Origin of the sequence: Roseixanthobacter glucoisosaccharinicivorans (assembly GCF_043195095.2) — a bacterium.
Classification (GTDB): domain Bacteria; phylum Pseudomonadota; class Alphaproteobacteria; order Rhizobiales; family Xanthobacteraceae; genus NCEH01.
The window spans coordinates 4,929,782-5,040,665 of record NZ_CM195538.1; the positions used below are offsets into that span (position 1 = coordinate 4,929,782).

General features: G+C 65.3%; 118 protein-coding genes and 1 riboswitch (2 of these 119 cut by a window edge). Of the genes, 39 read left to right on the top strand and 79 right to left on the bottom strand.

The window, feature by feature from the left end; translation table 11 throughout:
• Positions 1-853, top strand: partial view of a LysR family transcriptional regulator gene (locus tag V5F78_RS22695; RefSeq protein ID WP_206362187.1) — the 3' portion only. Its footprint begins 98 nt before the window's first position; 853 of the gene's 951 nt are visible here — the last part of the coding sequence; its start codon lies beyond the left edge, outside the window; its stop codon occupies positions 851-853.
• Positions 854-906: 53 nt separating this feature from the next.
• On the opposite strand, the gene V5F78_RS22700 is transcribed toward V5F78_RS22695, so the two are convergent.
• The 35 genes from V5F78_RS22700 to V5F78_RS22870 all read right to left on the bottom strand — a co-directional run bounded on the left by V5F78_RS22700 (position 907) and on the right by V5F78_RS22870 (position 32,454).
• Entirely contained in the window at positions 907-1,125 is a 219-nt protein-coding gene (locus V5F78_RS22700; RefSeq protein WP_064331640.1) for a DUF2274 domain-containing protein, read from the bottom strand.
• A 2-nt stretch (positions 1,126-1,127) separates the two neighbouring features.
• The gene (locus V5F78_RS22705; RefSeq protein ID WP_064331641.1) at positions 1,128-2,285 is read right to left on the bottom strand and encodes a TraB/TrbI/VirB10 family type IV secretion system protein; all 1,158 of its coding nucleotides are present in this window, start codon (positions 2,283-2,285) and stop codon (positions 1,128-1,130) included.
• Complete coding sequence (gene trbG / locus V5F78_RS22710; protein WP_064331642.1) at positions 2,282-3,265, bottom strand: P-type conjugative transfer protein TrbG; 984 nt, start codon at positions 3,263-3,265, stop codon at positions 2,282-2,284. Before trbG ends, V5F78_RS22705 begins: the two co-directional genes overlap by 4 nt.
• Positions 3,262-3,951, bottom strand: coding sequence for a conjugal transfer protein TrbF (gene trbF / locus V5F78_RS22715; RefSeq protein WP_064331643.1), 690 nt, complete (start codon positions 3,949-3,951; stop codon positions 3,262-3,264). The genes trbG and trbF overlap by 4 nt, the downstream gene beginning before the upstream one ends.
• Positions 3,948-5,309 carry a P-type conjugative transfer protein TrbL gene (gene trbL / locus V5F78_RS22720; RefSeq protein ID WP_064331644.1) on the bottom strand — a complete coding sequence of 454 codons (1,362 nt, stop codon included), beginning with the start codon at positions 5,307-5,309 and terminating at the stop codon, positions 3,948-3,950. The genes trbF and trbL overlap by 4 nt, the downstream gene beginning before the upstream one ends.
• 3 nt (positions 5,310-5,312) lie before the next feature.
• On the bottom strand, positions 5,313-5,600 hold the full coding sequence (gene trbK-alt, locus V5F78_RS22725) for a putative entry exclusion protein TrbK-alt (protein ID WP_064331645.1): 288 nt from the start codon (positions 5,598-5,600) through the stop codon (positions 5,313-5,315).
• 20 nt (positions 5,601-5,620) lie between these two features.
• Positions 5,621-6,385: a P-type conjugative transfer protein TrbJ gene (trbJ, locus tag V5F78_RS22730; RefSeq protein WP_064331646.1), complete on the bottom strand. Its 765-nt coding sequence runs from the start codon at positions 6,383-6,385 to the stop codon at positions 5,621-5,623.
• Positions 6,382-8,838 (bottom strand): conjugal transfer protein TrbE, encoded by a 2,457-nt coding sequence (gene trbE / locus V5F78_RS22735; RefSeq protein WP_064331647.1) that lies wholly within the window; start codon positions 8,836-8,838, stop codon positions 6,382-6,384. The genes trbJ and trbE overlap by 4 nt, the downstream gene beginning before the upstream one ends.
• 14 nt (positions 8,839-8,852) lie before the next feature.
• Positions 8,853-9,134, bottom strand: a complete 282-nt coding sequence (locus tag V5F78_RS22740; RefSeq protein ID WP_064331648.1) for a VirB3 family type IV secretion system protein — start codon at positions 9,132-9,134, stop codon at positions 8,853-8,855.
• Positions 9,134-9,544: a TrbC/VirB2 family type IV secretion system protein gene (locus tag V5F78_RS22745; RefSeq protein WP_371328570.1), complete on the bottom strand. Its 411-nt coding sequence runs from the start codon at positions 9,542-9,544 to the stop codon at positions 9,134-9,136. Before V5F78_RS22745 ends, V5F78_RS22740 begins: the two co-directional genes overlap by 1 nt.
• On the bottom strand, positions 9,541-10,521 hold the full coding sequence (trbB, locus tag V5F78_RS22750) for a P-type conjugative transfer ATPase TrbB (protein WP_064331649.1): 981 nt from the start codon (positions 10,519-10,521) through the stop codon (positions 9,541-9,543). The genes V5F78_RS22745 and trbB overlap by 4 nt, the downstream gene beginning before the upstream one ends.
• A gap of 189 nt (positions 10,522-10,710) precedes the next feature.
• The gene (locus tag V5F78_RS22755) at positions 10,711-11,139 is read right to left on the bottom strand and encodes a hypothetical protein (RefSeq protein WP_064331650.1); all 429 of its coding nucleotides are present in this window, start codon (positions 11,137-11,139) and stop codon (positions 10,711-10,713) included.
• A gap of 5 nt (positions 11,140-11,144) precedes the next feature.
• Positions 11,145-13,130: a conjugal transfer protein TraG gene (locus V5F78_RS22760; RefSeq protein ID WP_064331651.1), complete on the bottom strand. Its 1,986-nt coding sequence runs from the start codon at positions 13,128-13,130 to the stop codon at positions 11,145-11,147.
• A gap of 24 nt (positions 13,131-13,154) precedes the next feature.
• Positions 13,155-14,894, bottom strand: coding sequence for a relaxase/mobilization nuclease domain-containing protein (locus V5F78_RS22765; protein WP_064331652.1), 1,740 nt, complete (start codon positions 14,892-14,894; stop codon positions 13,155-13,157).
• A 243-nt stretch (positions 14,895-15,137) separates the two neighbouring features.
• A complete protein-coding gene (locus tag V5F78_RS22770) occupies positions 15,138-15,902 on the bottom strand; it encodes a lytic transglycosylase domain-containing protein (protein ID WP_064331653.1) in 765 nt (254 codons plus the stop codon).
• Positions 15,903-16,238: a DUF736 domain-containing protein gene (locus tag V5F78_RS22775; protein WP_064331654.1), complete on the bottom strand. Its 336-nt coding sequence runs from the start codon at positions 16,236-16,238 to the stop codon at positions 15,903-15,905. It abuts the gene before it with no gap.
• Positions 16,239-16,283: 45 nt separating this feature from the next.
• Entirely contained in the window at positions 16,284-16,829 is a 546-nt protein-coding gene (locus V5F78_RS22780; protein WP_064331655.1) for a S26 family signal peptidase, read from the bottom strand.
• Complete coding sequence (locus V5F78_RS22785; protein WP_064331656.1) at positions 16,826-17,344, bottom strand: DUF2840 domain-containing protein; 519 nt, start codon at positions 17,342-17,344, stop codon at positions 16,826-16,828. Before V5F78_RS22785 ends, V5F78_RS22780 begins: the two co-directional genes overlap by 4 nt.
• The gene (locus V5F78_RS22790) at positions 17,341-17,595 is read right to left on the bottom strand and encodes a hypothetical protein (protein ID WP_064331657.1); all 255 of its coding nucleotides are present in this window, start codon (positions 17,593-17,595) and stop codon (positions 17,341-17,343) included. The genes V5F78_RS22785 and V5F78_RS22790 overlap by 4 nt, the downstream gene beginning before the upstream one ends.
• On the bottom strand, positions 17,592-18,350 hold the full coding sequence (locus V5F78_RS22795; protein WP_064331658.1) for a DNA-methyltransferase: 759 nt from the start codon (positions 18,348-18,350) through the stop codon (positions 17,592-17,594). The genes V5F78_RS22790 and V5F78_RS22795 overlap by 4 nt, the downstream gene beginning before the upstream one ends.
• Positions 18,347-19,000 (bottom strand): ParA family partition ATPase, encoded by a 654-nt coding sequence (gene parA / locus V5F78_RS22800; RefSeq protein WP_064331659.1) that lies wholly within the window; start codon positions 18,998-19,000, stop codon positions 18,347-18,349. The genes V5F78_RS22795 and parA overlap by 4 nt, the downstream gene beginning before the upstream one ends.
• Positions 18,997-20,178 (bottom strand): replication initiator protein A, encoded by a 1,182-nt coding sequence (locus tag V5F78_RS22805; protein ID WP_064331660.1) that lies wholly within the window; start codon positions 20,176-20,178, stop codon positions 18,997-18,999. The genes parA and V5F78_RS22805 overlap by 4 nt, the downstream gene beginning before the upstream one ends.
• 18 nt (positions 20,179-20,196) lie before the next feature.
• Positions 20,197-20,478: a helix-turn-helix transcriptional regulator gene (locus V5F78_RS22810; RefSeq protein WP_064331661.1), complete on the bottom strand. Its 282-nt coding sequence runs from the start codon at positions 20,476-20,478 to the stop codon at positions 20,197-20,199.
• 141 nt (positions 20,479-20,619) lie between these two features.
• Positions 20,620-21,123 (bottom strand): DUF2285 domain-containing protein, encoded by a 504-nt coding sequence (locus tag V5F78_RS22815; protein WP_394069826.1) that lies wholly within the window; start codon positions 21,121-21,123, stop codon positions 20,620-20,622.
• A 46-nt stretch (positions 21,124-21,169) separates the two neighbouring features.
• A complete protein-coding gene (locus tag V5F78_RS22820; protein WP_371328571.1) occupies positions 21,170-21,499 on the bottom strand; it encodes a transcriptional regulator domain-containing protein in 330 nt (109 codons plus the stop codon).
• On the bottom strand, positions 21,499-21,786 hold the full coding sequence (locus tag V5F78_RS22825) for a DNA -binding domain-containing protein (RefSeq protein WP_064331663.1): 288 nt from the start codon (positions 21,784-21,786) through the stop codon (positions 21,499-21,501). Before V5F78_RS22825 ends, V5F78_RS22820 begins: the two co-directional genes overlap by 1 nt.
• Positions 21,787-21,875: 89 nt before the next feature.
• Complete coding sequence (locus V5F78_RS22830) at positions 21,876-22,133, bottom strand: helix-turn-helix domain-containing protein (protein WP_064331664.1); 258 nt, start codon at positions 22,131-22,133, stop codon at positions 21,876-21,878.
• 377 nt (positions 22,134-22,510) lie between these two features.
• Positions 22,511-22,885: a hypothetical protein gene (locus tag V5F78_RS22835; protein ID WP_064331665.1), complete on the bottom strand. Its 375-nt coding sequence runs from the start codon at positions 22,883-22,885 to the stop codon at positions 22,511-22,513.
• Positions 22,886-23,285: 400 nt separating this feature from the next.
• Positions 23,286-23,576, bottom strand: coding sequence for a hypothetical protein (locus tag V5F78_RS22840; RefSeq protein ID WP_394069822.1), 291 nt, complete (start codon positions 23,574-23,576; stop codon positions 23,286-23,288).
• Between the two features lie 39 nt (positions 23,577-23,615).
• Entirely contained in the window at positions 23,616-23,762 is a 147-nt protein-coding gene (locus V5F78_RS22845; protein WP_168168928.1) for a hypothetical protein, read from the bottom strand.
• Positions 23,763-24,091: 329 nt separating this feature from the next.
• Entirely contained in the window at positions 24,092-24,496 is a 405-nt protein-coding gene (locus tag V5F78_RS22850) for a single-stranded DNA-binding protein (protein ID WP_064331666.1), read from the bottom strand.
• Positions 24,497-25,208: 712 nt separating this feature from the next.
• Positions 25,209-25,598, bottom strand: coding sequence for a hypothetical protein (locus V5F78_RS22855; protein WP_445322283.1), 390 nt, complete (start codon positions 25,596-25,598; stop codon positions 25,209-25,211).
• Between the two features lie 190 nt (positions 25,599-25,788).
• Positions 25,789-26,727: a DUF2493 domain-containing protein gene (locus tag V5F78_RS22860; protein ID WP_394069819.1), complete on the bottom strand. Its 939-nt coding sequence runs from the start codon at positions 26,725-26,727 to the stop codon at positions 25,789-25,791.
• A 328-nt stretch (positions 26,728-27,055) separates the two neighbouring features.
• Positions 27,056-28,102, bottom strand: coding sequence for a DUF7146 domain-containing protein (locus V5F78_RS22865; RefSeq protein WP_064331668.1), 1,047 nt, complete (start codon positions 28,100-28,102; stop codon positions 27,056-27,058).
• Positions 28,102-32,454 carry a strawberry notch-like NTP hydrolase domain-containing protein gene (locus V5F78_RS22870; protein WP_445322284.1) on the bottom strand — a complete coding sequence of 1,451 codons (4,353 nt, stop codon included), beginning with the start codon at positions 32,452-32,454 and terminating at the stop codon, positions 28,102-28,104. The genes V5F78_RS22865 and V5F78_RS22870 overlap by 1 nt, the downstream gene beginning before the upstream one ends.
• Positions 32,455-32,723: 269 nt before the next feature.
• Between V5F78_RS22870 and V5F78_RS22875 the strand changes: the two genes are divergently transcribed.
• The gene (locus V5F78_RS22875; protein WP_064331670.1) at positions 32,724-33,119 is read left to right on the top strand and encodes a hypothetical protein; all 396 of its coding nucleotides are present in this window, start codon (positions 32,724-32,726) and stop codon (positions 33,117-33,119) included.
• Between the two features lie 54 nt (positions 33,120-33,173).
• Here V5F78_RS22875 and V5F78_RS22880 read toward each other — a convergent pair whose 3' ends face one another.
• From V5F78_RS22880 to V5F78_RS22955, 16 genes are all read right to left on the bottom strand, one after another.
• On the bottom strand, positions 33,174-33,590 hold the full coding sequence (locus tag V5F78_RS22880; RefSeq protein WP_064331671.1) for a hypothetical protein: 417 nt from the start codon (positions 33,588-33,590) through the stop codon (positions 33,174-33,176).
• A 168-nt stretch (positions 33,591-33,758) separates the two neighbouring features.
• On the bottom strand, positions 33,759-34,181 hold the full coding sequence (locus V5F78_RS22885) for a hypothetical protein (RefSeq protein WP_064331672.1): 423 nt from the start codon (positions 34,179-34,181) through the stop codon (positions 33,759-33,761).
• Between the two features lie 69 nt (positions 34,182-34,250).
• Positions 34,251-34,445: a hypothetical protein gene (locus V5F78_RS22890; protein WP_064331673.1), complete on the bottom strand. Its 195-nt coding sequence runs from the start codon at positions 34,443-34,445 to the stop codon at positions 34,251-34,253.
• 9 nt (positions 34,446-34,454) lie between these two features.
• A complete protein-coding gene (locus tag V5F78_RS22895; RefSeq protein WP_064331674.1) occupies positions 34,455-34,856 on the bottom strand; it encodes a hypothetical protein in 402 nt (133 codons plus the stop codon).
• 289 nt (positions 34,857-35,145) lie between these two features.
• Positions 35,146-35,310, bottom strand: coding sequence for a hypothetical protein (locus tag V5F78_RS22900; protein WP_168168929.1), 165 nt, complete (start codon positions 35,308-35,310; stop codon positions 35,146-35,148).
• Positions 35,311-35,587: 277 nt separating this feature from the next.
• Positions 35,588-35,716, bottom strand: a complete 129-nt coding sequence (locus V5F78_RS22905) for a hypothetical protein (RefSeq protein WP_256388478.1) — start codon at positions 35,714-35,716, stop codon at positions 35,588-35,590.
• 153 nt (positions 35,717-35,869) lie between these two features.
• A complete protein-coding gene (locus V5F78_RS22910; RefSeq protein ID WP_064331675.1) occupies positions 35,870-36,292 on the bottom strand; it encodes an antirestriction protein in 423 nt (140 codons plus the stop codon).
• A gap of 91 nt (positions 36,293-36,383) precedes the next feature.
• Complete coding sequence (locus tag V5F78_RS22915; RefSeq protein ID WP_064331676.1) at positions 36,384-36,683, bottom strand: hypothetical protein; 300 nt, start codon at positions 36,681-36,683, stop codon at positions 36,384-36,386.
• On the bottom strand, positions 36,680-36,949 hold the full coding sequence (locus V5F78_RS22920; RefSeq protein ID WP_064331677.1) for a DUF6117 family protein: 270 nt from the start codon (positions 36,947-36,949) through the stop codon (positions 36,680-36,682). The genes V5F78_RS22915 and V5F78_RS22920 overlap by 4 nt, the downstream gene beginning before the upstream one ends.
• Before the next feature lie 69 nt (positions 36,950-37,018).
• Positions 37,019-37,495, bottom strand: a complete 477-nt coding sequence (locus V5F78_RS22925) for a UCP036055 family protein (protein ID WP_064331678.1) — start codon at positions 37,493-37,495, stop codon at positions 37,019-37,021.
• A 101-nt stretch (positions 37,496-37,596) separates the two neighbouring features.
• On the bottom strand, positions 37,597-38,964 hold the full coding sequence (locus tag V5F78_RS22930; RefSeq protein ID WP_394069813.1) for a chromosome partitioning protein ParB: 1,368 nt from the start codon (positions 38,962-38,964) through the stop codon (positions 37,597-37,599).
• 54 nt (positions 38,965-39,018) lie between these two features.
• Positions 39,019-40,178, bottom strand: a protein-coding gene (locus tag V5F78_RS22935) for an IS3 family transposase (RefSeq protein ID WP_394069811.1) whose coding sequence is annotated in 2 segments (ribosomal slippage) — positions 39,019-39,917 and positions 39,917-40,178 — 1,161 coding nt in all. Because the reading frame shifts where the segments join, the coding sequence is not laid out codon by codon here.
• Positions 40,179-40,202: 24 nt separating this feature from the next.
• Positions 40,203-41,003, bottom strand: a complete 801-nt coding sequence (locus V5F78_RS22940; RefSeq protein WP_394069809.1) for a ParB/RepB/Spo0J family partition protein — start codon at positions 41,001-41,003, stop codon at positions 40,203-40,205.
• A 107-nt stretch (positions 41,004-41,110) separates the two neighbouring features.
• Positions 41,111-41,275 carry a hypothetical protein gene (locus V5F78_RS22945; protein WP_245337324.1) on the bottom strand — a complete coding sequence of 55 codons (165 nt, stop codon included), beginning with the start codon at positions 41,273-41,275 and terminating at the stop codon, positions 41,111-41,113.
• Between the two features lie 172 nt (positions 41,276-41,447).
• A complete protein-coding gene (locus V5F78_RS22950) occupies positions 41,448-42,401 on the bottom strand; it encodes an ArdC family protein (protein ID WP_064331680.1) in 954 nt (317 codons plus the stop codon).
• A 167-nt stretch (positions 42,402-42,568) separates the two neighbouring features.
• Positions 42,569-43,990, bottom strand: coding sequence for an IS1182 family transposase (locus tag V5F78_RS22955; protein ID WP_064331681.1), 1,422 nt, complete (start codon positions 43,988-43,990; stop codon positions 42,569-42,571).
• A 205-nt stretch (positions 43,991-44,195) separates the two neighbouring features.
• On the opposite strand from V5F78_RS22955, the gene V5F78_RS22960 reads away from it, so the two are divergent.
• The 9 genes from V5F78_RS22960 to V5F78_RS23000 all read left to right on the top strand — a co-directional run bounded on the left by V5F78_RS22960 (position 44,196) and on the right by V5F78_RS23000 (position 51,124).
• Positions 44,196-44,567, top strand: coding sequence for an ArsR/SmtB family transcription factor (locus V5F78_RS22960; RefSeq protein ID WP_046845536.1), 372 nt, complete (start codon positions 44,196-44,198; stop codon positions 44,565-44,567).
• Entirely contained in the window at positions 44,560-45,087 is a 528-nt protein-coding gene (locus tag V5F78_RS22965; RefSeq protein WP_064331682.1) for an arsenate reductase ArsC, read from the top strand. Before V5F78_RS22960 ends, V5F78_RS22965 begins: the two co-directional genes overlap by 8 nt.
• Positions 45,088-45,095: 8 nt before the next feature.
• Complete coding sequence (arsC, locus tag V5F78_RS22970) at positions 45,096-45,521, top strand: arsenate reductase (glutaredoxin) (RefSeq protein ID WP_064331683.1); 426 nt, start codon at positions 45,096-45,098, stop codon at positions 45,519-45,521.
• A 9-nt stretch (positions 45,522-45,530) separates the two neighbouring features.
• The gene (gene arsB / locus V5F78_RS22975; protein ID WP_064331684.1) at positions 45,531-46,586 is read left to right on the top strand and encodes an ACR3 family arsenite efflux transporter; all 1,056 of its coding nucleotides are present in this window, start codon (positions 45,531-45,533) and stop codon (positions 46,584-46,586) included.
• Entirely contained in the window at positions 46,586-47,302 is a 717-nt protein-coding gene (arsH, locus tag V5F78_RS22980) for an arsenical resistance protein ArsH (RefSeq protein ID WP_064331685.1), read from the top strand. The genes arsB and arsH (V5F78_RS22980) overlap by 1 nt, the downstream gene beginning before the upstream one ends.
• 66 nt (positions 47,303-47,368) lie before the next feature.
• A complete protein-coding gene (chrA, locus tag V5F78_RS22985; RefSeq protein ID WP_064331686.1) occupies positions 47,369-48,568 on the top strand; it encodes a chromate efflux transporter in 1,200 nt (399 codons plus the stop codon).
• A 292-nt stretch (positions 48,569-48,860) separates the two neighbouring features.
• Complete coding sequence (locus tag V5F78_RS22990) at positions 48,861-49,460, top strand: SOS response-associated peptidase (RefSeq protein WP_064331688.1); 600 nt, start codon at positions 48,861-48,863, stop codon at positions 49,458-49,460.
• Between the two features lie 177 nt (positions 49,461-49,637).
• Positions 49,638-50,600 carry a hypothetical protein gene (locus V5F78_RS22995; RefSeq protein ID WP_064331689.1) on the top strand — a complete coding sequence of 321 codons (963 nt, stop codon included), beginning with the start codon at positions 49,638-49,640 and terminating at the stop codon, positions 50,598-50,600.
• Positions 50,597-51,124: a hypothetical protein gene (locus V5F78_RS23000; RefSeq protein WP_064331690.1), complete on the top strand. Its 528-nt coding sequence runs from the start codon at positions 50,597-50,599 to the stop codon at positions 51,122-51,124. The genes V5F78_RS22995 and V5F78_RS23000 overlap by 4 nt, the downstream gene beginning before the upstream one ends.
• 134 nt (positions 51,125-51,258) lie before the next feature.
• Here the strand turns inward: V5F78_RS23000 and V5F78_RS23005 are convergent, their stop codons facing one another.
• Genes V5F78_RS23005 through V5F78_RS23040 form a run of 8 tightly spaced genes read right to left on the bottom strand, consistent with a single transcriptional unit; the run spans position 51,259 to position 57,265 of the window.
• Positions 51,259-52,080: an AbiJ-NTD4 domain-containing protein gene (locus tag V5F78_RS23005; RefSeq protein WP_064331691.1), complete on the bottom strand. Its 822-nt coding sequence runs from the start codon at positions 52,078-52,080 to the stop codon at positions 51,259-51,261.
• 12 nt (positions 52,081-52,092) lie between these two features.
• The gene (locus tag V5F78_RS23010) at positions 52,093-53,838 is read right to left on the bottom strand and encodes a DUF2326 domain-containing protein (protein ID WP_064331692.1); all 1,746 of its coding nucleotides are present in this window, start codon (positions 53,836-53,838) and stop codon (positions 52,093-52,095) included.
• Positions 53,835-54,062 carry an ABC-three component system middle component 6 gene (locus V5F78_RS23015; RefSeq protein WP_003497278.1) on the bottom strand — a complete coding sequence of 76 codons (228 nt, stop codon included), beginning with the start codon at positions 54,060-54,062 and terminating at the stop codon, positions 53,835-53,837. The genes V5F78_RS23010 and V5F78_RS23015 overlap by 4 nt, the downstream gene beginning before the upstream one ends.
• Positions 54,059-54,802: an HNH endonuclease gene (locus V5F78_RS23020; RefSeq protein WP_064331693.1), complete on the bottom strand. Its 744-nt coding sequence runs from the start codon at positions 54,800-54,802 to the stop codon at positions 54,059-54,061. The genes V5F78_RS23015 and V5F78_RS23020 overlap by 4 nt, the downstream gene beginning before the upstream one ends.
• On the bottom strand, positions 54,792-55,175 hold the full coding sequence (locus V5F78_RS23025) for an XRE family transcriptional regulator (RefSeq protein WP_145925959.1): 384 nt from the start codon (positions 55,173-55,175) through the stop codon (positions 54,792-54,794). Before V5F78_RS23025 ends, V5F78_RS23020 begins: the two co-directional genes overlap by 11 nt.
• A 1-nt stretch (position 55,176) precedes the next feature.
• On the bottom strand, positions 55,177-55,545 hold the full coding sequence (locus tag V5F78_RS23030; RefSeq protein WP_064331694.1) for a type II toxin-antitoxin system RelE/ParE family toxin: 369 nt from the start codon (positions 55,543-55,545) through the stop codon (positions 55,177-55,179).
• A gap of 12 nt (positions 55,546-55,557) precedes the next feature.
• The gene (locus V5F78_RS23035) at positions 55,558-55,860 is read right to left on the bottom strand and encodes a helix-turn-helix domain-containing protein (RefSeq protein WP_084438150.1); all 303 of its coding nucleotides are present in this window, start codon (positions 55,858-55,860) and stop codon (positions 55,558-55,560) included.
• On the bottom strand, positions 55,850-57,265 hold the full coding sequence (locus V5F78_RS23040) for a tyrosine-type recombinase/integrase (protein WP_064331695.1): 1,416 nt from the start codon (positions 57,263-57,265) through the stop codon (positions 55,850-55,852). Before V5F78_RS23040 ends, V5F78_RS23035 begins: the two co-directional genes overlap by 11 nt.
• Before the next feature lie 435 nt (positions 57,266-57,700).
• Here V5F78_RS23040 and V5F78_RS23045 point away from each other — a divergent pair, with 435 nt between their 5' ends.
• From V5F78_RS23045 to V5F78_RS23095, 11 genes are all read left to right on the top strand, one after another.
• Positions 57,701-58,969: a metallophosphoesterase family protein gene (locus V5F78_RS23045; protein WP_394069798.1), complete on the top strand. Its 1,269-nt coding sequence runs from the start codon at positions 57,701-57,703 to the stop codon at positions 58,967-58,969.
• A gap of 2 nt (positions 58,970-58,971) precedes the next feature.
• On the top strand, positions 58,972-62,517 hold the full coding sequence (locus V5F78_RS23050) for an AAA family ATPase (RefSeq protein ID WP_394069796.1): 3,546 nt from the start codon (positions 58,972-58,974) through the stop codon (positions 62,515-62,517).
• A gap of 548 nt (positions 62,518-63,065) precedes the next feature.
• On the top strand, positions 63,066-64,088 hold the full coding sequence (locus V5F78_RS23055) for a Bug family tripartite tricarboxylate transporter substrate binding protein (RefSeq protein ID WP_394069794.1): 1,023 nt from the start codon (positions 63,066-63,068) through the stop codon (positions 64,086-64,088).
• Positions 64,089-64,154: 66 nt separating this feature from the next.
• Positions 64,155-64,679 (top strand): tripartite tricarboxylate transporter TctB family protein, encoded by a 525-nt coding sequence (locus tag V5F78_RS23060; protein ID WP_394069793.1) that lies wholly within the window; start codon positions 64,155-64,157, stop codon positions 64,677-64,679.
• A 26-nt stretch (positions 64,680-64,705) separates the two neighbouring features.
• Positions 64,706-66,220 carry a tripartite tricarboxylate transporter permease gene (locus V5F78_RS23065; RefSeq protein ID WP_394069792.1) on the top strand — a complete coding sequence of 505 codons (1,515 nt, stop codon included), beginning with the start codon at positions 64,706-64,708 and terminating at the stop codon, positions 66,218-66,220.
• Between the two features lie 103 nt (positions 66,221-66,323).
• A complete protein-coding gene (locus V5F78_RS23070) occupies positions 66,324-67,547 on the top strand; it encodes an iron-containing alcohol dehydrogenase (RefSeq protein WP_394069790.1) in 1,224 nt (407 codons plus the stop codon).
• A 21-nt stretch (positions 67,548-67,568) separates the two neighbouring features.
• A complete protein-coding gene (locus V5F78_RS23075; RefSeq protein WP_394069788.1) occupies positions 67,569-69,083 on the top strand; it encodes an NAD-dependent succinate-semialdehyde dehydrogenase in 1,515 nt (504 codons plus the stop codon).
• An 87-nt stretch (positions 69,084-69,170) separates the two neighbouring features.
• Entirely contained in the window at positions 69,171-70,199 is a 1,029-nt protein-coding gene (locus V5F78_RS23080) for an Ldh family oxidoreductase (protein ID WP_394069786.1), read from the top strand.
• An 86-nt stretch (positions 70,200-70,285) separates the two neighbouring features.
• A complete protein-coding gene (locus tag V5F78_RS23085; protein WP_394069784.1) occupies positions 70,286-71,083 on the top strand; it encodes a GntR family transcriptional regulator in 798 nt (265 codons plus the stop codon).
• A 237-nt stretch (positions 71,084-71,320) separates the two neighbouring features.
• Complete coding sequence (locus V5F78_RS23090) at positions 71,321-72,532, top strand: CaiB/BaiF CoA transferase family protein (RefSeq protein WP_394069783.1); 1,212 nt, start codon at positions 71,321-71,323, stop codon at positions 72,530-72,532.
• On the top strand, positions 72,507-73,289 hold the full coding sequence (locus V5F78_RS23095) for an enoyl-CoA hydratase (protein WP_394069781.1): 783 nt from the start codon (positions 72,507-72,509) through the stop codon (positions 73,287-73,289). Before V5F78_RS23090 ends, V5F78_RS23095 begins: the two co-directional genes overlap by 26 nt.
• Positions 73,290-73,390: 101 nt before the next feature.
• On the opposite strand, the gene arsH (V5F78_RS23100) is transcribed toward V5F78_RS23095, so the two are convergent.
• From arsH (V5F78_RS23100) to V5F78_RS23115, 4 genes are all read right to left on the bottom strand, one after another.
• Positions 73,391-74,122 (bottom strand): arsenical resistance protein ArsH, encoded by a 732-nt coding sequence (gene arsH, locus V5F78_RS23100; protein WP_394069780.1) that lies wholly within the window; start codon positions 74,120-74,122, stop codon positions 73,391-73,393.
• 17 nt (positions 74,123-74,139) lie between these two features.
• On the bottom strand, positions 74,140-75,387 hold the full coding sequence (locus tag V5F78_RS23105; RefSeq protein ID WP_394069779.1) for an MFS transporter: 1,248 nt from the start codon (positions 75,385-75,387) through the stop codon (positions 74,140-74,142).
• The gene (locus tag V5F78_RS23110; RefSeq protein WP_394069777.1) at positions 75,384-75,791 is read right to left on the bottom strand and encodes a PadR family transcriptional regulator; all 408 of its coding nucleotides are present in this window, start codon (positions 75,789-75,791) and stop codon (positions 75,384-75,386) included. Before V5F78_RS23110 ends, V5F78_RS23105 begins: the two co-directional genes overlap by 4 nt.
• Positions 75,792-75,904: 113 nt before the next feature.
• Complete coding sequence (locus V5F78_RS23115) at positions 75,905-76,432, bottom strand: arsenate reductase ArsC (RefSeq protein WP_394069775.1); 528 nt, start codon at positions 76,430-76,432, stop codon at positions 75,905-75,907.
• Between the two features lie 290 nt (positions 76,433-76,722).
• Between V5F78_RS23115 and V5F78_RS23120 the strand changes: the two genes are divergently transcribed.
• The 7 genes from V5F78_RS23120 to V5F78_RS23150 all read left to right on the top strand — a co-directional run bounded on the left by V5F78_RS23120 (position 76,723) and on the right by V5F78_RS23150 (position 83,382).
• Positions 76,723-77,109 carry a DUF2946 family protein gene (locus V5F78_RS23120; protein ID WP_394069773.1) on the top strand — a complete coding sequence of 129 codons (387 nt, stop codon included), beginning with the start codon at positions 76,723-76,725 and terminating at the stop codon, positions 77,107-77,109.
• A 130-nt stretch (positions 77,110-77,239) separates the two neighbouring features.
• A complete protein-coding gene (locus tag V5F78_RS23125; protein ID WP_394069771.1) occupies positions 77,240-79,489 on the top strand; it encodes a TonB-dependent receptor in 2,250 nt (749 codons plus the stop codon).
• A gap of 110 nt (positions 79,490-79,599) precedes the next feature.
• Positions 79,600-80,004 carry a DUF2946 family protein gene (locus V5F78_RS23130; RefSeq protein ID WP_394069770.1) on the top strand — a complete coding sequence of 135 codons (405 nt, stop codon included), beginning with the start codon at positions 79,600-79,602 and terminating at the stop codon, positions 80,002-80,004.
• 81 nt (positions 80,005-80,085) lie between these two features.
• The gene (locus V5F78_RS23135) at positions 80,086-80,655 is read left to right on the top strand and encodes a copper chaperone PCu(A)C (RefSeq protein ID WP_394069769.1); all 570 of its coding nucleotides are present in this window, start codon (positions 80,086-80,088) and stop codon (positions 80,653-80,655) included.
• Positions 80,656-80,800: 145 nt separating this feature from the next.
• Positions 80,801-80,986: a hemin uptake protein HemP gene (locus V5F78_RS23140; protein WP_394069768.1), complete on the top strand. Its 186-nt coding sequence runs from the start codon at positions 80,801-80,803 to the stop codon at positions 80,984-80,986.
• 182 nt (positions 80,987-81,168) lie between these two features.
• Positions 81,169-81,395, top strand: a riboswitch (cobalamin riboswitch).
• 34 nt (positions 81,396-81,429) lie between these two features.
• Positions 81,430-82,107 (top strand): energy-coupling factor ABC transporter permease, encoded by a 678-nt coding sequence (locus V5F78_RS23145; protein ID WP_394069766.1) that lies wholly within the window; start codon positions 81,430-81,432, stop codon positions 82,105-82,107.
• A 390-nt stretch (positions 82,108-82,497) separates the two neighbouring features.
• Entirely contained in the window at positions 82,498-83,382 is an 885-nt protein-coding gene (locus V5F78_RS23150) for an alpha/beta fold hydrolase (protein ID WP_394069764.1), read from the top strand.
• Positions 83,383-83,428: 46 nt separating this feature from the next.
• Here the strand turns inward: V5F78_RS23150 and V5F78_RS23155 are convergent, their stop codons facing one another.
• Genes V5F78_RS23155 through hydA (V5F78_RS23165) form a run of 3 tightly spaced genes read right to left on the bottom strand, consistent with a single transcriptional unit; the run spans position 83,429 to position 86,980 of the window.
• On the bottom strand, positions 83,429-84,757 hold the full coding sequence (locus V5F78_RS23155; protein ID WP_394069762.1) for a hydantoinase/carbamoylase family amidase: 1,329 nt from the start codon (positions 84,755-84,757) through the stop codon (positions 83,429-83,431).
• 56 nt (positions 84,758-84,813) lie between these two features.
• Positions 84,814-85,482, bottom strand: a complete 669-nt coding sequence (locus V5F78_RS23160; RefSeq protein WP_394069760.1) for an aspartate/glutamate racemase family protein — start codon at positions 85,480-85,482, stop codon at positions 84,814-84,816.
• Positions 85,483-85,486: 4 nt separating this feature from the next.
• Positions 85,487-86,980, bottom strand: a complete 1,494-nt coding sequence (hydA, locus tag V5F78_RS23165) for a dihydropyrimidinase (RefSeq protein ID WP_394069758.1) — start codon at positions 86,978-86,980, stop codon at positions 85,487-85,489.
• Positions 86,981-87,188: 208 nt separating this feature from the next.
• Between hydA (V5F78_RS23165) and V5F78_RS23170 the strand changes: the two genes are divergently transcribed.
• Positions 87,189-88,619 carry an amidase gene (locus V5F78_RS23170; RefSeq protein ID WP_394069756.1) on the top strand — a complete coding sequence of 477 codons (1,431 nt, stop codon included), beginning with the start codon at positions 87,189-87,191 and terminating at the stop codon, positions 88,617-88,619.
• Between the two features lie 247 nt (positions 88,620-88,866).
• Here V5F78_RS23170 and V5F78_RS23175 read toward each other — a convergent pair whose 3' ends face one another.
• Genes V5F78_RS23175 through V5F78_RS23185 form a run of 3 tightly spaced genes read right to left on the bottom strand, consistent with a single transcriptional unit; the run spans position 88,867 to position 92,658 of the window.
• A complete protein-coding gene (locus V5F78_RS23175) occupies positions 88,867-90,201 on the bottom strand; it encodes a CobW family GTP-binding protein (RefSeq protein ID WP_394069755.1) in 1,335 nt (444 codons plus the stop codon).
• Complete coding sequence (locus tag V5F78_RS23180; protein WP_394069754.1) at positions 90,198-91,625, bottom strand: amidohydrolase family protein; 1,428 nt, start codon at positions 91,623-91,625, stop codon at positions 90,198-90,200. Before V5F78_RS23180 ends, V5F78_RS23175 begins: the two co-directional genes overlap by 4 nt.
• A 28-nt stretch (positions 91,626-91,653) precedes the next feature.
• A complete protein-coding gene (locus V5F78_RS23185) occupies positions 91,654-92,658 on the bottom strand; it encodes an asparaginase (protein WP_394069753.1) in 1,005 nt (334 codons plus the stop codon).
• A gap of 631 nt (positions 92,659-93,289) precedes the next feature.
• Here V5F78_RS23185 and V5F78_RS23190 point away from each other — a divergent pair.
• The 8 genes from V5F78_RS23190 to hpxZ all read left to right on the top strand — a co-directional run bounded on the left by V5F78_RS23190 (position 93,290) and on the right by hpxZ (position 99,884).
• On the top strand, positions 93,290-94,462 hold the full coding sequence (locus V5F78_RS23190; RefSeq protein WP_394069751.1) for an ABC transporter substrate-binding protein: 1,173 nt from the start codon (positions 93,290-93,292) through the stop codon (positions 94,460-94,462).
• 3 nt (positions 94,463-94,465) lie between these two features.
• A complete protein-coding gene (locus V5F78_RS23195; protein WP_394069750.1) occupies positions 94,466-95,221 on the top strand; it encodes an ABC transporter ATP-binding protein in 756 nt (251 codons plus the stop codon).
• Positions 95,218-95,940 carry an ABC transporter ATP-binding protein gene (locus tag V5F78_RS23200; RefSeq protein ID WP_394069748.1) on the top strand — a complete coding sequence of 241 codons (723 nt, stop codon included), beginning with the start codon at positions 95,218-95,220 and terminating at the stop codon, positions 95,938-95,940. The genes V5F78_RS23195 and V5F78_RS23200 overlap by 4 nt, the downstream gene beginning before the upstream one ends.
• 12 nt (positions 95,941-95,952) lie before the next feature.
• Positions 95,953-96,825 (top strand): branched-chain amino acid ABC transporter permease, encoded by an 873-nt coding sequence (locus tag V5F78_RS23205; RefSeq protein WP_394069746.1) that lies wholly within the window; start codon positions 95,953-95,955, stop codon positions 96,823-96,825.
• Positions 96,826-96,837: 12 nt separating this feature from the next.
• Positions 96,838-97,779, top strand: coding sequence for a branched-chain amino acid ABC transporter permease (locus tag V5F78_RS23210; RefSeq protein WP_394069744.1), 942 nt, complete (start codon positions 96,838-96,840; stop codon positions 97,777-97,779).
• A gap of 25 nt (positions 97,780-97,804) precedes the next feature.
• Positions 97,805-98,494: a cyclase family protein gene (locus V5F78_RS23215; RefSeq protein ID WP_394069742.1), complete on the top strand. Its 690-nt coding sequence runs from the start codon at positions 97,805-97,807 to the stop codon at positions 98,492-98,494.
• A gap of 68 nt (positions 98,495-98,562) precedes the next feature.
• Positions 98,563-99,468 (top strand): polysaccharide deacetylase family protein, encoded by a 906-nt coding sequence (locus V5F78_RS23220; protein WP_394069740.1) that lies wholly within the window; start codon positions 98,563-98,565, stop codon positions 99,466-99,468.
• A gap of 29 nt (positions 99,469-99,497) precedes the next feature.
• A complete protein-coding gene (gene hpxZ / locus V5F78_RS23225) occupies positions 99,498-99,884 on the top strand; it encodes an oxalurate catabolism protein HpxZ (RefSeq protein WP_394069738.1) in 387 nt (128 codons plus the stop codon).
• A gap of 10 nt (positions 99,885-99,894) precedes the next feature.
• Here hpxZ and V5F78_RS23230 read toward each other — a convergent pair whose 3' ends face one another.
• From V5F78_RS23230 to V5F78_RS23265, 8 genes are all read right to left on the bottom strand, one after another.
• Positions 99,895-100,956: an AbrB family protein gene (locus V5F78_RS23230; protein ID WP_394069736.1), complete on the bottom strand. Its 1,062-nt coding sequence runs from the start codon at positions 100,954-100,956 to the stop codon at positions 99,895-99,897.
• Between the two features lie 131 nt (positions 100,957-101,087).
• Complete coding sequence (locus V5F78_RS23235; protein ID WP_394069734.1) at positions 101,088-101,765, bottom strand: FCD domain-containing protein; 678 nt, start codon at positions 101,763-101,765, stop codon at positions 101,088-101,090.
• Between the two features lie 271 nt (positions 101,766-102,036).
• Positions 102,037-102,843: an SDR family NAD(P)-dependent oxidoreductase gene (locus tag V5F78_RS23240; protein ID WP_394069732.1), complete on the bottom strand. Its 807-nt coding sequence runs from the start codon at positions 102,841-102,843 to the stop codon at positions 102,037-102,039.
• Positions 102,840-103,844, bottom strand: coding sequence for an NAD-dependent epimerase/dehydratase family protein (locus V5F78_RS23245; protein ID WP_394069730.1), 1,005 nt, complete (start codon positions 103,842-103,844; stop codon positions 102,840-102,842). The genes V5F78_RS23240 and V5F78_RS23245 overlap by 4 nt, the downstream gene beginning before the upstream one ends.
• Before the next feature lie 5 nt (positions 103,845-103,849).
• Positions 103,850-104,578 (bottom strand): maleate cis-trans isomerase family protein, encoded by a 729-nt coding sequence (locus V5F78_RS23250; RefSeq protein WP_394069728.1) that lies wholly within the window; start codon positions 104,576-104,578, stop codon positions 103,850-103,852.
• The gene (locus V5F78_RS23255) at positions 104,575-105,366 is read right to left on the bottom strand and encodes an ABC transporter ATP-binding protein (RefSeq protein ID WP_394069726.1); all 792 of its coding nucleotides are present in this window, start codon (positions 105,364-105,366) and stop codon (positions 104,575-104,577) included. The genes V5F78_RS23250 and V5F78_RS23255 overlap by 4 nt, the downstream gene beginning before the upstream one ends.
• Before the next feature lie 2 nt (positions 105,367-105,368).
• Complete coding sequence (locus V5F78_RS23260) at positions 105,369-106,181, bottom strand: ABC transporter permease (protein ID WP_394069724.1); 813 nt, start codon at positions 106,179-106,181, stop codon at positions 105,369-105,371.
• 10 nt (positions 106,182-106,191) lie between these two features.
• Positions 106,192-107,199, bottom strand: coding sequence for an ABC transporter substrate-binding protein (locus V5F78_RS23265; RefSeq protein WP_394069722.1), 1,008 nt, complete (start codon positions 107,197-107,199; stop codon positions 106,192-106,194).
• A gap of 157 nt (positions 107,200-107,356) precedes the next feature.
• On the opposite strand from V5F78_RS23265, the gene V5F78_RS23270 reads away from it, so the two are divergent.
• Positions 107,357-108,139 (top strand): GntR family transcriptional regulator, encoded by a 783-nt coding sequence (locus V5F78_RS23270; RefSeq protein WP_394069720.1) that lies wholly within the window; start codon positions 107,357-107,359, stop codon positions 108,137-108,139.
• A gap of 67 nt (positions 108,140-108,206) precedes the next feature.
• Here the strand turns inward: V5F78_RS23270 and hydA (V5F78_RS23275) are convergent, their stop codons facing one another.
• Together hydA (V5F78_RS23275) and V5F78_RS23280 are read right to left on the bottom strand one after the other, a co-directional pair.
• Positions 108,207-109,622: a dihydropyrimidinase gene (gene hydA, locus V5F78_RS23275; RefSeq protein ID WP_394069718.1), complete on the bottom strand. Its 1,416-nt coding sequence runs from the start codon at positions 109,620-109,622 to the stop codon at positions 108,207-108,209.
• Positions 109,623-109,851: 229 nt separating this feature from the next.
• Positions 109,852-110,884, bottom strand: partial view of a bifunctional folylpolyglutamate synthase/dihydrofolate synthase gene (locus V5F78_RS23280; protein WP_394069716.1) — the 3' portion only. Its footprint extends 290 nt past the window's final position; the window shows 1,033 of its 1,323 coding nt (coding positions 291-1,323); the start codon falls outside the window, past its right edge; the stop codon is at positions 109,852-109,854.

Below are 110,884 nucleotides of genomic sequence, written 5' to 3' on the forward strand. Positions count from 1 at the left end.
TGCGGCTTCAGGGGTACAGGAATCGGCGATCAGCCGATCTATACGAGACCTCGAAGATCAGGTTGGCGCCTCACTGTTCCATCGGCGTAGCAGCGGCGTCACCCTCACTTACGCTGGGCAGCGCTTTCTTCCTCAGGCGCGTCGCATTCTTCGGGATATCGGTCACAGCGTCGAGGACGTAGCGAGGATCGGGCGTGTAGAGAACGGACTGCTTAAGATCGGAATATTCTCGTCCCTAGCGTCAGGCTTTCTGGCGGATCTGCTGCTCGCTTACGACAGCGCCCATGCGAAGGTCCATATAGAGTTCATCGAAGGAAATCCTGACGAACATATCGCAGCGGTGCGTCAAATCCAGATCGACGTCGCGTTCCTGACCGGCACACGGGTCTGGCCGGGGTGTGAAACAGACCAGCTTTGGTTCGAACGGGTGTTTGTCGTGCTTCCCGAAGGGCATGCGCTTTCTGAGAAGACGGTGGTGGGCTGGAGTGACCTCACCATGGAGCAATTTATCGTCAGTGATGTCGCACCCGGCCCTGAGATTCACGACTACCTCGTAAAGCGACTTGCTGATCTGGGTCATCATCCGTACATACAGCCTCAGTCAGTCGGGAGAGATAATCTTCTCTCGCTCGTGGCTGTTGGACGTGGACTGACGGTCGTCAGTGAAGCGATGGCGGCAGCACGGCTTCCGGGGATCACCTACCGACCCATTGTCGATGAAATTCTTCCTTTCAGCGCGATTTGGTCTGCTAGGAATGATAACCCGGCATTTCGCAGCTTGCTGAGCATGGCAAGGAAGATGTCGAAATCAGCGATAGCCTACACGATGCTGGTGCTCGCTCTGCCGATTTGAACTGTTGTTCCAAATAGCGCTCGGTCATGCTTCCATATCTCAATTATCTTCTTCTAGGGCAGACGCCGCGCTTTGGCGAACCCACGATCGGTTGCGATGAACCTATCAAGCATTGGAACGATCAAGCGTACCGGATCAGCGACAGATTGGCCCGACTCCCGCGCCAGGACTTCAGCATAAGCGACTAGATCACGGTGGAGCTGTGCGGGCAGCTCCACCGTGACTTTGACGGGCTTATCGTCGGCGATCGGTCCAAGTTTCAGCTTTGCCATAGTCAGCCTCTGTAGGGTTCGAGGACGAGATCGCGCGTGACGATAACGCGAACGGGGAAGCCCGGCCGGATGGTCAACGTCGGTGCGACCTGTAATTGACGCCGGACGATCTGCTGACCGGCGTCGTTTATGGTGTCCTGTGCGCCGTCGCGGATAGCGCGGACCAGGCGGTCCTCATCGCTGACCGCCAGTTCCGTGCCGACCGCGAGCAGTGTGGAAAGACCGGCCGCCTTGGCGAGATCCCACCAGTGATAATCGACACCATCCTCGAGACCGGCATATCCCTGCGTGTCGGCGCCCGGTTGACGTTCGAGGACGATTGACCGGCCGTTCGGGAAGATCAGTCGGTTCCAGACCAACAGAACTCGCCTTTGGCCGAACTGCACATTGTTATCGTATTGACCGATGATCCTCGTCCCCTGCGGAACAAGCAGGCTGCGACCGGTCGGACTGTCGTAGATGTTTTCCGTCACCTGGGCCGTGATTTGGCCTGGAAGATCGGAGCGTATCCCGGTGATGAGCGCTGCCGGGATAACCGCGCCGGCCTGGAGCACGAACGGGGAAGCGGGAGCCATGACGCGATCCGACGAGGTTGTACGGCGGTCGACCGGCCCATTGAGGAAGGCGTTCTGTCGATCCTGGGCGGTTTGCTGGCCTGCTTGACCCGCAAGGCCGGCGAGATCGACACCGGGAATGCCGGGTGTGGCAGAACCTCCCGGCGCCGCCGGGGTCATGCCCGGCTGGGTCTGAAAGAAGACTCGCGACGTGCGCGCGGCCTCCTCTTCCGCAATGCGGCGTTGTTCGGCTTCGTCGACGGTCGGCGTCGTGATCGTCGGAGGAACGACGGGCTGGCCGCGATTCTGCGCGTCGAGAATAGGTCGTCCGAGATCGCCTGGTAAGGGCGGGCCGAGAACAGGCCCTGTGTAGTCCCGCGGCAATCCGGCGAGACCATCTGCGGTCTGGCGGTTGGCGGTCGAATAAAGCTCCTCCCCGTCGCGGCCGGCGTTCCGGGTCTGGAGTGCGTAAATCAGCGCGCCGCCTATACCGACCAAAGCGACGGCGGTGACGCTCGCAAGCACCTTGCGCGACAGCCGAGTTACGCGCGGCGGCTCCGCCCGCAGGCGCATCGGAGCCCTCGTATTGCTGTTTTCCTCGCTCATGACGCGGGCCTCCCGTCGGTACGGACAATCCTCACCGTTTGCTGCTTGTCACCGCTGCCGAGGCGCAATTCGGCCGCGCCGAACAGACGATCGACGATCAGGATGTGTCGGTGGACGCGGGTGTTGGCGATTTGGGCCTCTCCCTCCGGCCCGATCACGAAGATCGGCGGCATCTCGCCTTGGACGATGCCTCGCGGAAACTCGATGTAGACGCGCCGGCCGTCGTCATAGACGGAGACGGGCTTCCAGGGCGGGTTGCCGCCGCTCAGGCCATAGCGGTAGTTGCGGGAGGCGACGGCTGGAATGACCGGGGTCGCGGGGATGGTCTGGCCCTGTCCGCCTCTTGGCTGCGGGTATGACCACGCCACCGAAGGCATATAGGGCTTAGCGCCTGAGCGCAGTTCGATCATGTAGACGCGGCGATCGGTCGTTACGACAAGGTTCGTCGATATGTCGGCGCGGCTCGGTTTCACGAGGATGTGGACACGTCGGGTCGTGCCGCTGCCGCTCTCGGTGTCGCCGATGATCCAGCGCGCGGTATCGCCGGCCGCGATCGGGCCGGCTCCGGTCAGGCTCTCGCCCGGCTCCAGCGCGATGTTTGTGATCTGCCCTGGCGCAGCATAGACCTGATAGAGAGCGCCTTCCGACCACGGGTAGACCTGGATGGCGTTGAAATAGCCCTCCCGGCGCGGCTGCACGCGAGCGGCGGCATTGGCGTTTTCGACGCGGGCGGTGGGCGTGCCGGCGGCCGTACCCCCTTTCGCCGGTGTCCAGCCCGGAGGGATATGGATCGGGCGCGGCCGATCGTCGGTGACAGCCACGGGCACGGCCGGCAACGCTGGCACATCGCGATCGTAGCTGATCTCCGGCGGCTTCTGTGGCGTCGCGCAGCCGGCCAACGTAGTGGCGGAAAGAAGCAGAACCGGAAGCACGGATTTACGGAAAGCCGGAATGCCGGGGTTGCGGAAAGCCGATTTCATTGGCTCATCTCCCGCGACCAGTTGATGGCGTTGACATAGATTCCCAGCGGATTGACCTTTATCCGGTCGGCATCGCGCGGAGGCTGGATCACGATGGTCAGGATCGCAGTCCATCGTTCGGTTCTGGAGAGCTGGCCATTCTCGAAATGCCGCTCCGTCCAAGCGACACGGAAGCTGTCGGGCGATGCCCGAATGACGCTGGAGACCTCGACGGCGATCTGCTGCTTGCCGACTTTGGTGAACGGGTCGTTGGCGCGGGCGTAGTCATTCAGTGCCGCGGCGCCGCGATCCGTCGTCCATTCGTAAGCTCGGAGCCAGTTCTGCCGGACGATGATCGGGTCGGCCGGAATGCTCCGCGTTTGTTCGATGAAGCGCGCGAGGTGCCAGGCGACTTGCGGATCGGTCGGGCGGAAATCAGCGGTGGCGGGCGCGACCGCCTGCGCCTGGCCGAGATTGTCCACCTGAACAACCCATGGCACGACGGTTCCACGCGCCGACTGGTAGACCAGGGCGGCGCCAAATCCGGCGGAGAGGATCAGAGAGCCGAACGCCATATAGCGCCAGTTTCGGGCCTGCACGCGAGCCGAGCCGATGCGCTCGTCCCAGACTTGCGCAGCTTTTTGATAAGGCGTCTCCGGTTGGGGTGTTTTACCGTAGTGAACGGCGGGCCTTTTGAAGAGATTCATGAGCGATCACTTTCAGAGAGATTTACGGATGCGCCGGACCCGTGGCTGTCGCCGGAACGGACGGCATGCGCGGCGGCGCTGACGCCGTGGGAGGCATGGCGACCGCGCTTCATGCGCTGAGCCCATGCGGGGGGCTGGTCAGTCGTTGTGGCGGGCGCGACGGAAGAAGGCTCCGCCTCGCCGCCTACCGACCCCATCGTGGATGTGCCGCCGGTGGCATCGAAGCCGGCGCGGGCGCCGTCGGAGAAGCTGGATTTCATGCTCTCGGACGCGCGCGAAGCCGCTCGACGTAAAGGCGACGTGGCGGCCGATCCGGCAGCGCGCGCAACACCGCCGACGCCGGACGCCACACCCGAAGCGCCGGACTGTCCCATGGAGCCGAGCGTGTAAGCCGACGATGCCGCTCCGGCCGCCGCAGCTCCACCACGGGCGACCGCGGCTCCGCCGGAGAGAAGCGCTGCGCCGCCTCTCGCGGCAAGCATAGCGCCGCCCCCGGCGGCCAGCGCCGCGCCGCCCACGGCGAGACCGGTGCCGACCGCAGCGCCAGCGCCAAGCTGCGGGCCGCCGCTGACGAGACCAGACGCGATGCCGGGTCCAAAGATTCCGAGGCCGACGAGTGAGAGCGCGGCGAGCACGACCGCCATGGCGTCGTCGATGCTCGGGGTCTGGCCACCGAAGCCTTGGGTGAACTGGCTGAACAGCGTCGAACCGATGCCGACGATGACGGCGAGAACGAGGACCTTGATGCCGCTGGAGATCACGTTGCCAAGCACGCGCTCGGCCATGAACGCGGTCTTCCCGAAGAGGCCGAACGGGATCAGCACGAAGCCCGCCAACGTGCTCAATTTAAACTCGATCAGAGTCACGAACAGTTGGACGCTGAGAATAAAGAATGCGAGGATGACGAGCGCCCAGGCAAAGAGCAGGCAGGCGATCTGGATGAAATTCTCGAAGAACGCAATCCAGCCCATCAGATCGGAGATGGATTCGAGCAGCGGCCGTGCCGCGTCGAGACCGGTCTGCGCCACCTTGCCGGGGCGGAGGAGATCCTGTGCGGTGAAGCCGGTCCCGGAGGCTTTTAGACCGAGACCCGAGAAGCTGTCGAAGACGATCTTCGCGAGATTGTTCCAATTGGATATTAAGTAGGCGAACACTCCGACAAACAAAGTCTTTTTGACCAAGCGTGCGATGATGTCGTCATCGGCGCCCCAGCTCCAGAACAGAGCCGCGAGCGTTACGTCGATGACGATCAGCGTGGTCGCAACGAATGTCACCTCGCCGCTGAGCAGACCGAAGCCGCTGTCGATGTATTGGGTGAATGTCCCAAGAAAGCTGTCGATTACCCCCGAGCCACCCATGAATCACCGCCTGTCGCTTGAGGACGGCGATACCGGAGCAATCGGACGGCCGAGGAATCGATCGCGTGTCTCGGCCCAGACGCGCAGGCATTCGGCGTCACTCGCGGCCTGCTGACCAAGCTGCTGGCACCGGCGTTGGCCCTCGCGCAGCGGGTCGCGCGCGGGCTCGATGATGCGCGCCGACGGTCCCGCCGGCGCGTCGTCCTTGCGAGTCATCTCCACGACCGCCGCCGTGATGGCGACCGCGACGAATATGACAGCGCCCAGCCGGGCCAGCATCTTGCTGTCCATGACAGTGCTCCTTTCTGGCCTCAGTTGCCGTTGAACATCCGCGCGCTGCCGGGCTGATACCCGGAGCCGGGCGTCAGAAACCGGCGGCGCTGTTCGCGCCCCTGTTCGGCGGCGGCGGTGCGCTCGGCTTCGGTCAGCGCGCCCGATCGGCCGTTGGCGGCGAGCAGCGCGACCAGATCAGAAAGCTGCTGCGACTGGAGGGCGAGGAGCTGGTTGCCGGCTTGCGTCGCCTGAAGCGCGCCGGTCGCGCCCTGGCTCTGGTTCACCAGTTCGCTCATCTGCGTGCGGTTGGTGTCGATGTTGCCGACGACGCCGGCCTGTACGCGCATCGCGTCCTGCAAGCTGCCGACGGTGTTCTGCCAGCGGGTACGCGCGGCGGTGACGAGATGCTGGTCGCTCGCCGACATCGAGACACTGCCGTATTGCTGCTGGAACACCTGATCGATGTTCTGCACGTCGAAGGCGATGTTCTGCGCCTGCTTCAGGAGCTGCTGGGTCTTCTGAACGTTCTGCTGAAGCGTCTGGAGCGAGGAGAACGGCAGGTTCGCAAGGTTCTTCGCCTGGTTGATGAGCATGGTCGCCTCGTTTTGAAGCGAGGTGATCTGGTGGTTGATCTGCTCCAGAGTGCGCGCCGCCGTCAGCACATTCTGCGCGTAGTTGGTGGGGTCGTAGACGATCCTCCAGGCATATGCAGGCGAGATTGCGAGTGGCGAGACCGCGAGTGGCATGGCCAGCATGGTCGCGGCGAGAACCACGGAGGATTTGCGAAGTAGATGGATGCTCATGGCTGAAGCTCCTTTCCGGTTTTGGGGATGAGCGTTGGGAAATTCGGGAGCAGGTCGATCGCCCAACCGACCTCGCGGGCCTCGAGCCAGGCGGCGAGGAAGCCCTCGCGGCCATGGTCGGCGACAAGGTTGGCAATCAGGGTCTGATCCGACTTCGAGGATGCGGCACAGAGCGCGAGACCGAGTTCGCTCAGGCCGAGCTCGAACAGCCGGTTCCCGCGGCGAGACTGGCAGTAATAGTCCCGCTTCGGCGTCGCCCGCGCGAGGATCTCGATCTGCCGGTCGTTGAGTCCGAACCGCCGGTAGATTGTCGTGATCTGCGGTTCGATAGCGCGTTCGTTCGGCAAGAGCAGTCGCGTAGGGCAGCTCTCGATGATCGCCGGAGCAATGTCCGAATTATCGATATCGGACAGCGATTGCGTGGCAAAGATGACCGAGGCGTTCTTCTTTCTCAGTGTCTTCAGCCATTCACGGAGCTGGCCAGCAAATCCCTCGTCATCGAGGGCAAGCCAGCCCTCGTCGATGATGAGCAGCGTCGGGCGGCCGTCGAGCCTATCGCCGATACGATGGAATAGGTAAGCGAGGACAGCGGGTGCCGCGCCAGTGCCGACAAGGCCCTCGATCTCGAACGCCTGCACGTCGGCTGAGCCGAGGTGTTCGGTCTCCGCGTCAAGCAGCCGCCCATACGGGCCGCCGACGCAATAGGGACGAAGCGCCTGCTTCAGATCGTTCGACTGGAGCAGAACGTGGAGGCCCGTGATCGTCCGCTCATCCATCGGCGCGGAGGCAAGCGAGGTGAGCGCGGTCCAGATATGCTCCTTTGCTTCGGGCGTGATCGTGATGCCCTCGCGGGAGAGGATCGCGACGATCCAGTCGGCGGCCCAGGCGCGCTCGTATGTGTCGTGAATGAGGGCGAGCGGCTGAAGCGATACGGAGACGTCCGAACCTTCGGTGAGACCGCCGCCGAGATCATGCCAATCACCGCCCATGGCGAGTGCGGCTGCCCGGATCGAGCCGCCGAAATCGAAAGCAAAGACCTGGCTGCGCGCGTAGCGACGGAACTGCAAGGCCATAAGGGCAAGCAGCACGGACTTGCCCGCACCGGTCGGGCCGACGACCAGGGTATGACCGACGTCGCCCACATGCAGAGACAACCGGAACGGGGTCGAGCCTTCGGTCTTGCCATAGAGCAAGGGGGGCGCATCGAAGTGCTCGTCCCGTTCCGGCCCCGCCCACACGGCGCTCAGGGGGATCATGTGGGCAAGATTGAGTGTCGAGATCGGCGGCTGGCGGACGTTGGCGTAGGCATGGCCGGGCAAGCTGCCGAGCCATGCGTCCACGGCGTTGACGGTCTCGATCATGGCGGTGAAGTCGCGACCCTGGATAACCTTCTCGACCAGCCGCAATTTCTCGTCGGCAAGGCGTGGGTCGGCGTCCCAGACGGTGATGGTCGCGGTGACGTAGGCCAGCCCCGCCACGTCGGCGCCGAGCTCCTGAAGGGCGAGATCGGCGTCCGCCGCCTTGTTCGCCGCGTCGGTATCAACGAGCACGGACTGCTCGTTGGTCATCACCTCCTTGAGGATTGCGGCAATCGACTTTCGCTTGGCGAACCACTGCCGACGAATCTTCGTTAGGAGTTTCGTCGCGTCGGTCTTGTCGAGCAGGATCGCCCGCGTCGACCAGCGATATGGGAAGGCCAGCCGGTTGAGGTCGTCCAGCAATCCAGGCGTTGTTGCCGTCGGGAATCCGATGATGGTCAGCACGCGCAGATTCTGCTCGCCAAGGCGCGGCTCCAGCCCGCCGGTCAGCGGCTGGTCAGCCAGAAGCGCGTCGAGGTAGACCGGCGCTTCGGGGACGCGGACGCGATGGCGCTTCGTAGAGATCGTCGAATGCAGGTAGGTCAGGGTCTCGCCGTCATCGAGCCAGCGGCAGGACGGCATGAAGCCGTCGAGAAGCGCCAGCACGCGGTCGGTGCGGTCGGAAAAGGCCCGTAGGATCTCATGCGGGTCGATGCCCGAACGTTCGCGGCCTTCGTACAGCCATGCCTCGGTGCGCGCGGCTTCCTCCGCCGGCGGAAGAAACAGGAAGGTCAGGAAGTAGCTCGACACAAAATGCGCGCCCGCTTCCTCGAAATCGGCCTTTCGTTCGGCGTCGACCAGACCAGATGCCTGATCGGGAAAGCTACTGTCCGGATAGGTGCCGGCCTCGTGGCGCTGCGCCTCGACGAAGATGCTCCAGCCCAATCCAAGTCGACGGAAGGCGTTGTTGATGCGGCTGGCGACGGCGACCAACTCGGCCGCGACAGCGGAATCGAGATCGGGACCCCGAAACCGGGCAGTGCGCTGGAACGAACCGTCCTTGTTGAGCACGACGCCGGGAGCAACGAGAGCGACCCAGGGCAGATAGTCGGCGAGACGCGACGCTGATCGGCGATATTCGGCAAGGTTCATCATCGACGGCGCCTCCCTCAAACCGCAAGATGGCCAGGGATGCGAAGGTGCCTGCGGCCGACCTCCACAAAGAGCGGATCGCGGCGGGCGGCCCACACGGCAATGAAGTGGCCGATCGCCCAGATGGCGAGCCCGACCAGCCAGAGCCGCAGGCCGAGGCCGACCGCGCCGGCGAGCGTGCCGTTCATGATGGCGATCGACCGCGGGGCGCCGCCGAGCAGAATGTGCTCGGTCAGGGCGCGGTGGACGGGAACCGTGTAACCCGGCACGGCGTCCAGTTGCTCGAACGCGGCTGGCATCAGATGAGCGCCCCGCCGCCAAACGAGAAGAACGACAGGAAGAAGCTTGACGCGGCAAACGCGATGCTCAAGCCGAAGACGATCTGGATCAACCTGCGAAATCCGCCACTCGTATCGCCGAAGGCGAGCGCGAGGCCGGTGGCGATGATGATGATCACGGAGACTATTTTTGCGACCGGCCCTTCGATCGACTGGAGGATTTGTTGAAGCGGCTGCTCCCACGGCATTGACGAGCCGGAGGCGAAAGCCGGCGGCGTAGCGGCCAGCATCATGATGGTGATGAGCGCGGTCGACGCGGCAAGGCGCTTCCGGTCGCTGCGCAGGATCGTGCCGGACGGCGCGTCTGCCGGACGCCGTAGGGTCGATAGGATCGACAGCTTCAACACATTCGGAATGACAGGCGACATCATTCTGTTTCTCCATTCGGGGTGGTTGCGGGGGTGATGCAGTAGTCGCCGTCGGGGCCGAGCCCTTCGACGCGTGCGAGTTCGGCCAGCCGGCGCGACGAGCCGCGCCCAGCGAGGACGGCAACGATGTCGATGGTCTCGGCGATCAGCGCTCGGGGAACGGTGACGACGGCTTCCTGGATGAGCTGCTCGAGACGGCGCAACGCGCCGATGCCGGAGCCGGCGTGGATCGTACCGATGCCGCCGGGATGGCCAGTGCCCCAAGCCTTCAGGAGGTCGAGGGCTTCGGAACCGCGTACTTCGCCGATCGGAATACGGTCGGGCCGCAGGCGCAGCGAGGACCGGACGAGATCGGAGAGCGTCGCCACGCCGTCCTTCGTCCGCATGGCGACGAGGTTTGGCGCGGCGCATTGCAGCTCGCGCGTGTCCTCGATGATGACGACGCGATCCGCGCCCTTGGCGACTTCGGCAAGAAGCGCGTTCGTCAATGTGGTTTTGCCGGTGCTGGTGCCGCCGGCGACGAGGATATTGGCGCGGGATGCGACAGCCGTTCGCAGCATTGCGGCGTGATCGGCCGTCATGATCTCGGCCGCCACGTAGTCATCGAGTGTGAAAACGGCGACCGCGGGCTTGCGGATGGCGAAAGCGGGCGACGCGACGACGGGAGGCAGCAAGCCTTCAAATCGCTCGCCCGTTTCGGGCAGTTCGGCAGACACGCGAGGGGAGCGCGCATGCACTTCGGCGCCGACATGGTGAGCGACGAGGCGCACGATGCGTTCACCATCGGCGGCCGTCATCGTCTCGCCCGTATCGGCCAGTCCTTCGGAAAGGCGATCCACCCAGATGCGGCCGTCGGGGTTCAGCATGACCTCGACCACGGCCGGTTCTTCCAGAAACCGGGCGACGGCGGGTCCGAGCGCGGTGCGCAGCATGCGAGCGCCGCGCTGAATCGCTTCCTGTCTCTGGTAAGTGGATGCCATATCGTCCCCATTTCTCGTGGGGACGCGACAGATGCCCCCGGATCGGGGATGATTAAAAGAGCCCGAAATCGGACCGATTCAACAAGTTTCGGTCGTAGTAGTAGCGTGGCGAGCAAATACAGGGGAACGGCGGTCCCGCCCTATCCTTGAACTTGTCGGCGTCACTCCCAGATGCCGCGCGCGAGAACGTCACGGACCCGATTCGGGGACATCCTCGGAAATCTCCTGACGCAGCTTCGGCCCCTGCGCCAAGCGCCGACCCAGGGCCGTGATGAACGCCTCATAACGCTCGCTGGATTTGGCTCGCGCCGCTTGGGCCGCCGGCTCCGGCAATGCGGGCGTCGTGGTGATCCAGAACCTGATGAACACCGCCAGCGTCTCGACAGCGATGCCGACATCGCGTTCGAGGCGGGTCATGCGACGGTCAAGCTGGTCGAGGCGTTTTGAAATGATCGCCTCTCGCCGTTCGGCATCGTCCGGCGATAGAAATGACGCGATCGCGGCTTCGGCGACTATGGATTGTGACTGATCCCGACGCGCGGCGAAATCCGCGAGGGTCTTCTCGACTTCCGGGTCCAGATAGATCGTGGTCTTTTTCTTTTTTCTGCGACTGGTCATGGCGACTACAGCTCCATGCCGTCGTTGGGATCAAGCGAGACTTGGCGGGCGATGCCCTGCATCTGCCGGATCATGCGCCGGTTGCGCACGGCCTCCTCCTCGGCGTCATCCGGAAGGTCGATCTCGAATTCGTTTTCGATGGGCGCCTTCTTCTCGACCGGCTTCGCGCGGCTGAGCTCAGGTTGCAGCCGCCGTTCGGAGTCCGTCGGGTCGTCATTGTCGGATCGATCTGTTGCTTGCCCGTTCACCACGTCCGGTCGCGGCGGGACCGGCAGGCCGCTCCAGTCATCCGGGCCGGTCCGATCGGGCCGCTTCAGGTCGGCCGGGGAAAGCAGGCGCTCGCGGAAGCGGGCATCCTCATAGTAACGCGCCTTCTTCGCCTGGATCGGCGGAATACCGGCAACCATGATGATCTCGTCGGTCGGCGGAAGCTGCATGATCTCGCCGGGCGTGAGCAACTGTCGGGCGGTTTCAGAGCGGGACACCATCAGATGGCCGAGCCAGGGCGATAGGCGGTGCCCGGCATAGTTCTTCATCGCTTTCATCTCGGTGGAGGTGCCGAGGGCATCGCTCACCCTTTTCGCGGTCCTTTCGTCGTTCGTCGCAAAGCTGACGCGGACGTGGCAGTTGTCGAGGATCGAATTGTTCGGCCCGTAGGCTTTCTCGATCTGGTTCAGCGATTGCGCGATCAGGAAGGATTTCAGCCCGTACCCCGCCATGAAGGCCAGCGCGGTCTCGAAGAAATCCAGTCGTCCGAGCGCCGGAAACTCGTCCAGCATGAGCAGGAGGCGGTGCCGGCTTCCCCCGGCCTGAAGATCCTCGGTCAGGCGGCGGCCGATCTGATTGAGCAGCAGTCGGATCAGCGGCTTGGTGCGGTTGATATCAGAGGGCGGCACGACGAGGTAGAGCGTCGTCGGTCTCTCGCCGCCCACGATGTCACGGATCCGCCAATCGCATCGGCGCGTCACCTCCGCCACCACCGGGTCGCGGTACAGGCCAAGAAACGACATGGCCGTGGAAAGCACGCCCGAGCGCTCGTTGTCGGATTTGTTGAGAAGCTCGCGCGCGGCACTGGCGACGACGGGGTGCGGGCCGACCTCGCTGAGATGCGCGGTCTTCATCATGGCGCGCAACGTCGACTCCACCGGCCGTTTCGGATCGGACAGAAAGTTCGCCACGCCGGCAAGCGTCTTTTCCGGCTCGGCATAGAGGACATGCAGGATCGCGCCGACGAGAAGCGAATGGCTGGTTTTTTCCCAGTGGTTCCGTTTGTCGAGCGAGCCTTCGGGATCGACCAGGATGTCGGCGATGTTCTGGACGTCGCGCACCTCCCATTCGCCGCGGCGGACCTCGAGCAGCGGATTGTAGGCCGAGGATTTGGGGTTCGTCGGGTCGAACAGCAGCACTCGGCCATGGCGCGAACGGAAGCCCGATGTGAGCTGCCAGTTTTCGCCCTTGATATCGTGGACGATGGCCGAGCCCGGCCAGGTCAGGAGCGAGGGTACGACTAGGCCGACGCCCTTGCCCGAGCGGGTCGGCGCAAAGCACAGCACATGCTCCGGCCCGTCATGGCGCAGATATTCGCGCTCGTAGCGGCCGAGCACGACGCCGTCGGGATTGAGCAGGCCGGCAGCCTTGACCTCGGTCTTCTCGGCCCATCGCGCGGACCCATAGGTCGCAACATTCTTCGCCTCTCGCGCTCGCCAGACCGACATGCCGATGGCGACCGCGATGGCAATGAACCCGCCCGAGGCCGCAATCATCCCGCCGGTCGCGAAGATGCTGGGCGCGTAGGCGTCGTAGAAGTACCACCACCACATGATGGCCGGCGGCGGGTAAACCGGCATGCCGAACAGGTTGAACCAGGCCGGCCCGAGCTGCGCCTGAAACCCGAGGCTCCACGCGACATACTGGGTCGCGCCCCATGTGGTCGAGATGATGATGAGGAAGACGATCGTGATCTGTCCCCAAAGGATTTTGGTCGCGGACATGGCGATGCTCCTTTCCGGTCGAGGTTAGAGGCCGAGCCCACGCTTGCGGCCGAAGTCCCAATCGACGCCGCCATCGTCGCGGGAGACGCCGGAGACGTGGCGGCCGATCTGTTTTTCGAGAGAGGGCGACCAGGGCACGAGCTGAAAGCCCAGGCCGTCGTCGATCATGGCGAAGCGACCGGAGGCGAGCGCGAGGCGCTGGCGATAGACGCCGGCGACATACTCGCCGGAGCCGGCGCGGTTGAACGCCGTGCCGGTCTCGGCCGCGAGCTTCTCGCCAAGCGCGCTGACCTCGCGGTCCCGCAATGTGTTGAGCAGCCTGCGGGCGAAGACGACGCGCCTGCCCTGCCGCTCCGCCAAGCCCTCGTCGATCAGGAGCTCGGCCCGTTGCTCCAGAGCGTGCTGCACCTCGGCGCCGAAACCGCCCTCCGACAGCGCAATCGGTTCGCGCGCGACCGATTGTCGATCGAGCCAGGTAGCGCCGGCGGCGTTCACCTGAGCGTGGATATCCAGATCGGAGCGGACGGCGAGCGCGACGCGGCGTTGTCCTTCCCCATCCTCCCAGGCACGCAGCTCGACGATCGAGCCGGTCGGGCTGTCGCCGGCAGCGTCGAGATGCGGCAGCTTGATATGGTGGGTGCGGCCGTCGACGCCATCGACCACGGCATAGGCGGTGCCCTTGAGCTCGTCATCGAGGCCGCGCTCGACCAGGCGACCGACAACGGGGACGTCGAGGCTCTCGCCGGCGAGCACATAGCTTGCGGAGCCGCGCTCGATGCCGCGCTCAGTGAGCGCGCGGTGCATGCGCTTGATGATGTCGCCACGCTCGCCGAGCTCGCGCAGGACTGTCTCGGCCTCCGGCCTGATGAACCACTGCGAATGACCGACCTGGCCGGCGACGCCAAGGACTTCGAGAGTCCGGAGCCGACCGACCTTCAGGGCGTGGAATTCGTCCGGCTGTCGATCGGCATGCGGCGCAAGATCGATGATGCCGGACTTGCCCGCATCACGGACAAGCTGCCGATCGAGCTGGGTCCAGCGTTCGGCTTCGACCTGCCGCTCGAGATTGCGGGTGATGTCGAGGTCGGTGCGCTGTCCAAGCTCCTGAGTGACGAGGTCAGCCGCGCGGGCGCGCATCCCCTCCTTGATGTAGTCACGCGAGATGACGAGGTCCTGGCCGTCGTCGGTGCGGCCGCGCAGGATAATATGGACATGGGGATTGTCGGTGTTCCAGTGGTCCACGGCCACCCAGTCGAGCCTAGTGCCGAGATCCTTTTCCATCTGGCCCATTAGTTCGCGCGTGTAGGACTTGAGGTCGGCCATGTCGGGCGCGTCCTCCGGCGAGACGATGAAGCGGAAATGATGCCGGTCCGGTTCGCATCGCTCCGCGAAGGCGCCGACCTCCATGTCGTCCTTCTCAGGGCCGAACATCCGCGCCTTCTCTCCGTCCCGGGTCACCCCGTCGCGGCGCAGATAGTTGAGGTGGGCGCCGAGCGGTGCGGACCGGGCCGAATGGCGAACCACCCTGGTCTTGATGACGACGATGCGCGAGCGCCCGGTCAGCAGGCGATTGGCCTGTATGCTGGCGCGCTGGCCGCGGCCGAAGCGGGAGCGTTTGCCCGAAGAGATCTTGCCGGAACGCGAAACGCGGCCGCCAGCCTTCTGTGCGGCAGCGAGCGCCTGCGCGACGAAGGGCCGAGCTTGCTGAGCGCGGGTAGAGCGAATGCGCCCCGGACGGATGCGGAACTCGCGGTCATCGGCCATGGCGAGACCCCGCGCCGTGCGAAACAGCTAGGAAAATCAGGAAGATGGGCGCGCAGCGCACGGTGCGCGTGAGCGCCGCACGGTGCGGAACGCGCCGAAAACATGAACAAAAGCAACCGACCGACCGAAGCGCACCGTGCGCCTTTTTATCTCGCCATCGTCCGGTTGTTGCGCCTGCCCCCACTCTCCGCGCTCTCCATGACACGCCAGAGCACGATGGGATGCGATTTGCCGCGGGGCCGCTCATGGCCGGTCCCCAGCGGCATTCCGGGCGACGAACAGGCCTTCCGGCTGTGCGGCGACAAGCATCTGCGGTGTCGCCGAGACGGGTGAAAGGGCGTCGTCCGACGACCGATCCTGAGACGTGGAATTGACAGGTGAAGCACCGAAATCACGCCCGACGAAGATCGCCGCCTCGCGCCAATCGAGCGGCCGGGCGACCGCCGAACCGCTCTTCGAAGGGCGCTCGCCGCGCAGCGCGGGCGCGAGCGAAGCGACATAAGCCCGCGTTTCGGCGGGCAGCGCTCGGCCCTTCGAACGATGCTCATCGTAGCGCGCCGGGCCGGCATTGTAGGCCGCGAGCATGGCGGCGATGTCGCCGTAGCGATCCCACATCTCGCGCAGGTACGCAGTACCCGCGAGGATGTTGTCGCGCGGATCGTAAGGATTGCGGCCGAGGCCGTGGCGGATGCGAAGCTCGGCCCAGGTGTCCGGCATGACCTGCATCAGACCCATCGCACCGGCCGAGGAGACGGCCCGCACGTCGCCCGCGCTCTCGGCGCGCATGACGGCGACGATCCATGCTGACGGAATGCCGAAGCGGCGCGATGCCTCGGCGATATGCGCCGCATGCGGATGCGCGGCGACGGTGCTCGTAGGCGACACGCTTTGCGCCAGAACCGTCGGCGTTGCGGCTGGGGTGAAGAGCAGGCCGGAAAGGAGAAGGAGCGCTGAGCGCCGGACGGTGGAAAAACGTCCGGCGCAGGCGCGGTTTCGGGGCGTCGCCATTCAGTCCTCCTGCCGCCTTTTGGAGGGCTGGACGGTGGTGAGCACCCAGGCAGAACCGTCGTCACCGGCGCGGAAGAGATTTGCGCGAAACGTGCCGCCGAGTAGCGGGCTGTAGATCGTGATCGAGACGAACTCGCCGGCCCGTTCGCCCACATGTATCCAGCCCGCGCCGATATCGAGGCCGTCTTCGTCACCGAGCAGGACGCGGTATTTCGGGGCGTTCTCGGTCTCCGAGGATTCGGCAGGAACGAGGGTCATTTCCTCTTTGATGCCGAGCGTTCGGAACTCGCCTTCGAAGCCAGCTTCCGTGCGCGTGAACTGTCCGATCTGGGCCATGGTCATCGTCTCCTGTGCTGCGGTGGGATTACGAAGGACGCGCGCTCACCGCGTCGGCGCGCGCCAGACGAAGCGACCATCGCCGTCCTCGTCGGTGAAAAGCGGGGTGGCCCGGCCGATCACCGCGGAGGCGGGAAACGGGCCGAAGTAGCGGCCGTCGAGGCTGTCGGCGGCTTCGAGGTTCATGAGGAAAAGTTCGCCGCCGCCGATCACGCCGCAGCCCCGCCAGATCGGCAGGTCGCGGCCACGGCTGTCGCGGTCGCGGGCCTCGCCGAGCGGAACGTCGTCAACCGTGATGGCGCGACCGTCGCGGCAAACGCGCTGTCCCGGTAGGCCGACGACGTGCTTGAGGATCGGCACGTCGCGGCCGACATAACCGCGTTCGACCATAAAGGAGGCGAATGGCTCGGGCGGCATGACGGCGACAAGATCCGGCACCTCGATCCGCCCGGTCGGCGAGACCGTGTAGAAGCCGACCGGCGCGCTCGCCGTCGCGTTCCAGATGAGTTTCAGCGGCATCGGCGTGGCGCTAGCCGCGGCGATGCCGAGCACGGCGACGGCCGTCGCCGCGAGGTAGCCGAGCCGCGTCATCGCCCGATCTCCCGCCGCCGAAGCCAGGCTTGATGGCGCTCGGCCGTGTACGGGCGCGGCATCTCGCCGGCATTCATCCAGTGCGCGACGTGCCGCCAGTGATCGGGATCGGCGTCCGCGGGATCAATGCCGAGTGCCTCGATGCCGTCGACATGGCGAAGCACGTCCTCGACCTTCGGCCAGCTTTCGATCTTCAGCAGGATGTCGCCGCCGGGACGCACGAAGGGCAGCGTCTGGAACGGCTCACCACGGTCGACCGCGCGCACGATGTCCAGGCGCGAGATGATCGTTCCGTACTCATTCGCCGCCCAGCGGACGAGGCAGAAGATCGTGCCGGGCGCGAAGCCGACCACCCTGTGGCGGCGGTCGAGCTTCTGCTCGTAGCTTTCGCGGCCGAACCTGATCCAGTTCTCGATGCGCTTCTCGATCCAGGTGAGTTCGACGAGCGTGGTGAACGCGGCTGGACCGTCCGGCAACGGACGGCCGCCGATGCGGAGCGCCGCATTGCCGGTCATGGTGAGTCTCCTTGGGTGTCGGGGAATTCGCGCTCGAACAGCTCGCGCAGCATGTCGGCGACGGTGACGGCGCGGCTGAAGGCGGCGATCTTGATCCTGCCGCGCAGCTCAGGCGTGATGTCGATGGTGAGCCGGGCCGTGAAGGTCGCGGCTGCGCCATTGCGTGGCGGAGGCGTGTCCCCCGCTTTGATCCAACCGTCCGCATCGGCGGGGCGCTGCGCGAAGCCGCGCTTTTCGGCGGGGGCCGTCATGACGCGCCTCCGTCATGGAACGGCAGCACGGTGGCGATGCGGTCGCGGGCGCGGTCGGCCATCGTGGGGTCGATCTCGCAGCCGATATAGCGCCTGCCGGAGAGCCGGCAGGCTTCGCCGCCGGAACCCGAGCCGGCGAACCAATCGCCGACCAGGCCGCCTTCCGGGCAGCTCGTGCGGATAAGGATTTCGAGGAGCGCCGACGGCTTTTCAGTCGGGTGGATCGCGCGGCCGTGGCAGTTGCGCAGGTAGATGACCGACCGCATGAGGCGCGGCCCGCCGTCGTGGCTGACATAGTGGCCAGCATCAATCTGGCCGGTATGGGGCGGACGCTGCTTGCGTCGCACGGTCCGGGCTGTCGCGTCGGGCGTGGTCTGGACGTCGTTGTAGATGTCGCGCCAGGGCGTCTCGGCCGGATAGAACTGGACGGCCAGTTCATGCACGCGCTTGAAGCGGTCCGCATGGAAGCCGGTGCCGTTCTGCTTCTCCCAGACAATCTCCTGGGCGAGCCGCAGGCCAGCGTCGGCGAAGCGGTCGGCGGTTGCCATGAAGCTGCGCAGCGAACCGAAGACCCACATCGAGCCGGTTGGGGCAAGCGCCCCGCGCGCGAGTGCCAGCCAGCCCTCGACGCGGCGATCCCAGGCGAGCGATGTGTCCCCGTAAGGGGGATCGGCGAGGATCATGTCGAACGGGCCGCGCGCCGGCATGCGATCGCGGCAGTCTCCGGACAATATGATTTCGGGAAGAACTGTCATGGCGCGGTCTTCCCGATGCGAAGACGCTCGACCTCGGCCGCCAGCGCCGCGATCTCGCGCGCGGCGGGCGAACGCCGATCGATGTCCGAGGCGAGCCGCCCGGTCTGCGCGGCGTCAGCGAAGACGACGCGCTGGCCGATCGTTGTGGCGAGCACCGGCGGATCGTGGTCGGCCAGGGTCTCGGCGGTCTCGCGAGCGATGACAGTGCGGGCGCCGCAGCGGTTCAGCACGAAACGGGCGCCGAGTTGGGGCCGGTAGATGCGCGCCTCCGCCAGGAGCGCCAGCATCTCGGCGGAGGCCCAGCCATCGAGCGGCGACGGCTGCACCGGGATCAGCACGACGTCGGCGGCGAGCAGCGCGGAGCGCATGAGGCCGGCGACACGCGGCGGGCCATCGATGACAACGTGGTCGACGTCACGCGCGAGTTCGGGTGCTTCGCGGTGCAGTGTATCGCGTGCGAGACCGACGACGCCGAAGGCGCGCGGCAGGCCCTCGCGCGAGCGTTGCTGCGACCAGTCGAGCGCCGAGCCCTGCGGGTCGGCGTCGATCAGGGTCACGCGCTTACCGCGCATCGCCAACTCGCCGGCGAGATGGAGGGCGAGCGTCGTCTTGCCGACGCCGCCCTTCTGGTTGAGGAGAGCGACGATCATCGGCGTCCTCCCGGCGGATCGAGAGGAAGACGGGGCGTCTCGGGATCGATGGATGGAGAGGTTTCAACGCGGCGGCTTGCAGCCGTCTGTAGTGGCTCGGCCGGCGCGATTGGCGCGCTTTTCCTGGCGGTAACGCTGAGGCTTCTGGCGGCGTCGCGGATGAGGTTTTCCACATCGCGCGCGCGCTCTTCAAGGTTAGAGTCTATGTTAGACTCTAAGTTAAGGGCGCGATTTCGTGTGGAATTTCCGTGCGTTAAACCCTGTTTGGGTTCCTGATAGCACGAGCCTCGGGTTCCCGATAGCACGATAGTCCGGGTTCCCGATAGCACGAGGCCGTCCACAGCCTGTCCACAGGCGGGCAGCGGCTCGAAAGCGAGCAGTGCGCGGCCGCCAATTTCGGTTTCGAGGAACAGGGTGTAGCCGGGCAGCGGCTGGCGCCGGATGATGTCGCGCAGCTCGAAGGCGAAGCGCTTGAATGGCGACAAGCTGCCTGATTTCTGGTGAAGGTGCTGGAAGTCGAAGCGCCAGCCGGCGCGCTGGCGGCCACCGTGCTTGCGCACCAGGCGGTAAAGCCAGCGGTCGAGACCGCCCGTCAGGTCGAAATAGGTCCGGTCGATGGTCAGCACGAGCGCATCGTCGAGGACGGCCTGATAGAACCAGTCCGGCACGATCAGCTCGATGCCTTCGGGGCGGCCGTTGCGGTCGGTGCGCTCCTGCCACTCGTTGATCCACGAGAAGCGATGACGGCGGCCTTCGGCAGGCTGGCGGATCGAGGTGGAAACCGTCGTCGACTGCAGACGGTCGAGCGCGGCTTTGAGGCGCTGATAGTCGCGTGAGCTCGTGCCCCGGCCGACATAGGTGAGGATTTCATAGGGCGTGGCGGCCATCAGCCGCGAGGTACGAAGCCCATTATCGCGGGCTTCGACGATCTGGCTCGCCGCCCAGATCAGGATGTCGGCGTCCCAGATCGTGGCCATGCCGTGATCGGGGACCGCCTCCACCCGGATCGTCACGTTGCCGGCGGCGAAATCGATCGGCGCGACGCGATGGGTCTTGGAAAGGGAGAAGAAGGGATAGGCCATGAGATCCTGCGCGTCTCGTGGCGCGAAGTCGCCGGGAAGCGCCCGGAACAGATCGAGCTGCCCGCGCTCCGAAAGGGATCGACGCCGCACCGCCATGAAAGAAGCCAGCCGCGGTCAACGGGCGTAGCGGCCGACCTGCGGCGCGGACGAAATGGCGTGGCGCTTCGCCGGCAGCACAGAGCCGCGCGGATCGGAGGTCGACGTCACCGCGCCGCGAGCCGCCCAGGTTTCGAGGTCGTCGATTGCGTAGACGACGCGGCCACCGAGCTTGCGGTAGGCGGGACCGGTCCCGTAGGTCCGGTGCTTTTCGAGGGTGCGGGCCGAGAGGCTGAGAAATTCGGCCGCTTCCTTAGTGCGCAGGAAGCGCGGCGGGAGAACGACGGGTTCGTGTGGCATGGATCGGGCCTCCGTGGTGTTGGGGACGGCCGTCGCGGATCAGCGACGGGCAACGACCACGGTGGCGGAGGAGAGCCGGCGAGTTGCAGGGCGAAGTCGGGGGGTATCGAATTCGCCCACCATGCGCGGGGCGAGACCGGGCTAGGATTGGCGACGATGACGAAGGAGCTTTCGATAGCCGCCCGCGACCATGGCGCGGGCGTCCCGCAGGAGCGCCTTGATGGCGTGGCGGGCGGACGACGCCTGCCAGTCGTCGCGGCCGAGATGGTCGATGTGAAAAATGACCTCGGCGATTTCCTGCTGCGTCGCGCCGGCGCGATAGCCGTCGAAGGCGCGCAGCATCCGGCGCTGGCGGGCGCGTTGCTGACGTGTCAGTCGCGTGTCGGGCGGAATGGCGCGGCCGTGCAAGGCCGAGAGAAGTCGATAGACCGCTTCGATCCGGTCGAAGCCGTCTATGCCGAGGGGTATGGCGGCGACAGCAACCGTCTGCCCGTCATTGGCGCAGTCGATGATCTGGAGACGCTGCCCGTTTCCGAGAGCAAAGCGAAACGCTGTGTCATCTTCGCCCATCGGCGGATAGCGGCGCCATGGCTCGGGGGGAGCACCTGCGAGACTAGCGTCGAGGTCAGGCGGGGCCTCGGTCAATACGACGACGCTCGTGTCTTCCTGCGTGAGCCAGAAAACGGGAGCGTCAGGAGGCGGTGTCAGGGGGTCGACGGGGAAATCGTAACCCCCACCGCCGCCGAATTTGCTCGGTGAGCGGCGTGTGGGTTCCGCGGCCAGAGGCCGAAGCCTCGAAGTCTGCATCATAGGCGTCGTTGCGGCGGAGCCATTCCCAGGCCAGATCGGATGCGGTCAATCTATCCAGGTGCTCATACCCCGAGGAACGCCAGGTCGATGCGTCAGGTGTCATCGCTGATCCTCCCAAGTTTCTGTCTAAATCTTTGGAGGGTTCACGATTCCCGTTTGGGTTGATCTGGGGAAGTCGGTCGCACATCAATAGGTGATGCGTTTCGCGCATCACCTATTGATGTGCGACTTCTGCTGGCTTTCACGGACCAGTTCGCGATAGCCGTGCTCGGTCATCCAACGGGCGCGAGCGAGATGCGCGTCGTGGATCAAGCGGCAGCGCTTCGGATCACGATCGGGATCGAGGCCAAACAGGATGTGCACTGCCTCACGCCAGTCAGCGCCGTCGCGCTCGGCATCAAGCAATCGCATATAGAGCTTCATGTGCTCACGATCATAAGATGTGAGTGTCTCGCTGAACGGTGGTTCTTCCAGAAACGTCTGCGTTGCCTGCCCCATCGAGCTCACCTATTCACGCGCGCCATATTCGTTCACTATTTCCCACGGGAAATAGCTGCATTTTATGACAAGGCTTGGCAACCGCGCGATCAACGCTGCTGCTTGGGAGTGTCGGCCCCGTCGTTCAGGAGAAGCACCCCTTTTCCCTTGTCGGTCGAAAGGAGAACGATCCCCGCTGCCTCGAGCGCTCGTCGAACCTGGTCGCGCGTCACCTCGTGCGTCCCCAATCCGCTGTCGGATTCGAGGCGCTTGAGCGCGGTCAATGCTACCCGGGCCTCGTCAGCGAGCGTCTCCTGTGTCCAACCCAGCAACGCGCGTGCGGCCCGTGATTGTCGGGCGGTGATCATGCATGATCACCTCCCATTCGGACCTACGCGCACGCCAGAACTACGACTATTTTAGTCGCCTGCGCTCGATATTGCGACCGAAATTTACCGATAGCACAAGCTTCAAGGGAAATCCTCGGCAACTGATTCGGTCGCCACCAAAGCCGGGGGCCTTACCGGGAGAGGGAAAGGGGTTTGGGGAAAGGGAGGAGGGAACCGTCCTCTTTCCCCAAGGGAGGATGTTTGAAGGAGGGGCTTGCCCTTCCTTCATGGGGTGAGTTTGAGAGGGGCGGCTTGCCCCCCTTTCATAAGCCAGGACAGTCGGTCGAACCGGCTGCCCTGGCTCCCGGCACAGAGATAAAGGCGAGAGGCGGCCGTGGCCGCCTCTCGCCTGGACCTTAATCGGTGTCGGGACCCCAGAGCGGGTTGCTCGCGGGGTCCTCGATGTCTCCGTCGTCGGGCGCCAACTCGCGGACCACCGCCCTGATCTCGTAGTCGCCGATCTTGGTGCGGCCCTGCGCGACGAGGATGCTAACCGCAGTCTCATTCGCCTCGATCGCCCGGATCGCATCCTCCATGTCGTCATACGGCCCGAGGTTCTCGATGGCGATGACGTCTCCGTCCTCGTCGTAGCCGCCGTGAAGGTACATCGGCGCGTCATTCAATCGTTCGAGAGCCCGCTCCGCGTCGTGGATAAGGCGAAAGCCCTCCGTTCGCTGCCTCCAATATTCCGCGCTGCCGCCATCGATGGTGATGATCTTGCGATGTGTCATGGAAAATCTCCTTTTCGTCTCTGACGAAAGGTGTCCACGCTGTAGCCCAGAGGGGTCAGGGACCGCCTTAGCGGCCGCCGTGCGGCAAGCGGAGGAACCGATTTTCTGGTTCGGCCCATCGGGTCGGAGCGGAAAATTGGAGGGGCCGCGCTGTCCTTGACGCCGGATGGGCTGGCGTACACTGGGAAGTCAGAGAGAGAGAGGAGTAGCCACGGCGTCGACCAGACGCCGTGTCCGAATAGGAATGGGGATGGTTTGGAAGGGGGTGTGACACCCCCTTCCATGGGAGGATGTTTGAAGGAGGGGCTTCGCCCTTCCTTCATGGGGAGAGATTGAGAGGGGCGGCTTGCCCCCCCTTTCATAGGGCATCCGGCCGGTCGATCCGGTCGGAGACCCTGCGCTACGTCCCCCCGGCAAACACTGCGGTCGAAAAGAATGGGAAGGTGGCCGCAACCACCTTGCCGGATACCCAAGAGATTGGCGCATCGGGATCAAACGGCGTCATCGGCCGCGCTGCAGGTCGGCCGGGATCGGGCCAGTAGTAGATGACGGCGGTCGGGATGTTCAGCCCGGTTTCCTCGGCGAGCCGGTCGAGGATCGGTCGTAGGCCGCACAGTTCGTTGTCCGTGCGCGTGGCGACTCCGTCCGAAGTTCTCGTGAAGGCCGCGAGGCGGCCCGAGATCCCGCCCATGCGATCCGCGGCCGCCGTCGCCGACAAAAAAGAGGGAGCTTAAGCTCCCTCCCTCGCCCGCTCCCGGCGCTCGGCCTCCGCGCGCGCGGCTTCGAGGCGTCGCAGCGTCTCGGCGCGCTCCTCGCGGGTGAGGATGCAGTGGTCGAGCTCGGCGATTTCGGCGTAGATGTCGAGAACCTGCGTCATGTGAACCTCCTTTGTCTCGATGACGGAGGCGATTGTCCGGGCGTTGGAGGGATGGGTCAGGGATCGCGAAGCGACCGGAGAATCCGGCGTCTGGGGGAGCCGATTTTGTCGTTGCGTAGCGGCGGCAAAATTGGGGGCACCGGGCGTCCTTGACGCGGCCCGACTGCCGGTATGATCGGCTTCTCATTGAGAGAAAGACGGTTGGGCACAGCGCTGCAACCGCGTTCAGCGACAGATGCGCGACGGTGGGGAAGCCCGGCGCGGCCGCGCTCCGCCATGAGCATGAAGGAACCCGGCGGCTCGCGCCGCCGGGTCTTTGGACCTCCCGCTCAGAACGGGATGTCGTCGTCGTAGTCGGGAAGCCCGCCGTTTTCGTTTTCGGTTTGCTTCGCCCGGCTCAGGAAATCGACCGTCTCGGCGATGATCTCGCATCCGTAGCGATCGTTGCCCTCCTGGTCCTTCCACTTCGAGTAGTGGATGCGACCGCGAACCAGAACCTTCATGCCTTTCTCGCAATAGTCCTGGATCGTCTTGCCGAGGCCGTTGAAGGCGGTGATGCGGTGCCATTCGGTGTCCTGGACCCGGTAGCCCTTCTCGTCCCGGACGACCTTGCCGTCCGAATAGCGGGGGCGCGAGGTGGCCAGCGTGAAGTGGGTGATCCGGGTGCCGCCCTGGGTGGTGCGGGTTTCGGGGGCCTGACCGATGTTGCCGGCGAGAATGACGATGTTCTGCATTGTAAGTCTCCGTTGCTTCTCGGAGAGACCATCCCTCCGACGAGACCCGGCCAAGGCCGTCGGGAGACTCCTGCACTGACGCCTTCGGCGGCAGCTTGACCCCCAAGGCCCCAGGTGGAGCGGGCAGCCGCGCCTGCGCGGCAACACGGGTGGGAGCTGCGGGGGTTGCCGGAGGAAACAGAACGGACTTAGGGGATCAGTCAGTCGGAGGGATTGGTGCCTCTGAAAGCACGAACACGGGGACACACAGCAGAACCATCGTCCTTGCCGGCAACAGCGAAGAGGCAGGCCCCATGGACCTGCGCCGCCTTCGAAAGACACCCGTTCATCTCTCCTTCCGGCCACCCGCGCCCTTCCTCGGACAGGCTGGACGGAACGAGAATAAAGAGGCTACCGGGCTCGTAGACGCGGAACAGCGCCGCGTCGCCACTGTCGATGGCAGAAGGCTCGATCCACTCGACCTGCGGAAAGGTTCGTGAAGGTCTCCGCGGCCGTATCCACTTTACGAAATGAATGAGCTGGCTGGCACGGCCTGTCTACGGCCTGCAGACCTCACGCCAACGACAGACTTCCTGAGCCGGGCGAAGCAAACCGAAAGCGAAGTATGGTGTGGGCAGCAGTGTCGTGGCAGCGCGTCAGTGCGGGAAATCCAAGCCCGGCGGCGCGAGCCGCCGGCTTTCTTCGCTGAGACCGGCGGGTCGCCGCCGGCCCATCACCGAGAAAATATCGACACGCCGAGGGCGTTCAGATTGACCATGGCCGCGATGCCGATGAACAGACCGGCGCTGGCGGAAAGTAGATTGAGCATCAAGCCGGGGTCGATCGCGTTTTTCGCTACACCATGGATGAGCGCATAGCCGGCGATGACGGCCGGTACGGCGAAGACGGCGAGAGCGATCAGCCGCAGCGCCGGATTCCTGGCAAAGCCGAGAACCGCGAGTACGAGACCGATCGACAGCAATGCCGCGCTGACGGCGGCCAGCCCCGACAAGAAGATGCCGGCTCCAGCGCCCCAGGCATATTGGGCGGCCGACAGGCCAACCATGAACGGCAAAGCGTAGATCGCGAGATTGTAGGCGAAGACGCAGAAGGCGATCGTCAAGGAGATGGCGAGAAGGATGAGCGACATGGAAACCTCCACATGATCGGTTGAGGATCACGACAGGCTGCCTGTAGATACGCTCCGCCTGCGACTATGCGACTTTTCCGGTTCTGCAAGGATGTTTCATAAGAGCCATCAACCTCTCCGATAGTCAAGTATTGGCGGCTGGAATAGCCGCCAGCGGCGGCGCTTACGCGCCGCCGTCGAACTGCATGGTGGGAATGCCGAGCTTGCGGGCCTTGTCCGCGAGGTTTCCCTGAATGCCTCCGCCGCCGAAGACGAGGACGCCGACCGGCAGCACCTCCAACATCGTGTCGTTACGCTTGTATGGAGCCTGCTTCGCCGGATACTTCTCGAAGTCGGGCGTGAAGGCGATCTGCGGCACCTTGCGGTTTTCTGCCCAGCGGGCGGCTATGCGTTCCGCGCCAGTCTTCGCGCCGCCGTGAATGAGCACCATGTCGGCGTGCTTCGCACGGACCTGATCGAGCTTCGCCCAGATCAGGGTGTGGTCGTTGAAGTCGGTTCCGCCCGAGACGGCGACTTTCGGACCGGCGGGCAGCAGCACCTCTTTCTCAGCCCGGCGCTTCGCGGCAAGGTAGTCTCTGGAGTCGATCATCGCGGCGGTCAGATTGCGATGGCTGACCTTCGAGCCGGTGCGGGGCCGCCAAGCGCTGCCGGTCTGGTGCTCGAAGGCTTCAGCGGCGACGTCGCGGAAGAGTTCCATGCTGTTGCGCCGTTCGATCATGGTCTGGCCCTCTGCCGTGAGGCGTTCGAGCTCGACCGACTTCACCTCGCTGCCGTCCTGTTCTTTCTGAAGCCGGCGCTGCGCCCGCTCGTTGTCGTCCAGCTCGCGCTCCACCCGGCCCGTGGCGCGGTGGAAGAGATTGACGGTTCCCCAAAGCAGTTCTTCGAGATCGGGTTCGAGGCGGGTGTCGCCGAGTGTCGCGACGAGGGAATCGAAGATATCTGCGACGGCTGCGGCGACGGCGTTGCCCTCCGGAAGCGGCCTCGGATCGGGTTCGTCCTGATACGGCCGCCAGCCGTAGAGCTGGAGTTCATTGAGGACATGATCGGTGGGAGAAGAGGTGTGGATCGGCTCGTAGCCTGCGATTTCGTCTTCGTTCGTCATCGTGAGCGTCCTTGCTTGGAGACCGCGCCCATCGCGGCCTTCGCAGGCGTCGACGCCCACAGGCGGCCCGGACTGGCAGCCCTCGCCTCTCGCGAGGGCCTCGATGGCCAAGCCCGGCTATTTTGCTTCGCGCTGCAAAGGCGGGGCTCGCCCCGCCGGCGGAAAATAGCCGGGCGCCGCGCCATTGCCCGACCGGGCCGTTTGTGGGCCGATCGCCCTTTCAGAAGGCCGTGGGCGTGGGCTCTCCGACAGCAAAGGTCGCTTGCGGTGATGAGAGGAGACGGCAGGTGAAGACGCCTGTACCGCGCCGCGTCCCCTGCCGATCGCCTCAGCCCTCCACGAAGCGGCGGACGTCAGCGGGATGAACCTGCTCCAACAGGGTCGCCCGGAGGGCGTCGACGCCGCGCCAGCGCAGATCCTCGTTGAAGTCCTCAAGCTTCGGCGACAGTGAAATCGCCTCGATTCCGAGGCTCGTTGCTCTGGCGACCAGGCTGTCTCGCGCACCGTCCCCTGCCGGATCGCGATCCCGGAGGACATAGAGCCTGCGAAGGCTCAGTGGGAACAGGACGGCAGCGAGATGTGCGGCCGAAAGCGCCGCCATCATCGGCATGTGGGGCAAGACCTGACGGGGCGACAGCACGGTCTCGATGCCTTCGCCGGCCGCCAGCACCTCACCGGCGACGCCGAAGCGGACACCGTGCCCGAGAAGATCGCCCATCGCCCGCCGCGGTGAATCGACGGGCGCCTTGCCCGAACCGTCCGGTGAAAGCCAGGTGCGGTGCGCGCCGGTCTGCCTGCCGTCGAGATCGGTGACGGACGCGACGATCGCCGGCCAGATCTCGGTGGGCGAATGCGCGTCCGGTTTATAGTAGCACCGCCCATGGTAGCGCAGCGCGGCGACGCCGGAGAGGGACGTGATCGCCCGCCCGTTGAGGTAGATTTCCGCAAGCGTGCCGTCGATCGGCTGCGACATCGCGAAAAGCCGGCGGGAGGCTTCCGGCGATCCCGACGGCGCGGGGCTGGAGGTGCTGCCGGTCGGCGTCCCCGTCTCCTCCGGCTCGGGATGCGGGAGCGAGAGGAACCGGCGTGCTTCCTCGGCCACGTCCTTGAAGTCGACGAGGCCGAGCGCCTCGCGGATCACGTCAAGCAGATCGCCATGCTCGCCCGTCGATGCGTCGGTCCATTTTCCCGCCGCGCCCTTGCCGGTTTCCGGCCCGGTCAGGCGCACGAACATCGAGCGTCCGGGGCTGTTGCGCGCATCGCCGACCTGCCAGTAGCGTCCGGCGCGCCGGCCAGACGAAAGGTATTCGCGGCAAACCGCTTCGGCGTGATGGCCGAGACGGACCGCCAGCTCGGAGGCGTCGTGACGGGGCATCACGCCGCCTCCCTCTCGCCGATGCGCTCGACCGGCCAGCGGTCGAGCACCCTGGCGAGCACGTCCGGGCCGTTGGCGTCGGTCGGCACGAACATGCGCAGCTTCCACGAGATGATCTCGTGGAACAGGCCGTAGGCCGTCAGGCGCTCGCGCATCGTGTCGTCGAAGCCCGACAGTTCGATGCGGTTCGCGCCCATGACGCGCGCCCGGCGAAGCTGAAGCCCCTCGGTGAGGTCGAGGATGGTGCGGCCGTCCATCAAGGCCGTGAAGGCGTCGTCGGGCGTGATCGACGCGGCGCTGGTCGTGGTCGCGGTCGCCGCCCATGCTGGGGATACCTGGCGGCCGATGATGCGCTCACCCTCGTCGGTCTGGAGCCGGTAGACGCGCGTCGAGTCGTTCGGCAGCCGCTTCCAGATCGGGAGAAGCAGGCCCGTGACCATGTGGAGCGTCGCGTCGGTGAACTCCGGCACCTCCGCGATCTCGGCGCTCCAGGCCGAGGTGAAGGTCTCCCGGTCGGCTTCGACCCAATGGGTCTCGCCCATGAAGCGCACCGGGATATTGTGCGCCTCGGTCGGGCGGATCAGGCGGACGCGCCGTTCGACCTCGCCATCATCGAGCATCACGCTGCTGGCCGGGATTTGCACGGCGGCCCGGCCTGAGCGCTCATTGACGAGGAGCTTCGCACGCGGATCGCCGAGTTCGGCGAGAGCCGTGTCGAGCGTCACCGGCCGGTTGCGCCTGCGCTCGTTGATCGTCAGCAGGCTGGTTTCCGCGCCGGTGCGCGGATGGGTGTAGATCGTCTGGCGATCGACGACGACGAAGCTTTCGGCGCGCAGCGTCTCCAGCCCGGCATCATAGATGCCCGATGCGATCGCGCCCTCGATGCGGGCAGTCAGGAGCTGCTCGAAAGCCGTGAAGAGGATGCCCTGAAGCTCGATGGTGAGCGCGAGCAGCCGGTTGAGGAACGTCGTGATCGGCGGCAGCTCGTCCTTGATGCCGGTCGAGTCCATCAGCTTCAGGCCGGTGGCGGACTCGAAGCGGTCGAGCGAGCAGCCCTCGACCTTGCCGCGCACCAGCAGCATATAGAGCTGACGTAGCGCATCGCGGGCGTAGTGGCTCTCCAGATTATCCTCGGGCCGGAACAGTCCTTGGCCGCCGGTCTGGCGCTGGCCGCGCGTGATCGCGCCCAGCGTGTCGAGGCGGCGGGCGATGGTGCTGAGGAAGCGCTTCTCCGCTTTCACGTTGGTCGAGATCGGCCGGAAGAGCGGCGGCTGCGCCTGGTTGGTGCGGTGCGTGCGGCCGAGGCCCTGAATGGCGGTGTCCGCCTTCCAGCCCGCCTCGAGCAGATAGTGGACGCGCAGTCGCGTGTTCTTCGCCGCCTTCTCCGCATGGTAGCTGCGGCCGGTGCCGCCGGCATCCGAGAAGACGAGCACGCGCTTGGCGTCGTCCATGAACGCCTGCGTCTCCGCGAGATTGGCGGCCCCGGCGCGCGTTTCGACGACCAGCCGGTCGATGGTGACGCTGCCGCCGCGCTTGCGGACGATGCGCCGCGAGCGGCCCGTTACCTCGGCGACCATGTCGGCGCCGAAATGCTGGACGAGTTGGTCGAGCGCGCCGGGAACCGGCGGCAGGCTGGCGAGCTTGGCGATCAGCGCGTCGCGGCGGGCGACGGCTTCGCGGCTTTCGACCGGCTGACCGTCGCGATAGACCGGGCGCGACGACAGGTTTCCTTCCGAGTCCGTGAACGGCTCGTAGAGCTGGACCGGGAAGGAATGGGCAAGATAGTCGAGGACGTATTCGCGCGGGGTGATATCCACGCGCACATCGTTCCACTCCTCGGTCGGCAGTTCCGCCAGCCGCCGTTCCATCAGCGCCTCGCCGGTCGAGACGATCTGGATGACGGCCGAATGGCCAGCTTCCAGATCGGCGGCGATCGAGCGAAGCAGGGTCGGCGTCTTCATCGAGGTCAACAGATGGCCGAAGAAGCGCTGCTTGGCGCTCTCGAAGGCCGAGCGGGCGGCGGATTTCGCCTGCCTATTGAGCGTGCCCGACCCGCCTTCGCCGCCGCCGGTGATGTTGGCGGCCTGCATCGCGGCATCCAGATTGTTATGGATGATGGCGAAGGCCGCGGCATAGGCGTCGTAGATGCGGACCTGCTGGGGCGTCAGCTCGTGCTCGACCAGCTCGTATTCGACGCCGGCGAAGGAGAGCGAGCGGGCGGTGTAGAGACCGAGCGCGCGAAGGTCGCGGGCGAGTACCTCCATCGCCGCCACGCCGCCGGCCTCGATCGCCTCGACGAACTCGGCGCGCGTCGCGAACGGGAAATCCTCGCCTCCCCAAAGGCCGAGCCGCTGCGCATAGGCAAGATTGTGGACGGTGGTCGCGCCGGTGGCGGAGACATAGACGATCCGGGCGTTCGGCAGCGCATGCTGGAGACGCAGGCCGGCGCGGCCCTGCTGCGAAGCGGCCACATCGCCGCGTTCTCCCTTGCCGCCAGCGGCATTCTGCATCTGGTGCGCCTCGTCGAAAATGATCACTCCATCGAAGTCGGAGCCGAACCATTCGACGATTTGCCTGACCCGCGAAACCCTTTCTCCGCGGTCGTCGGAGCGCAGCGTGGCATAGGTTAGAAATAGGATGCCCTCGTTCAGCGTGATCGGCTTGCCCTGCGGGAACCGCGACAGCGGCGTGACCAGCAGGCGCTCCATGCCGAGCGCGCCCCAGTCGCGCTGCGCGTCCTCCAGGAGCTTGTCCGACTTCGAGATCCAGACCGCCTTGCGGCGTCCCTGGAGCCAGTTGTCGAGGATGATCGCAGCCGATTCACGTCCCTTGCCGACGCCGGTCCCGTCGCCGATCATGAAGCCTTGACGGAGTCGGACGGCGCCCTTGGCGTCCTCGGCCGCGACGGTCAGCTTGTCGAAGGTGTCGTCGACCGTCCACGCGCCGACGAGGAAATCGGAATGCGCCTCGCCGGCATAGATGACCGTTTCTAGCTGCGCGTCCGAAAGCAGGCTGAGCATGTTCCCCGGCAGCGTCGGGCGATAGCTCGGCCGCGGCGGGGCGACGCTCGCCATCGACGCCGACTGCACGAGCTGGGTCGGATGCGCCTGCGCCCCTGTGATCCGGATGGTCTGGAGGCTGTATTCTTCATAGATCGCGTCCGACAGACGCCCGACCTCGGCGGGCGTCCAGTCGACAGTCTCGTAGAAGAGCGGAATGCCCTCCGGTTCGGTATGCGGCACAGCCGGCGCGGCCCTGGCCGCCCGGTTGATATAGGCGCGCACGGTGCGGGGCGCGGCTGGCGCGGCAACCGGCACTGCAATAGCGGGATCGATAGGCAGGCGGGCCGGAAGATGCTCGGTCAGCCATCCGATGAGCGTGGCGACGTCCGGCGCGACGCCGGGCGCGGCCGGGAACACGTACGGATCATCGGCCGGAAGCTTGTCGATGACGGTCAGCCGCGTCGGAATGGTCGTGCCATGCTTGGCATAGACCGAACCGTCGATCGCGGCGGAGAACACGACGCGGCCGTGTTCCTGCAACCGGGCATAGGCCGAGGACCAGGCCGGAGCGTCGGGCGCGAAATTCGCCCCGGTGATCGCCACGAGCCGGCCGCCGGGCGCAAGGCGCGACAGCGCCGAGGCGACATGGCGGAATGCGGCGTCCGCCATGCGGCCCTCGACATTCGCCATGACCGAGAATGGGGGGTTCATGAGAACGACGGTCGGGTGGAGGTCCCGTTCAAGGTGATCGTCGATCTGGGCCGCGTCGAAGCGCGTGACGGCAAGGGCCGGAAAGAGGTGGGAGAGAAGATCCGCGCGAGTTTCGGCCAGCTCGTTGAGCAGCAGCGAGCCGCCGGCGATCTCGGCCAGGATGGCGAGGAGGCCGGTGCCGGCCGAAGGCTCCAGCACGCGGTCGGCCGGCGTGATGGCCGCGGCAAACGAGGCTGCCAGGCCGAGCGGGATCGGCGTCGAGAACTGCTGGAAGGTCTGCGCCTCCTCGGAGCGGCGCGTATGCGTCGGCATCAGGCCGGCGATCTTGACGAACTGCGGCAGGATCGCAGCGGGTGATCCGGCTTTGCGGAAAAGCGGCTTTCCGTATTTGCGCAGCAAGAGGACAGTCGCCGCCTCGCAGGCGTCATAGGCCGTCTTCCAGTCCCAGGCACCGGTGGTGTCGGACGCGCCGAACGCGGATTCCATTGCAGCGCGCAGTGTGGCGGCGTCGACGCGCTGGCCGCGTTCGAGATGAGGAAGGAGGAACTGTGCCGCCGCGAAGACGGCGGCGGAGATATCGGTATCGGCGGCGAGCGCGATCGGCGCGGTGGCGGATGCCGCCGCGGACACGGAGATCATGGTCATCGGAGAAGCCTCGGGAGAGCAGGGCGGGATCGAGCCCGCGCAGCGCTCTCTCTCGACCGCACCGGCTCAAACCCGTCCCGGCCTCGCTCTCCCTCTCATGCCATCAACCAGATCGCCGAACGCCGCCGATCGCGGCCCGCGGTGCTCTACCGTGACGTCGTCGCGGCGAAGCCTTTGGTTTACTATTGGAAGAAAGGATTTGAGGCGAATTCGGCCTCGCAGATCTGGAGAATATGAGAGTATTTGAAAGGAATACGCGCGTGATGAAGTCACTGCTCCCGCGAGCGCCGAGATTCTATTGGCTGGTTATCCTTGCGTTCGCCGCGTCGGTGATCATGTCCGACCTGCCGGGTTTCGGTGACGAGCATTGGTCGACCTCGGTCGCGTTCCGTGGGAGCGTCATCGCGGTTGCGGCTATTCTGGCAGTCCTGTCCGAGGTCTGGGACATCGCGCCCGCGGTCATTGTCAACGCGGAGGCCCGTTACCAGAACCGGCAGGCTTGCGAGGTCTACACGATCCCGGTCGCTTTCGAGGCAGCACGGACTTTCATGCCGGGGATATCGCGGCTGCGCGTGACGCGGACGGATGACCATCGGGCGATCCGACCGTGGACTTTGCGCTTCGAACACGCCGCAGAGGGACGAAAGGGTGAGTGGTAGCGCGGCCGATACCCGGTAAGGTAGCCATCACGAGCATGACGAGAGGCGCTCGGGTCAGGCATCGTGATCACCATCTCCGACAGCCTGATCGAGCCAGCCATCGGTATAGGTCCAGGCGACGGTCTTCCCCGTGGCAAGATCGAGCACATGTGCGCCGCCGCCGAACGCGCCGACGCGCGGCCGGTCGCAGGTATTGGCATATTGAAAGCCCCAGCGGCCGGTCAGACCGAAGTTGGTGGCGCACAACCTGACGAACTGGATCAGGCGCTCGGGGTCGCCGGTGCCGTTGTCGCGCATCCAGAGTTTGGTGCCGCCGTGCTCGGGTTGGATCGACAGGAGGAAGCCGTCGGACGGGGGCTCTTCCGAAGCGCCCTCTAGGGAAAGCTGATTGTAGAGGTCGAGCGCGCGAGCGGCGTTGTCGGGTGTGCCGACGTCGAGCAGGCAGGAGAAATGGGTGAAATAATTGGCCATGTCAGGCTCCTGAAACAGGAAAGCCCGGCGCGAAGCCGGGCGGAACGAATGAAGGGGAACGGCGGTCAGGCCGCTGGTGGGGGATGGATGCGGTCGTCGTCGATCGCGACGACCTCGGCAATGGGCTCGCGGCAATCTGCCGTGATCAGATCTTGAAGAAGGCATGGCTCAAAGCCGATCCCCCTCGCCGGGAGCGTCAGGATCGCGAGCGCCCGCGATGATCGCCTCGCCGCGCGCGACGGCCCAAATGGCGCGGCCGATCCATTCCTCCGACGATGCTCGGCCAGCCTGTACGTCCGCGAGCATCAGCTTCAGTAGGCCAAGCAAAATCTCGAAATGTCCGGCCTTGCGTTGGACCGTCTCGGCGAATTGCGAGGGAACGGGAGCAGCCTCGCCGGCATACGCAGCATCGGCACCCTGCCAGATGCCGGTGACATAGGTCTCGCCGGACGTGTCGACGTCCTCCTTGGCATCTTCCCAGCCATCGTCATCGATGGCTTTGCGGCATGCCTCTGCGATCGTCTCGGCGCTGTAGGTTCGCGAACGGTAAACCGGCAGGTGGTAGGTGGTCTCAATGGTGTAGTCGGGCATATCAGGCTCCTGAAACGACAAAGCCCGGCGCGAGGCCGGGCCGGGATGGGGAATGGGACGCCGACGGCGTCAGAGGCGGAAGTGCGCCACGAGCCGCTGGGCAGCGGCATGGTGGCGGAGCATGTCGCGGTAGAAGCGTTTGCGGGCCTCCCGCCTCGCGGGATCGCGGCGCGCCGATCGAGCGAGCCTGCGGCGCGCAGCGCGGATCACGGTCCGGTCGCTGTCCCACACCATGATGTCGAGACGCAGATAGGTCGCGTACATTGGCGCCTCCTAGACGTTGATGCGTTCGCACAGGACGTCGATCTCGGGCAGATCGAGGCCCGCATGCGCGCCGTCATTGGTGAGGATGGTCATGAAGACCGGATCGAGAGGCCCATTCACGAGAGCGAGCTGAAGGGTACGAAGGCCAGCCAGCAAGGCATCGCGTTCATGGGCCGTCACAGTGACGGTGTGAAAGGCCTCGACCGTCTCGCCGCGTTCGAGCAGGCGCACGCCGCTGTGCTCGTCGATTTCGTAGTCGTCGAACTCCTGCACATATCCGGTGGCGAGCCATTCGCCATCGTAGTGGACGCTCTCGGCAAGCTTCTGCGCCTCTTCGGGCGTATCGGCCTCGACGACGGTTTCGTAGTAGACGAAGGCGTCGTGGCCTTTGCTGACGACAAATTTCGGCATGGGAATCTCCATAGGAAACGCGTCCGGCGCGCGGCCGGTCGAGCTGGTGGGAACAAGGGTGAGAGATCAGGCGGCTTGCGGCAGCCGAAGCAGCTCGGCGGCGGTCTCGCGCCAGACGGGCGCCGAGAGCCTCTCTCTCAGCTTCGACCCGTCACCCGGCCAAGGGCCTGCCCTCGCCCTCTCTTGTGGGGGCTGCCGGCGCGGCGATGTTGCCGGCGCCGGAGCCGCCGACAACAAGGGAGGCCCGGTCGCTCCGCGCTCCGGGCCGTTGATGTGAGGCGCCTGCGCCTCACTGGAAGGGATCGATTTCGAGTTCGATCATGTCCTCGTCGCCGTCGAATTCCCCGGCAGGCATGGCGACGTGGGTTCCGTCCCCGGCCTGGAACACGACGATCGACACCATCAGCGTGGTGGCGAGGCTGGCGGCGAAGGCGGTGGCATCTGCATAGGACATGGGTTCCGGCTCCTGTCTTGGGAGGCGGGGGACCATCCCCCGCGCGACAGGCGCCCGAAGTGTCCGAACGGATCGGCAATCACCCTTGCGGTTCGGGCATGTCCCGATCCGCGAGGGCGGCACGCTGGCGTAAGCCGACCCCTCGTGGGTTGATTGATAAGGAGACGGCTCGGACCAAGGTCGGCGAATGGAAGCGGGGGTGGTGTTCTGCCTTCGACAGCATGCCGCTAACCCGACGCAGATGACGCGCCGCGCCAGCCTTGCCGCTACTCCGATGTCAGCCTGACGGGAGTTTCGGGCCGGGGGTGGAATCCATCTCCGTTTCCAGGCCGGCGGAGCGACGAAGGGCGTCGTCCAGCGAGGCGTACGCGTCCAGTTCGATGATGCGGGTGAAGCAGTCGGCCATGTCGGCTTCTCCGCGACGGGCGGCGGAAGCCACTCTCCCGATCCCATCCCGTCACGGCTCAGCCGGCCTTTTGCTCGCTCTCCAGCCGCCGGCGACGGCGGCGATGGCCGCATAAAAAAAGCGCCCCGCCATGCGGAGGGGCGCTTGCGTCGATCAGTCGATGGCCGCGTAGATCGCCGAGGCCTCGGAATGTCCGTCGACATAGGCATGGAGGCGATCATAACCGAGCGGCAGCAAGTCGGAATCGGTCTGGAAAGCGAGATGCGAGAAGGTGAACAGCGTGGCGATGATGCCGGCAGCCTCCGCTGAGACCTCACCCCGGAACTCGGTGATGTCGCTTTCGATCCGGAAGCGCCGATCTGAGGCCGGTGCGAGGAACAAGGGGTATCCCCGGCGCTCGTAGAAATTCCAGAAGCCGCCGCCGTAGTCGCGCGGGCTGAGCCGGTCGATGAAGGTGTAGACCGTATTTTCGGCGACGATCAGAAGCCGGATGCCGAACAAGGTCGGCAGGAACATTTCGCGACGGTCGTCCGGAACAATCGTTGCGGCATCGGGTCGGTTGGTTTCGAGTGTCATGGCCTGGTTCTCCAGAGAGGATGAGGACAGGTCCGGACGGCTCTCTCTCCATCTGTCCGGACCATCCTGGCCCGGCAGCGCTCTGCCTCTCTCAGGCCCTCCAGAGGCCACGCGCGATTTCGCGTTCGAGCATGGCGCGCGCACTTGCCATCACGTCGTCGCCTCGCGTCTCGGGATGTTCGAAGAACCGCGCTTCGGGACCGTGCTCGATCCAGTCGGCGTAGTAGCAATACGCCCGATCGCCGAGCCGGAAGGCCGCCATGTCGGCGGCCCAATGCGGCTTCGGCTCGACGACGACGGTAACGCCGTCGCGGGTTTCCTGCCATGGCAGCGAGCGTCTGGAGGGAGGGCAATGGAGATCGGCGGCGAAGATCTCTTCGACGGTGATCATGACGCTGCTCCTCCCTCCGATCTCGCGACGAAGCCGTTCGGATCGTTGGGATCGGGCGGCAGGTAGGCGTCGTAGGGGTTGCCGTCGGCCAGATGGCCGAACGGCGTCATGACGTAATCGCCGTCATCGGCGCGGCCGACCGCGCAAAGGACATAGCGACGCTCGCCGGTGACGGCGTCCAGGCACTCCATAAGTGCGAGACTGCCGTCGCCAGCGGCGCGCAGCAGCGTATTGAAATTGGCGCGGGCATGATCGGGAATGGCCATGGTGGGCTCCTGAAACGAGATGGCCCGCCGTCGGGCGACGGCGGGCCGGGTGGATGGTAAGCGGGGTGATCAGGCGGCGGCCCGGCCTTCGACGACATCCGTGCCGACCTCGTCGGCCGTGACCTCCTCGAGGCGGGCACGGCTGTATCCTTTGCTGGCCACCCAGAGTTCGGCCGCCTCGCGGTTTTCGGCGAGGTGCAGCAACTCGGTATCGTCGCCAACATCCTGCATGACGCGGAACTGGCCGATCTTCGGCCGCTCGACCACCTGGAAGGTCAGGTCGCTATCGATGCCGTAGGTCCGCATGACCGTGATGAGGATAATGCCCCCTTGGCCGAAGTCGCCCTCATGCAGGGTGAAGGACGGCGGGCTCGTGTAGGTCGGACGCTCCCGGCCCGGCGCCTTGCGCACGAGGCGGCCGACGCCGTTGCGGGATTTCCACGCGGCGAGCTTCTTCGTGAAGCGTGCGGGAGGTTTCGGCTGGCCATCGCTGTAGGCCACAAGCGAGCCGAGCGGCGCGATATCGAAAATCAGGGAAGCAGACATGAACGGGGTCTCCTGAAACGCAAAAGGCCCGGCGGGATGCCGGGCCGTGAAGAGGAAGGGGAAGAAATGCGGGGCGGCCGGAGCCGCCCCGCCGGTGCGCGCTATTCCGCGGCGACGAGAGCCACGGGATCGTCATCGGTCTCGGCGACGACCTCCTCGTCGTCCCCGGCGAGGAAGTCGGGCAGCGCCACCTCGGGCTCGGCCGCTTCGGACGCAACCTCGACCGCGGACTCCTCGGTGACGAGACGCAGCGGTTCGGGCAGCCAGGCGGTATTCGCGAGCCGCTCCTCCGCTTCGGACGCCATCCACATCTTGTCCTTCTTCTGGTGGTCGAGGAGATTGGCGGTGCTCTCGCCGACGGCCTCGGCGATCGCTTCGAGGATGCGCTGCTTGGTCACGCGACCGAAGTAGTTCGCGACGGTCGGCCGGAATCCGGCTTCCGCCATGTCGAGATCGGTCACGCGGGCCAGGCGATCGGCTTCCGCCATGCGCGCCTGGAGCTGCGTTTCGGAGATGCCGCTGGCGCTGAGGGGATTGGGCCGCTCATAGAGCGCGTTGATGCCGAGCGACATGCAATGAGCCAGCAGCGCCATGCGGTTCTCGTCGTCGAGGGCAACGAGCCAATCCCAGAGCGCATCGTCGTCGGTGGGCACCTTGGCCTTCCATGCGGCGTGCCGCTCATCCACGGCCTTCGCGTAGGGCGTGGTCTTGAGATCGGTTCCCTGACCGCTGCAATAGACCTCATGAACCGAGACCTGGACGGTCGCGCCGCGCGTGGACCGCCTGAAGGCGTCACGAACGAGCTTGTGCAGCAGCGCCGTCATGGCGACATGCGGGTTGTTGCCCACGGCGTTGCGCAGCGCGATGGTACGATGCGCCGACAGCTCGATCACCAGCTTCTCGGGGAGAGGTCTGATGACGTCCACATCCTCCTCGCGCTCGACCGGCTGGCCATTGACCGTGACGACGGTGCGCGGTCCCTCGGGCGAGAGGTCCTCATCATCCTCGCCATCGATGTCGGCGTTCGGGTCCAGCGCTTCGGTGTCGACGGTCTCGACCGGCTCGTCCTCGGGACGCACCCAGCCGCGATCGACGATAAGCTCGCCGTCCTCGTCGACGGTGATGAAGACGCCGCCGATGGCGATTTCAGCCGGATGGAAGACGGTCGGCCTGCGCTCGAAGGCTTCGAGCTGCTTTTCGATCTCGCCCAGGCGCCGGTCGATGTCCTCGGGCAGCTCCTGATCGGCCGGATACTTTGCCTCAAGGCGCTCCTGCTCCTTGCGCAGCTTCTCGCGATCGCGGCGTTCCTTCTTGGACAGCTCGGCCGGCGTGCCGACGATCCCGCGCAGGTCGTGATCGTAGCCGTAGGGAAGTTCGAGGTCGGCTTCGACCCACTTCCAGCCTTCGGCGGCCACCGCGTCGGCGGTTGCCTTCAGCTTCCCGGCGACCAGCCGGTCGAGAAGCGGCACGTCCTCGAGCCAGCCCTCCTCGTCATCGTCGAAGAGGTATGGACTTGCCCTGATTTAATGGAGAGGTTCTGTCACTAGTTTACGTTTTATCATCTCGAACTGGATCGGTGATTTATACCCGAGTGCAGAATGTCTGCGCACAGGATTATAGAAGCCGTCAATGTATTCGCCAATGGCTTTGATTGCATCCTTACGTGTGTAGAACACAGTTCGCCATATCAGTTCTGACTTGAACGTTTTGAAGACGGTTTCCACCATCGAATTATCGTAACAATTTCCTTTGCCGCTCATGGATGGAAGCATGCTGTGCGCTTTGAGGATTTTACGATACTCATAACTGGCATATTGGCTTCCCCTGTCCGAATGCTGGATCAAACCCGGCTTTGGTTGCCGGATTGCAATGGCCTTCTTCAAAGCACAGATAGCAAGGTCCTTTTTCATTCGGTCACGCGCTTCCCAGCCAATGATGCGACGAGAATAAAGATCGACAACGATTGCCAGATACAGCCATCCTTCTGCGGTCCATATGTAACTGATATCGACACCCCATTTCTGATCTGGTCCGTCACAAGTGAAGTCCTGATCCAGAAGATTGGGTGCGACAGGCTCACCATGATTGCTGTCGGTCGTGCGTTTGAAGCGCGTTTTCTGCCGGGCTTTCAAACCATTTTCACGCATCAGTCGCGCCGTGCGGTGACGACCTGCTCGAATGCATTCTTCATTCAGTTCAACATGCATTCGAGGGCTACCATAGGTTCCACGTGACAGTGCAAACTGATTACGAATGTGAGCCAGAATAATCATGTCATCAAGCTGACGACGACTGGGCAAACGATGCTTCCATGCATAATAGCCGCTGATGCTGACGCCTGCGAAAGCACATAGCCGTGATAGAGACATATGGGCCTTCTCCGTGTCGATGAACGCAAATTTCATCGACTTGTCTCCCGAGCGAAGAAGGCCGTCGCTTTTTTTAATAAATCTCGTTCTTGGCGTAGAAGCTCGTTTTCTTTACGAAGCCGGGCAAGCTCCTGGCTCATGTCCTCATGCGGACCAGAAAGCAGATCTTTCTCAGCAAAATTGCGCCGCCAACGGTCAAGCGTTGACTTACCAATCCCGAGGTCATCGGCAACCGACGAAATGCTTCGACCACTCGTCGTTAAAATCCGAACGGCTTCGCGTTTGAACTCTTCTGTAAATTCTCGCTGCTTCAATTCTAAGTCTCCTGTCAGTTTTGTCTAACAGAAGCCCTCCACTTTTGAAGGGGAAGTCCAGTAACGCGGAAGGACGGGGCCGCCCGCCGCCAGATAGGCGTCGAGGCCGATGAAGCGCGCGCGCTTGTCGGATGCGGGCACCTCGGTCTGGGTGAGCATGTCCCGGATCTGCCAAGGCTCATTGTTGTGGGACTGCCGGACGGCATCCCACACCTGCTCCTGGCGTTCATGATCCGGATGGGCGGTGAACGCCTCCAGCATCCTGAGCGTCATGCCGTTCGCAGCATAGACCTCGTGCAGCTTGGGCGAGACCTTGGCGAGCACCAGGCGCTGCTCGACATAGCGCGTCGTCGTGAAGTAGGCGCTGGCGACCTCCTCATGGGTCATTCCGCCATCCACCATCCGCTTGAACGCGCGGAACTGGTCGAGCGGGTGAAGAGCGACGCGGAAGGTGTTCTCGGCCAGCGAGTCGTCGACGGCCGAGGTCTTGGCGTTAGCCTTCTTGACGAGGCAGGGGACCAAGCCGTCCTCGGGGAAGCGGCCCTTTGCCACCAAACGGGCGATGACGCGATGGCGCCGGCCGCCGGCCGGGGTCTCGAAATCACCGGTCTCGTTGCCGTCGGCGTCGAGAATGGCGCGCACATTGATGCCGAGGATCAGGTCCTCGCGTCGCTCGACATCGAACTCAAGTTCATCGAGGCCGGCATCGGCATCGACTTCGCGAACATTGTCGCTCGACAGATGGATGCGGTTGAAGGGAATGTCGCGCGACCGCGAGAACTCGATCATCGCGAGGGCGGGCTTCTTCTTGGCAGCTCGGGCCATGGTGGGGTACTCCGTGACGGGCGCCGAGAGCCTCTCTCTCCGCTATCAACCCGTCACAAAACCCCATCCCCTCTCTCACTCTCTCGACGTCGATGCGGGCGCTTCCCTCAACGGACGGGGAACGACGGCCGCGGCTCGTTCACCCGGTATTTCCGCCGCAGCGCCTCGATCGCCGCTTCCTGCCGGACGATCCTGCGGCGAAGCCGGTCGAGATCGGGACCGGCCGCCTTGAGCAGATCGTCCAGAATGCGGCGGTATTCCGCCTCGTCCACGCCGCTCCACCGGCTCATCGCGCGACGGTAGTGCCGCGCTTTCGGCCGCCCGCGGATCGTCTCCGCGTCGGCCCGGCGGGACACCGCGTGTTCGGCCAGCGCGAGATTGCGCCGGCTTTGGGCGAGGCTGCTTCCATGCGCCGGAGAGCCGCGCGCAGCCCCTCGCGCTGCATCACGCCGCCCGCCTGTGCGGCTCGGCGTCCACCGGGTGCAGTTCGTCGTCCGGGGCGAAGGACAAGATCCAGTCGGCCGCCTTGCTCGCCTGCGAGGCCGCGCGCACGATGGCGCGGGAATCCTCGCGCATGACGTCGAGCCAGCTCCCGATATAGTCGGCGTGGCGTACGGTCGGCACGATGCCGAGCGCGGCGCAGGCGAAGGCTGAAATCTGCTCGGCTATCAGCTCTTCGAAGGCATATTTCTTCGTACCGAACGAGCCGGTCAGGTCACGGTTGAGCCGGCTATGATGGCCGCTGGCGTGACCGAGTTCGTGCAGCGCCGTACGGTGCCAGTTGATCGGCTCGAAATAGGCCTGGGGCGGCGGGACCGTCACATAGTCCTGCGACGGGACGTAAAATGCCCGATTGCCGCCGATACGGAAATCGACGCCGGTCGCCTTGATGAGCGCTTCGACCCTCGGCTCGATCAGGCCGGGCGGCGGCGGAGCAACGGTGACGATGTCATCGGGCAGTCCTTCGCATTGCGCGACGTTGAAGACCGTAAAGCGCTTCAGGAAGGGAATGGCATGTGCCTCCTCGCCGGTCTCGCGCGCCCGGCGCTTCTCGTCCTCGGGGACGAAACGGTCGGCATAGACGACAGCGGTGCCGTGCTCGCCCTTGCGCACATTGCCGCCGAGCGACAGCGCCTGTCGGAATGTGAGCCAGCCCTGTCCGGGGAAGCCATGCTGAACGACGGCGCCCCAGAGGATCAGGATGTTGATGCCACTGTAGGCGCGGCCGGTGCTGGCGTTCTTCGGCAGGCCGAGCGGTGCCTTGGTGGCCGCCGTGCCCCAGGGCTGCACCCACGGCACCCGGCCGGCCTCCAGCTCGGCAATGATCTTGCTGGTGATCTCGTCGTAGAGGTTCGCCCGGCTCGAGCCGGCGCGAACGCTGCGATCGTGTCTGGACATCGCGGTTCTCCGCGACGGGCGCCGGAAGCCTCTCTCCCAGCCCTCAACCCGTCACGGTAAACCCCGTCCGCACTTTCACTCTAGGGGGCGTTGCGGGGCAGGCTGTGCAGAAACTCAGCGAGGACTCGATGCGGCCGCGATGACGCAAACCGAATAGAGCGGGGTTCTCAGCCCCGCGACATCAGCGCTCCGGTTCCGAAGGCGTTCGAAGCGCGGATAATGTTGAATGCCAGGACCGAGAGGGCAGCTTCGGCTTTCACCCGCCGCAAACCGCGGGTCAGGAAGCGACCTCCGCCAGACATTCGCTTGATGGTGCCGAAGGGATGCTCGACCGTGCAGCGCCGGATCGTCATAAGATCAGGTTTCTCCTGAACCCGACGTTCCATCCGATCGAGCGCGCCCTGATCCACGAGCCTGTGAATGGTGCGCTGATATCCCGGCGTACACTGCTGTTTGATCTGGCAAGTCTGGCAGGCGGGCGTTCTGTAACGGATCGCCCGATTTCGGGTATGCTTGCCCTTGGGATACATGGTTTCACCAGCAGGGCAGCGGATCGTGTCGGTCTGCTCGTCATGGACGAATTGCACGGGGCGGAAGTATTGCGCGCTCATGGCCCCGCGCTTGATCGGCGCTGCCACGCGGACACCGTCCTGTTCGCAACGCGCGACTTCCTGCGCGTTCGAGTAGCCTCCGTCCGCCAGCACTTCGAGCTGGTCGACGTCGAGCACTTCTTTTGCCGCTATCGCCATTGGATGCAGCAACTGGCTGTCGTTGGCTTCGTTGGCGACATCGTTGTGAATGATCAGCCCGCTTTCGATATCGACGACACTTTGGAGATTATAGGCCGGGAACTTCGGCGCCCGACCATATCCCATTGGTCGTGCATCCGGCTCTCCGAAGACCACGACGTTGGTATCATGCTCAGCAAGTTCGGCCTGCCGCTTTTCCAAGCGCTGCTTACGGCGTTCGAGTGACGCGATCGCGCTGGCAAACGCAGCGCGATTGACCGTCTGATCGCGCGCGCCCGCCGAGTGTTGATCTGCTATGTTGAGGCGGTCGAGATAGTAGGCGATTTCTGTTTCGGTATGAGCGATGTCGCGTGCCAGACGATCCGCTCCTGCAATATTCTTCGCGCTGGCAACCGCCCGCATCTTTGTTCCGTCCAGCGCCACCTTGCCAGGAGTGACCAAGCCGTTCTCGCGACAGAAGCTGATGAATGCGGCCCCCGTGCGGACGATCGCTTCGGGGTTGTCGTGCCGGAACGCCGCAATGGTCCGATAGTCCGGGGTCATGCGCCGCATCAGCCAGATGGCCTCCAGATCGCGCTGGCAGGCGCGCTCCAATTGTCGCGATGAACGCAACTGGTTCAGGTAGCCCCAGATGTAGAGCCGCAGCATGTCGCCGGGGTGATAGCCAGGTCGTCCTGTCGGGGCAGAGACGGTGCGCTCGAAGCCGAGCGCCGTGAGATCGAGGGTTTCGACGAAGGCATCAATGACGCGGACGAGAGAGTCCTGCGACACGTAATCTTCAACACAGGCGGGCAGCAGTAACGGCTGGCTCCGGTCATATCCCTCAATAAAGCGTCCCATCGTGCCCCCGTCCCGCAAATAATTAAGTGTACCATCCGCAGGTGAATAACCCCAGTAAATGCTTGGTAATACGAGCAATATCTACTGAGCGCGCTTGGGCTTCCCGTCCTCACTGTTCGGCGGCGCTGTCCAGCTACCCGACCAGGTGGAAACTTCGGATCGTCCCTGCCTAGACTCTCGCCCATATGTCGATTAGTCTCGACATATGGAATCAGATAATGCCATCCTCGCTTTCGCCGCGCTCGCGCAACCGACCCGACTCGACGTGTTCCGTCTACTGATGGAGCATGAGCCGGACGGGTTGCCCGCAGGCGAGATCGCCCGCAGGTTAGATGTCCCCCACAATACGATGTCCACACATCTGGCGACGCTGACGCGCGCCAGCCTGATAGAGGCGGAGCGGCATAGCCGGTCGATCATTTATCGGGCAAGGCTCGACGCCGTTCGCGCGCTTGCCAGCTTTCTCGTCAAGGATTGCTGCGGCGGCCGACCCGAGATCTGCGCGCCGCTGATCGCCGATTTTTCCCCTTGCTGCTCACCGCAAACCCTCACCGCAAAGGAGGCCACTCATGACTGACCGCATCTTCAACGTCCTGTTCCTCTGCACCGGCAATTCGGCGCGCTCAATCCTCGCGGAAAGCATCCTGAACAAGGATGGCGAAGGCCGATTTCGTGCCTTCTCTGCCGGGTCGCAACCCAAGGGGGCGGTCAATCCCTTCGCGCTGAAGGTGCTGAAGAGCTTCGACTACCCCTCTGAAGGCTTCCGCTCGAAGGGTTGGGAAGAGTTTGCTGGGCCTGATGCGCCTGTTATGGATTTCGTGTTCACCGTCTGCGACAACGCCGCCGGCGAAACCTGCCCTGTCTGGCCTGGCCAGCCGATGACAGCTCATTGGGGCATCGAAGACCCTGCCGCCGTCGATGGGCCGGATATCCAGAAGGAAGCCGCCTTCGTTGCGGCCTTCCGCTACATGAAGAACCGCATCTCGGCGTTCACGTCCCTGCCGGTTGCTAGTCTCGACAAGGCGTCGCTGCGCACGAAGCTGACCGAGATCGGCCAATCAGATGGCGCGTCGTCTCCCAGAAACAGCGCGGCGTGAGGCAAGCCATGGATGCCATCATCTATCACAACCCGGATTGCGGGACTTCGCGCAACACCTTGGCGATGATCCGCAATGCGGGCGTCGAGCCGCATGTCATCGAATATCTGAAGACGCCGCCATCTCGGGATATGCTGACTCGGCTTATCGCGCGCATGGGTATATCTGCGCGAGAGCTGCTCCGTGAGAAAGGCACGCCTTATGCCGAACTTGGCCTTGGCGACCCGGCTCTGAGCGAGGCGCAATTGCTCGATGCCATGATGGCGCATCCTATCCTGATCAACCGACCCATCGTCGTCAGCCCTAAGGGCGTCCGGCTCTGCCGACCGTCCGAGGACGTGCTCGACCTGCTGCCGCCGCAACGCGGCGCGTTCGTCAAGGAAGACGGCGAGCGCGTGATCGACGAACACGGCCAGCGTGTCGCAACGGCCTGAGGGAATTGCATGTCCACCTTTGAACGCTACCTGACCCTCTGGGTCGCGCTGTGCATTGTCGTCGGCATCGCGCTCGGCCATTTTCTGCCGGGCGCATTTCATGCCATCGGCGCGATGGAAATTGCCAAGGTCAACCTGCCGGTGGCGGTACTGATCTGGCTGATGGTCATCCCTATGCTTCTCAAGATCGACTTCGCTGCGCTTGGTGAGGTCGGCCGCCACTGGCGCGGCATCGGCGTAACGCTGTTCATCAACTGGGCGGTAAAACCGTTCTCGATGGCGCTACTGGGCTGGTTGTTCATCGGCTGGGTGTTCCGGCCCTATCTACCTGCTGACCAGATCGACGGTTACATTGCCGGCCTCATCATCCTTGCAGCCGCGCCATGCACGGCCATGGTGTTTGTCTGGTCGAACCTGACCAAGGGTGAACCGCATTTCACATTGAGCCAGGTCGCCCTCAACGACGCGATCATGGTCGTCGCCTTTGCGCCGATTGTCGGCCTGCTGCTGGGCCTGTCAGCCATCACCGTGCCGTGGGGCACGCTGGTCCTGTCGGTCGTCCTCTATATCGTCATGCCCGTCATCATCGCGCAGATCATCCGTCGCCGGATGCTGACAAGTGGCGGGCAGGCAGCGCTTGACCGGCTGCTTGCAAAGCTCGGCCCGGCTTCTCTCGTCGCTTTGCTGGCGACGCTTGTTTTGCTGTTCGGATTTCAGGGCGAGCAGATCATCGCGCAGCCGGCCATCATCGGCCTGCTGGCAGTGCCGATCCTGATTCAGGTCTATTTCAACTCCGGCCTTGCCTATCTGCTCAACCGGCTTGCCGGCGAACAACATTGCGTTGCCGGTCCCTCGGCGCTGATCGGCGCGTCAAATTTCTTCGAACTGGCGGTTGCCGCCGCCATCAGCCTGTTCGGTTTTCACTCGGGTGCGGCGCTCGCCACCGTTGTCGGGGTGCTGATTGAAGTGCCGGTGATGCTCTCGGTCGTCTGGATCGTGAACCGCTCCAAAGGCTGGTATGAGCGTGGCGGCAAGGTGTCCGAACTCGCGAAAGAGCAGCGTTGATGCCGGACGATCTTCCCAATCTTGATGCCGGCTGCGTTGATACTCCCAGCCTTGGTCGGCTGCGCGTAACCCACCCTTCTACCCATCCGCCGCGTATCCTGCTGCTTTATGGCTCGCTCCGCGAGCGATCCTACAGCCGTTTCCTGACATTCGAGGCCGAGCGCCTGCTGAAACACTTTGGCGCGGAAACACGCATCTTCGATCCGCATGGCCTGCCATTGCCGGACGGCGCCGAGGTCAGGCATCCGAAAGTGCAGGAACTGCGAGAGCTCTCGCTCTGGTCGGAAGGCCAGGTCTGGACCAGCCCGGAGCGGCACGGCGCAATGAGCGCGGTGATGAAGGCGCAGATCGACTGGATTCCCCTTTCGGTCGGCGCGGTAAGGCCAACGCAGGGCCGGACACTCGCGGTGATGCAGGTCTCCGGCGGCTCGCAGAGCTTCAACGCCGTCAACCAGATGCGTGTGCTCGGCCGCTGGATGCGCATGGTGACGATCCCCAACCAGTCCTCCGTCGCCAAGGCCTTTCAGGAGTTCGACGATGCGGGCCGGATGAAACCGTCTTCATATTATGATCGAGTGCTCGACGTAATGGAGGAACTGATGAAGTTTACGCTTCTGACGCGCGACGTCTCACCCTACCTGACCGACCGCTATTCCGAGCGCAAGGAGAGCGGCGAGGCCCTGATGCAGCGGGTCAATCTGACGGCTGCAACCTGAGAATCTATCCCGCGCCGATCGCACGTCATCGCTCGCAAGAATGCCCCAACCAACGAGGTCCCTTGAATGGATCATAGCCGGCAACAGTCGCAAGGAAGCGTCTCCGAGGTATTCCGCGCATTCCTGAAGCTGGGGCTCACCTCCTTCGGTGGACCGATCGCACATCTGGGCTATTTCCGGGACGAGCTGGTGACGCGGCGAAAATGGCTGAGCGAAAGCGCATATACCGATTTGGTGGCACTGTGCCAGTTCCTGCCCGGTCCGGCTTCCAGCCAGGTCGGCTTTGCTCTTGGTCTGACGCGGGCGGGATGGCTCGGCGCGTTCGCAGCTTTCCTCGCCTTCACCCTGCCATCGGCCATGATCCTTCTTGCGCTTGCCATGACGGCTACGCGGCTGGAAAGCCCGTTAGCGCTTGGCGTCCTACATGGTCTCAAGATCGTCGCCGTCGCCATCGTGGCGCAAGCCGTGTGGGGCATGGCAAAAAACCTGTGCCCCGATAAGGAGCGCGCCACGATCGCGGTCGTGGCCGTGCTTCTGCTTGCCTGGGCGCCGGGAGCGATCGGGATGATGGCGGCCATACTGCTGGGCGCACTTGCCGGGCTGGCTCTTGGCAAAGGACAGGTCACGATTGGCGAGCATCTGCCTGTGCCGGTTTCACGCAAAGCCGGACTGATGGCCTTCGCGCTGTTCGTCGCCCTACTGATTGGCCTGCCGGTCCTAGCGGGGCAAGCGCAAGGATGGGCGCTGGCGGACAGCTTCTTTCGTGCCGGCTCGCTTGTCTTTGGTGGCGGACATGTCGTGTTGCCGCTGTTACAGGCTGAAACGGTCACGCCAGGATGGGTGTCCGATGATGCCTTCCTTGCGGGTTATGGCGCAGCGCAGGCGGTCCCCGGACCGCTCTTTACCTTTGCCGCCTGGCTCGGAGCGGTCATGGGACCGGCGCCGAACGGCGTGGCCGGCGCGACGATCGCTCTTGTCGCACTTTTCCTGCCGGGCTTCCTAATCCTGATCGGGGCGTTGCCCTTCTGGGATCAACTGCGCCGTAAGACGTGGGCGCAGTCGGCCATGCAGGGCGCCAATGCCGCAGTCGTCGGAATCCTCGGCGCTGCGCTTTATTCGCCTGTCTTCACCAGCGCGATCGGAGGCATGCCGGATTTCGCACTGGCCTTGATTTGTTTCGTGGCGCTGATGGCCTGGAAAGCTCCGCCATGGGTCGTCGTGTTGCTGGCGGCCGTGGGTGGAGCTGCGCTTAGCCTGTTGATGTAAGGCGGTTTCGAAAGCTATCGGGCTCACTCTGTCAAACCCGAGGTAGCACGATGCTGAATTGTGTCGCGCCACGCCAACGCTAGCCGGCGAGATCCAAGCCCAGCGACATCAGGGAGAGTTTCTGCACAGCCTGGGGGTCTCCCCGCAGAAGGGGGTGCGTCGGCAACGAAGTGCCGACCAGGGGGAAGGCTTTCCCCCCAAAAGCGTAAAGCCGTGAAAGCGCAAATACGGATGTGGCCCTCCTGTTTCCGCATCCTCGAAATCATGAGGGTTTCGCCCTATCTTGGCTTCCATGTGCAACGCCTATGAACAGCATGTGAAATGGGTCGAATACTGCAAGATGATGCAGGCGCTGGAGCTCGGGATACCGACCAGCCAGAGCGAACTTGACCTTCCCGAACAGGATGACATCCGCATCAACCAGATGGGGCCGGTGATACGGGCGACGGCGAACGACAGGCAGGTCGAGCTGGAGCCGATGAATTTCGGCCTGCCGTCGAACCGGCCCAAGGGCGGCCCGGTGTTCAACTTCCGCTCCGAGGGGCGCGATTTCTCGAACACCCATCGCTGCCTTGTGCCCGCCTCGGCTTTCTTTGAGTTCACTGGCACGAAATATCCGAAGACCAAACACCGCTTCACGCTGAACGGGGCACCCTTCATGGCGATCGCTGGCATCTGGCGCGAGACGCAAGGCAACCATCCGGCGTCATTCGCCATGCTGACGACGGATCCCGGTTCCGACGTGAAGCCGATCCATGACCGACAGATCGTCGTGCTGCGGCCGGAGGATTGGGCGGCCTGGCTGTGGCTGAGCAAGGCGGAGGCGGAGTTACTGCGCCCATTGAAGCAAGGCTCGCTTTCGGCCGAGACGGTGCGGCGGGGCGTTGACTAGCTCTGTTGTTGGCAGGACTGGTCCCCGAGACGATAGTAAGACAGGTTTCGGGCGCCCATGTCGAAAAGCGGAGATTGGACGACCCGCATACACTCGGCGGCTTTTTGGTCGAGATGACGCCTCGTTTTATTCGGTTTAGAGTAGAATCATCAAAGCTGCGGGGCTGTAGGCGGGGGCATGGCGGACATATTTGACAATGCAGTGACGTCGATCGTGCTCGGGATTGAAGACTTCCGGGAAGGAACGGACGAAAGAATGCTAAGTGCGGCGCGCAACTACTACGCGGGCCTGTTATTACTGGGCAAAGAATGCCTCATCCGGGCCGCGCCCGAAGCCGATCCGATGGAGATCATTGGCGCGAAATTCGAGCCCGTTCCCGACGGTGACGGCGGTGTCGATCACGAAGTCGTCGGCTATGCGACCGTGGATCTCGCCCAGCTCAAGAGCCGGTTCAAGAGGTTCGGATTATCATGGCCGGACGTAAACATCGAAAAGCTGCAACGGTTTCGAAACAATCTTGAACACTATCACCTGGCCGAACCCGTTGGTGCACTGAAGGAGGCGATCGCCTCCTCATTCCCTATGATTATCGACTTCCTGGAAACGCTGAAGGAAGATCCTCAAGACGTATTGGCAGATGTCTGGGACACGATCATAGAAGAGACGAATGCCTTCAACAGGATGCAGAAAAGCTGCGTCGACAGCCTCCTCCGCCTGAACTGGCCTGGTGAGGTCCAAAATCTCGATGGCATGTCGTGCCGCAACTGTGGCTCGTCGCTTATCGGCCAAACCGATCGCGACAATACCAAGACCGAAGCGGCCGACGGCAAGTGTTTTCAGTGTGGCCAGGAATACGATCAGCAGCAGCTTGCTGAAATGGTCGTGGCGGCCAGCTACGAGATTGACGCCTACTATGCCGCCAAGAACGGTGACTCGTCACCGATCGCGACCTGCCCCGAATGCAGCGCAGAAGCTTATGTTGAGAACGGAGAGGTTAGCGTTTGCTTCTCCTGTAAGGAAACGGTCGCTGGTGAATGCAGCCGCTGCAGCGCCGATATCACGGTCCACGAGTACAATCCCGACTATCCTGGTCTGTGCAGCTACTGCGCGCATACTTGGGAAAAGGTGATGCGGGAGTGACGAAAGATATCGTCATCCGGACCACCGAAGAGGCCGATGATTTAATGGCGATCGTGCGAGCCTCCGCGGCACGGGACCAGGAGTGGATTGCAGCGCAATCGGGTGATCCTCTCGCCCTTCTCCGGCGGATGAAGTTCGACCCGATCGGATTCCACCCCCTTGAAGATCGACCGCTTAATCTGATCGAGCAGATCAACCAGACATGGAGCTTCGCCGTCGCCCTCGCGGCCGCCCGCCAGTTGCTGGAATTGCATCCGGATGTGGGCGGGCTCCGGCTCGCCCCTGGGGCACATGCATCGCTTGAGCTCGACATCATGAGTCAGAAGGTTGGCTATGTCGGCGCCGAGACCTTCGCCGCTGTCAATCCGCGCAACAACGGCAAGTTGGCAGCGGATCTGGCTAAACTCGCAGGCCGTCAGGAGCGGCATCGATACGTGTTTTTCATGTCTCCTCTGTTCCCTGGCAACGAACGCCGACCACAGTTCGAACGCCATGGGGTTCAGGTCTGGTCTGTCGACTTCTGATCCGGGACGAAACTGTGCGATGATCGGAGATGGGGTTGAAAGCGGCTCGTCGGCTTCAGACCACAGAAACTTGAAAGCGGACAATCCAAAAGGGGAGCGAACTCGGCGACGAGGGCGACCCAGGCATATTACCCTCAAACTATGATTGGCGATTGGGATCGCGCTCGGTGTCTGAGAAGATAGACGCTCACGGCCGATGCCACGGTGACAACCAGCTCGGCCTCCGCGAATAGCGGCGCTCGCCCCTCTTGGATGTGGCGACCTTGTTGAGACGCGAATCCCCAAAGCCGGTGGAGCGCGCCGTCAAGCGGCGCGGGCAGCGGAAGGCGATTGATGATGCTCCCAAGCGTATCGTTGCTGCTGTCGATCTCTCGGGCCACGCATTCCAAGGCCGCCATTGCGTGTTGGATGGCTCCGGTGACGTCTGCCTCGGGACGACGGGATATGTCGCGAAGCGCCTCATGCACTTCGTTCGCTGCTGTCGGCGTGCCCGCGACGCGCATCGTCTCAACCGCATCTCGCGTCGCTAGGGCGAATGCCTCGGAGCCTCGTACGACGATGCGGCCGTCTTCGAATTGCCAGCCGATTCCGTGCTCGCGAAAAAGCCGATCCAAGCGGCGGGCGAAATCTGTTTGGAGGGTACCCGAATAGTCTTGGCGTCCGATCTGCTCATGCAGTCGTTCCGCGAGATCGTAAATCTCGTACCACGGCGCCTCGGAAACGAGGTCATCGACTTCGCGAGCGACATTCTCCGGCGACCAGTTATTGGGATCGGGCCGTTTCAGAAGCACTGCGCAAACGATCTCTCGAAGGCCTTTTGCACTCAGGCCCGCCCCGTATGCCAACTGAGTCACGCCGACGCGCAACACCTCGGGCGCATCTTCCCGAATAGTGATCTCGGCGTCAGGTGCGCGGTAACCGAAACGTTCCGAAAATGAAGAGCCGGATTCGACCATGTGCGTCCCCAATCAGTACCGGAAGCCGAGCAGACTGCCGCTTGGGTCGGTATCCGTCAGACGCAGCCGAACGAGCGCCTCATAGTCGAAGCCCGGCGAAAAGTCGCTGACCGGGACCATGTCGGTATTGAGGGTGCAGATATACTGGAAGTCGTATTTTGCGGCCATCGCCGCCGCAAGTTCGAGTGCATGAGCCCGCTGACGGGGATCGACGCCGTCAAAGATCGTGCTGTCGTGAATCAGGAAGTCGATCCCGAGACCGCGCTGCCGCGCGAATGAGATCAGCATGAGATCATAGCAGAAGATTTTCATCTTGCTGATGCCCTCGCTCGGGCTACCGGCAATCTCGACGTCGAATTTGTAGCCGGTGTCATCGATATCAATGACCAGGCGGCCGGGCGACTTGTAGAGGCTTTCTGAGAATTCCGAGAAGAGGCTGAGCGCCTGTGACCAGAGCGCACGCCGTTCTTCATAATCGAGTGTTGTCGCGCGCTTCAGCTCCACGGTCTCGACCTTGATCGTGTCCGCTTTTGTGGTCATCTGGCGAAGCTGGGTGATCCTGTTGGTCAGTTCATCGACCTTTAGCCGGGTGGCGGCATGCAGTTCCTGTAGCTGCGTCAGTTCCTCGAGCGCGCCCTGTCCGGCAAGCGCGCTAAGGTAGCCGGCGCGGCGATCCGTGAGGGTCGCGATGTTCGCCTCGCGCTCGCTCACAGCAGCCTCCAGCGCGGCAATCTCGCTGGCGATAAACTCGCGGCGGTTGGCGATGATCTGCGCATTGAACGCCCGCGCATCCTCCAGCGTCTTCTTGACGGCGCCTGGTAGGGCGACGCCCGCCTCACCATAGAGAGCTTCCAGCCGGTCTTCGGTCGGTGCGTCTTCGCTGACCAGCGAGTCACGGTAGCGGTCGAGCCGGCGCTTATCCACGATATTGGCGTTGACCAAGCCGTGGATTTCGCCGGTCAGGAAGTTCGCTTGGCCTTCGATCTCGCGATACTGCGGGAGCACGCGGAAGCTTGAAAGAGCGTCGCGCTCGCGTTCGAGCTGTGTCGACAGGCGAAGACGTTCGGCTTCGAGTTCACCGAGGGACGCCAGTTCGCCGTCGACCGCTCCGGTCTTGATCGCCTGTTTGAGCGCGTCGAGCGCGTTCTTTTGGTCCTTGAGCTGCTGCCAGGTCGCGGCCTTCTCCCAGTTCAATCCGAGAAGGAACGCATTATGGACCTGAATGTCCCAAATCTTCTGATTATCGAAATGCTTGAAGGGGATGTTGTAGGCGGCTGTCTGGTTACGGACAAAATAGGAAAGCAGTGACCGCGCCGAGGGCTTGTAACCCAACTCGGCAGACAGCTCGCTGATGCCGAAGAGAGACCAGGCGAGAACCGCTCGCCATTTCTTCGCGTCGAGACCGGGCACGCCTTCCTTGTTTGGCGCCGGCCGAACAGGCCAGTCATCGGTGGCGCCTTCGATAGCAAAGAAACCGGGCGTGTCGGTGGCTCGCGTTACCGCGACGTCGTGGCCGGACAGGGAGAGCTCCAACGTGAATGCCCAACCCTGCAAAGCCTCGATGCGGAGGCCCTTTCCGGGTGAGGTATTGCTTGCGAGGCAGAAATCGATGATTTCGATGAGCGTCGATTTGCCAAGCGCGTTCGTCGTGTCCTTGTCACCGGCCGAGGTGGATCGGTCGGCCAAGATGAGATTGACCCCAGGCTGAAGGAGCGCGGTGTGGAAGCCTTTCTGATTGGCGCGGACAGCTCGGATCATGAGGCGGTCCTGACGATGAGGCCGTCTCGAATATCGATGGCGCCGATGAGATAGAGGAGGTTGGAGGCCAGCACGAACCGCTCGAAAGTTCCGACGTTCGGCTCCGTGCGCAGACGTTCCCAAAGACCCGAAACGGTCATGGGCATGCTGAGATGGGCAAGCAGCGTCGCGCCGACACCGATCAGCGCCTCGTTCTGCGGGATATGTTTGGTCGGAAGAATCATTTCTCAAACACGTCGCAGATTTCGAAAAGATAGATCAGCACCGCGATGCCCGCGGTCTTGTCCGCCTGCCGACGCAACCCACGTTGGGCGAAGGCGCACATCAGCTCGAACAGCTCGTCGCCCTTATGGCCCTCCTTCCGACGCGCGTAATATTCTTCAAGGAAGCCGGCTTTCAGGCGCTCGGGAAAGTCCGGATCGAGCTGTGCTTCGGCCTCGACATAGTCGCCAACGGTAGCTCGCGAGGTGAGACCGGCAGCGATGATATGCCGAGATCCGTTCGACAGCGCGTTCTTCTTGATCTTCTCGTCAGGCGCGGTGAGATCGAACGATCCATTGCCCGCAGGGGCCTGGCTGGCGACCCACGACACAGCGTTCTGCAATTCGGGAAAGGCGACGTCCGCGAAAGCCGCCTCCATCGCCTGGCGAACCTGCTTTTCGTGGCTGTCCTTCAGTTGCTGCAACGTCGCGGTAGGCCAATCAGCTTCGACCTTGTCGATGATCGTATGGTGGTCGGTGCAGAGATAGATAAGATTGCGGACGTTATCGCGCTCCGCATCGGTCATGGCGGCGTCGTAGCGGGCGGCGGTCGGTTTCTCACCCCGAATATGTGCCGCCTCGCCTATATAGGTGTCGTCTCCCACCTGGGCGTCGTAGGTGAGATGTTTGCCGCATTTCGGAAAGGCGCAGACGCCGCCGCTTCGAAACGCCAGGATAATTCTCGTCGGATAATTAGCGCCCACGCCGACCGCCCATCTTCGCGCGCGTGCCAGGACGGCGGGTCGTTATCTGTGGAGGAGCGCCGGCATCGCCGAGCTGGTGAATCCGCAATGCGGGCCGCTGAGGCAGCTTGACCGTCAATTCGAGCTCGCCCCCCACAGCTTCCACATAGCTGCGGAGAGTGGAGAGATACATATCGGTTTGCCGCTCGATCTGAGAAACCGAGGGCTGCTTGATGTTGAGCGCTGATGCGATCTCAGCCTGGGCCTTACCCGCAATCTGCCGCAACTCGCGAAGGCCCTCGACTTCGTGCTTCAAATCCTGATAGCGGGCGTCGATCGCTGCCTGCTCTTCGGCAGGGAGCGCGGCAATGATGTCATTCAGGCTCCGACCCATCTCATTTGCCCTTCTTTGCGGATTTCAGGCTTTCCAGATGCTCTGAAAACCGTAGATCCGCCTTTGCGATCAGCGTTTTGTAGAAGCGCTTCTGACTGACGCCCGATTTGTCACCCGCTACAAGAACGATGGCCTTGCGCTTGGGATCGAAAGCGAAGGCCGCACGCCATTCGCCATCGCCGCCCTCGAAGCGCAGCTCCTTCATATTGGCGTGCTTCGACCCTTTGAGCGTGTCGGCGTGAGGCCGGCCAAGCTGCGGTCCGTAATCGGACAGCAGCCTGGCGGCGGCGATCAACGCGACGCGGACATCACGCTCAAAAGTCAGAACCTCAGCCTCGAAGGCGGGGTGGAATTCGACCTCCCATTCCATATAGGTTAGAACCTATATCCGGTCAATGGGAAGGATCCGGGGCGGTTCTGGCGATGCCGTCGTGGTGCGACGGCAGCTTTTAGCCCAAGCGTCCAGATCATCGACTGCGTAGCGGACCCATTTGCCGAACTTATGATAAGCGGGGCCTCCTCCGCGCGAGCGGTAGCACTCCAACGTATGTCCTTCGAGGGCGAGGTAGCGCGCCGCCGCCTCAGTATCGACGAAACGAATTGGTCCAGCCTCGTCGACGAACCTGGCGCGCTTGAGGATGTCCGGCGTCGGCCAGCGGCGATCCGGCTTTACTCTATCGGACATGGCCGGCCTCCTTCGCTTCGGTGCGCTTCGAGCCAGGCGGAACCGAGCGGTTTTCGCCGCTGCGGTGGCGATAGGGTCGATAATTGCCGAGACGGGTGCGCGAGGTATAGGCGCCATCTTCGAAGCCGAGTGGCTTCCCATCGAGGCCAACAGCAGGTTCTGCGAGTTCGACAACCGGAGCGACAGATGGCGGCTCCGGCGTCATCACCGGCTCGCGCGCGGGAGGCTGGATACCTCCAACGATGGACATACGCCGCTGCGCAACCGTTTCGGCCGCCGCCCTTACCGGATCATCCTCGGTGTGAACGTACTTCATGAACATGGTGACGGTCTTGTGCGCCGTGAGCGCCATACCGACCTTCACCGGGATACCCGAGTTGGCGATGTCGGTGGCGGAGCGATGGCGAATGCCGTGGGTGCCGATGTGCGGCAGCCCGGCGCGCTGAAGGATGCGCCGCCAGCCCTGATAGTATGTGTGCTTCGACATTGGCAGGTTCGGGTCGAAGACCGACGGGCACACGAATGGTGACTTCTCCAGCCGCGGCGCTGTCTTGAAGAGCCGAAACGCCTCCGCGCTCATCGGCTTCGACATGCCGCCCGTCTTGCTGTCGGGCCAGACCACACGGCGGTTGTCGAAATCGATCCACGCCCATTGGAGCTGAAGGATTTCCGACATGCGCGCGGCGAACTCGAACTGAAGCCGGATGGCCAGAAGGATGAAAGGATGCTCCAATCCCTCGGCGTCGGCGCGGTCGAGATATTCGAACAGCTTGCGCAGTTCGACGTCAGTGATCAGGCGGGTCTTGCCGCGTTCAGGGTATTTCGGGACGTGTCGGCAAGGATTGGAGCCATCGGGGCGCAGCCCCCAGACCTCCGCCATGTTGAACATCTTACGGACAGCCGCCAGGACCCGATTGGCGTTCGTCGGGCTCTTGCCCATCTTCTTCATGAGATGAGCGATGTCCGCACGTGTGACGTCGGGCACCTTGAGTTGGCCCAGAATCGGGATGATGTAGCGCTTGCCATAACCTCGGTTGGACTCGACCGTCGTGGGCTTGTTGCGGCTTTCGGAGTAGTCGGTGATGAAGCGATCGAACAGCTCCTTCACTGTGAGCGCCTGTCGGGCCGCCGCACGCTCCGCGCTCGGATCAACACCTCGGCGCACCTCCGCGAGCCAGTCCTGGGCGATGTTGCGCGCCTGCTCGACAGTGATCTCGCCGTAGCGACCGATCGCGGGCTTTCGGCGCTGCCCATTGTGGGCGACGTAGGCCACCATGAAAATCTTGCGCCCGGTCGGGGTGACCTTGACAAGAAAGCCGGGTATGATCGTATCCCGGAGTTCGTAATCGCGCTCCTGCGGGGTCGCGGCATCGACAGCGGTCTTCGTGAGTTTGATTTTGGGCATTCCTAACCTCCTTTGAGGTCGGATTTCAGGTGCAATATAGGTGCACCTAGAAAGCCAACCGTGGCGTATCCCCGGCTAGGTATGTGTGCTCTGAAAACCGAAAAAAGCTAGTGCTGACAATCGGTTATCGAGAAAACGGATACTGCCGGATACACAAAGGATAGGGCATATCCGATCTCTCAAAATCCGGTTCCGAGAGGAGTGTCGGTTCGATTCCGACCGCCCGCACCATCTCTCGCTTGAGCGTGCGCGAGCGCGCCTCCTGCTTTCCCAACCTTTGCCGCGCCTGTCCGCACATGCCCCGCATTGTCTCAAACGCCTGAGGACATCGCGGGCGGTCTCGATTTAGCCCTTGTGATCGTGCGCGGTCCGCTGGAGACTCCGGGCCACGGGCCAAATCGGCGCTCTGATCTGGGCTCGGCGGGAAGAAGTGCGTTGCCGTATCGTTTCATCCATGCCGCGGACATCCATCTCGATTCGCCGCTGCGTTCGCTCGCCCTGCGCGATCCCGATCTCGCGGCGCTGATTGGCACCGCGACGCGCCGCGCCTTCACCCGCATCATCGACCTCTGCCTTGAAGAGCAGGTGGACGCCCTGGTGCTCGCCGGCGATCTCTATGACGGCGATCAGACCTCCATGAAGACCGCCCGGTTCCTCGGCGGGGAGATCCAGCGGCTGATCGCGGCGGGCATCGAGGTGTTCATCGTGCGCGGCAATCACGATGCGCTGTCCAAGATCACCAAGGAGCTGGTGTTTCCGGATACGGTGAAGACCTTCACCGGCCGCGCGGAGGCTGTGGCGCCGAGGCGCGCACCCGCCGGACTCCCGGTGGTGATCCACGGCCTCAGCTTTTCTCAGCCGCATGCGCCTGAAAGCCTGCTCTCCAAATACCGGCCGCCGGTGGAGGGGGCGGTCAATATCGGCATCCTCCATACCAGCCTTGCCGGCGCACCCGGGCACGATCCTTATGCGCCCTGCAGCCTCGCCGATCTCCAGGCCAGCGGCTTTCGCTATTGGGCGCTCGGCCATGTGCACAAGCGCGCGGTGGTCGAGGGCGCCTGCGCCATCGTGATGCCGGGCATGCCGCAGGGGCGCGACATCAATGAGGCGGGGGCAAAATCGGTCACGCTGGTGACCATCGCCGACGATATGTCGATCCGTGTCGAGGCGCGCCCCACCAGCATCGCGCAATTCGCCCGCGTCGCGGTGGACGCGACGGGGATCGAGGACTGGCGCGATCTGGTCGCTGCGGTGACGCGGGCGCTGGAGCAGGAGCGGTCGGAGGTTGACGCGGAGCATCTCGTCGCCCGCGTGCGGGTGAGCGGGGCGACGCCCCTCGCCTGGCGCATGCGGCGCGATCTCGACCTGCTGAAGACCGAGGCGGATGCCCGCGCCGCCCTCATCGGCGCCTGTTGGGTCGAAAAGCTGGAAGTCGCCTGCACGCCGCCGGCGCTGGGGGCGGCTTCCACCGCCGATCCGCTGCGCGACCTGCACCGCCTGATCGAGGACGAGATCCTTGGCTCCGACGCGTTCCAGGCCAACCTCGTCGCGATCGCGGAGGAAGTGCGCGCGCAGCTGCCCGCGGAATGCCGCGATGTGTTCGGTTCGGACGAGGCCTCCTTCAAGACCGTGCTCGCCCGCCTGGCGCACGAGGGCGCGGAGGACGTGCTCGCGCGGCTTCAGGCGGCGGGCGGGGACACCTAGCCATGCGCCTCCAGCGCCTTGACCTGACGCGCTACGGCGCTTTCACCGACCGCAGCATTGATTTCGGCGCACGTCGCGAAGGGCAGGGCGACCTGCACATCATCTATGGTCCGAACGAGGCGGGAAAATCGACCACGCTCGCGGCCTTTCTCGATCTCCTGTTCGGGATCGGCGTGCAGAGCCCGTTCAACTTCCTTCATTCCTATCCCACCATGCGGATCGGTGGGCTGCTGGAGATTGGCGGCGCGACGCGGGCATTCACGCGCATCAAGCGGCCGCAGAACAGCCTGCTCGATGCCGACGACCGGCCGATCGCCGAGAGCCTCATTCGGGGCGAACTGGGCGGCATCGACCGCGATGCCTATCGCACCATGTTCTCGCTCGATGACGAGACGCTGGAAAAGGGCGGCGAAAGCATTCTCGCCAGCAAGGGCGATCTGGGCGAGCTGCTGTTCTCGGCCAGCGCGGGCCTCGCCGATCTGAGCCGCAGGCTGCTCGACCTCAAGGGCGAGGCGCATCGCTTCTATAAATACCATGCGCGCAGCGGCGACCTCTCCGATCTGAAGGCGCGCCTCGCGCAGTTGAAGCTCGAACGCGAGCAAACCGACACCTTGGCCTCGGAGCATGCGCGGCTCACGGAGGTCCGCGACCGCGCGGCCGCGCAATATGAGGCCGCGATCGCGCAGCGCACGCGCCTTCAAGGGCGGATGGAGGAAATCCAGCGTCAGCTTGCGGCCCTGCCTCGGCTTGCCGCCTGGCGCGAGTGTCGCGCCCGCCTCGCGCCGCTCGCCGGCTTGCCCGATGCGCCAAGCGCCTGGAGCGATGAGCTGCCGGAGCTGCAAAGGGAAGAGATCGAACTTGCGGTCCAGGTCCAGGGCGCCGCCGCGGCGATCGACCGGCTTACGACTGAGGCGGACGGGATCGTGGTCGACACGGGCGCCCTGGAGCTGGCGGACCGGGTGGCACGGCTGGCGGATCTGCGCGCGCGCCATGTGACGGCGGAGAAGGATATTCCCGAACGGCGCATGCAGATGCGCGAGGCCGATACGACCATCGCCCACCTCCTCGCCCGGATGGATCGGGACGGGGAGGGGGACCCGCACCGGCTGAGTCTCAAGGCCGCGACCGTCGGCCGGCTGCGCGAACTGATCGAGGCACGCTCGGGCATAGATGCCGCGATCCGGGGGGCCGCCGACGAGCTGGCCGAGGCGCAGCGCCGCCTCGCGGACGCGGAAGCGAAAGTCCAGGCGGCCGGGGCCGATCCGGGCCGCGCCGCGCAGGCCGCGTCGTCCGCCGGGCAAGAGCGGGCGATCCACGGCCTGGCGGCCACCCTCACCGCCGTGCGCGCGGGCGATCCCCGTGCGCGGCTGCGGCCGGCCGAACGTGCGTGTGGGATGGCGCAGGCGAGCCTTGCCGAACGCATGCGGGCGCTCGCGCCCTGGCAGGGCGAGCCGGACCATCTCCTCGCCATGCGCTGCCCCTCCACCGAGACGATCCAGGCTTGGAAAGCGCAGCGGAGCGAGAGCGAGCGGGCGCTGGCGCGCCATCTTGCCGACATCGAACGCCTGACCGGGGAGATCCTTCGGCTGGAGGCCGCATGCGCCGCCGTCACCGACCTCACCGGCGTGGTGACGGACCAGGAGGCCGCTGCGATCCGCAGTGCGCGCGAGCAGGCCTGGGCGGTGCATCGGCGCGATCTCGCGCCGGCCTCGGCCGATGCCTTCGAGGCTCTGCTCCGGCGCGAGGATATCCTCGCCGCGAGCCGGCTCGGCCATATGTCCGACCTCGCGAAGCTGCATCAGAGCCGGCAGGCGCTCGCCGTGACCGAGGCCGAGCTGAAACGCGCGGTCGCGCTCAAGGACGCGGCCGCCGCGCGATTGCAGGCGCAGGACGGTGCGGTTTGCGACGTGGTCCGCGCGATGGCGCCCGATCTGGCGGAAACCCTCGCCTTGCCGGATCTGGAGCCATGGCTTGCGCGGCGCGCGGCGGCGCTCGAGGCGCATGCCGCCCTGCGCGTCGCGGCGCGGGATCTTGCGGAGGTGCGCGCCGATTTCGCCGATGCGGAACACCGCCTACGCGCCGCGCTCGAAGCGGCGGGCCAGACCCCCGCGCCCGATGCTGCATTCGACACCTTGCTGGCGCAGGCGCAGGAGGCCGTGGACCACATCGCCGGCATGCGGGCGCTGCAAGAGGCCCTTGACGATCGGCGCGGCGAAATGGCGGCGCGCGCGCGGGTCGCCGCGCAGGCGGCGGAGGCGGAACGGGCTTGGACGGCCGCCTGGCGGGCCGCCTGCGAGACATGCTGGCTGGGCGAGCGCGGGGAGATGCCGGCGCTCGGATCCGTGCGCGAGATCCTCGCCGCCGTGGCAGAGCTTGAGCCGGCGCTGGAGAAGCAGGCGGGCCTGCGCGACCGGATCGCGAAGATGGAAAAGGATCAGGCGCAGTTTCGCGCGGAGGTGCGTGCCCTCGCCGAAGCCCTCTCGCTCGATGCCGGTACGATGCCGGTGCTCGACCTCGCCCAGCGGGTCGTCGACACCGTGCAGGCCGCCGCCGCCGAACGGGATCGGCGGGGGAAGCTGCGCGCGCAGCTGGAGGAGGCGCACGCGCGCCGGCGTGCGCTCGCCGAGGCCGAGGCCATCCATGCGCAGCGCAAGGCGCAGATGACCGGTGTGTTCGGCGTCGCCGCGCTTGCGGAAGTGGCCGCCGCCCTGTCCGACATCGCGCGGCGCGCCGAGCTGCGCCAGCAGGCGCAGGAGGCTGCGCGCGATGTGCGCGACGCCCTGCGCCTCGACGACATGGAACAGGCGGAGCGGGTGCTCGATGCCGCCGACCGCCCCGCCCTGGAGGCGGAACTGCTGGAGCTGAAGGCGCGCTTCGAGGACCACGACCGGCGCTGCCATGCGCTGTTCGCGGAGCGCAGTGCCGCCGTGGATCAGGTGGAGGCGATCGGCGGTGATTCCATCGTCGCCGAGATCGAGGGCCGGCGGCGCACCCTCTTGCTGGAGATCGAGGAGGGGGCGATGCGATACCTGCACCTGCGCGCGGGCACGACCGCCACCGAACTGGCGCTGCGCGCCTATCGCGAGCGCCATCGCAGCTCGATGATGGCGCGGGCCTCGGATGCATTCCGCACCATCAGCCGCGGGGCCTATGCCGGGCTTGCCACCCAGCCGGCGAAGGACGGCGAGACGCTGATCGCGCAGGCGGCGGGCGGCGGCTCCAAAGCGGCCGACACCCTCTCGAAAGGCACACGCTTCCAGCTTTATCTCGCGCTGCGGGTTGCCGGCTATCACGAGTTCGCCCGGGCGCGCAGCCCGGTGCCGTTCGTTGCCGACGACATCATGGAGACCTTCGACGACTTCCGCGCCGAGGAAGCCTTCCGCCTGTTCTCCGAGATGGCGCAGGTGGGGCAGGTGATCTATCTCACCCATCACCGGCATCTGTGCGACCTGGCCCGCAAGGTCTGCCCCGGCGTGCGCATTCACGATCTTTCGCGCACCGACGCCGGCGATGCGCGCTTGATCGCCGAAAGTCCGGCGGCCTCCTGAAGGGGCGGCCATTCCCGCCGGGTCCGGCCAGCTTCCGCCCGCTTCTGGACGGGCCTGCCTTACTCCCTCACGCAGCCTGCTTGCGACGGCACCCGCGGGCCGGCGCGCTCCGACCCTCTCGGCCCGGCCATGGGCGGCTGCCGGCGGGATCTCCCGTCTCTTTTGGCGTGGCGCGGCGAAAGGGGCTTGATCTTTTGAGGCGCATGATCATAGATAATATAGGATCTACGAAATTCGGACGCCGCCGCGCCCGGATTTTGGCGGCAGCGAAGTTCGTGATCGTGCGGGCTCCGGCGGGTCAGGTCCGATGGTCGCTCAAGAAGGAAATTTTGAGGTCATCTGCGCTTGGATCCGCGACAATTCCGGTCGTGGCTCGGAATACCAAAGATTTACCCAAGTAAATTCTCAACAATCTTCTCTCTGAAGCCCGTCATCCGCCAGCGATGAATGCAGAGAAAAGCGAAGGGGCGTCAGCCTCTTTCAGAACGCCCTTCGAACGGAGCGCGTTTGCGAAGATTGCGCCGATAAATATAAACGGGAGGAATACCATGAAAAAGACAGCGTCTTATCTAGGTTTGGCTGCGGCGTTTGCCCTGACGGCAAGTGTTTCCGCTCCGAGTGCCGCGCGCGCCGAGTGGAAGCCCGATCGCCCGGTGGAAATCGTCGTTTCGGCTGGGCCGGGCGGCGGTACCGATATTTTCGCGCGCGTGGTTCAGGCCGCTCTCACCAAGAACTCCCTACTCACCACGCCGATCCTCGTGCTGAACAAGGGCGGCGGCAGCGGTTCGGAGGCGTTCAACTACGCCAAGGACAATCCCGACAGCCCCTATAAGATCTATTTCGGAACCCAGGACGCCTACGTTCTGCCGCTCGGCACGAAGGTGAACTATAATTTCAACGACCTCACGCCGGTCGCCTCGATGGTGTTCGACGTGTTCATCCTGTGGACCAATCCCAAGGCCTCGGGGCTGAACACCGCCCAGGAGTTCATCGCCAAGGCCAAGGCCAATCCGGGTAAGGTGCGGATGGCCGGCGCCAAGGCCAAGGACGCGGACGAAACGGTGGTGACGCTCATCGAGCGCGCCACCGGCACCGATCTCGCCTATATCCCCTACAAGAGCGGCAGCGAAGCGGCGATCCAGGTTGCCGGCGGCCATATCGAAGGCAACACCAACAATCCGAGCGAGAGCCTGGAACAGTGGAAGGCCGGCAACCAGAAGCCGCTCTGCGTGTTCACCAGCGCGCGCCTGACCGACAAGACCGTGGTCGCGGATGGGATGAGCTGGGCCGATATTCCCACCTGCGTCGAGGCCGGGATCGACGTGAAGGACTTCCTCCAGCCGCGCACCGTGTGGATGGGTGCGAAGGTGCCGCCTGAAGCGCTCGCCTATTACACCGACCTCATGAAGAAGGTGACCCAGACTCCTGAGTTCAAGTCCTACGTCGAGCGCAACGTGCAAATCGACAAGATGTTGACAGGACAGGATTTCAAAAACTACCTGGATCGGGAGATCAAGAACTACGCCGAGATCTACAAGGCCAACGGCTGGCTCGTCGGCACCGGACAATAGCGACAGCAGGGGCGCGAAGCCCTCGTCCGACCGGCTTTGCGCCCCCTCCTCGTGGAGTTGCCTGACATGAAGATCTCCTGGAAAACGATGGAAATCGCGACCTCCGCAGCGACCGCCCTCATCGGCGCGGTCGTCTGCTACGGCTCGCTCGAAAACGGAATCGCCTGGAATTCCAGCGGCCCCGAGCCCGGTTATTTTCCCTTCGGCATCGGTTGCCTGATCATGGTCGGCAGCCTGGGGACCATGGTTCAGGCCCTGCTGAAGCGCTCCGCCGCGCCCGTGGTGGCAAGCGCCTCGGGCGGCGAGATCGTCGACGACGACGAGCCGTTCATGGACACGCGCCGCTTGCGGACGGTCGCGCTCTTCTTCCTGCCGATCGTCGCCATGGCGCTTATTTCCGTCTGGCTCGGCCTGTATATCGGCATGGCGCTTTACATTTTCTATGCCATGCGCTTCGCGGCAGGGTTCCGCATCAGCACAAGCCTGCTGACCGCCGCGATTGTGGTCGTGGCCAATTTCATCGTCTTTGAGAAGCTGTTCATGGTGCCGTTGCTCAAAGGGCCGATCCTCGAATACTTCGGCATTTACTGAAGAATAAAGAAAAGAGGAAACGAGCCATGGGCAATTTCGGCCAGTTGATGGACGGGTTCGCGATCGCGCTGACGTCCCAGCATATCCTCATCATGGTGTTCGGCGTGCTGCTCGGCCTGGTGGTCGGCGTCCTGCCGGGGCTCGGCGCGCCCAATGGCGTGTCGCTGCTGATGCCGCTGACCTTCACCATGGAACCCATTTCCGCGATCATCCTGCTGACCTCCATGTATTGGGGCGCGTTGTTCGGCGGTTCCACCACCTCCATCCTGTTCAATATTCCGGGCGAACCCTCCTCGGTCGCGACCACGTTCGACGGCCATCCCATGGCCAAGCAGGGGCAGGCGGTGCGCGCGCTCACGCTCGCGTTCGCCTCGGCCGGCATCGGCGCGCTGATCGGCGTCCTCGTCATCACCCTGATGTCGGGCTGGGTCGCGAATTTCGCGCTCAGGTTCGGCTCGCCGGAATATTTCGCGGTCTATTTCCTCGCCTTCGCCAGCTTCATCGGCATGGCCGGCGGGTCGCCGTTCAAGACGCTCGTGTCGATCATGCTCGGCCTGGCCGCCGGCACCGTCGGCATGGACACCATCTCGGGCGAAGGGCGGCTGACCTTTGGCATCAATGAACTGACCGGCGGCATCTCGTTCCTGATCGTGGTGATCGGCCTGTTCGGCATCGGCGAACTGCTGGTCACCATCGACGAGGGCTACAAGTTCGATGGCGTGAAGGCGAAGCTCAGCCTGCGGGAAATCTTCCGCACGCTGGCCGAAATGCCGCGCTATTGGGTCACGATCCTGCGCAGCGCGCTGATCGGCTGCTGGATGGGCATCACGCCCGGCGGGCCCACGGCGGCCTCGTTCATGAGCTATGCGCTCGGGCGGCGGTTTTCCAAGCGCGGCTGGAATTTCGGCAAGGGCGAGCCGGAGGGCATCATCTCGCCCGAAACAGCCGATCATTCGGCCGGCTCGTGCGCACTGCTGCCCATGCTGGCGCTCGGCGTTCCCGGTTCCGCGACCGCAGCTGTGATGATGGGCGGCCTGATGATCTGGGGCCTGTCCCCCGGACCCATGCTGTTCACCACTCAGCCGGATTTCGTCTGGGGCCTGATCGCCTCCATGTATGCGGGCAATCTGATCGCGGTGGTCCTGGTGTTGGCAACCGTGCCGCTGTTCGCCTTCATCCTGCGCGCGCCGTTCTCCGTTGTCGGTCCGTTGATCGCGATCATCTGCATCATCGGCGCCTACACCGTGGCCAACCATTCATTCGACATCTGGCTGGCACTCGTGTTCGGCGTGGTTGGATATGTCTTCAAGAAATTGTCCTATCCGCTCGCGCCCTTTGTTCTGGCCACGGTGCTGGGCGACAAGGCGGAGGATGCGTTCCGGCAATCCATGCTTTCGTCCGGGGGAACGCTGCGCGTCTTCTTCGAGACTCCGCTGGTCGCGACGATGATGACGATCGGAATCTTCTTTCTGCTGCTTCCGCTCATCACCCGCGTGTTCGGCGCGGTGTTCAACACGGGGGTCAAGCGCGGCGTGGCATAGGGGCTGGGCGCGCCGCGAATACTGATGTCACCGCCTGGATACAGGCGATTTGTCACCCTTTGAGACGGCCGGGTGCTGTCAAATCTTGAGAGAGAATTGCGCCATGTTCGGAGCCTTGCGTCTCCCCCAAACCATCCTCTTCGGGCGCGGTCAGCGTCACGTCATGGGCACCGCCGCCGCGCGCAGCGGCAGCCGCGCCCTGGTGTGCACCGACGCCCGCCTGGCGCAGACGGAAGAGTTTGCCAGCCTGATTGCGGATCTTCATGCCGCCGGCGTCCAGACCCGCGTGTACGACCAGACGATCGCCGATCTGCCGCTCGAATCCATCGCCGATTGCATGGCGAAGGTCGGCGATTTCGGCCCGGACCTCGTGATCGGCATCGGCGGCGGCAGTTGCATGGATCTCGCCAAGATCGTGTCGGTGCTCATCACCCACGGCGGAGAAGTGAGCAAATATTACGGCGAGTTCGCGGTTCCCGGCCCGGTGGTGCCGCTGATCGCCCTGCCGACCACCGCCGGCACCGGCTCCGAGGTGACGCCGGTCGCGGTGGTGCTCGACAAGGCACGCGGCTCCAAGATCGGCGTCGCCAGCCCCTACATCATTCCCGCGATGGCGGTGTGCGATCCGGAATTGACGCTCACCTGCCCGCCCGGGCTCACAGCCTGTTCCGGCGCGGATGCGCTGGCCCATGCGGTGGAGGCTTTCACCAGCATGGCCCGGCCGCCGGAGCCCCAGCTGACCGAAAAGCATGTGTTCATCGGCAAGAACCTCTTGTCCGATCATTTCGCCAAGCTCGCGGTGGTGAACGTGTTCCGCTATCTGGCGCGGGCCCATGCCAACGGCGCCGACATGGAGGCCCGTGAGGGCCTCATGCTCGCGTCGCTGGCGGCGGGATGCGCGTTCGGCACGGCCGGGACGGCGGCGGCGCATGCCCTGCAATATCCGGTCGGCAATCTCACCCACACGGCCCATGGTGATGGGGTCGGCGCGCTGCTGCCGTTCGTGATGCAATACAATCGCTCGGCCTGCCCCGAAGCGTTCGCGGAACTGGCCCGCACGGTCGGCCTCGGCGAAGCGGGAATGGGCACCGAGGCGCTGTCGCAGGCCTTCATCGACGCGGTCGCGGACTTGTTCGCGCGGATCGGCATTCCCCGCTCGCTCGCCGCGCTCGGGCTCGCAAGCGGCCATGAGCACGAGGTCGCCTCGGGCTCCCTCAAGGCGGAGCGGCTGGTGAAGAACAATCCGCGCCCGCTCGATCTTGCCGCAATGCTTCACATCACCGAAGCGGCCTTCAGCGGCGAGCGCGCCGCGCTGCTCCATCTCTGACACCCAGCAGGATTTATTGCCATGTCATCCAGCACCGCGAGCCTCAGCTCGATCGCATCCGAACCGGGCTATGTCGTGCCCGGCTTTGAGGGCAAGGGCGGCTTTCCCATTCCCACCGGCCTGCTGATCGGCGACGCCTGGGTCGCCGGCGCGGAAGGCGCCCAGATCGAAGTGCTCAATCCCTCGACCGGCGGCGTGCTCGCGAGCGTCGCCGACGCCACCGTCGCCGATGGCCTCTCGGCGGTCGATGCGGCGGCCGGCGCCGCGGCGGCCTGGGCGGCGACCCCGCCGCGCGCCCGCGCGGTGATCCTGCAACGCTGCTTCACGGCCATGATCGAGCAAGCCGACTGGCTGGCTCAGATCATCTCGCTCGAAAACGGCAAGGCGCTGCCCGATGCCCGTTCGGAAGTGATGTATGCGGCGGAATTCTTCCGCTGGTACGCGGAAGAAGCGGTGCGCATCAATGGCGACATCTCCATCGCCCCGGCCGGCGGCAATCGCATCCTGGTGCAATATCAGCCGATCGGCGTGTCGCTGCTGATCACGCCGTGGAATTTTCCGGCTGCCATGGCGACGCGCAAGATCGCCCCGGCCCTGGCCGCGGGCTGCACCTGCATCCTCAAGCCGGCGGAAGAAACCCCGCTCACCGCGCTGGCCGTGGGCGAAATCCTGCGCCGCGCCGGCGTGCCCGCCGGTGTGGTCAATATCGTCAACACCTCCGAGCCCGGCCCGCTGTGCAGCGCCATCCTGCGCGATCCGCGCGTGCGCAAGCTCTCGTTCACGGGCTCGACCGAAGTCGGCCGGATCCTGCTGCGTGAGGCGTCCTACAACGTCATCAATTCGTCCATGGAGCTCGGCGGCAACGCCCCGTTCCTGGTGCTCGACGATGCGGATCTGGAAGCCGCGCTCGACGGCGCCATGATCGCCAAGATGCGCAATGCCGGCGAGGCCTGCACGGCCGCCAACCGCTTCTATGTGCAGGAAGGCATTTATCCGGCGTTCGTCGACAAGCTGGTGGAGCGCATGGCGGCCCTGAAGCTCGGCGCGGGCACCGACACCACCACCCAGTGCGGCGCGATGATCAATCCGGCGGCGATCGAGAAGATCGACACGCTGGTGGGCGACGCGCTCGGCAAGGGTGCCAGCGTGCGCCTGGGTTGCGAAGCCGGCGCTGGCCCGGGCTTCTTCTATCCGCCTTCGGTGTTGGCCGACGTGCCGCTGAACGCCGCCATCCTGCGCGAGGAAGTGTTCGGCCCGGTGGCGGCGGTGGTGCCGTTCAAGGACGTCGAGGATGCCGTGCGCATGGCCAATGACACCGAATATGGCCTCGCCGCCTATGTCTATACCGGCGACCTGAAGCGGGGCCTGCAACTGGCCGAGCGGCTCGAATACGGCATGGTGGCGCTCAATCGCGGGCTGGTTTCCGATCCTGCGGCGCCGTTCGGCGGCGTCAAGCAGAGCGGGCTTGGCCGCGAGGGCGCTCATCACGGCCTGCTGGAATTCACCGAAGCCAAATATGTCGCGGTGAACTGGTAGCACCTTCCGCGCCGGATGCCCGTGTGCAGACGCGGCATCCGGCGAAGCGGGCGCGGTGGCGATGAAGCGCATGGATCGGGAGGTCATATGCCGTCCCTAGGCGAGATCGAGCGTATCGGACGGGCGGCGCTCGGGCGCGCGGGTGTGCCGGCGGATCATGCCGAGCAGCAGCTCAGCCTGCTGGTGGAGGCGGAATTGCGCGGCTACCCCTCGCACGGCCTCCTGCGTCTGTCGCGGATCGTCGAGCGCATCGCCAATAAAGTGGTCGATCCGCACGCCACGGGGGAGGGCCGCTGGCGCGGCGCGGCGCTGCTGGAAGTGGACGGCATGCAAGGGCTCGGCCCGGTGGTCGCGCTGAATGCGCTCGATACCATCTCGGCGCGGGCCAAGGAGACCGGCGTCGCCCTGGCGGCGATTCGCAGATGCGATCATCTGGGCATGCTGGCCTGGTATGCCGAGAAGATCGCGCGCAAGGGCCAGGTGCTGCTTGCGCTGACCATCAGCGAGGCGCTGGTCCACCCCTGGGGCGGGCGCAAGGCGATGCTGGGCACCAATCCCATCGCCATCGGCGTTCCCGCCCAGCCGAACCCGTTCGTATTCGACATGGCGACCAGCATCGTCGCCATGGGCAAGATCCACGATCACGCGGCGCGCGGCGAGCCGATCCCGCTCGGCTGGGCGCTCGATGCACAAGGCGATCCCACCACCGACGCCACCGCAGCGAAGGCCGGCGCCATTGCTCCGTTCGGGGGCGCGAAAGGCTATGGGCTGGGCCTCGCCTTCGAACTGCTGGTGGCAAGCCTTGCGGCCTGCGCGCTGGGGCCGGAGGTGCGGGGCACGCTGGATTCCACGCATCCCTGCACCAAGGGCGACGTGTTCATCGTCATGGAGCCGGCGGCGCATATGGCGGGCCTCGTCTCCCGGTTTCTCGACGATCTGCGCACCAGCATGCCGTTGGATGCCGACCATCCGGTGCGCATTCCCGGCGACCGGGCGATCGAGGCACGCAATGCGCGCATGGGGCAGGATATTGCGGTCGCGCCGGCGATCTGGGCGCACATGCTGGGCCTTGCCGGGGAAGATCCCGAACGGGCGCGGACCATCGGCCATGCATGAGGGCGCAGGGCTCCCGGCGGGCGGCTTGGTTCGGGCAGTAAGATCATATATTTTATAGCATCACGCGTTTCTGGGTTTGATTCTCAATGGCCACCAACAATCAGGAATTGCCGTCCTTCGCGCGCCTCGTCGCGCTGGAGGACGCGCGCCCGGCTTATCCGCAGTCGCTGGTGGAACTGGCCTACGAGCAATTGCTGTCGATGCTGGTGACGATGAAGATCGCGCCCGGCGCCCATATCGGCATCGAGGCGCTCGCGCGGAAGTTGCAGATCTCGCAAACCCCGATCCGCGAAGCGCTGACGCTTCTGGAAGCGCAGAAGCTTGCGCACAAGATCCCGAACGTGGGGTTCCGCGCGGCGAGCCTGCTGACCCGCGAGGAAATCGCCGATCTGTTCGAATTGCGGCTTCTGATCGAACCGCAGGCGGCGGCCTTTGCGGCCGAGCGGAGCGACGCGACCGCGTTGCGCACGCTGGCGAAGCTCTCCGGCGAGATGTCGCTGGCGCAGACCGGCGATGAACTGGCCTATGCGCAGTTCGCCGAGGGCGACGCGAAGCTTCACCATCTCGTGGCCACCGCCAGCGGCAACCGGTTCATCGCGGAGACCATCGAGGGGCTCCACGTGCACCTTCACATCTTCCGCTTCCTGTTCAAGACCAATGCGCCGTCCGAGGCGGTGAAGGAGCACGAGACCATCATCGACGCGCTGCTCGCCCGCGATCCGGTGGCAGCGGAGGCGGCCATGCGGGCGCACCTGCATGCCTCGCGCCAGCGCATGGATCAGGCCTTCGCGGAGCAGGAACATGGAGCCGCGCCCACCGACGCGCCGGGCGGGGAGGGCCGCGCGCCGCGCGCGCCCCGCACCCGCCGGCGACGCACCGTGTGATCCGCCGCGCCGGCGATTTTCCAATCGGGTTTGACAGGAAAAGTACTGACCCTTAAAATCCTATATGATATAGAAAACTACCTTTACGGCGAAGACGGGGTGCAGGGGCGATCGCCGCCGGCGTCAGGCGCATCGCCCGTGCCGCTCCGGGCCTGACGCAGACCGACGGTTCCAGCCCTGGGGACATCAGCCCCCGGCCGCGCAACGAAGAACAAGACACCAATGGGAGGATTTACGATGGCACTGCCTCTTGCAGGCATACGTGTGCTCGACATTACGCAGGTCATGGCGGGTCCCTTCTGCTGCATGCTGCTGGGGGACATGGGCGCGGACGTGATCAAGATCGAACCGCCGGGCACCGGCGATTCCACGCGCCACTCCATGGGCTTTCGCCTGAAGGGCACGGACAGCCCGGGCTTTCTCGCGCTCAACCGCAACAAGCGCAGCATCACGCTGGACCTGAAGTCGCCAGCCGACCGGGAAGTGCTGTACGCCCTGGTGAAGACCGCCGACGTGCTGGTGGAGAACGGTCGCCCCGGCGTCGCGGCGCGCCTCGGCATGGATTACGCGACCCTGCGGCCGCTCAATCCGCGGCTGGTCTATGCGAGCATTTCCGGCTTCGGCCAGACCGGGCCCTGGTCGCAGCGTCCGGGCTTCGACCTGATCGCGCAGGCGGTCACCGGCGTGTTGAGCTCGAACGGCTTTCCCGGCATGGAGCCGGCGAAGAACTCGATCGCGGTGGCCGATCTCGGCGCCGGCCTGTTCTCCGCCTATGCCATTCTCAGCGCGGTGATCGGGCGGCAGACCTCGGGGGAGGGGCAATATATCGACGCCTCCCTGTTCGAGGCCGCCCTGGCGCTGTCGATCTGGGAAACCACCGAGCTTTGGGGCACCGGCAAGTCGCCCTCCCCGATCGGCTCGGCCAACCGCATGTCCGCGCCCTACCAGGCGGTGCAGGCCTCCGACGGCTGGTTCGTCATCGGCGCCGCCAACCAGGGCCTGTGGCTGACCTTCCTCAAGGTGCTCGGGCGCGAGGAATTGCAGCAGGACGAGCGCTTCTCGACCAATGCGGCGCGTGTCACGAACCGCATCGCCCTGATCGAGGCGCTGGCGCCCACTTTCCTCACCCGCACCCGCGCGCAATGGATCGACGCCATGCTGGCCGCCGGCGTGCCCGCGGCTGACATTCTCGATTATGGCGAGGCGGTGGAGAGCGAGCAGGCCGTCGCCCGCGAGATGGTGCAGATGGTGCCGCACCCGGTGGAAGGCGAATTCCGCGCGCTCGGCTTTCCGGTGAAGCTCAGCGCAACGCCCCAGGAAGTGCGCTTGCCTCCGCCGCTGCTCGGTGAGCACGGCGAGGAAATCCGGCAGGAACTCATCAGCAAGGGGCTGCTTGGCCCGAAGGACACCAGGAGTGAGCGCGATGAGCAGCCCGTGCATCAAGTTTGAGAAGGCCGGCGACGTCGCGCGCATCGAGTTTCACAACCCCCAGGCGCATAACGCCCTGACCAGCCAGATGTGGCTGGATCTGCGCGATGCGGCGCGGGCGATCGCCGACGACCCCTCGATCCGGGTGGCGGTGCTGCGTGGCGCGGGCGGCAAGGCGTTCGTGTCGGGAACGGATATTTCCGGCTTCACGAAATTCACCAGCGGCGCCGACGGGCAGACTTACGAGCACACCATCGACGAATGCATGAGCGCCGTCGATGCCATCCCGGTCACCACCATCGCGGTGGTGGATGGCTGGGCGGTGGGCGGCGGGCTCAACATCGCATCCGCCTGCGACTTCCGCATCGCGACGCCGAGCGCCCGCTTCGGCTCGCCCATCGGCCGCACGCTGGGCAATTGCCTCTCCGCCCTCAGCGTCGCGCGCATCGGCGCGGCGATCGGCGTCGCCAAGGCCAAGCGCATGGTGCTGCTGGGCGAGATCATCTCCGCCCAGGAACTGGTCGAGAGCGGGTTCCTGCTGCGGCTCGTCGAGCCGGACGCGATGGAGGGGGAAATCGAGAGCCTGTGCCGCCGCGCGGCGGAAAATGCGCCGCTGACGACGCGCGCCACCAAGGCGACCCTGCGCAAGATGATGTTCGACAATCTGCCGAACGTGGATGCCCTGGTCGAAGAGGTCTACGGCAGCAACGACTTCCGCCTCGGCGTGCGCGATTTCCTCGCCCGCACGAAGGTGGTCCCCCAATGGACCGGCTCCTGAGGCGGGGCCGCTGAACGTATCTTCCCCATGAGAGCGGGCGGCGCCGTGCAGGGCGCCGCCTGTCGCCGCGCCGCGAACGGCTTCCTGCGCCCGGGTCGGCTTTACCGGTTCTCGGGCGCGGTCGCCTCGGCGCGGCGGGCCTTCTCGGCCTGTTCCTTCCGCTCGGAATAGCGGTCCACCAGATAATCAGCGCGGTCGCGCGTCATCAGGGTGAATTTCATCAATTCCTCCATGACGTCCACCACCCGGTCGTAATAGGGCGAGGGCTTCATCCGGCCCGCCTCGTCGAACTCCAGATAGGCCTTGGCGACCGAGGACTGGTTGGGGATCGTCACCATCCGCATCCAGCGTCCGAGCACGCGCAAAGCGTTCACCGCGTTGAAGGATTGCGAGCCGCCGCTGACTTGCATCACCGCCAGGGTTTTCCCCTGGGTCGGGCGCACCGCGCCGAGTTCCAGCGGAATCCAGTCGATCTGGCTCTTGAAGATGCCGGTGATCGTTCCGTGCCGCTCCGGGCTGCACCAGACCTGGCCTTCCGACCAGGTGGAGAGCGAACGCAGCTCCTGGACCTTGGGATGATCCACCGGCACGGCGTCGGGCTGCGGCAGGCCGCGGGGATCGAAGATCCGCGTGTCAGCCCCCATGCGTGTGAGCAGGCGCGCCGCTTCTTCGATGAGGAGCCGGCTGTAGGAGCGCTCCCGCAGGGAGCCGTAAAGCAGGAGGATGCGCGGCGGGTGCCTGGAAGCGCCGGGCAGGGCCAGCCTTTCGACGTCCGGCACATCGAAATGCGTGTCGTCGAGCGCGGGAAAATCAAGGTTCAAGTCATGCGCCATGGCACGGTTCCAAGACATCATAGGCTGGCGGGAAGGGACTTCCGGGAGAGGATGGCGGCCGCCCAGAACCCGCCGACCAGCACCAGGGACCCGGCGATGGTGGCGATCAGCACCGCATCATAGTTGCCCGACCACGCCCACAGCGCGGCCGCGCCCACCGGCGCCAGCGCCCGCGCCACCATGCCGGGCGCCGCGAGGATGCCATTGACCGCGCCATAGGAATCCGGCGTCAGCATCTCCGGCACGGCGAGCCCGCGCACGATGGTCATGATGCCGTTCGCGCCGCCATAGAGCGCGGCCACGAAGGCGATCAGCGCGAAGCTCGGCGGCAGGGCCTCAAGGGCGATCAGCGCCGCCGGGAAGGCCACCACCACAAAGCAGCCGATGAGGCGGACCGAGGCGCGCGGCGCGAACACCCAGATGGCGATGCGCCCGGCGACCTGCGCGGGCCCGATGATCGCCATGGCCGCGACCACGGTCGCGGTGTCGAAGCCGCGCTCCACCAGCAGCGGGTAGAAGTGAAAGGTGAAGGCGGAGAATGTGCCGTAATAGGCCGTCAATGCCAGCGCCAGCGCCCAGAAGGCCGGCTGGCGCAGCACTGCCCGGATCGCGCTGCCGCCGGCGAAGGCGAGGCGCCGGGGGGAGATCCGCTGGGGGAAATCCGCCCGCGGATTGATGATGGTCCCATAAAGGCCGGTGCACAGGACGAGATTGATGGCGCCGAGCACCATCAGCGTGCCGCGCCAGCCGAATGTGTCCATCAGGATTTGCACCAGCGGAATGAAGACCGTGGAGGCAAAGCCGCCCCACAGCGTCAGGGCCGTGATGCCAGCCCGCGCGCCGCGCGTTCCGCTGCGCCGGGCAACCACCGCGAAGGCGGGCTCGTAGAGCGTCGCCGCTTGCAGCACGCCGACCCCGGCGGCGAAGAGGTAGAAGGCGCCGAGCGCTTCCACTTGCGACCAGCCGAGCAGGAACAATCCGGCGAGGAACGAACCCGCCCCCATGACGATGCGGCCATGGCCGCGATCAATGGCGGCGCCGATCGGATAGGCGACAAGGCCCGCGAGCACCAGGCCCAGGGTTGCCGCGCCATAGATCTGCGGCTTCGTCCAGCCGAGATCGCGCTCCATCGCCTCGGCGATCAGGGGAAAGCTGTAATAGAGCGACCCCCAGGAACAGATCTGGCCGATGCCGAGCCCGGTCATGAATAGGCTGCGCCCGCTCAGCGGCGTGAAGCCGGCCGGGCTTTCCGCAAGCTCGCTCATGGACAGCGGCCGGTGTTCGCCGGGGTGTCGGCGTTCACCATGCGCTCGGATTCGATGAGGCAGCGCGTGACGTCCATCCAGGCTTCGACCGCCACCTTGAAGGCCTCCCGGCCCTTGCCGGTGAGCGTGTAGACCTTGCGCTCGCGGCCGCCGACCACTTCGCTCGCGGAGGTGAGATAGCCGCCCTCCTCGAACTCGCGCAGCACGGGATAGATCGTGCCTTCGGTCGGCGAGCAGCAGCCGTTGGTGGTGCGCTCCACCGCGCGGGCGACGTCATAGCCGTGCATCGGCTTGTGGTGCAGCACGCTCAGGATGAAGAATTTGGACAGGCTCATCTTGATGGTGCCGTTCCAATAGGCGCGGCTCAAGAAGTCGGGGCTGGGCTTGGCTTGGGCGACAGGCATCGAGGATCCCGTCATCGGGGGTCGGATGGCACGATCGATATACATTGATCCTCGATGCGTCAATGGATGATGCATAGCCTTCGTGCACGCGCTGCCCCGCGGGGGGATGGGCCTCAGGCAGCCGATGCGGGTGTGCCCGTGCGCGCGGATTTGCCGATGGCGTCGAGCTTCCTTTGCAGGGCGAGCTTGTCGAGGGAGCGGATCGGCAAAGCGGTGAAGATCGAGATGCGATTGTTGAGCATGCGGAAGGTGTCGGCGAAGGCCAGTGCGATCTCCGCCGGTGAACCCGTGGCGGCGGCCGGATCGGGAATGCCCCAATGGGCGGTCATCGGCTGGCCCGGCCAGACCGGGCAGGCTTCCTGCGCGGCGTCGTCGCAAACGGTGAAGACGAAATCCAATTGCGGCGCGCCCGGCTCTGCGAATTCAGTCCAGATCTTGGAGCGCAGGGCGCTGACATCGAAATTCATGCCGCGCAGCAGCTTCAGGGTCTCGGGATGCACATCGCCCTTGGGCTGGCTGCCCGCCGAATAGGCCTTGAAGCGGCCCATTCCCAGCCGGTTCAAGATGCTCTCGCCCATGATCGAGCGTGCCGAATTTCCGGTGCACAGGAACAGCACGTTGAAAATCTTGTCCTCGGTCATATTGCCTCCTCAGGCCGCGGCCTGCCGGTTGAAGTGAAGTCCCTGGCGGCTTCCATCGCGGCGATCCCGGCCGGATGCACCGCCGGGCGCTCCGGCGACGGGTGCGCGCTTCTTTGATAACAATATGTCGATATATCTCGAAATGTCGAGATGATTGCCGCGGTAGCTGTTCCGGCATGCGCGGCCGAGGGGGCGGGGGCGGGACGGGGCCTGGATTGGGACATTATGGCCACCTCCGAGCCCTGTATTTCCCCAGGGACAGGCGGCATAATTCGGCTGGGGAGTCGGGAATGATCAAGCGGCTGGGGCAGCATTGGGGCGGCGCGCGCATCGTGGCGTGGACGCTCGTCTATGCGCTGGTGTTCCAGGTCGTCCTGACGAGTGCCTTCTTGGCCAGCCGCGTGGCGGGAACCGCGCCCGGCCCGTTCCAGATCTGCCAGAACGATCCCTCCGCCACCGCGCCGCACGCGCCTGCCGACGATCGCACCAAGGCGTTCGTCCATTGCCCGCTGTGCCTCTCGCGCGTGGATCTGGCGATCCTGCCCACACCGCCCGCGACCCCCGCCATCGTGCGGCTGGCGGTTCCGTTCCGATTCGTGCCCGGCGGGGGCGTCGATCCCGCCTTGTCCGGCGTGCGCGTGGCGCACTGGCCGCGTGGGCCGCCGATCGCGGTGTGACGCGGCGCCGGCCCTGCTGGCGTTAAATCCCCTCTTTCCGATTTGGCCGAGCCCCCCGGAGCAGCAGCGCCTTTGCGCGTTGCGCCGCCCCGCGCGCCGTGGCCGGCCCCACTTGAATGCTGGAAACGCCATGCAATCGCGAACGCACGTTATTTTCCGTCCGGCCCGTTCCCGTCTGCGCGCCTTGCGCCGCACGACGGCCCTGGTACGCCCCGCCCTCGCGGCGCTCTGCCTCACGCCCCTCGCGACCGGCGCGGCGATGGCGCAGGCGGTCGAGGATCTGCCAACCATCGTGGTCCGTCCCTCGACCCCGGCCGCCGTCGCCGGCGCACAAGGCTTCGGCCCTTATACGCCCGCCGACACCGCCTTCATTTCCGCCCCCGAAGCCCAGAATGCGACGCTGTGGACCAGCGATTCCGGTTCGCTCATCTCCCGCATTCCGGGGGGCGCGACATGGGGCGCGGGCGGCGTGTCGAGCCTGCCGGCCGTCAACGGCATGGGGGCCGACCGGGTGCAGGTGGCCATCAACAATATGATCTTCAGCCCGGCCTGTCCGAACGAGATGAATCCGCCGCTGTCTTATGTGAATCCGGCGATGATCTCTTCGGTGAAGGTCTACACCGGCACGGCGCCGGTAAGCGTTGGCGGCGACTATACGGGTGCGAAGGCGGACGTCACGCTCGCCCCCCCGAAATTCACCCAGGGTCCGGCGCTCACCGTGTCCGGCAGCCTGTCCGGATTCTACCGCGGCAACGGCAATTCCTACGGCACCGACTTCAACGGCACCGTTTCAAACCAGGATACCAGCGTCACCTATACCGGCGGCTGGGCGCGGGCGAGCGATTACACATCCGGCAACGGCACGGTCATCAAGTCGACCCTGTATGAAACCCAGAACCATGCCTTGACCATTGCCAAGCAGGTCAATCAAAGCCTGTTCACCTTCCAGATCGGCGGGCAGTTCATCCCGTACCAGGGCTATGTCAACCAATATATGGACATGGTCGACAACAAGAGCCTCTATGCCAACGGCAGTTATGCGGGTGATTTCGACTGGGGTAAGCTCGAAGCCTCGATCTTCGCCAACCGCGTGCGTCACACCATGGGCTTCATCCAGCCGGACAAGACCGGCGACATGCCCATGGACACCCGCAGCACGGATCTCGGCTATAAGGTGAAGGGAACCATCGGCACGTCGGCCATCGACATCGTGCGCGTCGGCAACGAGCTTTACTACAATAACCTCGACGATTGGTGGCCGCCGGTCGCGGGCTCCATGATGATGGGGCCGGATACGTTCGAGAACATCAATAACGGCCAGCGCCTGCGCTTCGGCTATTTCGGCGAATGGGAACGCCATCTTGACGCGCAATGGACCACCATCATCGGCCTGCGCAACGATATCGTCTGGATGAACACCGGCGACGTGCAGGGCTACAACGAGATGATGTACGGCGCGAACGCCGCCGCCTTCAATTCCCAGAGCCACGCGCGCACCGACTTCAACATCGACGGCTCGGCCATCCTGCGATACGAGGCCAACGCCTTCAGCCTTTACGAGCTTGGCCTGTCGCGCAAGACGCGCTCGCCGAACCTGTACGAGCGCTATGCCTGGTCCACCAACGGCATGGCCATGCAGATGATCGGCTGGTTCGGCGACGGCAACGGCTATGTGGGCAATCTCGATCTGGTGCCGGAAAAGGCCCACACCTTAAGCTTCACGGCGGATTGGCACGATCCGGCGCAGAAGGTCTGGCAGGTGCGGGTTTCGCCCTATTACAGCTATGTGCAGGATTATATCGACGTGCAGCGCTGTGCCCTGCCGGGATGCCTCGCCAATTTGCCGAACAATCTCACCGCCGACAACACGTTCGTCTATCTGCAGTTCGCCAATTACGACGCCTGGCTCTATGGCGTGAACATCGACGGCAAGCTGGCCCTTTGGGACGATCGCACCTACGGCCAAGGCGCCTTTCGCGGCGGCCTGAACTTCGTGCGCGGGCAGCGCACCGACGGGGTCAATCTCTACCACATCATGCCGGTCAACGCGACGCTGGCGCTCGACCACACGCTCGGCAACTGGAGTTCGAGCGTCGAGGTCCAGCTGGTGGGGGCGAAGACTCAGGTCAGCCAGGTGCACAATGAGCTGGAGACCTCGGCCTATGCCCTGCTGAACTTCCGCACCAGCTACACGGCCGGCCAGCTGAAGGTGGATTTCGGGATCGAAAACATCCTCGATACCCAATACGACCTGCCGCTTGGCGGGGCGAACCTGGTCAATTACCAGGTCTCCAGCATGATGGGCACCTCGGCCGCCTGGGGCTATCCGGTGGCCGGCTATGGCCGCTCGATCAATACGCGGGTCACCGTGTCCTTTTGAGCTTTGCCACCGGGTGCGGCGCGTCCCTGCGAGGACGTGCCGCACGACTTTGATCTACGGTTGTCGGCGACCCGATGTCATAGTGTCGGCCGACGAACATTCGAGACATCTTGATCTTGGCCAAGCCGCGCACATCCTGGAGAGCCTGGGCCGCCATCGCGGCGGCCTATCTGCTCGTCCTGCAGATGCTGGCCGTGGGGCTTGCCGCGGGCGCCCAGGCGGCGCAGGCAGCGGCCCAGGGTCCGGATGCGTTCGGCGTCATCTGCTCCAGTTCTCCAACCGAGAACGGGTCCCCAACCGAGGGCGGGGCCCCGGCCCATCATGATGGGCTGGACTGCTGCGTCTTGGGCTGTCCCATGTTCGGGCCGGCCGCCGCACCGCCGCCGGCGGCGGAGGGATTCGTCGCGCCGGTGCGCCACGCGGCCGCGATGCTCAGGCGCGGCGCGGATTTTTCCGCCGCGCCGGGCCAGCGCCGTTCCCCGAGCCGCGCCAGGGCTCCACCCGCGATCGCCTGACGCCTGCGTTTGCGCAGGGAAAGTCCGCCGATCGTGACATCCGGTCCTCCCCTGGAGGAGGCCGTATCGTGGAGCCAAGCCATGTTGAATTCTTTCCGTTTTCCCGGCGCGTTCGCGCGCCTCTGCCGCCGCATGTATCTTGAAGAGGCGCTCGCCGCGCTGGCCTTCGCCATGTTCCTGCTGACCCTCTCCGCGCAGGCGCTGATGGCGCACGAGTTCAAGGTCGGCTCCATCGAGATTGACCATCCCTGGACCCGCGCCACGCCCGAGGGCGCCAGCGTCGGTGCCGGCTATCTGGTCCTGAAGAACGAGGGTTCGACGCCGGACCGCCTCGTCTCCGCCACCGCCGAGGGCGCGCAGAAGGTGGAAATCCACGAGATGTCCATGAAGGACGGGGTGATGACCATGCGGCCGGTGGCGGGCGGCGTCGCCGTTCCCGCGCAGGGCTCCGTGGCGCTGAAGCCGGGCTCCTATCACCTCATGCTCATGGGGCTGAAGCAGCCCCTGAAGCAGGGCGCCATGGTCAATGGCACGCTGACGTTTGAGAAGGCGGGCACGGTGTCGGTTCAGTTCAAGGTGGAGTCCATCGCCGCCCAGGGGAGCAGCGATGGGGGCGAACACGACCATATGACGATGCCATCCGGCAAGTGAGTCGCGCGCAAGTAAGCCGCGCGCAAATGAGCCGTCCGGCCGTTCGCGCCGGCCGCCGGCGATCCGCTCGCCTGACCCGCGCCGGGGGCGGCGCGGCGCGTTTCGCCCGTCCTTCGCCCGAACTCCGGCAGAGGAGCCGCCTTCCATGGGCATCATCAAGCTGAGACCCGTGCCGTCTCCCGAAACGGCGGTGCGCACCATCGCGATGGCGGACGGATGCCTGGACAGCACCGATCTCTTTCGCGCGGCGCGCACGGTGCGGATCGTTCATGGCGACCAGGTCTATACCCTGACGCTGACCTCCAAGAACAAGCTGATCCTCACCAAGTAATCGTTTGCGCAAGGGGGGAGGTCTGAGGCGGGAGGCTTGTGGCGGGGCGCGCGTGCTTATTCCGGGCGCGGCATGGGCCGCGCATGCCGGCCGGGTCTCCGCGCGCCTGTCTCCACGCGACAAAGAATCCGCATATCGGTGCGCGCGGACGCGCGGACGTCTTGACAGAAAGCGGAGGTTGGCCGCTCCTGAACGCGCATGGTTCTTCCGGCATGACGCACATGCCGGAAGTGAAATGGGAACGGGGGAGGGGCCGATGACGCCCTGAGCCCCGACCGCCCCCGCGACTGTGAGCGGCGAGCGGCCTTCCACGATGTCACTGAAGCAATCCCCCAAGGTGCGCTTCGGGAAGACGGAAGGCATGCGGCGACCCGCGAGTCAGGAGACCGGCCATGCGCCCGGAACTAACGCAGGCCGTCGGGTGAGACGGCGGAGGAGCAGTCATGCATATCGAACCTGGTCTCGTGGATAGCGGGAAAATCTGGCTCAGCTACGTCACTGCCGCGGGCGCCGGCGGCTATGCCGTGAAGCTGGCCTATGAGGCCGTCCGCGAGCGCGGCATCCTCTCCCTGGTGTCGCGCAGCGCGGCGGCGAGCGCCCTGGTGTTTTCTTTCTTCGAGGTGCTCCCGCATTATCCCGTCGGGGTGTCGGAAGTTCACCTGATCCTCGGCTCGACCCTGTTCCTGATCTTCGGCATGGCGCCGGCGGCCATCGGCCTGTCCCTCGGCCTGCTGGTTCAGGGCCTGTTCTTTGCGCCGTTCGACCTGCCGCAATTCGGCATGAACGTGACGACCCTCCTGGTGCCGCTGTTCGCCTTGCAAGCCGTGGCCCAGAAAATCATCGCCCCCAATACGCCTTATGTGGACTTGCGCTACGGCCAGGCCCTCGCGCTCTCCACCACCTATCAGGCGGGCATCGTCGCCTGGGTGGCCTTCTGGGCGCTGTATGGCCAGGGCTTCACGGCGGACAATGTGGCGGCGATTTCCACCTTCGGCGGCGCCTATATGCTGGTCATCATCATCGAGCCTTTGGCCGACCTCGCCGTGCTCGGCGCCGCCAAGGCGCTGAGCCGCCTGCGCGGCTCCATGCTGCTGGAGCGCCGCCTCTACGAGGCCGTCTGAGACGCGTGACGCGCAGGTCCGTGGGCAACAACCGCCCACGGACAACCGCCCGATGACAACCGCCCGCTGACAAGGGCTCTGCGACAAGCGGCCGGGATCCTCTATCGCGGACGTTTGTTGCGCCGATCCTCCCGATCGGCGCCGGGTCGTTGAGAGGCTGCGGCAAAGGCGGCCGCCTCCCACGAGCGGGGGCGCGGGGGCCGCGCCGGGAGCATCCTTCCTTGCGTCGATAATTGTAAACAGTATACAGATTGAAGCCGTTCGGCTGCCCGGCCGGCCCGCGTTGGGCACGCCAACCGCCAGGACGACAAGCGGACGCACGCCCCCACGCATCGCAGCGCCGGGGCGCGTGCCGCAGAGGATGTGCGCAAATCCAATCGGGGAATGACCATGGCCTACGCGACGACGGACGACGGAGTGCGCCTGCATTATGAGGAAACCGGCACCGGCCGGCTGGTGATCTTCGTCCATGAGTTCGCCGGCGATCTCCGCAGCTGGGAACCGCAGATGCGCCATTTCGGCCAGCGTTATCGCTGCGTCGCCTTCGCTGCGCGCGGCTTTCCGCCCTCCGACGTGCCGGAAAATCCCAGCTCCTATTCCCAGGCCCGCGCCGCCGACGACATCGCTGCGGTGCTCGCGGCGACGGGGGAAACCAAGGCCCATGTGGTGGGCCTCTCCATGGGCGGCTTCGCCACCCTGCATTTCGGCTTCCGCCATCCGCAGCTGGCGCTGTCGCTCTGCGTCGGCGGGTGCGGCTATGGAGCGGAGGTGGAGCAGCGCGCCCGTTTCCAGGCCGAGGCCGACACCATCGCCGGCTTCATCACCTCCGCCGGCATGCCCGCCTTCGCCGAGAAATATGCCTACGGCCCGACCCGCGTGCAGTTCGAGAACAAGGACCCGCGCGGCTTTGCCGAATTCAAGCAGATGCTGGCCGAGCATTCGGCCCTGGGCTCCGCCAACACGCAGCTCGGCGTGCAGCGCGAGCGTCCCTCGCTCTACACCCTGGTGGAGGAGATGAAGCGGCTGACCGTGCCCACCCTGGTGATCACCGGCGACGAGGATTGGCCCTGCCTTGCCCCCGGCCTGCTGATGAAGCAGCACATTCCCTCGGCCGCCTTGGCGGTGATGCCCAATTGCGGGCACACCATCAATCTGGAGGATCCCGACGAATACAATCGTCTCGTCGGCGACTTCCTCACCAAGGTGGATTGCGGCCGCTGGCCGACCCGCGACCCGCGGGCCATGAGCGCGTCCATCACCGGTATGAAGGACTGAGCGCGCGCGGAGAGCCCGATTTCGGGCTCTCCTTCCCCACGGGCGGTCAGGCGCGGGCGTTCTCGGCGAGCCACCAGGCGAGAAGGCTGGCGGCGCGCATGAAATCCGCCATCTCCATGGCTTCGTGCGGATTGTGGCTGCCGTTCTGGTTGCGCACGAACATCATGGCGGTGGGAACGCCGGCGGCGGCGAAGGCGGCGGCATCGTGCGACGCCGGGCTGCCGAGGCTCATCGCCGGGATGCCCAGCGCCTGCGCGCCCTCCACCAGCCGGGCTCGGATCGCGGCGTCCATCTTACCTACCACGGCGCTCGCCCGCGGCCCCATGTGGAAGGTCACGCCGCGCCGGCGTTCGATGTCGGCGATGATGTCGCCCATGCCCTGTTCCAGCTCCGCCAGCTGTGCGTCGTCATAGGCGCGCACGTCGAGGCTGAAATGGAAGGCGCCGGGCACCGTGGTCAGGCCGTGCTTGGCCGGGTCGGTGTGGAAGCGCCCGAGCGTCACGGCCATCGGCCGCCCCTCCGCCTCGTGTGCCGCCCAGAGCCGATCCATCCCCGCCGCGAATTCCGCCGCCGCCATCACGGCATCGCGGCGAAACCGGCGCGGCAGCCCCACATGGGCGTATTCGCCCGCGATCCAGGCATTGGGATAGCGGAAGTTGCCGGGAATGGCGGTGCATATGGCCAGCGGAAGGCCGGCTTCCACGAGGCTCGGCGCCTGCTCGATATGCACTTCCAGAAAGGCGCGGAGCGCACGCGGGTCGAGATGCCGGTGGCCCGCCCGCAGCAGCGCGGGATCGCCGCCGCACGCGTCCAGATGGTCCGCCAGCGTGCGGCCGGTATCGATGCGCCGCGCGTCGAGCGCGCCGGGCGGGAGCGTGCCGAGCGCGGAGCGGCTGCCGAGATAGGAGACCTCGAACCACACGCTCTCTTCCGCCCGCACCCCCATCACGGTGATGTCGCAGGCGGGGGTGACGCCGAGCGCCCGGAGCGCCGCCACGGCCACCAGCCCGGCCACCACGCCGGCCGCGCCGTCGAAATTGCCGCCGTGGGGCACGCTGTCGAGATGCGAGCCGGTGAGGATGCGCGGCGCCGCGCGGTCGCGGCCGGGCAGGGTCATATAGGTGTTGGCGGCCGCGTCGGTCGCGATGTCGAGGCCGAGGCGCAGCGCGTGGTCGCGCACCAGGCCGTGGGCGAAATTCTCACCGGCGCCGTAGGTGTCGCGGGTGATGCCCGGCACGTCGACGCTGCCCTGCCGCAGGGATTCGAACAGGCGCGTGGCGAGGCCGAGCTGGGCGTTGGTCGCGGCGATGATCTGGTCGGCCGAAGGCGCCGTCGCGGGTTGGGATGCGGGGGAAGCGGCGGTCTGGGAGGTCATGGGCGGGGTCGTCTGCGGATGCGATGTGGCGGTGTGCGATGGCATGGAACGCGGGCTCATTCCGCCGCCAGCCGTGCCATGGCGAGGGCCATGGCGGTGGCGGCGCGCGAGGGTTCGATGACGGGAACGCCGAGCGCGTCCTCCAGCGCGGCGCGATGGCGCGCCATGCCGGCGCAGCCGAGGATGAGCACGTCCGCCTGCTGGGTATCGCGCAGGACGGCGCCGGCGGCGATCATGCGCTCGCGGGTGCGCCCGTGGTCGGCGAGTTCCGCGACGGAGAGGCCGATCGCCTTGCTGCCGGCATAGCGCGGGGCAACGCCCAGCATCCGCGCCTGCCGCTGCTGGCGCCGCACCGAGGCGTCCAATATGGCGATCACGCCGAAGCGATCACCCCGCATCATGGCGGCGAAGGTTCCCGCTTCGCCGATGCCGAGCACCGGGCGCGCAGTGCGCTCGCGCGCGGCGATGAGGCCGGGATCGCTGTAGCAGGCGATCACATAGGCGCTCGCCGGTTCGCGGTCGATATGGTCGAGCACGAGGCGCGTCGCATGCTCCACGTCGCTTTGGGTTTCGACGCCGGGCGGCCCCTCGTGCAGCGTCACGCATTGGATCGCCGGCCCGCCGGGGAAGGCAAGGTCGCCCACCGCCGCCGCGATCTCCGCCGTGACGGCGGCATTGCTGTTGGGATTGATCACCAGGATCCGGTTTGCGGCTGCATCCGCCATGGTTTCAGGCCCTCCCGGCCGGGGCGCGTGCGGGAAAGAGAGCGGCGCCGAAATTCGTCGCCGGGTCGGTCTCCGGCACGGGGGGCGGCGTGCCGGCGGCACGGCCGGAGGCGGCGCGGGCAATGAAGCGGCCGGAGCCGGGCGCGGCGTTGAGCACGCCGTCGTCGACGATCACATCGCCGCGCCGGACGATGGTGGTCGGCCAGCCCGTCACCTCCCGCCCCTCGAACGGCGTATAGCCCACCGTGTCGTGCAGATCGTCCGCGCGCAGGGTGACGCGGCGGTCCGGGTCCCACAGCGCGAGATCCGCATCCGAGCCGACGGCGATCGTGCCCTTGCGCGGGAACAGGCCGTAGAGTTTCGCGGCATTGGTGGCGCTGAGCGCGACGAAGCGGGCAAGGTCGATCCGCCCGCCGTTCACCCCTTCCGAGAACAGCAGCGGCAGGCGCACCTCGATGCCCGGAATGCCGTTGGCGATGTCCTTGAAGGTGGGGGTCGCGCTGCGGGCGAACTTGCCGCTCGCATCCATGCGATAGGGGGCATGGTCGGAGGAATAGATCTCAAGCGTGCCGTCCGCGAGCCCCGCCCACAGGGCCTGCTGCTCCACTGGGCCGCGCGGCGGCGGGCTGAAGCAGAATTTCGCGCCTTCATAGCCCGGCAGGTCGAGATCGGCCGCGCTCAGCAGCAGATATTGCGGGCAGGTTTCGCCGAAGATGTGCCGGCCTTCCGCCCGCGCGGCGCGGATGGCGGCGAGCGCTTCCACCGTGGAGACATGGACGATGAGCAGCGGGGCATCCGCCAGGGTCGCCAGCGCGATGCAGCGTCGCACCGCCTCGATTTCCGCGAGGCGAGGATGGCTCATGGCGTGGTATTTGGGCGCGGTGAAGCCGCCGGCGATGAGCTTCTTGGCCATCCATTTGATCATGCCGTTGTTCTCGGCATGCACCATGGCCATGGCGCCGTTCTCGCGGCACACCCAGAGCAGATCCAGGATCTGTTCGTCGCTCACCGCGATGAGATCGTAGGCGGTGAAGAGTTTGACCGAGGTGATGCCCTCGGCGATCAGGCGCGGCAGGTGCTCGTTCAGCAAGTCCTCGGTGGGATCGCTGATGAGGGCGTGGAAGGAATAGTCGAGGATGGATTTTTCCCGCGCCCGCCGGTGATAATCGGCGAACACGTCGGGCAGGCTCTGGCCGCGATGCTGGGCCGCGAAGGGCACGATGGTGGTGGTGCCGCCGAACGCGGCGGCGCGGGAGGCCGCGAAGAAATCGTCCGCCCCCATCAGGCCGTAGGACGACACCTGCTCGATGTGGCAATGGGCGTCGATGCCGCCCGGCAGGACCAGCCGCGCCGTCGCGTCCAGTTCGCGCGCGCCGGGCCCCAGCTCCAGCCCCAGCGTGGTGATGATGCCGTTCGCGATGCCGACGTCGCAGCGCGAGAGGCCCGCTTCGGTCACCACCGTGCCGTTGCGGACCACGAGATCGAATGCGGCGGCCATGGGGTCGTGTCCTGATGCGGGCGTGCGTGGTGCGGGCTCTGGAGGGCTTCGCCGGAGGGACGAATGCGCGGCGGGGGACGCAGCGCGCCCGGCCGAGGCGAAAGCCATGCCCGATCATATTGCCTACTGTTGACAGTTGTCCATACTATGGACGAAACCCCATCCGCCGGCGCATGGATGCCGGGAAAGGGCGAGGGCGGGACGAGGCATGGCGAAGATCGCGGTCCAGAATGCGGGCGCTTCCCTTGGCGGCTACGATCCCGACCGCCGGCTTCCCACATTCCTCGCGGCGCGCGCCGAATTCCTCGCCGGGCGCTCCACCCCGCGCATGCTGCTTGAGGAAAGCCTGGAGCGCATCGAGCGGCTCGATCCCGTGATCCAGGCCTTCTGCTTTCTCGACGTGCCCGGCGCCCGCGCGGCGGCAGATGCGGCCACGCAGCGCTATGCGCAGAACCGGCCGCTTTCGCCGCTCGATGGCTGTCCCATGGGGATCAAGGACACCATCAATGTGCGCGGCATGCCCTCGAAGATGAACAGCGCGGTGTATGACGACACGCCCATGCGGTTCGATGCGGCGAGCACCTATGCGCTGCGGCAGGCGGGCGCGGTGCTTCTCGGCAAGACCCATGTGCCGGAATTCGCCATGGGCAAATCCCCGCCCACCCGCAACCCGTTCGATGCCCGCCGCACCGCCGGCGGCTCCTCCAGCGGCTGCGGGGCGGGGGTGGGCGCGGCGATGGTGCCGGTCGCGCTCGGCAACCAGACCGGCGGCTCGCTGATCCGCCCCTCTTCCTTCAATGCCAATTACGGCTTCAAGCCCACCCATGGGGCGCTGAACGTCGGCGGCATGCATCCCATCGCGCCGAGCCAGGACCATATCGGCCCCATGGCCGCGAGCCTCGCCGACGCCTGGCTGACCGCATGGGAGATTTCCGCGCGCATCGGCGGCCATAACGGGCATCCCGGCCTCTCCGGCGCGCCGGCCGTGCCGCGCGCCCTGAAGCCGCTGCGCCTCGCGCGCCTGGACACCCTCGGCATGGCGCAGCTGGACGAGGCGACGCGCGAGGCCATGGCGCAGATGTGCCATCGCCTTGCGGCGCTGGGCGTCGGTCTGCTGGACCGCGAGTGCGACGACGCGATCGCCACGCTGGAAGACCTGCTGCTGGAAGCGGACGAGGTCTCCGACCGGATCTTTGTGTACGAGCTGCGCTGGCCGCTGGTGGCCTATGTGGATGCCAACGGCCCGAACGCCATCAGCGCCACCGCGAAGGCCCGGCTGGATCGCGGCCTCGCCATGACGCCGGGCGATTATCGCCAGGCGCTCGCTAAGCGCGATCGCATCCGCGCGCAGGTGGCGCGGGTGGGGCAGCAGGTGGATGGCTTCATCACCCTGGCCTCCTCCGGCCCCGCGCCGTTCGACGGCGTGGACCAGGCCGGCACCGTGGACCGGCCGAACGCGCATCTCTCCACCGGCAGCCGCAGCTTTCTCAGCCCCTGGTCCATGGTGGGCGGCCCCGCCTTCAGCCTGCCGCTGATGGCGGTGGACGGCATGCCGGTCGGCCTCCAGGTGATGGGCACGGCGGACACCGACTACCGCCTCACGGCGGTGGCGCGCTGGCTCGACGAGAACTGCGGGTGAGCGCGGGCAAAATCGAACTCGCCTGACATTCATCGCCGAACATGCGGGAGAAATTCGCAGAAATTTCGGTTTCGTCGCGCAGAGAAGCTTTTAAACTTGATGTTTTTCTGCGCGCGCTAAATGTTTCACGTGAAACATTCCCTCTCTAACCCTTGTTTTACATGAGTTTTCAGAAGCGCGAACCATAAGCAGAACATCAGATCCTGGCGTACTTGGGATTTTGCAAAAAATATCCCGAATTTCGGAATCAAGTTATTTCCGCGGCGGCGCGCACATCCGCGCAGATCGCCTCCAACAGCCGCGCGGGCCAGCGCGGGGGAAGAGACGCGCCAATGAACATCATGCGCGTACGCGGCGCGCCGCTTGGCCAAGCCTCAAGCCATTCCGGCGGCGAGAATACATGCTGCACGCCGTGCACCAGCGCCGGCCGCTCCGGCATTTCGGCGATGAAAACCAGGCCCTTCACCCGCAGCAGCCGGTCGCCCGCGTGATCCGCCAGGGCTTGGAGAAAGAGCGCCAGCGCGATGGCGGGGGTGGGCGCCGCATGCGTCAGGGCGATGCTGTCATAGCCGGCGGAATGCTGCGCGGCCTGATCCGCCAATCCGGTTTCGATCTGCCGGACGCGGGCGGAAGCGATGCCGGCCAGCAGCCCCGATATTGCTTCTTCGTGCCGCGAAACCGTGTCCGCGGAAGGATTTGCCGCGTGCAGATCGTTCAGCAGGCCGGCGGGGGCGGGCACAAGATCGGTCTTGGTGAGGAGGATGCGGTCCGCCATCGCCACCTGCCGGCGCGCCTCCACATGATCAGCCAGAGCGGAGGGGGCATGAACCGCATCCACCAGCGTCAGCACCCCTTCAAGAGAGAAGCGGGCCGCCACCGCCGGGTCGCTCATGAGCGCCTGGAGGATCGGCACGGGGTCCGCCAGGCCCGACGTCTCGATGATGATCCGGTCGAACTCAATCTCCCCGTGGGAGCGGCGGGCATCAAGGTCCAGCAGGGTGTCGATCAAATCGCTGCGCACCGCGCAGCACAGGCAGCCGGTGGAGAGGCGGATCAGGGCATCGCTGCTGCTCGCCAAGATATCGTGGTCGAGCCCGATTTCGCCGAACTCGTTCACGATCACCGCCGTGTGGGCGAAGCGGGGATCGCTCAACACCTTGCGGATGAAGGTGGTTTTTCCGCTACCCAGGAATCCGGTCACCACCAGCACCGGGGTTGTGCCCGCCATCGGGGCGGGTGCCACGCGTCCGACAGGGGCTGCGCGTTCCCCTGGCGGCTGCGGTGCCATTGCCGGCGCGCCGACCTTAAGCGACGGCCCCGCCGCGCCGCCGCCAAGGGCTTTGCGCAGGGCGCCGAGCAGCCCGACGATGGAGGCCGCCGGCCGTGGCGGGCGCCCCGCGCTGGCCATTGTCTCCAGCATCCAGCGCGCCGGCCGTTCCGCCTCGCAAGCCGGCCGGATGCGGACTTGGATGCCCGAGACCGTGCGGACCTCCAGCGCTTCCCCGCTCCAGGCGCATCGCCCCCAGACCCCCCACAGGGACAGGCAATCGACGATCAGGCCGCGCAGATCGGCCTGCGTCACAAGGCCGGCCCCGCGAGAATGTCGTCGGCGATCCGGCGGGGCAGCCATTGCCCGTCGGTGGGCACACCATGGAAATGGCCGTCTTCCACCATCACCTTCCCCCGCAGGATGGTGAGGCTCGGCCACGCATCCACGGCATGGCCTTCCCAGGGCGAGTAATCGGTCTCGTGCAGGTCCTCGTTGCGGATCACTCGCCGCAGCGCCGGATCCAGCACCACGATGTCGGCATCCGACCCGACGGCGATGGCGCCCTTGCGCGGGTAGAGCCCCATGATCTTCGCGGCATTGGTGGAAACGAGATCGGCGAATTGTGTCAGGGAATAGCCCCGCCGTCCCACCATCTCCGTATACATCAGCGCGACCCGCGGCTCGCACGCGGCGTTGCCGCCGGTGGTGTCGTCGATGCGGTTGCCCTGGATCTTGGTCGCGAGGGTGCAGCACAATTCGTCGGTGGCCACCGCATGGATCGTGCCGTCGCCCGTTCCCGCCCAGAGCGCGGCCTGGTCCTCGGGCGCCTTGAGCGAGGGATAGGTGTGGTAGATCTGCCCATTGGGGCGGCGATAATCGGCGCTGTTGTAGAGCATATATTGGTGCAGGGTTTCGCCATAGATCGGCAGCCCCTTGGCCCGCGCCTCGCGCACCGCCGCGACCCCGGTGGCCGCGCTGACATGCATCATGTAGAGCGCCGTGCCCGGCACGCTTTCCGCCAGGCGGAGGATGCGGCGGAACGAGAGGTCTTCCGACAGCGTATTGTGCACTTCCGCCAGGTTCTCGAAGCCCGTACGGCCCTCGCGGATCAGCTTGCCATACATGTGCATGACGATGTCATTGTCCTCGGCATGGATGACGCCGAGGCCGCGATTGGCGGCAAGCACCTGAAACACTTCCCAGATGTCGCCGAAATCCACCATCCGCCCGCGCCGGCTGGGCGTGATGTCCGTGGTGAAGAGCTTGATCGTGGGATAGCCCGCCTGGATGGTCTCGGCGAGCTGACCGGGAATGTCGGGCGGCAGGTCGCCTTCCACCATGACGTGATAGGCATAGTCGCAATGGCAGGCGCCCCGCCAATCCTCGTCGCGCCGCTCGATGGCGCCCCGGATGGTGGTTTCGTGGGTCCAGCGCGCGAAATCAATGATCGTGGTGGTGCCGCCGAACAGGGCGGCGCGGCTGACCACCGATGGCGGCTCGGTGAAGCTGGGCGGCCCATCCGGCAGCGGCATGGGCCAGGCGCAATGCACGTGCGGGTCGATCCCGCCCGGCATCACGATCTTGCCCCGCGCATCAATCACCCGTGCCCCCTCGGGCGCTTGCAGGGTGCCGGGCGCGTGGAGCGCGGCGATGATGCCGTCGGCAACGGCGATGTCATAGGCGCCGACGCCGTGCGGCGTGATCACCGTATCCGCGCGGATTATAAGATCGACCATCTGTTTTCCCCTGGGACGGTGGGACAGGTCAGCAGCGGGCGAAGATGGCCGCGATCTCGGCGGTATCGTCGGTTCGCGTGAGGGCCAGGGCGAGCAGGATGCGGGCCTTCTGCGGGCTGAAATCCTCGCCCGCGATGATGCCCGCCTCCTGGAGATAGCGCCGCCGCCCGACCCGCCCGGTCGCGGCGCGGGTGCATTGGACGACCGCGATGCCGGACGCGACCGCGCGCTCGTAGGCGACGCGTTCCGCCGGCGTGACCAGCCCCGGCGCGAGGCCGGCGGACACAAGGCCGCGTGCCCCCGCGGCGATCGCGGCGTCGATGAATGTTGCGTCCGCCCCGGCATAGGACATCAGGATATCGACGCGTGGCAGGACAATGTCCCCGAGCGTGGAGAACTCGCCCTCGGGCGCATGGGCCGGGGTGGGCGCGCGATAGATATGGATGCCGTCTCCATCCACATGCCCGAGCGCACCGAAATCCAGCGAACGGAAGGTGTGCTGGCGATAGGTGGAGGTCTTCACCACGTCGCGCGCGGCATGGATCTCGTCGTTCAGCACCACCAGCACGCCGAGCCCGCGGGCGAGCGGCGACCCCGCCACGCGCAAGGCGTTGACAAGATTGATGCCGGCATCGCTGCCGAGTGCGCTCGCCGGGCGCTGGGCGCCGACCAGCACGACGGTCTGGGGAATGGCGAGGGTCAGGTTCAGGAAGAAGGCAGTCTCCTCCAGCGTCGCGGTCCCATGCAGGATGACGAATCCCGAGAGATCCCGCTGGCTGGCGGCGGTCGCGTGGATCAGCGCGCGAAGCTCCACCCAGTCCGCCGGCCCGATCGCCGTGCTGCCGACCGAGCGGAAGGGGACGGGCAGCGGATCGGCCACCAGGCGGGCTTCCTCGACGTGCTCCAGAATCTCGTCGACGGTCCGTTTCACGCCGAATTCCGGGTAGTCCATGCTGTCCAGGCTGGACTGAGCCCACGAGGAAATCGTGCCGCCGGTGCCGATAACGGCGACCCTGGGAAGAGAAGACGTCATATTCCGCTTCCGTCTTTGATGAAGGGATGTCCCGGCCGCCTGCGGATGGCTCCGGGACGGCGGGACGATGCGATGGGTGTGAAGGTCGGGCTGCGCCGCCGGGAAGGCTACGATCGGCGCAGCCGATCTTCCCTGCGTTAGGAATGCCCGAAAACGTTATGACGAGTGTTGACGATTTACAATGCCGGATTTCTCCACGCCGCAATGCGCGAAACCAAGCCGACGGGTGCCGCCGAGCGACGGTTCAAGCGGGCTCCTGAGGGTTTCCGGTTGCGACGAGGTTTTACATCGGTGATTTGCTCACTTCGGTGATTAATTTGGATGCATCACCCGTCACGCAAGCATCCAGTATGTGATGATGCGGGGTTGTCTTTGACTCACCTGTTTTCGCAAATCGCCCGCGGACGGGCGAAAGCGCGACCTGCGCCGAGGCGCTGCAGTCGACGCCGAACGCCCCAATCTGCACAAAAATTCATTGTAAACTGTCTACAATTTGTGCTGCGGTTTTGCCCTGCGCTGTGCAAAATAAGATCAGTCGAGCGGGTGGGGCCAGTGGCTGCCGAGATGCGGCACTGTATTCGCGCTCCGGAGGTCGCCAAACCGCAAGCAGCGGAAGGTTTAGAGAATTCCCATGACCAACGATCAGAATGCGTTCCGCATCAGCCGGCGCGGCTTCGGCCGCCTCGCCGCCGGCACTGCCCTCGGGCTGGCCATGCCGCCAACGATCGGACGGGCCGAGCCCGCCGTCCTGCGGGTCAGCAGCATTCAGGCGATCACCGGGCCGTCCTCGCCTTATGGCTGGCGTGTGCGTGACGGGGCGCAGCTGGTCGCCGACGATATCAATGCGGCTGGGCTGACCCTCGGTGGCACTACTTATCGCATCCAAATCGCCACCGAGGATATGGCCAACGATCCGCAGCAGGCGATCACGCTGCTGCGTCAGGCATCATCCAATGCGGACGTGCTCGCGGTGATCGGGCCCTCCAACTCGGTCGGCTATGTGCCGTCGGTTCCGGCCGCCGGCCAGTTGCAGATCCCGCTGGTGGGCGCGGGCTCCGGCGCGCCGGTCAAGCAATGGAATATCTGGTCCTACCGGGTCAATCCGGTCTCCGAGACGGCGATTCCGGTATTGTTGCGCAAGGTGCATGCGAAGGTGGGGTTCAAGCGCCTGGGCGTGATCTACGACCAGACCCAGGACGGCCAGGCTGGCGATGCCCAGGCCTGCAAGACCCTGGCGCAGGAACTGGGCTATGAGGTGGTCGCGTTCGAAGCATTCCGCGCCGGCGACCAGGATTTCTCGGCCCAGCTCGCCACCATCCGCAGCAGGAAGCCCGACGCCATGTTCGTCGCCGCGGCCACCGGCGACGGGGTGAAGGTGACGTCCCAGATCCGCGAGGCGGGCTTCACCGTGCCGCTGATGACCGGCTTCGGCTCGTTTCAGGATCCGGTCTATTGGGATGGCACCCACGGCGAGATCAAGGGCTGCTATACGTGGCTCGCGCAGGATCTGGCTTCCCCCACGCCCTCGGTGAAGACCTTCATCGACCGGTACAAGGCGAAGTTTTCCCAGGAAGCGACCTCCTTCTCCACCTATGGCGCGGACGCTCTTTCCACCATCGCGGAAGCGCTGAAGAAGGCCGGCGCTCCCACGCGGGCGAAGCTGCAGGAAGCGCTCGCGGAGCTGGATTTCGTATCCCCGCTGGGCACCCATATGACGTTCCACAACCCGCCCAGCGGCAATAACAATACGCCAAACGTGGTCGCGATCGAGATCACCGGCCGCGGCACTTATACCGCGATCTGACCCGTGCTCGAGATCAGCCAGCTTACGCGGCGCTTCGGCGGCCTCGTCGCCGTCAATGACGTGACGTTCTCGGTGGGGGCTGGCGAGGTGGTCTCTGTTGTCGGCCCCAATGGGGCCGGAAAGACCACCTTGTTCAACCTGATCACCGGGGTGATCAAGCCGGATTTCGGCAAGGTCGTCCTGGACGGCAAGGATATCACGGGCGCCGCGCCGCATCGTCTGGCCGCCATGGGCATCGCGCGCACGTTCCAGAACATTCGCCTGTTCGGGCATCTGAATGCGCTGGAAAACGTGATGGTCGGCCAAGTGGCCGGCGGGCGGTCCGGCGTGCTCGACGCGCTGGCCTGCACGTCGCGGGATCGCACGGATCGGCGCATGATGGTCGAGCGCGCCGAGGCGCTGCTGGATTGGGTCGGGGTCGGCGCGAACCGGTTCCGCATGCCGGGGGAGCTGCCCTATGGCGATCAGCGGCGCGTCGAAATCGCCCGGGCGCTCGGCCTTCAGCCGCGCCTGCTGATCCTCGATGAACCCACCGCCGGCATGGTGGCGCGCGAGGCGCATGCGGTGATCGAGATGATCGACCGTCTGCGCGAACGCGGCATCGCGCTGCTGCTGATCGAGCACAACATGAACGTCGTCATGTCCGCCTCCGACCGCATCGTGGTGATCAGCTTCGGCCAGAAGATCGCCGAGGGCCTGCCCGCCGAGATCCGCGCCGATCCCAAGGTGATCGAAGCCTATCTGGGAGTGGAGGATTGAGCGCGCTCCTGAAAATCGAAGGGCTCGCCGTCTCCTACGGCTCCGTTCCGGCGGTCGATGGCGTATCGCTGGAAATCGAGCCGGGCGAACTGCGGGTCATCCTGGGCGCCAACGGCGCCGGCAAGACCACCATCATCAAGACGATCATGGGCCTGCTGAAGCCGCGCGGCGGCACGATCCGCTTCGATGGCGAAAGCGATCTGCTGCGCCTGCGGCCGCATCAGATCCACCGGCTCGGCATCGCCTGGGTGCCCGAGGCGCGGCAATTGTGGAACACCATGACGGTGCTCGATAATCTGCGCATGGGGGCATTCGAGGTCCGCGACCAGGCCGCGGTCGAGCGCCGCATCGGCGAGATGTTCGAGCGGTTTCCCCGCCTCGCCGAGCGGCGGCACCAGCTGGCGGGCTCCCTCAGCGGTGGCGAGCAGCAGATGGTCGCGATCGCCCGCGCGCTGGTGTCGAGCCCGCGCCTGCTGCTGATGGACGAGCCCTCGCTCGGCCTCGCGCCCATCGTGGTGCGCGACGTGTTCGCCCTGGCCCGAGAGATCAACACCATGGGCATCGCGGTGCTGATGGTGGAGCAGAACGCGCGCCAGTCATTGAAGGTCGCCCACTTCGCCTATCTGCTGGAGCTCGGGCGCGTTGTCGAAGCCGGGCCGGCGGCGGAGATCGCCGGCAAGAAAAGCGTGCAGGACGTGTTCCTGGGCGGCAGCGCATAGGACGGCGTCGAGATGGATCTTTTCCTCCAACAACTCAGCAACGGCCTGGTGATCGGCAGTACTTACGCCGTCGTCGCGGTGGGGTTCGCGCTCGCCTTCACGGTGCTGCGCGTGATCCAGTTTGCCCATCCCGACGTGTTCATGATCGGCATGTTCACCGGCATGGTAGCGGCGGGGTTCGTGCCCGGCGGCGGGCTGGCGGTTGCGCTACTGGGCGGCGCTGTCGGGTCCACCGCCATCGGCGCCATCATCGAGCGCACCGTGGTCGCCCCTTTGCGCGGGCGGGACGTGCTGACGACCCTGATCGCGACGCTGGGCGTCTCCGTCATCCTCCAGAACGGCATGGCGGTGATCGTCGGTCCCGATCCGATTCCCTATCCGCGCCTGCTGCCGGCGCGCTTTTATGAAATCGGCCCGGTGCTGCTCACCCTGCGCCAGATGTTCTGCCTCGGCCTGTGCGCGGCGTTGCTGGTGCTGGCGAGCCTCTATGTGCGGCGCACCCACATCGGGCGGGCCACGCGGGCGATCGCCGAGCGGCCGGACGTTGCCGCCGCGTTCGGCGTGGACGTGCGGCGCGTGTGCCAGATCACCTTCTGGCTTGCCTCGACCATGGCGGGCCTCGCCGCCGTCGCGGTGGGCTCGCTGTATGGCTCCGCCTCCGCCTTCGTGGGTCTTTTGTATGGGCTGAAGGCGTTCATCTGCATGCTGGTGGCGGGCAATCGCTATTTCGAGGCGGTGATCGCGGTCGGCCTCGCGCTCGGCGTGCTCGAGGCTCTGGTGACCGGCTACGTCTCCTCATCGCTGCGCGATGCGGTGGCCTTCTTCGTGCTGATCGGCGTGCTCTATCTGCGGCCGAACGGCTTGTTCGGTTCCTACGCCACTTGAGCTGGAGGCATCATGCCCAATCTTGCCTTCTTCGAACCGATCCTGATCTTCACCTTGCTGAACGTCGCGATGACGATCGGGCTTTATGTCACCGCGCTGTCCGGGCAGCTCTCCATGGCCACGGCGGCGATCGCGGGCGTCGGCGGCTATGCCTCGGGAATTCTGACGGTGAAGTTCGGCGTCCCGTTCGTGCCGGCGGTCGCGGCGGGCGCGTTCATGGGCGGTGCGCTCGGCTGCATCCTGGCGCTGCTGACCCTGAAGATGCGGGATTTCATCCTGAAGCTGACGACGCTCGCGGCCGGCGAAGCGCTTTCGGTGCTGGCGTTCAACTGGGATTACATCGGCGGGGCAAACAGCTTCACCGGGCTTGAGCCGCATACCGGGCTCTTCACCTGCGTGGTGGTCGCGGTCATCGCATTCTACGTCGCATGGCGGTTCGACGGGTCGCGGCTTGGCTATGCCGCGCGGGCGGTGCGCGACGACCCGCTGGCGGCGGCCTCCATGGGGGTTTCGGTCGCCCAGGTGCGCATCATCACCTTCGCGCTGGGCAGCGCGCTGATCGGCATGGCCGGTGCGGTGCAGGCCCATTATCTGCTCGTGATCACGCCGTCCCAGCTCGGCTTCTTCGTCTCGCTCAATTACGTCATCTTCCTTCTGTTCGGCGGTTTGCAGACTTTGGCCGGCCCGATACTTGGCGCCGTGGTCCTCACCGCTTTGCCGGAGGCGTTGCGCTTCGCCAACGAATATCGGCTCATCGTCTACGGGCTGATCATCGTCGGCGTCATGCTGTGGCGCCCTGACGGGCTCCTGACCCGGACCCCGCTCGGCGTCGCCCGCCGCATTCTCGGCTTCACGCTGCGCCCCGAACGCCTGCCGAAGGGTGCCCTGCGGCCGGAGGACGTGCTTTCACCCATCCTGCCCGGGGACGCTGTCGCCATAACGAAGCGCAATTGAGACGAAACGATTTGAGGAGACGTCCGTGGAACTCATAGATCTGAGCCGGGAGATTTTCCATCGCACCCAGGTGCATCCCTCGCATCCGCCGGTGGTGATTTCGGTCTGGTATGATCATTCCGAAAAGAAGCGGGCAGGAAATACGGACTTCACGTCCAAAGCTTTGTCCATCGCCTTCAGCGATCATGCGGGCACCCATGTGGATGCCCCCGTTCATTTCGATTCCCGCCCCGAGGCGCAGTCGATCGACCAGATGCCGCTGGAGAAATTCTACACCTCCGCCATCTGTCTGGACCTCTCTCACGTTCCTCTGCGCCATGCGATCACGGTGGCCGAAATGGAGGCGGCGCTTGAGGCCTCCGGGGAGGAAATCCGCCCCGGCGATACCGTGATGCTCTATATGGCCACCAACGACCGCTTGCTCGGCAAACCCGGCTATCCCCATGAGTTTCCGGGCCTTGCGCTGGAGAGCGTGCATTGGCTGGCCGACAAGGGCATTGGCATGTTCGGCGTGGAGGCTGTGAGCCCGGCGCCGGAGGGCGAGCTGAATTTCCAGGCCCATCTGGCGTGCGCCGAGCGGGGGATCACCCACATGGAATGCCTCGCCAATCTGGACAAGCTGGTAGGGCGCGGCCGATTCCGCTTCGTCGGCTTCCCGCTCAAGATCCGCGGCGGTACTGCGAGTCCCATCCGGGCGGTCGCCATCTTCGAGTGACAGGACGGGCGAACAGGGGCGCGCACGGCGCGTGCGTGCCGGCGCCGGCCCCTACAAAGGCAAATCTCATGAAGCTTCCCCAGCACGGCCGATATGCTCATAGCGCCCTGCCGCAGCGCCCAGGCTATGCTTGGCCGAACGGCGCCAGCCTTGCGCTCGTGGTCAGCAACAATATCGAGCATTTCGCGTTTCGCGCCGGCCTCGGAAGTGACAGCGCCCAGCTGGGGGCGCCGCAGAATCAGCGCAATTACGCTTGGCGTGACTATGGAAACCGCGTCGGGCTCTGGTACCTTCTTGATTTGCTGGACGAATTCGATTTGCCCTGCGCGCACAATGTGAACGCCGCAGCGCTCGACGCCTGCCCGGAAATCGCCCCGGCCCTGTTGGCACGCGGTGACGAATTCGTCGGCCACGGGCGGACCAATTCGGAACGCCAGGACGGATGGTGGGAAGACGACGAGCGCCGCCTCATCGCCGAGAGCCGCGACGCCATTCTACGGCATGCCGGCACGGCGCCTCAGGGCTGGCTCGGCCCCTATATCGCGGAAAGCGCCTGCACACTCGACCTCCTGAAAGAGGAGGGCTTCAGCTATGTGATGGATTGGGCGGCGGACGACCAGCCGTTCTGGATGCGCACGCGCTCCGGGCCGTTGCTCTCCATTCCCTACTCGATCGAACTCAATGACAGTCCCGCCATGGTCTTCCGCCAGCATAGCGGCCGCGACTTCGCGCAAATGATCGTCGATCAGTTCGATGAGATGCTGATCCAATCGCGCAAATATCCCCTGGTGTGCAGCGTGGTGCTGCACCCCTTCATCGTCGGGCAGCCGTTCCGGCTGCATGCCCTACGCGAAGCCTTCGCGCACATGATGGAGCAGCGCGACAAATTGTGGATCACGCGGCCCGGCGAACTCGCCCGCTACGTCGCCGATCTGCCAAGGGGGGTCATCCCCGGCAGCGAGGAGTTCGAATGAACGGCAGGCTTTTGGAAAGAGGTCAGGGTATGGAGATCAATCTCCCCGAGGTATTGGCCGAGGTCGAGGCGGCTTTTGCGCATTATGAAGCCGCCGTGCTTTCCAACGATGTGGCGGGGTTTGATGCCCTGTTCCGGGACGATCCGCGCACGATCCGCTACGGGATGGGCGAAAATCTCTACGGCTATGCCGAGATCAGCGCCTTCCGGACCGCGAATTCCGGCGCGAACCTGATGCGCACGCTTTCGCGCACGGTGATCACTACCTATGGGCGCGATGCCGCCACCGCCTCGACCCTGTTTCGGCGCGCCAGTCTACCCGGCAAGGTGGGGCGGCAGATGCAGACATGGATCCGGTTTCCCGAGGGCTGGCAGATCGTTGCCGCCCATGTGAGCCTGCTCGACGACGTGGAATGATCGAGCGCGGTCAGCTCGAGCTGCCGCGCACCTGCAACGCGGCAAAGCGGGCCAGCCGGTAGGCCGGCGCACTCAGGAGGATGATGCAGAGAATCCGCACCAGATGGAACGCCGTCACCTCTGCCACCCCGAGGTGCAGGGTCTTGGCGGTGATGCTGGTCTCCGCCACCCCTCCGGGTGCATTGGCCAGCACCATGGTGGCGAGGTCGAGGCCCGCATGCCAGCCGATCACCGCAGCCATGCCGACGTTGAAAGCGATCAGCAGCAAGGTGTTGGTGACGGCCGCCGGCACGAAATTCCGCAACCGCTGGATCATGTGGCGGCGAAAGCGGGCGCCGAGGGCGGCGCCGATCAGGACCTGGCTGACATCCACCACCGGCGTCGGTATGCCCGACAGCGGAAGCTGCAGCAGCGCGACGGTCGCGCCGACCACGAGGCCGCCCAGCAGCCAGTTGTTTACCATGCGGATCCGGCCGAGCAGATACGCACAGGCGAGGCCCATCAGCAGCATGCCGACCATTTCCAGCGGCTTCACCGGAAGCGCGGGCGGCAGGTAGCTTTCCGCGCCATGGACGCCGAAAAACGCGATCGAGACAGGAATCGTCAGAACCACCACCACGATGCGAAGCGATTGGGACAGCGCGACCAGCGCGGTATCTCCCCCAAAGCGTTCCGCCAACACCGACATCTCGGCCACGCCGCCAGGCAGGCTGGCGAAATAAGCGGTCGTATTGTCGACCTTCGCCGAGCGCGCGAGCAGCAGGGAAAGCATGCCACCGGCGAAAATCGACACCCCGGCCGCAAACAGCATGTAGCCGATATTGGAGAGCAGGTGGTCCATCAAGGTCGGCGTGAAATACAGGCCGATCGCCACTCCCGCGATCACCTGCCCGCCTTGCCGGGACCAGGGCGGAACCTCGATGGGCGCACCGAGAAGGCCGAGGGCGGCAACCACCAGCAGCGCCCCGAGCAGCCAGGCGAGGGGCGCCCCCAGCGCCGCCATTCCCGCGCCGCCGAGCGCGGCCGCAGCGAATGTGGCGGCCACCTTCATCCAGCGTCTGCGCCTGTCCATGCGTGTGACCTCGACCCTCTTCCCAGGCGGCGCCTTTCCTTCTCGATACGACGTGGGATCAAAAACTGTCAACAGTTTACAATGGTCAGATGTTGGCCGTACCGAGGGTGGTGGTGCTGCGCGGAAGGGGGTCAGGTGCCGGCGGCGAACGAGCGGCGCTTGCCGCCCTGGGCATGGGCCTCGCCCAGCTGGCGCGCGCGCGTCACGTCGCCGGCGGACATGGCGGCGAGCAGGGCCGCATGCTCGGCATTGGATTCCCGCATGCTCGCCGCGGACATCAGGGATCTCTGCCGCACGAGATGCATTTCCTTCACCAGGGATTCGTAGGTCTCCTTCAGCCGGCGGTGGCCAGAGAAATTCATCACTTGCTCGTGGAAGCGCAGGTTCAGCTGATAGTATAAAGTGGCCTTGCTCTTCTTGACCGCGAGATCCATCTGCGCGAGCAAGTCTTCCAGCACGGCCTCCTGCTCCGCCGACATATGGGCGGCGAGCCGGCTGCACGCGAAGCCGAACAGAACTGCGCGCAGATCGTAGATTTCCGCGGCCTCGTCCGCCTCGATGGCCCGCACGAAGCTGCCGTGGTTGACCACGGACGTCACCAGCCCGGCGCGTTCCAGCGCCCGGGTCGCCTCGCGGATTGGCCCCCGGCTGACGCCCAGCTGGGTCGCGAGAGTCTGTTCGTTGATGCGTTCCCCCGCGCGGATTTCCCCGCTCAGGATCATCCGCTCCAGCTCCTTGCGCACGATGTCCGTGAGCGATTGGGTGCGGCGCTGCGCAATGGCCGACAGGGCGTCCTCGGTTTTGGCCATGGTGCGAGTACTCCGCGCGATAAAAGGTGACTTGCCTCGGTACCAAGCGGCTTCATGTAAACGCAACATGCGAAACAGCGCGGTATCAGGGATAAGCCTGTCATGAATTCAGGCGATCCAACATTGGCAACAGTTTACAACCTTCGTCTAGCGGACCCATGGTGACATGTCCATGGGAGGTCCTTCCCCCTGACCTCCAAGATTTGGGGTGGTCACCGAATGTCTTGAACTGCTCCGATCAGGTGCCGCGCGGCGGAGCCGCCGGGGCGCGTTACGCGGCCATCCAGCCGCCGTCCACCATCAGATTGATGCCGGTGACGAACCGGGCATCGTCGCTGGCGAGATAGAGGGCGGCGTGGGCGACATCGTCGGGTGCGCCAAAGCGCGGCCACGGCGTGCGCCGCCGTGCGCGATCGAGAACCTGCGGGTCCTGCAGGCGTCCGCCCTGGCCGGTCACGATCTTGCCGGGCGCCACCGCATTGCAGACGATGCCGTCCTGCGCATAATCGGCCGCCACCTGGCGGGTCAGATAGGCGATGCCGGCCTTGGTCACGCCATAGGCCAGGTCCTCGGGCGCGGCGATCATGCCGTGCTGGGAGGAGAGATTGACGATGCGCCCGCGCACTTCCCCGCGCGTGTCCTGTGTCAGCATCTGCCGCACGGCGGCCCGGCAGCAGAGGAAAACGCCGGTGAGGTTGACCGCGAGCATGCGGTTCCAATCCTCTTCGGCCAGATCCGTCAGGCGGCGCGGATGGCGGATGCAGGCGTCGTTCACGATCACCTCGAGGCGACCGAAGCGGGCGACCGTGGCGTCCACCAGCGCCTCCACCTGATCGGCCTTCGAGACGTCTGTGCGGTGGAACAGGGCGCTGCCGCCGTCCTGGGCGATCAGCGCGGCGGTGGGCGCGCCGCCTTCGATCACATCCTGCGTGACGTCGGCGATCACCACATGTGCCCCATGGCGGGCGAACAGGCGGGCGATGGCGCGGCCGATACCGGACGCGCCGCCGGTGACGATGCAAACGCGTCCCGCAAGGCGTGGCGTCTCGGCAGGCGGGATTTCAGCGGATGAGGTCATGGCGCGGTCTCGCGTGTGAGCCAATGGGCGCCGGCCGTGTCCAGCCATGCCAGATAAGCGTCGAGGGCGGCGGGCAGATCATGATGCGGCACAAATCCGGTGTCCGCGCGCAGGCGGCCGTTGGCCATGGGCGCCCGGTCGTAAGGCATGTAGAGGTTCACGTTCCCGGCCTCGGAAGGCTGGGCGAAGCGCCATGTCATATCCGGGCGGCGCAGGGCGAGCGCGCGGCAGAAGTCAGCCAGCGACCAGATGAAACCTGCTGAAAGATTATAGATGGCGTGTGGCAGGCGCGGCGTGTCCATCAGGGCGAGGATCGCGGCGGCGGCGTCGCGCCCATAGAACCAGTCGCGCGGGTGGGCCCGCGGCAACACCACCTCTTCGCCCCGCGCGGCGCGCCGCAGCACCTGGAATGGTGCGCTCGGCGTGTCCCGCGCCGAGGTCGCATATTCCCAGGGTCCAAAGCATGTTCCGAGCCGCCCGACCACGAGATCGAGGCCGCAGAGTTCGGCAAGCCGCAGGGCCACCGCTTCCCCGGCCCGCTTGCTGATGCCGTAGAGACCCTCGGGCCGCAGTGGTGTCGTCGCCTCGTCCAGCGGCGCCGCGCCCCGGCCGCTCGCGCCATAGGCCGAGCCGGACCCGAGATAGACGATGCGCCTGATCCCGGTGGCGGCCGCCGCCGTCATCGCCGAGGCGACGCCGCCCACGTTCACGTCGATAACGGTGCGGGGCGCCGTGCGCTCGCGCTGCGCGTCGGCGGTCACCGCCGCCAATATGAGCATTCTGTCCGCGCCACTTGTGGCAAGGGCGTCTGTGAGGGCGTCCTCGTGTGTCGCATCGCCGGCGATCCATTGGAACCGGCCCGGCAGGCGGGCGAATATCGCCTCGGCGAACGGTGGCGGCGGCGCGAGGTCGTAGCCCACCACGCTTTCGCCGCGCGCCAGCAGGGCCTCGCACACCGTGAGGCCGATGAAGCCCGAACTGCCGCTGACGAAGACGCCCATCCGCCTCAGGCCAGATCGCGGAAAAGCGAGCCCCATCCGGTGACCCGGCTGGTGTCCACGCCGGCCATGCGCAGGCTCTTCCAGACCACGGTGGCGATGGTGTCGTAGATCGGGATGCCGAGCTCGCGCTCCAGCCCTTCCACCAGCGGGGCGGCGCGCAGATTGGTGCAGATGACGGTGATCGCCTGCGGCCCCTGTGCGGCCACCTCCCGGATCATGCCGGAAATCTGCCCGCCGGTGACGGTGGAGAACGAGAAATTGTCCTGCAGCCCGAGATGCCGCTCGCCTTTGCAGGCGTGGCCCAGGGCCGCGTAATTGGAGAGGATCCGGGTCTGCACCTCGTCGAGATACGGCGTGACGAAGCCGAGCTCCCGCACGCCTTTGCGTTCCAGGATTTCATTCAGGGCCAGCATGGAGGTGGTGGCCTTGATGCCGGTGGCGGCGGTGATGCGCTCGCACAATCGCGCGTCGGCCTCGAAGCCGAGCCAGCCGGAAGAGGTGCCGTTCCAGGCGATCACCTCCACCTTGGCGTGGGCGAGAAGCTCCGCGGCGCGCAGAATCTCGGTGTCGTCGAATTGGGCCAGCGCCCGGTCGGAGAGCGCGATTTCGGTGACCTTGAACCGCCCGAAATGGGCGGAGACTTCCGGCAGGCCCGCCACCATGGCTTGCGTCACCGGCTCCAGCACCGTGTTGGACGAAGGGGTGAGCATGCCGAGGAGAACGCGTTCACTCATGATGGGTCCGCAGTCTGGAGGAGAGAGGCCGCCGCCGGCTCGGGCCGCAGCAGGTCGAGGATGTGCCGCTTCACGTCGTTGAAGCGGGGGCTGGTGATGTCGCGCGGGCGCGGTAGATCGAGCGGGATGATCTCGGCGATGCGGCCGGGGCGGGCCGACATGACCGCCACATGGGTGCCGAGCGTGAGCGCCTCGTCGATGCCATGGGTGACGAAGACGATCGTGCCCTTGTGGCGTTCCCAGATGGAGATCAGCTCGTTCTGCATGTCCATGCGGGTCTGCTCGTCCAGCGCGCCGAACGGCTCGTCCATCAGGATCACGGCCGGGTTCATGAGCAGCGCGCGGGCGATGCCGACCCGCTGGTTCATGCCGCCGGAAAGCTCGGCGGGAAAATGGTTCTCGAACCCGGTCAGGCCCACGAGGTCGATATAGCGCTGCGCCTCGTGGCGGCGCTGCGCCTTCTGGGCCCCGCGCAGCTTGAGGTGGAACGCCACGTTTTCCCACACCGGAAGCCAGGGCATGAGGTTCGGCTGCTGGAACACAACGCCGCGGTCGGCGCCGGGCGCGGCGATGATCTCGCCGTCCACCTTCACCGTGCCCGTGGTCGGCTTGTCGAAGCCGGCGATCATGTTGAGCAAGGTGGACTTGCCGCAGCCGCTTGGGCCGAGCAGGCAGAGCAGCTCGTTGCGCTTGACCGAGAAGCTGACGTCGCTGAGCGCGGTGACATCGGCCTTGCGCTTGGTGTCCTTGAAAATCTTGGACACGCCGGAGATTTCGATGGTGGCCATGCTCATCCCTCCACGCCCTGGAGGGTCGTGCCCTGCTGCCAGCGCAGCATGTGCCGGGCCACCGCCTGGATCATGAGATCGCTCAGGAAGCCGAGCAGGCCGATGGAGGCCATGGCGGCGATGACGATGTCGTAGCGCAGGAAATAATAGGAATCCCACAGCACGTAGCCGACTCCGCTCTTCACCGCGACCATCTCGGCGGTGACCGTGAGCATCCAGGCCGAGCCGACGCCGATGCGCAGGCCGGCGAAGATCGACGGTAGCGCCGCCGGAACGACGATGAAGCGCAGCAATTGGTGCTGGCCGCCGCCCACCATGGCACCCGCGCGGATCAGGTTGCGATCGCAGGTCTTCACGCCATGGATGGTATTCAGCAGGATCGGGAAGAAGGCGCCGAGAAACACCAGGAAGATCGCCGGCTTGTCGGCGATGCCGAACCAGATGATGGCGAGGGGAATCCACGAGACCGGCGGGATTGGACGCAGGGTCTGCAATGTGGGTTCGATCAGCACCTCGATCAGGCGGGACCAGCCGATGGCGACGCCGAGCACAACGCCCATGACGGTGGCGATGGCGAACCCGGCGGCGACGCGCCAGAAGCTCGCCATCACGTCGAAGATCCAGCGTCCGCTATAGCTCTGCGTGTTGCCGTCGATGCCGAAGATCCAGTCCAGCCAGGCCCATGCCACCGCCGAGGGGGCCGGCAGCAGCGCCGGGGGCAGGGCGCCGGAGCGGGAAAAGGCTTCCCACCCGGCGAGGATCAGGACCGGAACGATGAAACGTTCCGGCCGGCCCCGTCTGAGAATGGCATGCATCCGCCCGCCCTCAATAACCGAGTTCGGTCTTGGGCTTGCCGGTCACCGCCTCGAGGAAGCGGTAGTCCATGTGCTTTTCCACCGCCGCCGTGACGTCGGTATTGATGTATTTGAGATCCCGCATCATCGTCGCGATGGCGACCGCCGAAGACCGATACATCTTGTAGTCGGGATAAAGATTGCCCACCGCGCCTTCGGCGATTGCCTTGTCGAGGCCGGTCACCTTGCTGATGACATCCACCCACAATTGCTTGTCGCCTTCAATCTTCTCGTCGACCTTGACGATGGCGCGCACGGTCTCTTCCACCGCCTTGGGATTCGCCGCGATCACGTCGGGCCGGGTGACGATGAGGTTGGTGAGCTTTCCGGCGGCCTGGTCGTACGGAAAGGTGAAGAACTTGGCGGCCTTGGCCTGGAGGATCTGGGTCGCGAACGGCTCCGTGGTGCAGATCAGCTCCACCTCGCCCCGGCGCAACGCCTGGATATGGTCGGAGGGGTTGGGAATATTGATGAATTGAACGTCCTTATTGACGTCGATGCCCTGCTTGGCGAAGGCGCCGCGCATGTGAATGTCCTGCGCATTGCCGCGCGAGGCCGCGATGCGGAACGTCTTGCCCTGCGCCTTGTAGTCGGCGATCAGCTTCTTGAGCCCGGCCCAATCGTCGGCGGCGAGCGGCAGGTCGTTTTGAATGACGCAGGCCGAACCGCCATTCACCTGGCCGGAGATGGCGACCACGTCGAAGCCCTTGTCGAGGGCGGTGGCATAGTGAAGATAGGTCACCTGCGCCACGTCGATGCTCTTTGAAATCAGGGCCGTGAGCACGTCATTGCCGGTGTTGAAGCCGATCACGTCCAGCTTGATGCCCTTGGCATAGTCCGGGGTGAGGGTGAGCGGGGTGCAATGGGCGCATTTGGCGAAACCGAGCTTGATGGTGGGCTCGGACTGGGCGGCCGCCGCCGAGACCGCACCGGCCGCAAGCGCCAGCGCAAGGGCGATGCGGGACAAAAACCTCTTCATGACCTTGCTCCTCTGGAAGACCATTCGAGCCGATCGCCTGTTCGCTGAAGCGAGAAGCATTCGGTATGCAATATGGTTTTTTATTCGTATAATCATGGTTATAAGTCATAATACGATGGGCGTGAAAGCCGATTTTGTAGGCAGGGAGCGCAAAGAAATGACAGAATCGGAGGCACCCTTCGAAAAGCCCGGCGCCGGCAAGGCGCGTCCGCGCGCGCCGGCCCGCACCCGTTTCAAGCCGGCGCGGCTGAAGCTTTCGGCAAGCGATGCCAAGCAGCCGCTGAACACCGCCTCCCTGCACGACCAGCTGGTGATGCGGCTGCGCGAGATGGTGCTGGACGGGGAATTGCGGCCCGGCAGTCCGCTGCCCGAGCGCATGCTGTGCGAGACCTTCGGCGTGTCCCGCACGCCGCTGCGCGAGGCGTTCAAGGTGCTGGCTTCGGAGGGGCTGATCGAGCTTCGGCCGCACCGCACGCCCAAGGTGATGCCGCTCGACCGGGATGATATCGCGGCGGTGTTCGAGGTGGTGCTGGCGCTTGATCATCTCGCCGCCGGCCTCACCTGCGCCAGGGCCACGGGGGCGGAAATCGCCGGCCTGGACGCGATGCATGCGCGCCTCGTGGCCCATCATCACGCCGGGGCACGGTCGGATTATTTTCGGCAGAACCAGCAGATCCACGCCGAGATTGCCCGCCTCGCCGGCAATCCGGTGCTGCTCGCCACCTGGACCGCGCTCGCGGCGAAGATCTATCGCGCCCGCGCCCAGGCCAATTACGAGGCCGGTCGCTGGGACGAGTCGCTCCAGGAGCACGAGGGCTTCATGGCGCTTCTGCGCAGCCGCGATGCGGAAGGCTTCGCCGCCGCCATCGCCGACCATACCCGCCGCACCGGCAAGGCGGTGCTGGCCGCCCTGGATCTGCTGGCCCAGCAGCAGGCTTGAGGAAGTCCTGAGGGTGCCGGCGGCGGGGGGCGGCATCCCTCGTCTTCTGTCGTGCGGCTTGCGGCGATCAGGCCGGCGCTTTCGCATAAGGCGAGCGCGCGCGGGCGAGATGGTGCCCGTGTCCCTTCTCGCCCACCAGTTCGCCGTCGCGCACGACGATGCGGCCCCGCACCATGGTCAAAACCGGCCAGCCGGTGATTTGCCGGCCCTCATAGGGCGTATAATCGGCACCGTCCCGCACCAGATCGTGGGCGAGGGTGAGCTTGCGCTCCGGGTCCCAGATGGCGATGTCCGCGTCGGAGCCGACCGCGATCGTGCCCTTGCGGGGATACAGGCCGTAGGTTTTCGCGGGATTGGCGGCGGTGAGGGCGACGAACCGCTCGATGTCGATCCGACCGCCCATGACACCCTCCGAGAACAGGATCGGCAGGCGCGCGCCGACGCCGGGTATGCCATTGGGCACCCAGCGGAAACTGGTGCGTCCCTTCGGCGTGAGCTTGCCCTGCGGATCATCGTAGCGGAAGGCGCAATGGTCCGAGGAGAAGATGTTGAACACCCCCGTGCGCAAGCCCTCCCAGCACGCTTCTTGGCTCGCCACGTCGCGCGGCGGCGGCGAGCAGACATATTTCGCCCCCTCCATGCCGAGCCCGTCGAGGTCCTGTTCGGTGAGCACCAGATATTGGGGGCAGGTCTCGCCCAGCACCGTCAGCCCCTTCTGTTGCGCCCAGCGGATCTGCTCCATGGATTCGCGGTTGGAAACATGGACGATCATCACCGGCACATCGACAAGTTCCGCCAGCGAGATGGCACGGTGGGTCGCCTCGCGCTCCACCGCGATCGGCCGTGAAGTGGCGTGGAAGCGCGGCGCGGTCCGACCCGCCTTCTCCAATTGCTCCGTCATGAAGCGGATGGCGTCGTAATTCTCGGCGTGGACCATCACCAGCGCGCCGGTCTCGCGCGCCACCGCCATCACGTCGAGAATTTCGCGGTCGTTCAGCGCCAGGCCCTCATAGGTCATGAAGATCTTGAACGAGGTGTAGCCGTCCTCAACCAGCGCCGGCAGTTCCTGGCCGAGCACCTGGTCTGTGGGGTCCGAAATGATGAGGTGGAACGAGACATCCACATGGCACGCGCCGTCCGCCTTGGCGTGATAGGCGCTCAGCGCGGCGCGTAGCGACTGGCCCTTCTCCTGCAGGCAGAAGGGCATGACGGTGGTGGTGCCGCCGAGCGCGGCGGAACGGGTGCCGGTCTCGAAATCATCCGCCATCACGATGCCCTCGCCCGAGGGCTGGGAAAAATGCACATGGGCATCCACCCCACCGGGCAATACCCATTTGCCGGTGGCATCAATGATCTCGTCGGCGTCCGCGAAGCCCTGGCCGAGCGCGACCACGCGTCCGCCGCTGATGGCCACGTCGCAGGCGATGCGGTCCCCTGCGGTGACCACCGTGCCGCCGTGTATGACGGTGTCGAACTGCGCCATGGGAGAGGGCCTCCTTGCCGATGATTTTGGTGTGGGCGTTCAAGGCGCGCAGGCGAGCCCCGCGCGCGGATGGCCAGCTTCAACCTCCAGCTCGCCATCCTCCCCGCCAAAGCAAGATCAGGACCACATCGCGCAGGCGCCGCGCTCCGCCGACGATTCGGCCTCTACCCGATCGGATAGCCGATCCGCGCCAGCACCTCTCCCGCGAGATAGAGCGACCCCGAAAGGATCACCCGCGTCGGCGTCGTCTTGCTGTCGCGGGCCGCGAGATCGACAGCCGTGTCGAGAGAATCCGCCGGCGAACAGGAGAGGCGAGCCCGGCTGCAAACTCGCACAATTCCTCTGGGGTGAAGGCCGGGCAATCGGCGAAGGCGAGTGGAAGGGCCACCGTCCGGTCGACCAGCGGCGCATAGGGGCGCAGGAAGCCGCTGGCGTTCTTGGTTCTCAGCATGCCGAACACGAGGATGGTGCGACGGGGATCGGCCATGTCGAGCCGCGCGACTTCGCGGGCGACAACGTCAGCTGCTCCGGGATTGTGCCCGCCGTCGAGCAGGAAATGCGTGGCGTCTCCAACCCCGAAAATGGGACCTGCGGCGTTGAGTCTCTGAAGCCGACCCGGCCAGCGCACGTGCGGCAGGGCCCGTCGCAAGAGCCGCGCGCTTGGGGCGAACCCCGCCATCTCCAAAGTCGCGATGGCGGTGGCGGCGTTGTCGATCTGGTGCTGGCCGGAGAGCCCCGGAAACGGCGGCAGCAGCCGCGCGCCGCCGGCGCGATAGCTAAGGCCGTCCCCGCGAGCGAGGGCCGAGAAATCCGCGTCAGCCCGGCGGAGCGGCGCGCCGATTTCATCTGCGATCCGCAGGATCGTTCCGCTCCCGGCGTCATAGCTCTGCCGGGCGAGGACGGCGGGAACGCCCGGACGGAGAATGCCGGCCTTCTCGGCGGCGATGGCTTGGATGGTATGGCCGAGAAAGGCCTCATGGTCGTAGGACAGCGAGGTGATCGCGGTGGCGGCGGGGCGGGGAACCACATTGGTTGCGTCGAGCCGTCCACCCATGCCGGTTTCCAGCAGCACCACATCCGCCGGAAAGATTGCGAACAGCAGGAATGCCGCCGCCGTCGTCCCCTCGAAGAAAGTGAGCGGCCGTCCTGCGTTCGCCGTCAGAATCCGTTGCAGGGCCTGCGCAAGAACCACATCGTCCACAGGGGCCGAACCGTGGACGCCGGCAAGGCGTATACGCTCGTTGAAGCGGACGAGGTGCGGC

Excerpts from the sequence above, each read along its gene's own strand:
- arsH (WP_394069780.1), bottom strand. The coding sequence starts at position 74,122 with ATGGCGCATGACTTGAACCTTGATTTTCCCGCGCTCGACGACACGCAT.
- V5F78_RS23160 (WP_394069760.1), bottom strand. The coding sequence starts at position 85,482 with ATGGCGGATGCAGCCGCAAACCGGATCCTGGTGATCAATCCCAACAGC.
- V5F78_RS22850 (WP_064331666.1), bottom strand. The coding sequence starts at position 24,496 with ATGCAGAACATCGTCATTCTCGCCGGCAACATCGGTCAGGCCCCCGAA.
- hydA (WP_394069758.1), bottom strand. The coding sequence starts at position 86,980 with ATGGCCGCCGCATTCGATCTCGTGGTCCGCAACGGCACGGTGGTGACC.
- V5F78_RS22840 (WP_394069822.1), bottom strand. The coding sequence starts at position 23,576 with ATGGGCGGGATCTCGGGCCGCCTCGCGGCCTTCACGAGAACTTCGGAC.
- V5F78_RS23180 (WP_394069754.1), bottom strand. The coding sequence starts at position 91,625 with ATGGTCGATCTTATAATCCGCGCGGATACGGTGATCACGCCGCACGGC.
- V5F78_RS23030 (WP_064331694.1), bottom strand. The coding sequence starts at position 55,545 with ATGGAATGGGAGGTCGAATTCCACCCCGCCTTCGAGGCTGAGGTTCTG.
- V5F78_RS22790 (WP_064331657.1), bottom strand. The coding sequence starts at position 17,595 with ATGACGGCCCCCGCCGAAAAGCGCGGCTTCGCGCAGCGCCCCGCCGAT.
- V5F78_RS22795 (WP_064331658.1), bottom strand. The coding sequence starts at position 18,350 with ATGACAGTTCTTCCCGAAATCATATTGTCCGGAGACTGCCGCGATCGC.
- trbF (WP_064331643.1), bottom strand. The coding sequence starts at position 3,951 with ATGAATCTCTTCAAAAGGCCCGCCGTTCACTACGGTAAAACACCCCAA.
- V5F78_RS22915 (WP_064331676.1), bottom strand. The coding sequence starts at position 36,683 with ATGATCACCGTCGAAGAGATCTTCGCCGCCGATCTCCATTGCCCTCCC.
- V5F78_RS23220 (WP_394069740.1), top strand. The coding sequence starts at position 98,563 with ATGAAGCTTCCCCAGCACGGCCGATATGCTCATAGCGCCCTGCCGCAG.
- V5F78_RS22870 (WP_445322284.1), bottom strand. The coding sequence starts at position 32,454 with ATGATCTCCGTGTCCGCGGCGGCATCCGCCACCGCGCCGATCGCGCTC.
- V5F78_RS23090 (WP_394069783.1), top strand. The coding sequence starts at position 71,321 with ATGGCACTGCCTCTTGCAGGCATACGTGTGCTCGACATTACGCAGGTC.
- hydA (WP_394069718.1), bottom strand. The coding sequence starts at position 109,622 with ATGGCGCAGTTCGACACCGTCATACACGGCGGCACGGTGGTCACCGCA.
- V5F78_RS22895 (WP_064331674.1), bottom strand. The coding sequence starts at position 34,856 with ATGCCGAAATTTGTCGTCAGCAAAGGCCACGACGCCTTCGTCTACTAC.
- V5F78_RS22900 (WP_168168929.1), bottom strand. The coding sequence starts at position 35,310 with ATGTCCTATGCAGATGCCACCGCCTTCGCCGCCAGCCTCGCCACCACG.
- V5F78_RS22810 (WP_064331661.1), bottom strand. The coding sequence starts at position 20,478 with ATGCCACACGAACCCGTCGTTCTCCCGCCGCGCTTCCTGCGCACTAAG.
- V5F78_RS22835 (WP_064331665.1), bottom strand. The coding sequence starts at position 22,885 with ATGACACATCGCAAGATCATCACCATCGATGGCGGCAGCGCGGAATAT.
- V5F78_RS22940 (WP_394069809.1), bottom strand. The coding sequence starts at position 41,003 with ATGGCCCGAGCTGCCAAGAAGAAGCCCGCCCTCGCGATGATCGAGTTC.
- V5F78_RS22910 (WP_064331675.1), bottom strand. The coding sequence starts at position 36,292 with ATGACACTCGAAACCAACCGACCCGATGCCGCAACGATTGTTCCGGAC.
- V5F78_RS23150 (WP_394069764.1), top strand. The coding sequence starts at position 82,498 with ATGGCCTACGCGACGACGGACGACGGAGTGCGCCTGCATTATGAGGAA.
- V5F78_RS22845 (WP_168168928.1), bottom strand. The coding sequence starts at position 23,762 with ATGACGCAGGTTCTCGACATCTACGCCGAAATCGCCGAGCTCGACCAC.
- trbE (WP_064331647.1), bottom strand. The coding sequence starts at position 8,838 with ATGATGAACCTTGCCGAATATCGCCGATCAGCGTCGCGTCTCGCCGAC.
- V5F78_RS23135 (WP_394069769.1), top strand. The coding sequence starts at position 80,086 with ATGTTGAATTCTTTCCGTTTTCCCGGCGCGTTCGCGCGCCTCTGCCGC.
- V5F78_RS23085 (WP_394069784.1), top strand. The coding sequence starts at position 70,286 with ATGGCCACCAACAATCAGGAATTGCCGTCCTTCGCGCGCCTCGTCGCG.
- V5F78_RS23235 (WP_394069734.1), bottom strand. The coding sequence starts at position 101,765 with ATGGCCAAAACCGAGGACGCCCTGTCGGCCATTGCGCAGCGCCGCACC.
- V5F78_RS23060 (WP_394069793.1), top strand. The coding sequence starts at position 64,155 with ATGAAGATCTCCTGGAAAACGATGGAAATCGCGACCTCCGCAGCGACC.
- V5F78_RS23205 (WP_394069746.1), top strand. The coding sequence starts at position 95,953 with ATGGATCTTTTCCTCCAACAACTCAGCAACGGCCTGGTGATCGGCAGT.
- V5F78_RS22950 (WP_064331680.1), bottom strand. The coding sequence starts at position 42,401 with ATGTCCAGACACGATCGCAGCGTTCGCGCCGGCTCGAGCCGGGCGAAC.
- V5F78_RS23230 (WP_394069736.1), bottom strand. The coding sequence starts at position 100,956 with ATGGACAGGCGCAGACGCTGGATGAAGGTGGCCGCCACATTCGCTGCG.
- arsH (WP_064331685.1), top strand. The coding sequence starts at position 46,586 with ATGCCGGACGATCTTCCCAATCTTGATGCCGGCTGCGTTGATACTCCC.
- V5F78_RS23095 (WP_394069781.1), top strand. The coding sequence starts at position 72,507 with ATGAGCAGCCCGTGCATCAAGTTTGAGAAGGCCGGCGACGTCGCGCGC.
- V5F78_RS23055 (WP_394069794.1), top strand. The coding sequence starts at position 63,066 with ATGAAAAAGACAGCGTCTTATCTAGGTTTGGCTGCGGCGTTTGCCCTG.
- V5F78_RS23005 (WP_064331691.1), bottom strand. The coding sequence starts at position 52,080 with ATGGTCGAATCCGGCTCTTCATTTTCGGAACGTTTCGGTTACCGCGCA.
- V5F78_RS22820 (WP_371328571.1), bottom strand. The coding sequence starts at position 21,499 with ATGCGCGAAACGCATCACCTATTGATGTGCGACCGACTTCCCCAGATC.
- V5F78_RS23050 (WP_394069796.1), top strand. The coding sequence starts at position 58,972 with ATGCGCCTCCAGCGCCTTGACCTGACGCGCTACGGCGCTTTCACCGAC.
- V5F78_RS23035 (WP_084438150.1), bottom strand. The coding sequence starts at position 55,860 with ATGTCCGATAGAGTAAAGCCGGATCGCCGCTGGCCGACGCCGGACATC.
- V5F78_RS22995 (WP_064331689.1), top strand. The coding sequence starts at position 49,638 with ATGGCGGACATATTTGACAATGCAGTGACGTCGATCGTGCTCGGGATT.
- V5F78_RS22990 (WP_064331688.1), top strand. The coding sequence starts at position 48,861 with ATGTGCAACGCCTATGAACAGCATGTGAAATGGGTCGAATACTGCAAG.
- V5F78_RS22825 (WP_064331663.1), bottom strand. The coding sequence starts at position 21,786 with ATGGGGCAGGCAACGCAGACGTTTCTGGAAGAACCACCGTTCAGCGAG.
- trbK-alt (WP_064331645.1), bottom strand. The coding sequence starts at position 5,600 with ATGGACAGCAAGATGCTGGCCCGGCTGGGCGCTGTCATATTCGTCGCG.
- V5F78_RS22860 (WP_394069819.1), bottom strand. The coding sequence starts at position 26,727 with ATGACGAACGAAGACGAAATCGCAGGCTACGAGCCGATCCACACCTCT.
- V5F78_RS22760 (WP_064331651.1), bottom strand. The coding sequence starts at position 13,130 with ATGTCCGCGACCAAAATCCTTTGGGGACAGATCACGATCGTCTTCCTC.
- V5F78_RS23015 (WP_003497278.1), bottom strand. The coding sequence starts at position 54,062 with ATGATTCTTCCGACCAAACATATCCCGCAGAACGAGGCGCTGATCGGT.
- V5F78_RS22805 (WP_064331660.1), bottom strand. The coding sequence starts at position 20,178 with ATGGCGGTGCGGCGTCGATCCCTTTCGGAGCGCGGGCAGCTCGATCTG.
- V5F78_RS23260 (WP_394069724.1), bottom strand. The coding sequence starts at position 106,181 with ATGCATGCCATTCTCAGACGGGGCCGGCCGGAACGTTTCATCGTTCCG.
- V5F78_RS22755 (WP_064331650.1), bottom strand. The coding sequence starts at position 11,139 with ATGACCAGTCGCAGAAAAAAGAAAAAGACCACGATCTATCTGGACCCG.
- V5F78_RS23110 (WP_394069777.1), bottom strand. The coding sequence starts at position 75,791 with ATGCCTGTCGCCCAAGCCAAGCCCAGCCCCGACTTCTTGAGCCGCGCC.
- V5F78_RS23250 (WP_394069728.1), bottom strand. The coding sequence starts at position 104,578 with ATGAGTGAACGCGTTCTCCTCGGCATGCTCACCCCTTCGTCCAACACG.
- V5F78_RS23185 (WP_394069753.1), bottom strand. The coding sequence starts at position 92,658 with ATGACGTCTTCTCTTCCCAGGGTCGCCGTTATCGGCACCGGCGGCACG.
- V5F78_RS23245 (WP_394069730.1), bottom strand. The coding sequence starts at position 103,844 with ATGGGCGTCTTCGTCAGCGGCAGTTCGGGCTTCATCGGCCTCACGGTG.
- V5F78_RS23155 (WP_394069762.1), bottom strand. The coding sequence starts at position 84,757 with ATGACCTCCCAGACCGCCGCTTCCCCCGCATCCCAACCCGCGACGGCG.
- trbL (WP_064331644.1), bottom strand. The coding sequence starts at position 5,309 with ATGGGTGGCTCGGGGGTAATCGACAGCTTTCTTGGGACATTCACCCAA.
- V5F78_RS22920 (WP_064331677.1), bottom strand. The coding sequence starts at position 36,949 with ATGGCCATTCCCGATCATGCCCGCGCCAATTTCAATACGCTGCTGCGC.
- V5F78_RS23270 (WP_394069720.1), top strand. The coding sequence starts at position 107,357 with ATGACAGAATCGGAGGCACCCTTCGAAAAGCCCGGCGCCGGCAAGGCG.
- V5F78_RS22740 (WP_064331648.1), bottom strand. The coding sequence starts at position 9,134 with ATGCCAGCCGCGTTCGAGCAACTGGACGCCGTGCCGGGTTACACGGTT.
- V5F78_RS22700 (WP_064331640.1), bottom strand. The coding sequence starts at position 1,125 with ATGGCAAAGCTGAAACTTGGACCGATCGCCGACGATAAGCCCGTCAAA.
- V5F78_RS23145 (WP_394069766.1), top strand. The coding sequence starts at position 81,430 with ATGCATATCGAACCTGGTCTCGTGGATAGCGGGAAAATCTGGCTCAGC.
- V5F78_RS22925 (WP_064331678.1), bottom strand. The coding sequence starts at position 37,495 with ATGTCTGCTTCCCTGATTTTCGATATCGCGCCGCTCGGCTCGCTTGTG.
- V5F78_RS22770 (WP_064331653.1), bottom strand. The coding sequence starts at position 15,902 with ATGGCGACGCCCCGAAACCGCGCCTGCGCCGGACGTTTTTCCACCGTC.
- V5F78_RS22880 (WP_064331671.1), bottom strand. The coding sequence starts at position 33,590 with ATGGCCAATTATTTCACCCATTTCTCCTGCCTGCTCGACGTCGGCACA.
- chrA (WP_064331686.1), top strand. The coding sequence starts at position 47,369 with ATGGATCATAGCCGGCAACAGTCGCAAGGAAGCGTCTCCGAGGTATTC.
- V5F78_RS22965 (WP_064331682.1), top strand. The coding sequence starts at position 44,560 with ATGACTGACCGCATCTTCAACGTCCTGTTCCTCTGCACCGGCAATTCG.
- V5F78_RS23065 (WP_394069792.1), top strand. The coding sequence starts at position 64,706 with ATGGGCAATTTCGGCCAGTTGATGGACGGGTTCGCGATCGCGCTGACG.
- V5F78_RS22890 (WP_064331673.1), bottom strand. The coding sequence starts at position 34,445 with ATGTACGCGACCTATCTGCGTCTCGACATCATGGTGTGGGACAGCGAC.
- V5F78_RS22745 (WP_371328570.1), bottom strand. The coding sequence starts at position 9,544 with ATGATGTCGCCTGTCATTCCGAATGTGTTGAAGCTGTCGATCCTATCG.
- trbG (WP_064331642.1), bottom strand. The coding sequence starts at position 3,265 with ATGAAATCGGCTTTCCGCAACCCCGGCATTCCGGCTTTCCGTAAATCC.
- V5F78_RS22765 (WP_064331652.1), bottom strand. The coding sequence starts at position 14,894 with ATGGCCGATGACCGCGAGTTCCGCATCCGTCCGGGGCGCATTCGCTCT.
- V5F78_RS23190 (WP_394069751.1), top strand. The coding sequence starts at position 93,290 with ATGACCAACGATCAGAATGCGTTCCGCATCAGCCGGCGCGGCTTCGGC.
- V5F78_RS23125 (WP_394069771.1), top strand. The coding sequence starts at position 77,240 with ATGCAATCGCGAACGCACGTTATTTTCCGTCCGGCCCGTTCCCGTCTG.
- arsC (WP_064331683.1), top strand. The coding sequence starts at position 45,096 with ATGGATGCCATCATCTATCACAACCCGGATTGCGGGACTTCGCGCAAC.
- arsB (WP_064331684.1), top strand. The coding sequence starts at position 45,531 with ATGTCCACCTTTGAACGCTACCTGACCCTCTGGGTCGCGCTGTGCATT.
- V5F78_RS23105 (WP_394069779.1), bottom strand. The coding sequence starts at position 75,387 with ATGAGCGAGCTTGCGGAAAGCCCGGCCGGCTTCACGCCGCTGAGCGGG.
- V5F78_RS22865 (WP_064331668.1), bottom strand. The coding sequence starts at position 28,102 with ATGCCCCGTCACGACGCCTCCGAGCTGGCGGTCCGTCTCGGCCATCAC.
- V5F78_RS23255 (WP_394069726.1), bottom strand. The coding sequence starts at position 105,366 with ATGGCCACCATCGAAATCTCCGGCGTGTCCAAGATTTTCAAGGACACC.
- parA (WP_064331659.1), bottom strand. The coding sequence starts at position 19,000 with ATGATCGTCGCTCTCCTCAACCAGAAGGGCGGCGTCGGCAAGACGACG.
- V5F78_RS22905 (WP_256388478.1), bottom strand. The coding sequence starts at position 35,716 with ATGGCCGACTGCTTCACCCGCATCATCGAACTGGACGCGTACGCCTCG.
- V5F78_RS23210 (WP_394069744.1), top strand. The coding sequence starts at position 96,838 with ATGCCCAATCTTGCCTTCTTCGAACCGATCCTGATCTTCACCTTGCTG.
- V5F78_RS23080 (WP_394069786.1), top strand. The coding sequence starts at position 69,171 with ATGCCGTCCCTAGGCGAGATCGAGCGTATCGGACGGGCGGCGCTCGGG.
- V5F78_RS23025 (WP_145925959.1), bottom strand. The coding sequence starts at position 55,175 with ATGGGTCGGAGCCTGAATGACATCATTGCCGCGCTCCCTGCCGAAGAG.
- V5F78_RS23120 (WP_394069773.1), top strand. The coding sequence starts at position 76,723 with ATGATCAAGCGGCTGGGGCAGCATTGGGGCGGCGCGCGCATCGTGGCG.
- hpxZ (WP_394069738.1), top strand. The coding sequence starts at position 99,498 with ATGGAGATCAATCTCCCCGAGGTATTGGCCGAGGTCGAGGCGGCTTTT.
- V5F78_RS23240 (WP_394069732.1), bottom strand. The coding sequence starts at position 102,843 with ATGACCTCATCCGCTGAAATCCCGCCTGCCGAGACGCCACGCCTTGCG.
- V5F78_RS23265 (WP_394069722.1), bottom strand. The coding sequence starts at position 107,199 with ATGAAGAGGTTTTTGTCCCGCATCGCCCTTGCGCTGGCGCTTGCGGCC.
- trbB (WP_064331649.1), bottom strand. The coding sequence starts at position 10,521 with ATGGCATCCACTTACCAGAGACAGGAAGCGATTCAGCGCGGCGCTCGC.
- V5F78_RS22775 (WP_064331654.1), bottom strand. The coding sequence starts at position 16,238 with ATGGCCCAGATCGGACAGTTCACGCGCACGGAAGCTGGCTTCGAAGGC.
- trbJ (WP_064331646.1), bottom strand. The coding sequence starts at position 6,385 with ATGAGCATCCATCTACTTCGCAAATCCTCCGTGGTTCTCGCCGCGACC.
- V5F78_RS23010 (WP_064331692.1), bottom strand. The coding sequence starts at position 53,838 with ATGATCCGAGCTGTCCGCGCCAATCAGAAAGGCTTCCACACCGCGCTC.
- V5F78_RS22705 (WP_064331641.1), bottom strand. The coding sequence starts at position 2,285 with ATGAGCGAGGAAAACAGCAATACGAGGGCTCCGATGCGCCTGCGGGCG.
- V5F78_RS23070 (WP_394069790.1), top strand. The coding sequence starts at position 66,324 with ATGTTCGGAGCCTTGCGTCTCCCCCAAACCATCCTCTTCGGGCGCGGT.
- V5F78_RS22955 (WP_064331681.1), bottom strand. The coding sequence starts at position 43,990 with ATGGGACGCTTTATTGAGGGATATGACCGGAGCCAGCCGTTACTGCTG.
- V5F78_RS22875 (WP_064331670.1), top strand. The coding sequence starts at position 32,724 with ATGAAGTCACTGCTCCCGCGAGCGCCGAGATTCTATTGGCTGGTTATC.
- V5F78_RS23115 (WP_394069775.1), bottom strand. The coding sequence starts at position 76,432 with ATGACCGAGGACAAGATTTTCAACGTGCTGTTCCTGTGCACCGGAAAT.
- V5F78_RS23040 (WP_064331695.1), bottom strand. The coding sequence starts at position 57,265 with ATGCCCAAAATCAAACTCACGAAGACCGCTGTCGATGCCGCGACCCCG.
- V5F78_RS23075 (WP_394069788.1), top strand. The coding sequence starts at position 67,569 with ATGTCATCCAGCACCGCGAGCCTCAGCTCGATCGCATCCGAACCGGGC.
- V5F78_RS22885 (WP_064331672.1), bottom strand. The coding sequence starts at position 34,181 with ATGCCCGACTACACCATTGAGACCACCTACCACCTGCCGGTTTACCGT.
- V5F78_RS22780 (WP_064331655.1), bottom strand. The coding sequence starts at position 16,829 with ATGACGCGGCTCGGCTACCTCGCGGCGACGGCCGTCGCCGTGCTCGGC.
- V5F78_RS23170 (WP_394069756.1), top strand. The coding sequence starts at position 87,189 with ATGGCGAAGATCGCGGTCCAGAATGCGGGCGCTTCCCTTGGCGGCTAC.
- V5F78_RS22830 (WP_064331664.1), bottom strand. The coding sequence starts at position 22,133 with ATGATCACCGCCCGACAATCACGGGCCGCACGCGCGTTGCTGGGTTGG.
- V5F78_RS22960 (WP_046845536.1), top strand. The coding sequence starts at position 44,196 with ATGGAATCAGATAATGCCATCCTCGCTTTCGCCGCGCTCGCGCAACCG.
- V5F78_RS23140 (WP_394069768.1), top strand. The coding sequence starts at position 80,801 with ATGGGCATCATCAAGCTGAGACCCGTGCCGTCTCCCGAAACGGCGGTG.
- V5F78_RS22785 (WP_064331656.1), bottom strand. The coding sequence starts at position 17,344 with ATGACCGGCAATGCGGCGCTCCGCATCGGCGGCCGTCCGTTGCCGGAC.